General features: G+C 72.2%; 96 protein-coding genes and 1 pseudogene (1 of these 97 running past the window's edge). 47 read left to right on the forward strand and 50 right to left on the reverse strand.

Annotated features, from left to right (window positions below; all coding sequences use genetic code 11):
* Nucleotides 1-466: 466 nt before the first annotated feature.
* The 5 genes from Val02_RS25620 to Val02_RS25640 all read right to left on the reverse strand — a co-directional run bounded on the left by Val02_RS25620 (nucleotide 467) and on the right by Val02_RS25640 (nucleotide 5,443).
* Nucleotides 467-1,315: an alpha/beta fold hydrolase gene (locus Val02_RS25620; protein WP_203901758.1), complete on the reverse strand. Its 849-nt coding sequence runs from the start codon at nucleotides 1,313-1,315 to the stop codon at nucleotides 467-469.
* A gap of 37 nt (nucleotides 1,316-1,352) precedes the next feature.
* Entirely contained in the window at nucleotides 1,353-2,291 is a 939-nt protein-coding gene (locus Val02_RS25625; protein ID WP_203901759.1) for a TrmB family transcriptional regulator, read from the reverse strand.
* Nucleotides 2,257-2,811: an HAD domain-containing protein gene (locus tag Val02_RS25630; RefSeq protein ID WP_203901760.1), complete on the reverse strand. Its 555-nt coding sequence runs from the start codon at nucleotides 2,809-2,811 to the stop codon at nucleotides 2,257-2,259. Before Val02_RS25630 ends, Val02_RS25625 begins: the two co-directional genes overlap by 35 nt.
* A 5-nt stretch (nucleotides 2,812-2,816) precedes the next feature.
* The gene (locus Val02_RS25635; protein ID WP_203901761.1) at nucleotides 2,817-3,254 is read right to left on the reverse strand and encodes a CBS domain-containing protein; all 438 of its coding nucleotides are present in this window, start codon (nucleotides 3,252-3,254) and stop codon (nucleotides 2,817-2,819) included.
* Between the two features lie 173 nt (nucleotides 3,255-3,427).
* The gene (locus tag Val02_RS25640) at nucleotides 3,428-5,443 is read right to left on the reverse strand and encodes a SpoIIE family protein phosphatase (protein WP_203901762.1); all 2,016 of its coding nucleotides are present in this window, start codon (nucleotides 5,441-5,443) and stop codon (nucleotides 3,428-3,430) included.
* A 193-nt stretch (nucleotides 5,444-5,636) separates the two neighbouring features.
* On the opposite strand from Val02_RS25640, the gene Val02_RS25645 reads away from it, so the two are divergent.
* The 6 genes from Val02_RS25645 (at nucleotide 5,637) to Val02_RS25670 (ending at nucleotide 11,808) form a co-directional block, all read left to right on the forward strand.
* Nucleotides 5,637-7,112 carry a PAS domain S-box protein gene (locus Val02_RS25645; protein ID WP_203901763.1) on the forward strand — a complete coding sequence of 492 codons (1,476 nt, stop codon included), beginning with the start codon at nucleotides 5,637-5,639 and terminating at the stop codon, nucleotides 7,110-7,112.
* 1 nt (nucleotide 7,113) lies between these two features.
* On the forward strand, nucleotides 7,114-7,491 hold the full coding sequence (locus Val02_RS25650; RefSeq protein ID WP_203901764.1) for a response regulator: 378 nt from the start codon (nucleotides 7,114-7,116) through the stop codon (nucleotides 7,489-7,491).
* Nucleotides 7,492-7,501: 10 nt separating this feature from the next.
* The gene (locus Val02_RS25655; RefSeq protein ID WP_239153327.1) at nucleotides 7,502-8,518 is read left to right on the forward strand and encodes a 5'-3' exonuclease; all 1,017 of its coding nucleotides are present in this window, start codon (nucleotides 7,502-7,504) and stop codon (nucleotides 8,516-8,518) included.
* 3 nt (nucleotides 8,519-8,521) lie between these two features.
* Nucleotides 8,522-8,920, forward strand: coding sequence for a GNAT family N-acetyltransferase (locus Val02_RS25660; protein ID WP_203901765.1), 399 nt, complete (start codon nucleotides 8,522-8,524; stop codon nucleotides 8,918-8,920).
* Between the two features lie 115 nt (nucleotides 8,921-9,035).
* Nucleotides 9,036-11,231, forward strand: coding sequence for a S8 family peptidase (locus Val02_RS25665; RefSeq protein WP_203901766.1), 2,196 nt, complete (start codon nucleotides 9,036-9,038; stop codon nucleotides 11,229-11,231).
* Nucleotides 11,232-11,298: 67 nt separating this feature from the next.
* The gene (locus tag Val02_RS25670) at nucleotides 11,299-11,808 is read left to right on the forward strand and encodes a hypothetical protein (protein WP_203901767.1); all 510 of its coding nucleotides are present in this window, start codon (nucleotides 11,299-11,301) and stop codon (nucleotides 11,806-11,808) included.
* On the opposite strand, the gene Val02_RS25675 is transcribed toward Val02_RS25670, so the two are convergent.
* On the reverse strand, nucleotides 11,805-12,308 hold the full coding sequence (locus Val02_RS25675) for a DinB family protein (RefSeq protein WP_203901768.1): 504 nt from the start codon (nucleotides 12,306-12,308) through the stop codon (nucleotides 11,805-11,807). The genes Val02_RS25670 and Val02_RS25675 overlap by 4 nt on opposite strands.
* Before the next feature lie 191 nt (nucleotides 12,309-12,499).
* On the opposite strand from Val02_RS25675, the gene Val02_RS25680 reads away from it, so the two are divergent.
* Together Val02_RS25680 and Val02_RS25685 are read left to right on the forward strand one after the other, a co-directional pair.
* Nucleotides 12,500-13,321, forward strand: a complete 822-nt coding sequence (locus tag Val02_RS25680; protein ID WP_203901769.1) for a CPBP family intramembrane glutamic endopeptidase — start codon at nucleotides 12,500-12,502, stop codon at nucleotides 13,319-13,321.
* Nucleotides 13,322-13,349: 28 nt separating this feature from the next.
* Nucleotides 13,350-14,009, forward strand: coding sequence for a response regulator (locus Val02_RS25685; protein ID WP_203901770.1), 660 nt, complete (start codon nucleotides 13,350-13,352; stop codon nucleotides 14,007-14,009).
* A gap of 6 nt (nucleotides 14,010-14,015) precedes the next feature.
* Here Val02_RS25685 and Val02_RS25690 read toward each other — a convergent pair whose 3' ends face one another.
* A complete protein-coding gene (locus Val02_RS25690) occupies nucleotides 14,016-14,855 on the reverse strand; it encodes a S1 family peptidase (RefSeq protein ID WP_203901771.1) in 840 nt (279 codons plus the stop codon).
* Between the two features lie 100 nt (nucleotides 14,856-14,955).
* Complete coding sequence (locus tag Val02_RS25695) at nucleotides 14,956-15,369, reverse strand: MarR family winged helix-turn-helix transcriptional regulator (protein WP_203901772.1); 414 nt, start codon at nucleotides 15,367-15,369, stop codon at nucleotides 14,956-14,958.
* Nucleotides 15,370-15,452: 83 nt separating this feature from the next.
* Between Val02_RS25695 and Val02_RS25700 the strand changes: the two genes are divergently transcribed.
* The 3 genes from Val02_RS25700 to Val02_RS25710 all read left to right on the forward strand — a co-directional run bounded on the left by Val02_RS25700 (nucleotide 15,453) and on the right by Val02_RS25710 (nucleotide 18,428).
* The gene (locus tag Val02_RS25700; protein WP_203901773.1) at nucleotides 15,453-16,223 is read left to right on the forward strand and encodes an alpha/beta fold hydrolase; all 771 of its coding nucleotides are present in this window, start codon (nucleotides 15,453-15,455) and stop codon (nucleotides 16,221-16,223) included.
* Nucleotides 16,224-16,267: 44 nt separating this feature from the next.
* The gene (locus tag Val02_RS25705; protein ID WP_203901774.1) at nucleotides 16,268-17,899 is read left to right on the forward strand and encodes an alpha/beta hydrolase; all 1,632 of its coding nucleotides are present in this window, start codon (nucleotides 16,268-16,270) and stop codon (nucleotides 17,897-17,899) included.
* A 163-nt stretch (nucleotides 17,900-18,062) separates the two neighbouring features.
* Nucleotides 18,063-18,428: a MerR family transcriptional regulator gene (locus Val02_RS25710; protein ID WP_203901775.1), complete on the forward strand. Its 366-nt coding sequence runs from the start codon at nucleotides 18,063-18,065 to the stop codon at nucleotides 18,426-18,428.
* A gap of 12 nt (nucleotides 18,429-18,440) precedes the next feature.
* On the opposite strand, the gene Val02_RS25715 is transcribed toward Val02_RS25710, so the two are convergent.
* Nucleotides 18,441-19,205: an MEDS and STAS domain-containing protein gene (locus Val02_RS25715; RefSeq protein ID WP_203901776.1), complete on the reverse strand. Its 765-nt coding sequence runs from the start codon at nucleotides 19,203-19,205 to the stop codon at nucleotides 18,441-18,443.
* Between the two features lie 90 nt (nucleotides 19,206-19,295).
* Here Val02_RS25715 and Val02_RS25720 point away from each other — a divergent pair, with 90 nt between their 5' ends.
* Nucleotides 19,296-19,940, forward strand: coding sequence for a hypothetical protein (locus Val02_RS25720; protein WP_203901777.1), 645 nt, complete (start codon nucleotides 19,296-19,298; stop codon nucleotides 19,938-19,940).
* 49 nt (nucleotides 19,941-19,989) lie between these two features.
* On the opposite strand, the gene Val02_RS25725 is transcribed toward Val02_RS25720, so the two are convergent.
* Together Val02_RS25725 and Val02_RS25730 are read right to left on the reverse strand one after the other, a co-directional pair.
* Nucleotides 19,990-21,333: a hypothetical protein gene (locus tag Val02_RS25725; protein WP_203901778.1), complete on the reverse strand. Its 1,344-nt coding sequence runs from the start codon at nucleotides 21,331-21,333 to the stop codon at nucleotides 19,990-19,992.
* Between the two features lie 18 nt (nucleotides 21,334-21,351).
* Nucleotides 21,352-22,026 (reverse strand): O-methyltransferase, encoded by a 675-nt coding sequence (locus Val02_RS25730; RefSeq protein ID WP_239153328.1) that lies wholly within the window; start codon nucleotides 22,024-22,026, stop codon nucleotides 21,352-21,354.
* Between the two features lie 56 nt (nucleotides 22,027-22,082).
* On the opposite strand from Val02_RS25730, the gene Val02_RS25735 reads away from it, so the two are divergent.
* The 4 genes from Val02_RS25735 to Val02_RS25750 are packed head-to-tail and all read left to right on the forward strand — an operon-like array spanning nucleotide 22,083 to nucleotide 24,706.
* The gene (locus Val02_RS25735; RefSeq protein ID WP_203901779.1) at nucleotides 22,083-22,664 is read left to right on the forward strand and encodes a TetR/AcrR family transcriptional regulator; all 582 of its coding nucleotides are present in this window, start codon (nucleotides 22,083-22,085) and stop codon (nucleotides 22,662-22,664) included.
* A 43-nt stretch (nucleotides 22,665-22,707) separates the two neighbouring features.
* Nucleotides 22,708-23,871, forward strand: coding sequence for an MFS transporter (locus tag Val02_RS25740; RefSeq protein WP_203901780.1), 1,164 nt, complete (start codon nucleotides 22,708-22,710; stop codon nucleotides 23,869-23,871).
* Between the two features lie 5 nt (nucleotides 23,872-23,876).
* The gene (locus Val02_RS25745; RefSeq protein ID WP_203901781.1) at nucleotides 23,877-24,287 is read left to right on the forward strand and encodes a hypothetical protein; all 411 of its coding nucleotides are present in this window, start codon (nucleotides 23,877-23,879) and stop codon (nucleotides 24,285-24,287) included.
* 23 nt (nucleotides 24,288-24,310) lie between these two features.
* Complete coding sequence (locus tag Val02_RS25750) at nucleotides 24,311-24,706, forward strand: hypothetical protein (protein ID WP_203901782.1); 396 nt, start codon at nucleotides 24,311-24,313, stop codon at nucleotides 24,704-24,706.
* Here Val02_RS25750 and Val02_RS25755 read toward each other — a convergent pair.
* Nucleotides 24,672-26,120, reverse strand: coding sequence for a cryptochrome/photolyase family protein (locus Val02_RS25755; protein WP_203901783.1), 1,449 nt, complete (start codon nucleotides 26,118-26,120; stop codon nucleotides 24,672-24,674). The genes Val02_RS25750 and Val02_RS25755 overlap by 35 nt on opposite strands.
* 57 nt (nucleotides 26,121-26,177) lie before the next feature.
* Here Val02_RS25755 and Val02_RS25760 point away from each other — a divergent pair, with 57 nt between their 5' ends.
* Nucleotides 26,178-27,032: a glycoside hydrolase family protein gene (locus tag Val02_RS25760; RefSeq protein WP_239153329.1), complete on the forward strand. Its 855-nt coding sequence runs from the start codon at nucleotides 26,178-26,180 to the stop codon at nucleotides 27,030-27,032.
* Here the strand turns inward: Val02_RS25760 and Val02_RS25765 are convergent.
* From Val02_RS25765 to Val02_RS25780, 4 genes are all read right to left on the reverse strand, one after another.
* A complete protein-coding gene (locus Val02_RS25765; protein WP_275415610.1) occupies nucleotides 27,022-27,843 on the reverse strand; it encodes an aldo/keto reductase in 822 nt (273 codons plus the stop codon). The two genes, Val02_RS25760 and Val02_RS25765, sit on opposite strands and share 11 nt — an antisense overlap.
* A 16-nt stretch (nucleotides 27,844-27,859) precedes the next feature.
* Nucleotides 27,860-28,075 carry a hypothetical protein gene (locus Val02_RS25770; RefSeq protein WP_203901784.1) on the reverse strand — a complete coding sequence of 72 codons (216 nt, stop codon included), beginning with the start codon at nucleotides 28,073-28,075 and terminating at the stop codon, nucleotides 27,860-27,862.
* Between the two features lie 66 nt (nucleotides 28,076-28,141).
* Complete coding sequence (locus tag Val02_RS25775) at nucleotides 28,142-29,773, reverse strand: Hsp70 family protein (protein ID WP_203901785.1); 1,632 nt, start codon at nucleotides 29,771-29,773, stop codon at nucleotides 28,142-28,144.
* A 3-nt stretch (nucleotides 29,774-29,776) separates the two neighbouring features.
* Nucleotides 29,777-30,454, reverse strand: coding sequence for a hypothetical protein (locus Val02_RS25780; protein ID WP_203901786.1), 678 nt, complete (start codon nucleotides 30,452-30,454; stop codon nucleotides 29,777-29,779).
* 105 nt (nucleotides 30,455-30,559) lie between these two features.
* Here Val02_RS25780 and Val02_RS25785 point away from each other — a divergent pair, with 105 nt between their 5' ends.
* The 3 genes from Val02_RS25785 to Val02_RS25795 are packed head-to-tail and all read left to right on the forward strand — an operon-like array spanning nucleotide 30,560 to nucleotide 33,692.
* On the forward strand, nucleotides 30,560-31,558 hold the full coding sequence (locus Val02_RS25785) for a Bug family tripartite tricarboxylate transporter substrate binding protein (RefSeq protein ID WP_203901787.1): 999 nt from the start codon (nucleotides 30,560-30,562) through the stop codon (nucleotides 31,556-31,558).
* Nucleotides 31,555-32,145: a tripartite tricarboxylate transporter TctB family protein gene (locus Val02_RS25790; RefSeq protein ID WP_203901788.1), complete on the forward strand. Its 591-nt coding sequence runs from the start codon at nucleotides 31,555-31,557 to the stop codon at nucleotides 32,143-32,145. Before Val02_RS25785 ends, Val02_RS25790 begins: the two co-directional genes overlap by 4 nt.
* Entirely contained in the window at nucleotides 32,133-33,692 is a 1,560-nt protein-coding gene (locus Val02_RS25795) for a tripartite tricarboxylate transporter permease (RefSeq protein WP_239153330.1), read from the forward strand. The genes Val02_RS25790 and Val02_RS25795 overlap by 13 nt, the downstream gene beginning before the upstream one ends.
* Here Val02_RS25795 and Val02_RS25800 read toward each other — a convergent pair.
* From Val02_RS25800 to Val02_RS25815, 4 genes are all read right to left on the reverse strand, one after another.
* On the reverse strand, nucleotides 33,634-34,593 hold the full coding sequence (locus Val02_RS25800) for a TIGR03621 family F420-dependent LLM class oxidoreductase (RefSeq protein WP_203901789.1): 960 nt from the start codon (nucleotides 34,591-34,593) through the stop codon (nucleotides 33,634-33,636). The genes Val02_RS25795 and Val02_RS25800 overlap by 59 nt on opposite strands.
* 9 nt (nucleotides 34,594-34,602) lie before the next feature.
* Nucleotides 34,603-35,685, reverse strand: coding sequence for an FAD-dependent oxidoreductase (locus tag Val02_RS25805; RefSeq protein WP_203901790.1), 1,083 nt, complete (start codon nucleotides 35,683-35,685; stop codon nucleotides 34,603-34,605).
* 73 nt (nucleotides 35,686-35,758) lie between these two features.
* Entirely contained in the window at nucleotides 35,759-36,418 is a 660-nt protein-coding gene (locus tag Val02_RS25810; protein WP_203901791.1) for a response regulator, read from the reverse strand.
* Nucleotides 36,415-37,578, reverse strand: a complete 1,164-nt coding sequence (locus tag Val02_RS25815; RefSeq protein WP_203901792.1) for a sensor histidine kinase — start codon at nucleotides 37,576-37,578, stop codon at nucleotides 36,415-36,417. Before Val02_RS25815 ends, Val02_RS25810 begins: the two co-directional genes overlap by 4 nt.
* A 229-nt stretch (nucleotides 37,579-37,807) precedes the next feature.
* Here Val02_RS25815 and Val02_RS25820 point away from each other — a divergent pair, with 229 nt between their 5' ends.
* On the forward strand, nucleotides 37,808-39,832 hold the full coding sequence (locus Val02_RS25820; protein WP_203901793.1) for an MMPL family transporter: 2,025 nt from the start codon (nucleotides 37,808-37,810) through the stop codon (nucleotides 39,830-39,832).
* Between the two features lie 28 nt (nucleotides 39,833-39,860).
* Nucleotides 39,861-40,031, forward strand: coding sequence for a hypothetical protein (locus Val02_RS25825; RefSeq protein ID WP_203901794.1), 171 nt, complete (start codon nucleotides 39,861-39,863; stop codon nucleotides 40,029-40,031).
* Here the strand turns inward: Val02_RS25825 and Val02_RS25830 are convergent.
* Genes Val02_RS25830 through Val02_RS25845 form a run of 4 tightly spaced genes read right to left on the reverse strand, consistent with a single transcriptional unit; the run spans nucleotide 40,014 to nucleotide 45,115 of the window.
* Nucleotides 40,014-41,576, reverse strand: coding sequence for a dipeptide ABC transporter ATP-binding protein (locus Val02_RS25830; protein WP_203901795.1), 1,563 nt, complete (start codon nucleotides 41,574-41,576; stop codon nucleotides 40,014-40,016). The genes Val02_RS25825 and Val02_RS25830 overlap by 18 nt on opposite strands.
* Before the next feature lie 11 nt (nucleotides 41,577-41,587).
* Nucleotides 41,588-43,243 carry an ABC transporter substrate-binding protein gene (locus Val02_RS25835; protein WP_203901796.1) on the reverse strand — a complete coding sequence of 552 codons (1,656 nt, stop codon included), beginning with the start codon at nucleotides 43,241-43,243 and terminating at the stop codon, nucleotides 41,588-41,590.
* A gap of 13 nt (nucleotides 43,244-43,256) precedes the next feature.
* Nucleotides 43,257-44,249 carry an ABC transporter permease gene (locus Val02_RS25840; protein ID WP_203901797.1) on the reverse strand — a complete coding sequence of 331 codons (993 nt, stop codon included), beginning with the start codon at nucleotides 44,247-44,249 and terminating at the stop codon, nucleotides 43,257-43,259.
* A complete protein-coding gene (locus Val02_RS25845; protein WP_203901798.1) occupies nucleotides 44,246-45,115 on the reverse strand; it encodes an ABC transporter permease in 870 nt (289 codons plus the stop codon). Before Val02_RS25845 ends, Val02_RS25840 begins: the two co-directional genes overlap by 4 nt.
* 133 nt (nucleotides 45,116-45,248) lie before the next feature.
* Between Val02_RS25845 and Val02_RS25850 the strand changes: the two genes are divergently transcribed.
* The 4 genes from Val02_RS25850 to Val02_RS25865 are packed head-to-tail and all read left to right on the forward strand — an operon-like array spanning nucleotide 45,249 to nucleotide 48,734.
* Nucleotides 45,249-46,079, forward strand: a complete 831-nt coding sequence (locus Val02_RS25850) for an ABC transporter permease (protein ID WP_203901799.1) — start codon at nucleotides 45,249-45,251, stop codon at nucleotides 46,077-46,079.
* 9 nt (nucleotides 46,080-46,088) lie between these two features.
* On the forward strand, nucleotides 46,089-47,123 hold the full coding sequence (locus Val02_RS25855) for a taurine ABC transporter substrate-binding protein (protein WP_203901800.1): 1,035 nt from the start codon (nucleotides 46,089-46,091) through the stop codon (nucleotides 47,121-47,123).
* Nucleotides 47,107-47,883 (forward strand): ABC transporter ATP-binding protein, encoded by a 777-nt coding sequence (locus tag Val02_RS25860; protein WP_203901801.1) that lies wholly within the window; start codon nucleotides 47,107-47,109, stop codon nucleotides 47,881-47,883. The genes Val02_RS25855 and Val02_RS25860 overlap by 17 nt, the downstream gene beginning before the upstream one ends.
* Complete coding sequence (locus Val02_RS25865; RefSeq protein ID WP_203901802.1) at nucleotides 47,880-48,734, forward strand: TauD/TfdA dioxygenase family protein; 855 nt, start codon at nucleotides 47,880-47,882, stop codon at nucleotides 48,732-48,734. The genes Val02_RS25860 and Val02_RS25865 overlap by 4 nt, the downstream gene beginning before the upstream one ends.
* Before the next feature lie 22 nt (nucleotides 48,735-48,756).
* On the opposite strand, the gene Val02_RS25870 is transcribed toward Val02_RS25865, so the two are convergent.
* Entirely contained in the window at nucleotides 48,757-49,911 is a 1,155-nt protein-coding gene (locus Val02_RS25870; protein WP_203901803.1) for a 4-hydroxybenzoate 3-monooxygenase, read from the reverse strand.
* Nucleotides 49,908-50,402 (reverse strand): hypothetical protein, encoded by a 495-nt coding sequence (locus Val02_RS25875; RefSeq protein ID WP_203901804.1) that lies wholly within the window; start codon nucleotides 50,400-50,402, stop codon nucleotides 49,908-49,910. Before Val02_RS25875 ends, Val02_RS25870 begins: the two co-directional genes overlap by 4 nt.
* A gap of 174 nt (nucleotides 50,403-50,576) precedes the next feature.
* Here Val02_RS25875 and Val02_RS25880 point away from each other — a divergent pair, with 174 nt between their 5' ends.
* The 4 genes from Val02_RS25880 to Val02_RS25895 are packed head-to-tail and all read left to right on the forward strand — an operon-like array spanning nucleotide 50,577 to nucleotide 54,594.
* Nucleotides 50,577-50,888, forward strand: coding sequence for a CATRA system-associated protein (locus tag Val02_RS25880; RefSeq protein WP_203901805.1), 312 nt, complete (start codon nucleotides 50,577-50,579; stop codon nucleotides 50,886-50,888).
* On the forward strand, nucleotides 50,885-52,342 hold the full coding sequence (locus Val02_RS25885) for a CATRA conflict system CASPASE/TPR repeat-associated protein (protein WP_203901806.1): 1,458 nt from the start codon (nucleotides 50,885-50,887) through the stop codon (nucleotides 52,340-52,342). The genes Val02_RS25880 and Val02_RS25885 overlap by 4 nt, the downstream gene beginning before the upstream one ends.
* 11 nt (nucleotides 52,343-52,353) lie before the next feature.
* Nucleotides 52,354-53,718: a macro domain-containing protein gene (locus Val02_RS25890; protein WP_203901807.1), complete on the forward strand. Its 1,365-nt coding sequence runs from the start codon at nucleotides 52,354-52,356 to the stop codon at nucleotides 53,716-53,718.
* 3 nt (nucleotides 53,719-53,721) lie between these two features.
* Complete coding sequence (locus Val02_RS25895) at nucleotides 53,722-54,594, forward strand: macro domain-containing protein (protein WP_203901808.1); 873 nt, start codon at nucleotides 53,722-53,724, stop codon at nucleotides 54,592-54,594.
* Here the strand turns inward: Val02_RS25895 and Val02_RS25900 are convergent.
* Nucleotides 54,581-56,359, reverse strand: coding sequence for a hypothetical protein (locus Val02_RS25900; RefSeq protein WP_203901809.1), 1,779 nt, complete (start codon nucleotides 56,357-56,359; stop codon nucleotides 54,581-54,583). The genes Val02_RS25895 and Val02_RS25900 overlap by 14 nt on opposite strands.
* Before the next feature lie 155 nt (nucleotides 56,360-56,514).
* Between Val02_RS25900 and Val02_RS25905 the strand changes: the two genes are divergently transcribed.
* Together Val02_RS25905 and Val02_RS25910 are read left to right on the forward strand one after the other, a co-directional pair.
* Entirely contained in the window at nucleotides 56,515-57,807 is a 1,293-nt protein-coding gene (locus tag Val02_RS25905) for a CHAT domain-containing protein (RefSeq protein WP_203901810.1), read from the forward strand.
* A 3-nt stretch (nucleotides 57,808-57,810) separates the two neighbouring features.
* Nucleotides 57,811-59,499 carry a CHAT domain-containing protein gene (locus tag Val02_RS25910; protein ID WP_203901811.1) on the forward strand — a complete coding sequence of 563 codons (1,689 nt, stop codon included), beginning with the start codon at nucleotides 57,811-57,813 and terminating at the stop codon, nucleotides 59,497-59,499.
* Here the strand turns inward: Val02_RS25910 and Val02_RS25915 are convergent.
* The 9 genes from Val02_RS25915 to grpE are packed head-to-tail and all read right to left on the reverse strand — an operon-like array spanning nucleotide 59,462 to nucleotide 72,168.
* Nucleotides 59,462-60,085 (reverse strand): vWA domain-containing protein, encoded by a 624-nt coding sequence (locus tag Val02_RS25915; protein WP_203901812.1) that lies wholly within the window; start codon nucleotides 60,083-60,085, stop codon nucleotides 59,462-59,464. The two genes, Val02_RS25910 and Val02_RS25915, sit on opposite strands and share 38 nt — an antisense overlap.
* A 9-nt stretch (nucleotides 60,086-60,094) precedes the next feature.
* Nucleotides 60,095-61,690 (reverse strand): Hsp70 family protein, encoded by a 1,596-nt coding sequence (locus tag Val02_RS25920; protein ID WP_203901813.1) that lies wholly within the window; start codon nucleotides 61,688-61,690, stop codon nucleotides 60,095-60,097.
* 2 nt (nucleotides 61,691-61,692) lie between these two features.
* A complete protein-coding gene (locus tag Val02_RS25925) occupies nucleotides 61,693-61,872 on the reverse strand; it encodes a hypothetical protein (protein ID WP_203901814.1) in 180 nt (59 codons plus the stop codon).
* A complete protein-coding gene (locus Val02_RS25930; RefSeq protein WP_203901815.1) occupies nucleotides 61,869-63,488 on the reverse strand; it encodes a TRAFAC clade GTPase domain-containing protein in 1,620 nt (539 codons plus the stop codon). Before Val02_RS25930 ends, Val02_RS25925 begins: the two co-directional genes overlap by 4 nt.
* Nucleotide 63,489: 1 nt before the next feature.
* Complete coding sequence (locus tag Val02_RS25935) at nucleotides 63,490-65,907, reverse strand: GTPase-associated protein 1-related protein (protein WP_203901816.1); 2,418 nt, start codon at nucleotides 65,905-65,907, stop codon at nucleotides 63,490-63,492.
* 14 nt (nucleotides 65,908-65,921) lie between these two features.
* The gene (locus Val02_RS25940) at nucleotides 65,922-67,109 is read right to left on the reverse strand and encodes a hypothetical protein (RefSeq protein WP_203901817.1); all 1,188 of its coding nucleotides are present in this window, start codon (nucleotides 67,107-67,109) and stop codon (nucleotides 65,922-65,924) included.
* The gene (locus Val02_RS25945) at nucleotides 67,110-69,803 is read right to left on the reverse strand and encodes a SaeA-related protein (RefSeq protein WP_203901818.1); all 2,694 of its coding nucleotides are present in this window, start codon (nucleotides 69,801-69,803) and stop codon (nucleotides 67,110-67,112) included. It lies immediately after the preceding gene.
* A 3-nt stretch (nucleotides 69,804-69,806) separates the two neighbouring features.
* On the reverse strand, nucleotides 69,807-71,498 hold the full coding sequence (locus tag Val02_RS25950) for an Hsp70 family protein (RefSeq protein ID WP_203901819.1): 1,692 nt from the start codon (nucleotides 71,496-71,498) through the stop codon (nucleotides 69,807-69,809).
* Nucleotides 71,499-71,532: 34 nt separating this feature from the next.
* Nucleotides 71,533-72,168 carry a nucleotide exchange factor GrpE gene (grpE, locus tag Val02_RS25955; protein ID WP_203901820.1) on the reverse strand — a complete coding sequence of 212 codons (636 nt, stop codon included), beginning with the start codon at nucleotides 72,166-72,168 and terminating at the stop codon, nucleotides 71,533-71,535.
* A gap of 271 nt (nucleotides 72,169-72,439) precedes the next feature.
* Here grpE and Val02_RS25960 point away from each other — a divergent pair, with 271 nt between their 5' ends.
* Nucleotides 72,440-73,927: a vWA domain-containing protein gene (locus Val02_RS25960; protein WP_203901821.1), complete on the forward strand. Its 1,488-nt coding sequence runs from the start codon at nucleotides 72,440-72,442 to the stop codon at nucleotides 73,925-73,927.
* 5 nt (nucleotides 73,928-73,932) lie between these two features.
* On the opposite strand, the gene Val02_RS25965 is transcribed toward Val02_RS25960, so the two are convergent.
* Nucleotides 73,933-75,246, reverse strand: coding sequence for an AfsR/SARP family transcriptional regulator (locus Val02_RS25965; RefSeq protein WP_203901822.1), 1,314 nt, complete (start codon nucleotides 75,244-75,246; stop codon nucleotides 73,933-73,935).
* Nucleotides 75,247-75,373: 127 nt separating this feature from the next.
* On the opposite strand from Val02_RS25965, the gene Val02_RS25970 reads away from it, so the two are divergent.
* On the forward strand, nucleotides 75,374-76,075 hold the full coding sequence (locus Val02_RS25970) for a CHAT domain-containing protein (protein WP_203901823.1): 702 nt from the start codon (nucleotides 75,374-75,376) through the stop codon (nucleotides 76,073-76,075).
* Complete coding sequence (locus tag Val02_RS25975; RefSeq protein ID WP_203901824.1) at nucleotides 76,072-76,602, forward strand: DUF6232 family protein; 531 nt, start codon at nucleotides 76,072-76,074, stop codon at nucleotides 76,600-76,602. The genes Val02_RS25970 and Val02_RS25975 overlap by 4 nt, the downstream gene beginning before the upstream one ends.
* Nucleotides 76,603-76,612: 10 nt before the next feature.
* Here the strand turns inward: Val02_RS25975 and Val02_RS25980 are convergent, their stop codons facing one another.
* From Val02_RS25980 to Val02_RS26005, 6 genes are read right to left on the reverse strand one after another with little or no spacing between them, the layout of a single operon-like run.
* A complete protein-coding gene (locus Val02_RS25980; RefSeq protein ID WP_203901825.1) occupies nucleotides 76,613-78,301 on the reverse strand; it encodes a hypothetical protein in 1,689 nt (562 codons plus the stop codon).
* Nucleotides 78,301-79,401: a hypothetical protein gene (locus tag Val02_RS25985; RefSeq protein ID WP_203901826.1), complete on the reverse strand. Its 1,101-nt coding sequence runs from the start codon at nucleotides 79,399-79,401 to the stop codon at nucleotides 78,301-78,303. Before Val02_RS25985 ends, Val02_RS25980 begins: the two co-directional genes overlap by 1 nt.
* The gene (locus tag Val02_RS25990; RefSeq protein WP_203901827.1) at nucleotides 79,398-80,402 is read right to left on the reverse strand and encodes a hypothetical protein; all 1,005 of its coding nucleotides are present in this window, start codon (nucleotides 80,400-80,402) and stop codon (nucleotides 79,398-79,400) included. Before Val02_RS25990 ends, Val02_RS25985 begins: the two co-directional genes overlap by 4 nt.
* A complete protein-coding gene (locus Val02_RS25995) occupies nucleotides 80,389-82,737 on the reverse strand; it encodes a hypothetical protein (RefSeq protein ID WP_203901828.1) in 2,349 nt (782 codons plus the stop codon). The genes Val02_RS25990 and Val02_RS25995 overlap by 14 nt, the downstream gene beginning before the upstream one ends.
* Nucleotides 82,734-85,892: a tubulin-like doman-containing protein gene (locus Val02_RS26000; RefSeq protein WP_203901829.1), complete on the reverse strand. Its 3,159-nt coding sequence runs from the start codon at nucleotides 85,890-85,892 to the stop codon at nucleotides 82,734-82,736. The genes Val02_RS25995 and Val02_RS26000 overlap by 4 nt, the downstream gene beginning before the upstream one ends.
* Before the next feature lie 35 nt (nucleotides 85,893-85,927).
* Complete coding sequence (locus Val02_RS26005) at nucleotides 85,928-88,174, reverse strand: vWA domain-containing protein (RefSeq protein ID WP_203901830.1); 2,247 nt, start codon at nucleotides 88,172-88,174, stop codon at nucleotides 85,928-85,930.
* 348 nt (nucleotides 88,175-88,522) lie between these two features.
* Between Val02_RS26005 and Val02_RS26010 the strand changes: the two genes are divergently transcribed.
* Nucleotides 88,523-90,880 (forward strand): CHAT domain-containing protein, encoded by a 2,358-nt coding sequence (locus Val02_RS26010; RefSeq protein ID WP_203901831.1) that lies wholly within the window; start codon nucleotides 88,523-88,525, stop codon nucleotides 90,878-90,880.
* Nucleotides 90,881-90,884: 4 nt separating this feature from the next.
* Here the strand turns inward: Val02_RS26010 and Val02_RS26015 are convergent, their stop codons facing one another.
* The 5 genes from Val02_RS26015 to Val02_RS26035 all read right to left on the reverse strand — a co-directional run bounded on the left by Val02_RS26015 (nucleotide 90,885) and on the right by Val02_RS26035 (nucleotide 99,368).
* Entirely contained in the window at nucleotides 90,885-91,412 is a 528-nt protein-coding gene (locus Val02_RS26015) for a hypothetical protein (RefSeq protein ID WP_203901832.1), read from the reverse strand.
* Between the two features lie 7 nt (nucleotides 91,413-91,419).
* On the reverse strand, nucleotides 91,420-92,298 hold the full coding sequence (locus Val02_RS26020; RefSeq protein WP_203901833.1) for a M48 family metallopeptidase: 879 nt from the start codon (nucleotides 92,296-92,298) through the stop codon (nucleotides 91,420-91,422).
* Between the two features lie 270 nt (nucleotides 92,299-92,568).
* Nucleotides 92,569-94,074: a CATRA conflict system CASPASE/TPR repeat-associated protein gene (locus Val02_RS26025; protein ID WP_275415611.1), complete on the reverse strand. Its 1,506-nt coding sequence runs from the start codon at nucleotides 94,072-94,074 to the stop codon at nucleotides 92,569-92,571.
* Nucleotides 94,071-97,070, reverse strand: coding sequence for an NB-ARC domain-containing protein (locus Val02_RS26030; RefSeq protein WP_203901835.1), 3,000 nt, complete (start codon nucleotides 97,068-97,070; stop codon nucleotides 94,071-94,073). Before Val02_RS26030 ends, Val02_RS26025 begins: the two co-directional genes overlap by 4 nt.
* A gap of 3 nt (nucleotides 97,071-97,073) precedes the next feature.
* Nucleotides 97,074-99,368 carry an ATP-binding protein gene (locus tag Val02_RS26035; RefSeq protein WP_203901836.1) on the reverse strand — a complete coding sequence of 765 codons (2,295 nt, stop codon included), beginning with the start codon at nucleotides 99,366-99,368 and terminating at the stop codon, nucleotides 97,074-97,076.
* Between the two features lie 183 nt (nucleotides 99,369-99,551).
* Here Val02_RS26035 and Val02_RS26040 point away from each other — a divergent pair.
* A pseudogene (locus tag Val02_RS26040) lies at nucleotides 99,552-100,485 on the forward strand (MFS transporter); the annotation flags it as partial.
* 265 nt (nucleotides 100,486-100,750) lie between these two features.
* Here Val02_RS26040 and Val02_RS26045 read toward each other — a convergent pair.
* Nucleotides 100,751-102,103 carry an extracellular catalytic domain type 1 short-chain-length polyhydroxyalkanoate depolymerase gene (locus Val02_RS26045; RefSeq protein ID WP_203901837.1) on the reverse strand — a complete coding sequence of 451 codons (1,353 nt, stop codon included), beginning with the start codon at nucleotides 102,101-102,103 and terminating at the stop codon, nucleotides 100,751-100,753.
* 223 nt (nucleotides 102,104-102,326) lie between these two features.
* Between Val02_RS26045 and Val02_RS26050 the strand changes: the two genes are divergently transcribed.
* From Val02_RS26050 to Val02_RS26065, 4 genes are all read left to right on the forward strand, one after another.
* Nucleotides 102,327-103,367 (forward strand): LacI family DNA-binding transcriptional regulator, encoded by a 1,041-nt coding sequence (locus tag Val02_RS26050; RefSeq protein WP_203901838.1) that lies wholly within the window; start codon nucleotides 102,327-102,329, stop codon nucleotides 103,365-103,367.
* 674 nt (nucleotides 103,368-104,041) lie between these two features.
* Nucleotides 104,042-104,536 carry a hypothetical protein gene (locus tag Val02_RS26055; RefSeq protein WP_203901839.1) on the forward strand — a complete coding sequence of 165 codons (495 nt, stop codon included), beginning with the start codon at nucleotides 104,042-104,044 and terminating at the stop codon, nucleotides 104,534-104,536.
* Nucleotides 104,537-104,750: 214 nt separating this feature from the next.
* On the forward strand, nucleotides 104,751-104,927 hold the full coding sequence (locus tag Val02_RS26060; protein WP_203901840.1) for a hypothetical protein: 177 nt from the start codon (nucleotides 104,751-104,753) through the stop codon (nucleotides 104,925-104,927).
* Nucleotides 104,928-105,352: 425 nt separating this feature from the next.
* Nucleotides 105,353-105,883, forward strand: coding sequence for a DUF5994 family protein (locus Val02_RS26065; protein WP_203901841.1), 531 nt, complete (start codon nucleotides 105,353-105,355; stop codon nucleotides 105,881-105,883).
* Nucleotides 105,884-106,040: 157 nt separating this feature from the next.
* On the opposite strand, the gene Val02_RS26070 is transcribed toward Val02_RS26065, so the two are convergent.
* Nucleotides 106,041-107,927: a PD40 domain-containing protein gene (locus tag Val02_RS26070; RefSeq protein ID WP_203901842.1), complete on the reverse strand. Its 1,887-nt coding sequence runs from the start codon at nucleotides 107,925-107,927 to the stop codon at nucleotides 106,041-106,043.
* Between the two features lie 402 nt (nucleotides 107,928-108,329).
* Here Val02_RS26070 and Val02_RS26075 point away from each other — a divergent pair, with 402 nt between their 5' ends.
* The 6 genes from Val02_RS26075 to Val02_RS26100 form a co-directional block, all read left to right on the forward strand.
* Nucleotides 108,330-109,838: a DUF1996 domain-containing protein gene (locus Val02_RS26075; RefSeq protein ID WP_203901843.1), complete on the forward strand. Its 1,509-nt coding sequence runs from the start codon at nucleotides 108,330-108,332 to the stop codon at nucleotides 109,836-109,838.
* 130 nt (nucleotides 109,839-109,968) lie between these two features.
* Nucleotides 109,969-111,120 (forward strand): hypothetical protein, encoded by a 1,152-nt coding sequence (locus tag Val02_RS26080; protein WP_203901844.1) that lies wholly within the window; start codon nucleotides 109,969-109,971, stop codon nucleotides 111,118-111,120.
* On the forward strand, nucleotides 111,117-112,901 hold the full coding sequence (locus tag Val02_RS26085; RefSeq protein WP_203901845.1) for an AAA family ATPase: 1,785 nt from the start codon (nucleotides 111,117-111,119) through the stop codon (nucleotides 112,899-112,901). Before Val02_RS26080 ends, Val02_RS26085 begins: the two co-directional genes overlap by 4 nt.
* Nucleotides 112,898-113,539, forward strand: a complete 642-nt coding sequence (locus tag Val02_RS26090) for a 4Fe-4S single cluster domain-containing protein (protein ID WP_203901846.1) — start codon at nucleotides 112,898-112,900, stop codon at nucleotides 113,537-113,539. Before Val02_RS26085 ends, Val02_RS26090 begins: the two co-directional genes overlap by 4 nt.
* Entirely contained in the window at nucleotides 113,527-114,033 is a 507-nt protein-coding gene (locus Val02_RS26095) for an FHA domain-containing protein (RefSeq protein WP_203901847.1), read from the forward strand. The genes Val02_RS26090 and Val02_RS26095 overlap by 13 nt, the downstream gene beginning before the upstream one ends.
* Nucleotides 114,030-115,343: the 5' portion of a serine/threonine-protein kinase gene (locus Val02_RS26100; protein ID WP_203901848.1), read on the forward strand. 420 nt of this gene lie beyond the right edge of the window; only the first 1,314 of its 1,734 coding nucleotides appear in the window; the start codon lies at nucleotides 114,030-114,032; the stop codon falls past the right edge of the window. Before Val02_RS26095 ends, Val02_RS26100 begins: the two co-directional genes overlap by 4 nt.

A 115,343-nucleotide genomic window follows, 5' to 3' on the forward strand; every position in this document is an offset into this window, starting at 1 on the left:
CCCCGAATTCCTCCCACCCCCATACCTGGATCCGCAGAGACGCCCACGCCGCAACATCTACCACCGCCGCCCCTGACGGCGGCCGTGCATCGCACGCCCACGCCAGGTCAAGCCGCCCGCAACAGACACGCCGGGCCGGGCCCGCACGCCGGCAATCCCACCTGCCCGCCGGGGCGACGCGCCAGCAATGCCCGCACGCCCGACCAGGCGCGCACGCCGGCAGCTCCCGCACGCCCAGCCCAGCTCCGCACGCCAGCATTCCGCACGCCCAGCCAGGCACGCACGCCCGTGCGGCTGGCGCCCGCCCGGCCGGGTCGGTGGGACGGCGCCCGCACCGGGCGGTGCGCGACGGCATGCTCGAGCGCCGGACAGGAGCCCTCCGAAGGCCGCGACGGATGACCGGATGACCGGGTGACACACCAGGTACCTCATCCGGCGGGAATGACGTACCTACGGTGTCATCGGGTCATCGGCCGGCCGTGAGGAACACGTGGATGCGCGACGCCTGGCCGAGGACGGCGTGCGCGACCCCGGGCAGCAGCACCGTCTCGGCGTGCGGCACCGCCGCTGCCACCCGGCGGAGCGTCTCCCGCGAGTCGAGCATGGCGTCGCGTTCGCCGGCGATGACGAGCACCGGCACGGTGAGCGTCGCGAGCGTGGCGTCCGGGAAGATCGGCAGCCTCTCCGTGCGCGGCTTGAAGTGCCGGAAGATGAGGCTCATGTAGTCCGCGACGGGTCGCATCGCGGCGCCCCGCACGCCGGCCACGAGGGCCAGTTGACGGCGCATCCCCCACTCCCCGAACGGCCGCAGCAGCAGCGCGGGCAGCAGCCAGCCGTACTTCTGCCGGCCGATGCCGCCCGGGCACAGCAGCACCAGCCGGGTGACGCGGGCGGGGCGGCGGGCGGCGTAGTCGGTGGCGAGCCAGCCGCCGAGGGAGGCGCCGACGAGCGCCACCGACCCGGCCCCGAGCCCGTCGAGAACGTCGTCCAGCCAGCCCGCGTGCTCGTCCGACCCGAGCGGCGGCCGGACGGCGGCGCTGTGCCCGGGCTCGCCGGGCAGGTCGACGGCGTACACGCGGAAGCGTTCCGCCCAGGTGGCCACGTCGCCGGCCCACATCGCCGCGTTGGTCCCGGAGCCGTGCAGCAGCACCAGCGGCGGCCCGTCGACGGGCCCGCTCGCCACGACGAACGTCTCACCGAGCCGGGTGGGCACGCGTAGACGTTCCATCGGAACGGGCCAGTGGCGGAGGAACTCGTCGTAGGCCGCCTCGACGGCCTCACGCCCGGCGGACGTGCGATAAACACTCCCTATCATTCCCTTAAAGTATCCGATCAGGGAGTGATAGGGAATCCTATAACCAGCCGCGCCGGGCGGCCTGGAACGCCAGCCCCGGCCGGGTGTCGACGCCCGCGAGGTCCATCAGTCGGTCGAGGCGGCGCTGCACGGTCCGCCGGCTCACCGCCAGCTGCGAGGCGATCGACTTGTCCGGGAAGCCGGCCACCAGCAACGACAACAGGAGGCGGTCGGCGTCGGCCGGTCCGTCGTCCCCGGTGGTAAGCACCGGCGTCGCGTTCGCCCAATGGCTCTCGAAGAGCGCGATCAGCGCGTCGAGGAGTTCGCTGCGGCGGATCAGTGCCGCCGTCGCCTCGCCGACGTCCCGCGCGTGATCCGGCACGAGCGGGCACAGCGCCACGGAACGGTCCGCGATCGCCAGCCGCACCGGCAGGGTCGGCAGCGTGCGCGCCTCCTCGCCGCGCCGCACGCCGTCGGTGATGCTCTCCAGTTCGCCCGGCATCTCCAGCAGCGCCCGTTCGTAGACGGCGCGGTAGCGCACGCCTCGGGACAGCGCCGCATTCTCCTCGGCGTTGTCCGGGCCGGCCATCACGAGCGGGTTCGCCTTGCAGAACCAGAGCACCTCCTCCTTGGCGGTGTCCTGGAGGTCGCGGAGCCGTTCGCGCAGGGCGTCCCGGCCCACGACGATCTCGACCAGGTGGTCGGCGTCGCGCCGGCGGGCGCTCGCGCGGTAGTCCTCGCTCAGGGCGGCAAGAGCCTGACGAGCGGATTCGAGGGAACGTTGCCGGCGCAGCAGCCGTTCCCCGAGGGCGACGTCGGGCGGCAGCGGCCGCACCACCGGCCCGGCGCTCGCCAGCCCCTTGGCGCGCAACGCCGCGACGGCCTCCGGCGCGACACCTGCCGCGGCGAGTTCCTCCGGGCCGGCCGACGCGACGCGCAGCAGCACCCGGTACGCATGCTCCTCAGAAGGGCTGAGCAGCGCTTCTTCCTCGATCATGGGAGGACTCTAGGCCGCTCCTCCCGTCGATCAACCCTTCGATGAACGCCTCGATCTCGTCGAGGTGCTCCGGCTGCAGCCCCCGGTACGGCTTGGGCTTGATCAGCAGCCCGCGCCCGTCGCCGCTCAACTCCTCGACGAGCGGCCCCTCCTCGGGCACCTCCGCGTCGTCGGTCCAGATCAGCGGGCGGCCGGTGTCGATGACGGTGCGCGCCGCCGCGTGCTTCGCCACGGAGGCCTCGGTCCCGAAGAGCTGCCCACCCCACGCCCGGTCGAACGGCGGCAGGTCGAGCAGGCGTTCGATCTGGTCGGCGTCGTGGCACCAGGTGGTGCACCAGCGGATCTCGACCCGCCCGGAGCGGTGCAGGGTGCGGATCCGGCTCACGAGTGCGGGCGCCCAGCGGATCCGCCACCGTTCGCCCGCGGAGTAGGCCCACCCGGAACGCGGTGCGGCCCCCCATCCGGGGCGGGAGGCGTTGAGCACGCCGTCGACATCAAGCAGCCATACGGGCTTCGACACGCGGGCTACGGTAACGGGTATCTGCCAGGGGCGATGCCGTCGTGCCGGTAGGAAAGCACATTGACCACCGACTCGACGCCCTCGACCCGCTCGACGCTGCGGGCGAGCCGCTCGCACGCCGAACGTTCGTCGACGCCGCCGTACAGCGTCACCGTGCGGTTGTGCACGTCGACCTTCACGTCGGCCGCGTGCCGCCCGAGCACCGCCGGCACCACGTCGTCGGTCACCTCGCGGTGGATCTCCGCGTCCGATCGCGGGAGTGCCGCCCGGAGGTCCCGCCGGGTCACCACCCCGACCAGATGGCCCTCCTCGTCGAGAACGGGCACCTGTTGGATGTCGGCGACCTCGAGGAGCCGCGCCGCCGTGCTTACGGTGTCCCGAGTGGAAACGGAGATCGGCCCGCTCAAGGCGGGTGTGTCATTGCGCATGACCTGCGAAACCATCAGTCCGACCATTCGGTGCCCCCTCCCGGTCCGAGAACCACCATACGAACGCACACGGTCATCGAAAAGAGCCGAGGAGTGTCGAAACTGTCGCCCTCCGTAAATTCTTCATGACGACGATCCTTTGGGAGCGGTAACACGCGAATCGGCAACCAAAGGGCAACGGGTTCCGTTCAGTCCTTGAAACGATGCAGCACCGCGATGCACACGTCGTCGTGCGGATCGGCCCCGCCGAGCAGTTCGGCGCAGAGGAGATCCACGATGCGTCGGGCCGGGGACGCCGGGTGCCCCTCCCCGGAGACCTCGTGCCAGGCCCGGGCGAGCGCCCGCGGCAACCTGAGGTCGTCGTCGGGTGCCGGGTCCGGCCGGTCGGTCAGTCCGTCGGTGAACGCGCAGAACGCCGCACCCGCGTCGAGCGTCATGCGCTGCACGGCGAACTCCGGCCGCGCCAGCACACCCAGCGCCGGCCCGACCACGGCCAGCCGCGCCACCCGCGACACCTCGCCGTCGGGGTCGTCGCACGTGACGAGCAACGGCATCGGGTGGCCACCGTTCGCCACGCTGAGCCGGTGATCGCTCGGCCGGTAGCGCGCCACGACGGTCGTGACGAACCCGTCGCCGACGCCGTCGGCCATCAGGTACCGGTTCAGGCGGGCCAGGATCGCGGCCGGTTCTGGATCCTCGAGCGCGTACGCCCGCAGCACGCCGCGCACCCGACCCATGACGGCGGCGGCGTACTCGTCCCCTCCCGCGACGGCGCCTACCGACAGCACCACTCCGCCGTCGTCGGTGGCGAACGCGTCGTACCAGTCGCCGCCGGCGTCCAGCCGGTCCGGGGCGGTGAGGTAGTCGGCCGCGAGGTCCAGTCCGTCTACCGTGGGCAACGTCCCGGGCAGCATCGCCCGGCGGAACCGGTCCCGCGCACGGGTTTCCGCGCGGCGGTCGGCGGCCAGTTCGACCCGGATGCGCTCGGCCCGGTCGTCGCTGACGTCCTGGGTGACGCCCCACAGGGGACCGTTGTCCCGGGTCGGCCGGCAGGAGACGATCAGTTCGTGGACGATGCCGTCGGGGTCGGCGAGGCGCACCTCGGCCTGCTGCGGGCGCCCGGTGCGCAACGCCTCGTCGGCGAGCAGCATCGCCCGGCGCACGTCGTCGGGGTGCACCCGCTGCCACACGCGGTCCCCCGGGACCGTCGCCTCGGGCAACCGCAGCAGGTCGCGCAGTCCCGGTGAGACGGTCACCTCGCCGGTGCGCGGGTCGAGGTCCCAGGTCCCGGAACGGGTCACCCGATGCGTCTCGGCGAGGCGTTCGGCGAGGCCGTCGATCTTGCGGCGCAGTCGCTCCTCGCGGCGGTCGGCGGCCCGCAGGCGGCGATCGGCGCGCACCCGCTCGGTGACGTCCTCGACCACGGCGACGAGTTCGCCGGCCGAGCCCTCGGTCACCGGCTGCAGGCGCACCGAGAGCCAGCGCAACTCGTCGCCCTCGGGGAGCGACACCCGCAGCGTGCGCCCTGTCGCGGGCATGCCGGCACCGATCGCCTCGACGATGCGGCTGCGGTCGGTGGGGTGCAGCCGTTCGAGCCAGCCGACGCCGAGCAGCGCGGCGCGGTCGGTGCCGACGAACGCGGCCAGGCGTTCGTTGACGTACGTGGCGGCGCCGGTCCCGTCGGCGATCAGCACCCCGACGCCGGTGGTGCCGACGATGGCGCGCATGCGGTGCTCGCTGAGATCCAGCGCGGAGGACTTCTCCAGCAGCTTCGTCTTCAGCGCCGAGCAGTGTTCCGCCGCGAACGACTCCGCCACCACCGCGGGCTGCGGCGCCGAACTCAGCAGCGCGTCGATCGCCTCCAGCGCCACCCGCGGGGTGGCCGGCTTCAGGATCACGCCCTGCACGCCGCAGGCCCGCGCCAGCGGACGGATCTCGTGTTCGGCGTAGTGCGCCGTGCTGAACGCGATCGGCACCGCGCTGGTCTCCGGCCGGCTGCGCAGCTGGCGCGCCAGTTCGTAGCCGTCGAGGCCGCCCGGCATGAGGATGTCGGTGATCACGGCGTCCGGGCGTTCGGCGCCGGCGGCGTTGAGGGCGGCGTCCCCGTCGGACGCCTCCCGCACCCGGTGCCCGCGATACGCCAGGAGCGTGCGCAGGAACTCACGGTTCGTCGGGTCGTCATCGACCACGAGGACGGTCGCCATGAGCAACCGTTGTTACCCGAACGGCGGCCGCCCCGGTACGGATTCCGGAAACAATCCTCCCCCGGCGGTACAGGATTCGGCCGAACGGTCCATCGTCACGGACCGTTCCGAAACTGAGCGGACGATGGGCCGGACAAGCGGTCCCAGGGCAAACTTCCCTCACCCGCTGTCACTTCCGCCCGAGAGTGAACCCATGACCCTGTCGCGAACCACCGGCGCCACGGAGCACCTCGCCGCGATCGTCCGTTCGTCACACGACGCGATCATCGGGGTCACGCTCGACGGCACCGTGATCACCTGGAACGACGCCGCCGAGCACCTGTACGGCTACCGCGCGGACGAGATCGTCGGCTACCCCGCCGAGGTGCTCTACCCGGCCGCGCGCCGCGCCGAGGAGACCGCGGTCCTCGCCCAGGTGTCCCGCGGCGAGTTCCTCGACCAGTACGTGACGGAGCGGGTCCGCCGGGACGGCACCACCGTCACGGTCTCGCTGAGCACGTCGCCGATCATCGACGGCGCGGGCGCCACGATCGGCGCCGCCACGATCTCCCGGGACATCGCGCGGGCGCGCCGCAAGGAGGCCAAGTGGCGGGCCATGCTGGAGGCCGCCCCGGACGCGATCGTCGCTGTCGACGCCGCCGGCCGGATCACGCTGGTGAACGCCCAGACCGAGCGCCTGTTCGGCTACCAGCGCCACGAACTGCTCGGGCAGCTGATCGAGATCCTGGTGCCGGCACAGGCCCGCGAGGTGCACCCGCAGCACCGCCTGCGCTACCTCAACGAGCCCAAGCCGCGGCCCATGGGCGCCGGCATCGAACTGTCGGCGCTGCGCCGCGACGGGACACAGTTCCCGGCGGAGATCTCCCTGTCGGCGATCGAGACGGAGGAGGGCAACCTCGTGGCGGCGGCGATCCGCGACGTCTCCGAGCGGATCCGCTTCGAACGCCAGCTCCGCGAGAAGAACGTCGAACTCGAGAAGGCCAGCAAGGCGAAGGACGCCTTTCTCGCCAGCATGAGTCACGAGCTGCGCACGCCGCTCAACGCCATCATCGGCTTCACCGGCACGCTGCTGATGGGCCTGCCCGGACCGCTGAACGAGGCACAGAGCCACCAGCTGCAACTGGTGGAGACCAGCGGCCAGCACCTGCTGTCGCTCATCAACGACCTGCTCGACCTCGCGAAGATCGAGTCCGGGAAGGTCGAGATCACGCCGGAGGAGATCGACTGCTGCGGTGTCGTCAAGGAGGTAGTGCAGTCCATGCGCCCGCTCGCCGAACAGCAGGGGATCACGCTCCACGCCGAACTGCCGCCGGGCCGGTGCCTGGCCGTCGCCGACCGGCGCGCGATGGGGCAGATCCTGATCAACCTCGTGCACAACGCGATCAAGTTCACCAGCGAGGGCGAGGTGCGCATCACGCTGCGCCGTCCCGAGAAGGACATCGTGTGGTCGCTGGACGTCACCGACACCGGACCCGGGATCGCGCCGGAGGAGCAGGCGCGCATCTTCGAGGCGTTCGAACGCAGCAGCACGACCCGCCGGCAGGGTGACGAGGGCACCGGGCTCGGCCTGTACATCTCGCACAAGCTCGCCGAGCTGATGGGCCTGCGGATCAGCGTCGACAGCGTGCCCGGCGCGGGGAGCACGTTCTCGGTGGCCCCGGCGGTCTGAGTTGGGGGCCGAGATCCTCGTCGTCGAGGACAACCCGCACAGCCTGGAACTCATGGCCTACCTGCTCACCGCGAACGGCCACCACGTGCACGGCGCGGCGACCGGCAAGCAGGCGCTCGAACTCGCCGGCCGGGAGCAGATCGACCTGGTGCTGCTCGACCTCCAGCTGCCCGACCTCGACGGCTACCAGGTGATGTGGCAGCTGCGCGGGCTCACCCTCCCCGATCGGGTGAAGATCGTCGCGGTGACGGCCGTCGCGATGGTCGGTGACCGGGAGCGCACGCTCGCGGCCGGGTTCGACCACTACATGGCGAAGCCGATCAATCCGCGCACCTTCGCCCAGGAGATCAGTGCCTGGCTTCCCGCGGGATGCCACTAATCTCTCTGAGGTGAGCGCCCCCGCAGCCCCGCTGTTGCTCGTCGTCGACGGCAACAGCATGCTGCACAGGGCCTACCATGCCGCCGCTACCGGGAAGCTGCTCGACGCGTACGGCCGGCCGGTGTGGGCGTTGAAGGGACTCGTCACCTCCGTGGCGCGCGCCGCGGCCAGGCTACGCCCCCAGGCCGTCCTGGTCGGGTTCGACTGCGCGGAGCAGTCGGCGCGCCGCGCCGCGGACCACCTGTACAAGGCGCAGCGCGCGGAGAAGCCGGCGGAGCTGCGCGAACAGATCGAAGCGGCGCCCGCGCTGATCCGCGAGACGGCGCTGGCGGTGGCCGTTCCGCCGGCTTACGAGGCGGACGACGTGCTCGCCAGTTCGGCCGTGCTGGCGCGGGCCAACGGGTGGCGGTGCGTGCTGATGACCAGCGACCGGGACGCGTTCGCGCTCGTCGACGAGCACACGTCGGTGCTGCGGGTGCGAAACGGCGGGCTCGACGAGTCCGTGCTCGTGACGGCCGCGTCGCTCCCCCGGCACACCAACGGCGTGCAGGGCTGGCAGTACCGCGACTACGCGGCACTGCGCGGCGACCCGTCGGACAACCTGCCGGGCGTGCGCGGCTTCGGGCCGGCTACCGCGGCGCGGCTGCTGATGACGTTCCCCCGGATCGAGGAAGCCTGGGAGGCGATCGACAGCGGGCGGGACGCGGACGTCGTGGCGGTCGTGGGCGGCCGGGCGGCGCATCATCTCGGCACGGCCGAGGGACGCGCGGCGGTGGCCCGCAACCGGCGGCTCATGCGGATGCGCACGGACCTGGAGCTGCCCGCGCTCGACGCGATGCGACTGCCGGTGCGGCTGCAGCTGATGCGGGAGGTGCTGGCCCGGCGCGGGATCCGGCTCGGGCCGTCGCTGTGGGCGCTGACCGGCGGGGATCCGCCGCCGCCACCGGACGCGCCGGCGCCGCGCCAGCCGGCCCGCTCGGCCGCGGAAAGGCGTCGCCCGCAGGCCGGGCAGCTGGCACTGTTCTGACGTATGGGTGAGATCGCTTATGCGTGGCGGGGTGCGTTCGACAACGCGGAGGTCAACGCGCTGCACGCGGAGGGCTTCGACCACCGGGTGCTGGACGACGACTGGTGGGGCCAGGTCAACCGGCACAGCCTGGGCTGGGTGGTCGCCCGCGACGGCGGGTCGCTGGTCGGCTTCGTCAACGTGGCGTGGGACGGGATGATCCACGCGTTCGTCCTGGACACGCTCGTGCGCGCGGACAGGCGCCGCCACGGGATCGGCGCCGCCCTCGTCCGCATCGCCGTGGACGAGGCGCGCAAGGCGGGCTGCGAGTGGCTGCACGTGGACTTCGACCCGCACCTGACGGACTTCTACCTCGGGGCGTGCGGGTTCACCCCCACGGACGCCGGGCTCGTCCGGCTGTGACGTCGAGGTGACACCCGGATTGGCGTCCCCCGGCCACATATTCATGTAGCTGTCCCCCAGAAACGGACCTTCCCTAGCGTGATGGTGCAAAGCCGTCTCCTGGGGAGGAAGACCCATGATCAGAGAAGGGCTGTTCGCGACACTCCTGCTGCTCGGCACCGCCACGCCGGCCGCGGCCGCGCCGCCCGAGGGCACCGTCGACGCGCTGGGCGGCCCGACCGCCGTCGCCGACTCGTACATCGTCGTCCTGAAGGACACCGCCGTGCCGAGGGACGCCGCCGACGTCGACAGGGCGGCGCACTCGCTGGCCGCCACGTACGGCGGCGGCGTCGCCCGCACCTACCGGCACGCGCTGCGCGGCTTCGAGGCCCGCATCACCGAACGCGCCGCCAAGCGCCTCGCCGCCGACCCGACGGTCGCCTCGGTGACCCAGAACCACACGGTGCGGGCCGACGACACGCAGAGTCCCACCCCGTCGTGGGGCCTCGACCGGGTCGACCAGCGCACGCTGCCGACCGACAACTCCTACACCTACCCGAACGTCTCGCCCGGCGTGCGCGCCTACGTGATCGACACCGGCATCAACCTGACGCACACCGAGTTCGCCGGCCGGGTCGTCTCCGGCTGGGACTTCGTCGACAACGACGGCGACGCCACGGACTGCGCGGGCCACGGCTCCCACGTGGCCGGCACGATCGGCGGCAGGTCGTTCGGCGTGGCCAAGAACGTGCAGCTCGTGGCCGTGCGGGTGCTCGGCTGCAACGGCAGCGGCAGCATCGCCGGGGTGATCGCCGGCATCGACTGGGTGACCGCCGACCACGACCCGGGCGAACTGGCCGTCGCGAACATGAGCCTCGGCGGCACCAAGTCGGCCACCATGGAGAACGCGGTCACCAGGTCGATCGCCGACGGCGTCAGCTACTCGCTCTCGGCCGGCAACGGCCGGGGCGCGGACGCCTGCGGGCAGAGCCCCGCCGGCACCCCGAACGCCCTCACCGTCGCCGCGACCGACCGGACCGACGCGCGCGCCCCCTACTCCGACATCGGCGCGTGCGTGGACCTCTTCGCGCCCGGCACCGACATCGTCTCGGCCTGGATCGGCGGCGACACCGCCACGTCGACGGTCAGCGGCACCTCGATGGCGGCGCCGCACGTGGCCGGCGCGGCGGCGCTGGTCCTCGCCGACCACCCGACGTTCACGCCGGCCGACGTCGCCGCGGAACTCCTCACCGACAGCACGCCGGACGTGGTCACCGACGCCGGCGCCGGAACGCCGAACAAGCTGCTGCACGTCGACCCGGTGACGGCGGCCGACGACTTCGCCCTGACGGCGGCGCCCACGTCCGCGCGCACCGCGACCATCACCGCCACGCTCACCAAGGGCGCGGCGCAGCAGGTCACCCTGACGGCGGGCGGCGTCCCGGCCGGCGCCACCGCGACCTTCGCGCCGAGCACGATCGACTCGGCCGGCGGCACCAGCACCCTCACGATCGCCACGAGCGCGAGCACCGCACCCGGCACGTACACGATCACCGTGGTCGGCACCGGGACGGCCGCCACCCGGGCGACGACCTACACGCTCACCGTCGACAACTCGCCCGGCTGCGTCGGCGCGAACTCCACCGACACGCCGCTGCCCGGTGGCAACTGGGTCGAGGCGGCCGTCACGATCAGCGGCTGCACCGGCAACGCCGCCGTGAACAGCACGATCGAGGTGCACATCCAGCACGGCCACGTCGACGACCTGGAGGTGGAACTGCAGGCGCCGGACGGCACCGACTACATGCTGCTGTCGCGCACCGGCGAGGACTTCGACAACGTCGACTACACGTTCACGCACGACCTGACGTCCGAGGCGGCGAACGGCGTCTGGAAGCTGCGCGTGCTCGACAACGGGCCGTTCGACAGCGGGTTCTTCGACTCGTGGACGATCGACCTGGCGGGTGCGGACCTGCCGGCGCCGGCGTGCGGCGGGGCGTCCACAGCGGACTCGGAGAAGTTCGGTGACATGGCGGGGGCGCAGACCACGATCGCGGTGACGGGCTGCGACCGGGCCCCCTCGCGGGGCGCCTACGTGGAGTACCGCGTCATCCACCCGTGGGAGCGGGACCTGGGCATCTACCTGATCGCGCCGGACGGCACCCGCTACACGCTGCAGGAGTTCTGGCCGACCGGCCGCACGGACGTGTTCCGCACCGCGATCGTGAACGTCTCCGACAAGAACGCCAACGGCACCTGGACGCTGCGCGCCGAGGACGCCTCGTGGGGGACCGAGCCCGGCTGGATCGACGGCTGGAAGCTCACCCTGTAGGACCATTTCGGTGGCAGATCACGGACCCGACGTGCACGAACGGCGTCGGGTCCGTTTCCTTGTCATCATGCGGATACTCGGGGTCGATCTCGGCGAGGTGCGCCAGACGGACGGCTTCACCTGCGGTCCCACGACGGCGCTCGTCGCCGCCGCCCTGCTCGACGAGGCGTACGCGGCGGCGCTGGACCGCACCCCCGAGGGCCTCGCCCGCGAGCAGCACCGCCTGCACCGCGCCGCCAACACGGTCTGGCCGCGCCGGCTCGGCACCACCCCGGCCGGCGTCGCGGCCCTGATCTCCGCGCACGGCGTGCCGTACCGGTGGCGCCGGTTCCGCCGCGGGGACGCGCTGGACGACGTGGCCGAGGCCGTCGGTCGCCGCCTGCCGGTCGCGCTCCTCGTGGGCAGGGTGATCCCGCGCCATTGGCTCCTTCTGGTCGAACATCCGCAGCCCGACACCTATCACCTGTTCGACCCGTCGTCGGGCCGGCTGCGGGAGGTGGGCGTCGACGCCCTGCGGTCGCACCGGATGAGCCCGGGCTTCCCGCGCGCCTACGCCCTCGTCGTCCCCCGGGGCTAACCCATCGTCTTCTGGCCGTCGATCGTCTCCCGGATGATGTCGGCGTGCCCGGCGTGCTGCGACGTCTCGGCGATGATGTGCAGCAGCACGCGCCGCACCGACCACGACGCCCCCGGCTCGAACCAGGGCGCCTCCGGCAGCGGGTGCGACGCGTCCAGGTCGAGCGTGGCGGCGAGTTCGTCGGTGCGTGCGGCCACCTTCTCGTACTCCGCCAGCAGGCCGGCCAGGGTCTCGCCCTCGACCATGCGGAAGCCGTCGACCCAGTCGGACGGCTCGGCCAGCATCGCCTCCGCGCCCCCGGTGGCGAACGCCGCCCAGCCGTTCTCGGTGGCGGAGACGTGCTTGATCAGCCCGCCCAGGCTCAGCGCGCTGGCGGTGGGTGTCCGCTTCGCCTGCTCGTCGGTCAGCCCCCGCACGGTGTGCTTGAGGAATCCGCGGTGCCGCTGCAGCAGCGCCAGGATGTCGGCGCGTTCTCCGGTGACGGTCGTCGGCGTGGTCACATCTGCTCCTCGGGCGATGGGGCCGGTCCAGCCCGGCTTCGACGATGAGTCTTCCGGATGATCCGGTCAGGTTCCGGCCTCTTCTCCGGATGGACGTCCCGTCTTCGGATGGGCATCCCCCGTCCGAGCTACCGGGAAGTGCCCTCCGCGCGGTGACGATCGGCGGCGCCGTGATCCATAGCGTTTCGTCCATGAGATTCCTCAAGCAGTTCGCGGTGATCGTGCCGTTGTTCCTGGTCGGCAACGTCACGATCGCCGCCGTGAGCGGCACCTTCCTGCCCCTGTTCCTCGGGCCGGCGTTCGCGGTGGCGGGCGTCGCCGCCTACCGGTGGATCGTGCGGCGCACCGAGCACCGCGACGTGACGGAGCTGGCCCGCGACGGCGCCCGTCCGGCGCTGAGGCGCGGCGCGCTCCTCGGAGTCGGCCTCTTCTCCCTGGTCATCGCCGTCATCGCGCTCTTCGGCGGCTACTCGGTCGAGGGCTACGGCTCGCTGTGGAGCGCGCTCGCCGTCACCGGCGGCATGGCCTGCGCGGCCACCATGGAGGAACTGGCCTTCCGCGGCCTGCTCTTCCGCACGCTCGAGGAGCGCTTCGGCACCTACCGGTCGATGGCCGTCTCCGGCGCCCTGTTCGGCCTCCTGCACCTGGTCAACTCGGGCGCCACGCTGCGGGGCGCGATCGCCATCGCGTTCCAGGCGGGGCTGATGCTCGCCGCGGTCTATGCCGCGACCCGCTCGCTCTGGCTGCCGATCGGGATCCACTTCGGGTGGAACGTCGCCCAGGGCGCGATCTTCGGCACCACCGTCTCGGGCGCGGAGGACGCGCGGAAGGGGCTGCTCGACGGCGTGCTCGACGGGCCGGCCGCGCTGACCGGCGGCGGCTTCGGGCCGGAGGGCAGCGTCCTGTCGGTGCTGGTCGGGCTGGCCGTGACGGTCGTCTTCCTGCGCATCGCCAAGCGTCGTGGGAACGTGGTGCCCGCCCGCCGCCGCGCCACCACTACGCTTCCCGCATGATCCCGCGGCACCCGCTGAGAGGAAAACCGTGAGCGACAGGATCCGGGTGCTGGTCGCCGACGACCAGGCGCTGATCCGCACCGGGTTCATGACGATCATCGGTGCGCAGCCGGACATGGCGGCCGTCGGCGAGTGCGGCGACGGCCGCCAGGCGGTCGAACTCGCCGGCCGGCTGAAGCCCGACGTGGTGGTGATGGACGTGCGCATGCCGGTGCTGGACGGCATCGCGGCGACCCGCCAGCTGGCCGGCGCCGGCGTGGCGCACCCGGTCAAGGTGCTGGTCGTGACGACGTTCAACCTCGACGAGTACGTGTACGAGGCGCTGCGCGCCGGGGCGAGCGGCTTCCTGCTCAAGGACGCCCCGCCCGCCCAGCTCCTGAACGGCATCCGTACCGTCGCCTCCGGCGCCGCGCTGCTCGCCCCCGAGGTGACCCGCCAGCTCGTCGGCAGGTACGCGGCCCGCATCCGCCCGCCGGCCGGCGACTCGGACGGCGGCCCGCTGACCCCCCGCGAGCTGGAGGTCCTGAAGCTCATCGCGACGGGCCTGTCGAACAGCGAGATCGCGGCGGAGCTGGTGATCAGCCACGAGACCGTGAAGACCTACGTCTCCCGGATCCTGACCAAGCTCGACCTGCGCGACCGGGTGCAGGCGGTGGTGTACGCCTACCGCACCGGCCTCGTGGCCTGATCACCTCTACAGCCTGGCGGCCGCCGCCTTGATGTCGTCGGCGAACGAGGAGACCTGCGTGTACACGCCCGGGAAGTCCGCCCGCGCGCACCCGTTGCCGAAGCTCACGATGCCGACCTGCACGAACCGGCCGTTGCCGAGGTCACGCACCATCGGGCCGCCCGAGTCGCCCTGACAGGAGTCGATCTCCTTGGTCAGGAACCCGGCGCACAGGTGCGCGTTCGCGTCGTAGACGAACCCGGCCGCCTCGTAGTTCTGCTCGCAGGTGGCGTCGGTGACCGAGGGAACCTCCGCCTTGCGCAGGAACCGCTTCTGGCCGCCACCCTCGGCCGAGGCGCCCCAGCCCATGATGTCGAACCGGCCCTTGTCGTTGTCCGCGTTCTCGGCGATCGGCAGCGTCGGCAGGTCGATCGCCCGCTGCAGCTTGATCAGCGCCCAGTCGTTGACCAGGGCGAACGACGTATTGCTCGACTGGAACACCAGATCCGGTGCGATCGTGATGGACGTCGAGCGCACCACGATCCGGTTGGGATCCTGGAGGTCGACCGTGCCGGCCGTGGCGGTGATGGTGGTCTCCGGCCCGTTGCCGAAGTCCGTGACGCAGTGCGCCGCCGTCAGCACGATGTCCTGCTCGAACAGCGCCCCGCCGCAGCCCATCGAGAGCCGCACCATCCACGGGAACTCGTTCGCCTCGGCGCGGTTGCCGCCGACAATCTTGGTGCTGACGTCCGGGTCCGGCTGCGTCATCGCGTTGGCCGTGCCCAGTGCTGTTGCGAGACCCGCGACGACGGCGGCTGCGATCACGCCACGCCGCAGCAGCCACGCCTTGCGCGACCGACCACCCATCCCATTTCCTCCCCAAGCTTGAACTTGTCTGCTGGGGTACGGATGGGACCGGCGTTTCACTCTGCACGAAAGCGAAACTTCAGGGGCAAATCCTGTGCGTTTAAGGCTCCCTGAGCATCGCGTCGAGGATTTCGCCGAGTGTCTCGCGCTGCTCCGCGCTCAGCGGCGCGAACGACCTCCGCAGCGCCGCGCTGACCCGCTTCTGCCCGTCGGCGCGGATCGACTCGCCCCGTTCGGTGATCCGGTGCTTGACGGCGCGCCCCGGGCCGGGGACCCGTTCGATGAGCGCGCGCTCGACCATGCGCGCCGCGAGCGTCCCGAACGCCTGCTCGGTCTGGAACGTCAGCGCGGCCAGTTCGCGCAGCGACGCGTCGGGGTGCCGGTGCAGGTGGCGCAGGACGTCCCACTGGACGAGCGAGACGCCGAGGTCCGCCAGTGCGGCGGTCAGGGCGCGGTGGTGGCGGTGCTGCAGGCGCTTGACGGACAGCCCGAGTTCCTCGACGGTGCGGCTCACGTCAGGAGCATACCCACGGTTGTTTAGCCACGCCTCCTTAACCACGCTTGTTTAACTAAACATGTTGAGTTACGGTGAACGGCATGACGATCACCACTTACGACGTTCCACCGGCCACGCTCACCGTCGACGAGGTCGGCGCGGGACGGCCGTTCCTGCTGCTGCACGGGGGCGCGGGGCCGGTCTCGTTCCTCGGGTTCGCGGCGCGCCTCGCGGCCGAGCGGCCGGCGCGGGTGCTCACCCCGACCCTCCCGGGGTGGAACGGCACGCCCCGCCCGGCCGAGATCACCACCGTTCGGGACCTGGCGCGGCTGCAGGTCGGGCTGCTCGAGCACCTCGACCTCACCGGCGTCACCGTGGTGGGCAACTCCATCGGCGGGTGGCTGGCCGCCGAGATGGCGCTGCTGGCCAGTCCGCGCGTCTCCGGCGTCGTCATCATGAACGGCGTGGGCCTCGACGTCCCCGGCCATCCCGTGGCGGACTTCTTCGCCCTGAGCCTGGACGAGCTGACCGACCTGTCCTACGCCGACCCGGACCGGTTCCGGCCGGACCCGTCGACGTTCAGCGACGCGCAGCGGGCCGCCATGGCGGGCAACCGGGAGGCGATCGCGCTCTACGCCGGGCGCACGATGGCCGATCCGACCCTGGCGACCCGGCTGTCCACAGTGGACGTCCCGGCCATGGTCCTCTGGGGACAGTCGGACCGGGTGGTCGACCCGGAGTACGGGCTGGCGTACGCCGCCGCCATCCCGACGGCGAGCCACGTCCCGCTGGAGCACACCGGGCACCTGCCGCAGCTCGAGAGCCCGGAACGGACGATCGAGGCACTGTGGGAGTTTTCCCAGAAACCGTAGCGTCCGGCTCGCGCCCCCACATTTGCCTCCTAAGGTTCGGGCGCATGAATCGACCACACCGCATATTCGCGCTGATAACGCTCTTCTCCGTACTGGGTGCGCTGCTCTCCGCGCCGGCCGCCGCGGCTGATCCGCGCACGGCCGATGAGCGGCAGGTCGACGGCGTAGCGGCGCCGAACATCGACTGGAAGGCGTGCGGCGACTTCGCGCCCGGGTTCGACTGCGCGACCGTCGCCGTCCCGCTGGACTACGACCGGCCGGAGGGGCCGAGCATCTCGCTGGCGCTGACCAGGATGCCCGCGACGGACCCGGCGCACCGCATCGGTTCCGTCTTCATGAACCCGGGCGGGCCGGGCGCCTCGGGCGTCTCCTACCTGTGGCGGTTCATCGACCGGATGTACCCGCCGGCCGTGCGGGCCCGGTTCGACATCATCAGCTTCGACCCGCGGGGCGTCGCGCGCAGCACGCCGTTGCAGTGCTTCGCCACGCCCGAGGACGCGGCGGCGGTGCTGACGCCGTTCCCGTTCCCCTACACCGCCGACGAGGAACGCCAGTGGCACGAGGCCGACCGGGCCTACGCGGACGCATGCCGGCGCACCGCCGGGCCGATCATCGACCACATGTCGACCGCGAACGTCGCCCGCGACATGGACCTGCTGCGCCGCTCGGTCGGTGACGCGCGCATGACGTTCGACGGGGGCTCGTACGGCTCCTACGTCGGCGCCACCTACGCGAACATGTTCCCGTCGCGGGTGCGCGCGGTCGTCATCGACGGCATCATCGACCCGGTCTCGTTCGCGACCGGGCGGGGCCACGAGGCGCGGTACCTGCCGGTCGACGTGCGGCTGCGCAGCGACCAGGGCGCCTACGAGTCGCTGCTGCAGTTCTTCGCGCTGTGCAAGGCCGGCGGCCCCAACTGCGCGTTCTCCGACGGCGACCCGAAGGCCCGGTACGACGCGCTCGCCCAGCGGCTGCTCGCCGCGCCGGCGCAGCTGCCCGAGGGGCCGTACACCTACAACGACCTGGTCTGGGACACGCTCGGCGCGCTGTACGACGAGAACGCGTTCCCCGAACTCGCCGAACTGCTGCAGGCGCTGGACACCGGGGCCGACCCGGCGGCGGCGAGGCGGTCGCTGCGCGCGGACGTTCCCGAGGAGCTGCCGTACCCGCAGGTCATGGAGGGCCTCATCGGGGTGACGTGCGTCGACACCGACAACCCCGACAGCCCGGCCCTCTTCGCCGCGGCCGCCCGGGACGCCGACCGGAAGTGGCCGTACTTCGGCCGCGCGTGGGGCTGGACCAGCAGCATGTGCACCGAGTGGCCGGGCCGCGACACCGACCGGTACGCGGGGCCGTTCAACCGGCGCACCGCCAACGACGTGCTCGTCGTCGGCAGCCGGTACGACCCGGCGACCCGCTACCAGGACGCCGTGAGCACGGCGGCGATGCTGCCCCGTTCGACGCTGGTGACCATGGAGGGCTGGGGGCACACCGCGGCGTCCGGGTCGTCCTGCGTGGACGCGATCGTGGCGCGGTACCTGCTGGAGGCCGTCGCGCCGGCGGTCGACACGACGTGCCAGCCGGACAAGGTGCCCTTCGCCGAGCCGGCCGTCCGCAGCGCGTCCCCGGACGGCCCGGCGCACTTCGGCCCCCCGACGGTCCGCCGGACCCGCTGACGACACCACTCAAGCGGCGGCCTGAAGATCGTTGCTCCTGCTGTGACAGCCTCATCGGCGTGTCGCGTCACAGCAGGAGCGAGGATCTTGCGCCGCCGTCTCGGCTACGCTAGAACCTGACGCTGACGTCAGATGCAAGCTCTTCCCCGTAACGGAGGACACGGTGCGGATCGGTGAACTCGCCACGAAGACCGGCGTCAGCGTGCGCGCGCTGCGCTACTACGAGGAGCAGGAGCTGCTGGGGGCCGTTCGCAGCGGCGGGGGGCAGCGGCACTACGCCGACACCGCCGTCGAACGGGTCGAACTCATCCAGCTCCTCTACGCCGCCGGCCTGTCCAGCCGGACCGTTCGGGACCTGCTGCCCTGCGTCGACTCGGGCGTCAGCACGCCGCAGTCCCGCGCGGTGCTCGCCGGCGAACGGGACCGCATCGACCGCCAGATCGCCGAACTGACGCGGGCCCGCGAGAAGCTCGACACCATCATCGCCGCCACCAGCGCGCCGAATCCGGCCTGCCCCTACGTCAACTGAGCGGGCCGCGGATCACCTGAGGACCAGGCCCGGGTGGCCGCCCGGCCAGCCCACCTCGAGCACGCGGCGCAGCAGCGGCGACGCCCCGCACAGCACCAGCCGCCCGGCCGGGTGCCGCCGCGACGCCGCGCGCAGCAGCACCCGCGTCGCCGCCGCGTCGCAGAAGCGCAACTGCGACACGTCGATGCGCACCTCGCCGGTCGGCGGCATGGTCGACAGCGCCAGCTGCAGGTGGTCGGCGTTGCACAGGTCCAGCACGCCGGTCATCCACCAGCCGCCGGCGCCGTCCGGATACGCCCCGTCGCCTCCGGCGCAGCCGCGCGGGCGGCGCAGCGGGTGCACGAAGTCGAGCAGCGCGGCCAGGTCCGGGGCCACGCTCGACAGGTCGTAGCCGCACATCACGACGAGGGGCGCGCGGGCGATCAGGCCGTCGGCGACCAGTTCGTAGCGGGCGAAGTCGCGCCCGACCAGCGAGGTGGTGTCGACCGCGATCCGCACGCCGGTGTGGCCGCCGGCCACGGCGTCGTCGACGAGCCGTTCGATGATCTCCAGGCGGTTGAGGGCGCCGGCCCGCAGCTCGGTCACCCCGTCCAGATCCAGCGGTCCGTCGCCGGTCCCGGCCGCGAGGTAGAGCAGCCGTTCGCCCCGCTCCTGCCCTTCCCGGAGGAACGTCGTCACGGCCCCGCGCCACGACTCCGACCCGAGATACGGCCACGACAGGTGATCGTGCCGCCCACAGCCGGACGGCACGGCCACGGGTCCGGTCCGTCTCGACACGGTCATACCGTAGTGCACATCGGTCACGGACATTGCAGTGCGTCGTTACCGTGTGCATCGTCCCCGATGTCTCCGCCTTCTGGAGGAGTGATGGCCTACCCCGGCGACCCTGCCCAGCAGCAGCCGCAGCAGTACTACCAGGACGGGGCCGGTTATCCCGCGCAGCCCGCTCCCGGCTACCACGACCCGAACTTCCCGGCCAGCGGCCCGCCCGTCTCCGGTACCCCGTACTCGGGGGTGCCGTACTCCGGCCCGCCGATGGCGGTGCAGCCGATCAGCGGTCCGGTGACGGGCCCCGGCCCCGGGCCGGCGACACCGGGCGGCGGCCGCAACCAGTCGACGGTCGTCTTCGCCTCGTTGACGGTGCTGCTGTTGCTGGTCACCGCAGTTCTCGGCGTGCTGTACGGCACCAAGTCCGGCGACTACAACGACGAGAAGAGGACCGTGGCGGCCCGCGACGCCGATCTGGCCGGCACGCGTTCCGACCTGGAGAAGACGAAGGCCGACCTGGAGAAGACGAAGAAGGACCTCGATGCGGCGAACGCCGCGCTCAAGGACTCGCAGACCGACGCCGACGAGTTGAAGCGCCAGAAGCAGGTGATCGCCAACTGCATCAACCTGCTGATCGAGGCGGGTCGCGCGCAGTCGGCCGGGGACACGGCGACGGCGGCGGCCAAGGACGCCGAGGCGGACAAGGTCTGCGACGAGGCGTTCAGGCATCTGGGGATCCGATAGCCGGGATCCGTGTGCGGTGCTCCGGGACGGCGGCGGTGCCCCGGAGCACTCACACGAGCGCGCCGGTCAGCACGTCCAGCGCGTCGTTGAGCGCGGCGGCGTTCGCCGTGCTGCCGACGCCGCCGTCGTAGCGGCCGATCTCGCCGAGGATCCGCGGCGTGCTGCGCCCGCAGCCGCACGGCGAATGGTCCACGGTCACCCGGTCGCCGGTCACGAAGCCGCCCCAGTGGTGTTCGGCGGTCAGGTCGTGGAACGCCGCCCGCCCGGTGCGCACCCCGTCGCGCGGTAGCGCCGCACCCGTGCGCGGGTCGAGCAGGAACGGCACGATCCACGGTTCGAGGTGGTAGCCGTGTGCGTGGCAGCGCGGGTGCAGCGCGACGGCCTCTAACGCCGTGTACCGCGGCCGCAGCGCCGGCACCCCCGCGAAGCGCGCCACCCGGTGCTCCCAGCGCTCGCGCGGGACGCCGTTCGTGCCGCCGCACGCCGGCAGGATCACCGACTCGGCCCCGAACAGGTTGCCCTTCCCGCCGTCGGCGAGGTCGTTGAACGCGTCCCACCGGCCGAGCACGGCGACCCGCACGCCGCGCAGCGTGTCCGCCAGCCGGCCGAGGAAACGTTCGACCGCCGTGGGGTCCCGCAGCGCGGCGAACTCCTCCAGTCGCGCGGCCGGCGCGGGCGACACCTCGACCGGCCCGCCCTCGGCCGCGCGCAGCCGTCCGGCGAGGTGCACCAGGTCGGCGCTGAGCGTGCCCGGGTACAGCGCGTGGAACCGGTCGGGTGTGCCCGCGACGTGCCGGGCCAGGGCGGTGGCGTGCCGGCCGAGGCCGGTGCGGGCGCGCGCGAAACCCGGCCAGACCACGTCGACGCCGGTGCGGTCGCCGGCCGGCAGGACGTCGAGCCGGAGCACCTCGTGGACCCGTTCGTACTGCGTCGCCGTGTGCGGGACGAACGCCATCGTCCCCGAACAGTCGGCCGAGTGCGCCACGCGCAGCTCGGTGCGGGTGTCCAGGAGGTCGAGCCACGCGTCGATCGAGTCGCAGCCCGACGCGTCCACTGTGGACAGGTCCACCGTCGTCAGGCCGGCCAGCCACTCGGTGAGCAGGTCGAAGCGCCCCTCGCGGACAGCTTCCGCCGGGTAGGAGGCGTAGGTGCCGGTCGGGTACAGCAGCGGAGCGACGTCGTCGAGCCGTTCGACGTCGCGAACGCCGTGCGCGTCGGCCAGCGCCGCGAGCGCCGGCACCCGCTCGCGCAGTTCGCGCAGGCGCAGCCGGACGGCCGCCAGGTGCAGGTCGGCCAGTTCGGCCGGGTCGAGCGTGTGCATCGCCTCCCGGTCGGGTCCGAAGTGGACCGCGGGCTCCGTGGCGAACCGGCGCAGGTCGGCATCCGAGTACATTCGACCGATCGTAGTTACTCAGACACTTAGCGTGTCCTGATTCGCGGCACGGCAGCTGATCTCCATCCCGTCCTCGACCGGGAACGCCGTGCTGACGTAGCCGTTGGCGGGATCGCGCACGTATGCCAGGTACTGCGCGGTCGCGGCCATCTCGATGTCGTCGCCGATCACCAGCGCCCCCGGCGCGAGGCGCGGCTCCAGCAGGCACAGCACCGTCAGGTACAGGTCCTTCCAGCCGTCCAGCAGCACCAGCCCGATCGGCCCGGGAACGTCGCGCAGTGTCTCGCGGGCGTCGCCGGCCACGATGTCGACCCATGCGTCGAGCCCGGCCGCCGCCAGGTTGGCCCGCGCGTGCGCGATCTTCGTGGCGCTCAGCTCGGTGCTGTACACCCGCCCGGCCCCGTTGTCGCGCACGGCGGCGGCGAGGTACAGCGTCGAGATGCCGTACGACGTGCCGAACTCCACCACGGTCTGCGGCCGGGTGGCGCGCACCAGCGAGTAGAGCAACTCCCCGCCGCGCGCCGAGATGGGCATGTAGACGGATTCGAGCGCGTCGGCACGTTCGCCCGCGCTCGACGCCTCGAACGAGCCGCCGGCGTACGGCCCCACGGGCACCTCGGCGTCGCGGGCCGCCGCGTCGAAGAGCCGGTCGAGCAGGTCGCGCACGGGCGGCTGGTGCAGTGTGATCGTCATGCCGGCCACGCTAGACGCAACGTTGCGTCTTGTCTAGCTCCGGGTATCCTGCCGCCATGCCCGCGCTCCACCACGGCAACCGCCACGGCCGCAGCGAACAGGCCCGCCGCTCCGTGCTCGAGGCGGCCGACGACCTGCTCGCCGAACGCGGGTTCGCCGCGCTCACCGTCGAGGGCATCGCCGCCCGGGCCGGCGTGTCGAAACAGACCATCTACCGCTGGTGGTCCTCGAAGGTCGACATCCTGCTCGACACGCTCGCCGACGACATGGCCCAGATGCTCACCCCGCCGGACTACCGCGACCTGCGCCGCGACCTGTCGGAGCACCTGCACCGCGTCGCGCGCTTCCTGACCGAGTCGGACGCCGGGGCCGTGTACCGCGCGCTGGTCGGCCAGGCGCAGCACGACCCCGCGCTCGCCGCCCGCCTGCGCACCGACTACCTGAGCGAGCAACGCGCCCGCGACCGGCTCCCGCTGCTGCGCGGCATCGAACGCGGCGACCTCCCCGCCGGCACCGACGTCGACGTCGCGATCGACCGGCTGTTCGGGCCGCTCTACCTGCGCGTGCTCGTCACCGGCGAGCCGGTGCCGCGGGCGTTCACCGACCGGCTCGTGGACGCGTACCTCGCCGCGCCGTAATCCCGGGCGCGCCGGCAGCGGCGGCGGGTACGGTGGCCCGGCCATGTCATCGAGTTCCACCGGCGTTCTCGCCGTCGCCCGCGCCGCCCAGGTCGCCCGCCTCCTCGCCGCGAGCACGATCGGCCGCATCCCGTTGGGCGCCGCGCCCGTCGCACTTCTTCTCTTCGCGCGGGAACGCTGGTCGATCGGCGCCGCCGGCCTCCTCGTCGGGGTGTACACCGTCGGGTTGGCCCTCGGCGGCCCGCTGCTCGCCCGCGGGGCCGACCGGTGGCGGCAGCCGCCCGTGATGGTCGCGGCGGGGTCGGTCTCCACGGTCGGCTTCGTGGTGCTCGCGACGCTGCCGGTGCCGTTCGCGGTCGCGGCGGTCGCGGCGCTGCTGGCGGGTGCGGGTGCGCCGCCGTTCGAGGCGGGGCTGCGGGTGCTGTGGCGGTACCTGCTGCCCGAGGAGCAGGTGCGGGTGGCGTACTCGCTCGACATCGCCCTGCAGGAGCTCATCTTCATCCTCGGGCCGCTCGTCGCGGTGGGCGCCGTCGCGGTCGGCGGCACGGGCGCGGGCCTCTGCGCGACGGCCGCGTGCCAGCTGGTCGGGACGGTGTGGTTCGTCTCGACGCCGGCCGTTCGGGCGTGGCGCGGCGAGCGGGCCGAACGCCACTGGGCCGGCCCGCTGCGCTCCCCCGCGCTGCGCCTGCTGCTGTGCGCCGTGCTGCTCGTCGGGGCCGGCATCGGCACGCTGCCCGTGGCGGTCACCCGCTTCGCGGAGGCGGCCGGCGACCGTTCGTGGTCCGGCTGGCTCCTCGCCGCGAACGCCACGGGCGCGCTCGTCGGCGGGCTGGTCGCCACCCGGTTCGCCATCACCCGGCGGCACCTGCCGTGGCTGGGCGCGTCGCTCGCGCTCGGCTACGCGCCACTGCTGCTGACGCCCGCGCCGGTGCCGATGATCGGGCTGACCCTCCTCAGTGGACTGTCGCTGCCGGCGCTGCTGACGGCGACGTTCGTGACGGTCGACGAGGTGGCGCCGGCCGGCACCGCGGCGGAGGCGTTCGCCTGGGTCGCGACGGCGTTCACCGCCGGTTCGGCGATCGGCGCGGCGGTCGACGGCGCGATCCTCGACCGGAACCCGGCGGTGGCCGTCGGGTTCGTGCTGGCGCCGGTGAGCGTGGCCGCCGGCGCCGTCCTGTACCGGATCCTGGCCGCCCGGTTACAGTGACGCACGTGGATTTTTTCACGCGGCGAACGTTCGCACTCCTGGGCATCGGCGGCACGGCGGCCGCCTGCGTGGTGCCGTGGAGCCACTACGCCGGCCTCTACACCGTGCTGCGCCTGCCGCTGTGGGGAGTGTGGCTCGCGACCGCCGCCGTGCTGCACGCGGTGTCGCTGCTGCGGCTGGTGCGCGACGCGCCGTGGATCCGGCCGGCGGGCGTGGCGCTCGGGTTGGCCACCGTCGCCGCCGCCCTCCTGGTGCAGCGCGGCTACGACGACGGAGCCGCGCTCCACGGGCCGGTCGTGCCGCTGGTCCGGGCGCACCCCGGCTTCGGCATCGCCCTCGCCGCGCTGGGCGCCATGTTCGCGACGGGTGCGGCCGCTGTCATGGAACGCGCCGCGTCGGACGGCGGGCCGCGCTGACGCGTGCGCTAGGGTGTCGGCCCATGCGTTACTCGCGCCGGCACACCCTCGCCTCCGCGGGCCTCGGCTTCACGGCCGTCGCCTCCATCGCGCCGTGGACCCACTTCCCCGGCGCCTACACGGTGTTCAGCCTGCCGCACTGGAAGCTGTGGGCCGTGGCGGTGCTCGCGCTGCACGCGGTGTCGTTCCTGGCGCAGGAGCGCGACGCCACCGTGATCCAGGCCGGCGGTGGCGTCCTCGGCGTCGCGGGCCTCACGGCGGTGGTGCTGATCGTGCGCGGTTACACCGCGACAGCGGCGAGCTACGGACTGATCGCACCGGAGCGGGAGATCGGGCTCTGGTTCGCCGTCGCCGGCATCGTGTGCGCCGTCGGGGCGGTCTTCCTCAGGGAACCCGTCGCGTCCGCTCGCGCGCGATGACCTCGTCCACGTCGGAGAGCCGTTCGAGGCCGCTCAGGGGCCGGCGCATGCGGTGGTTGTCGGCGAGGCGTTGGGCGTTGCGGGCCAGGAACGCCCAGTAGCCGGCCGTGTACGGGCACGCGTCGTCACCGGTGCGGTGCTTCGGGTGGTACACGCAACCCCCGCAGTAGTCGCTCATCCGGTCGATGTAGGCGCCGCCGGCCGCGTAGGGCTTCGTCGTCATCGCGCCACCGTCGGCGTACTGGCTCATGCCGACGACGTTCGTCACCATGACCCAGGCGTAGCCGTCGACGAAGCAGCGGTGGAACCAGTCGGCGAGCGCACCCGGATGCCAGCCGCGCTGCAGGCCGTAGTTGCCGAGCACCATGAGCCGCGGGATGTGGTGCACCCAGCCGCGGTCGCGCACCCCGGCCAGCACGTCGCGCAGGCACGCGGCGCGCAGGTCGTCGGCCCGCAGGTCGGCGAACCACCCCGGCAGCCGCCCGGTGGCACGCAGCGCGTTGGCGCGCGGGTAGTCCGGCCCGAACCGCCAGTACAGGTGCCACACGTAGTCGCGCCAGCCGAGAAGCTGCCGCACGAAACCCTCCACAGAGGACAGTGGTGCGGCTCCCCGGCGATAGGCCGCCTCGGCGGCGCGCACCGCGTCCATCGGGTCGAGCAGCCCGAGATTGAACGCGGGCGACAGCATCGAGTGCGCCATCCAGGGATCCCGCGCCAGCATCGCGTCCTCGTAGGGGCCGAAGAGCGGAAGGCGTTCGACCAGGAAGTGTCGGAGGCGCGCGGAGGCCTCGGCGGCGGTGGCCGGGAAGAGCCGCGGACCGTCGGCGCCGACGAACCGGATCCCCTCCCGCTCCCACCGGTCGAGGTCGGCCCGCACCTCCGCGTCGATCTCGTCCTCGACGATCGCGGGCGGCGCGGGAGCGTCCAGGCCCGCCCGGGGCGGCGGCTCGCGGTTGTCATGGTCGTAGTTCCACCTGCCGCCCGCGGGCTCCGGTCCGTCCATGAGAACGCCGTGCGCCCGCCGCGCGTGCCGGTAGAAGTCCTCCAGCCGCAGCGCCTTGCGGCCGTCGGCCCACTCGGTGAAGGCGCGCGGGTCGGTGCAGAACCCGCGCGGCGGCAGAACGTGCACAGTGGACAGTGCGCGCACCAGGCGCGCGGCGGGGCGGGACGTCGGGTGGCACACCTCGAGCGGTTCGTCCGGCAGTCCGTCGCGGTACGTCTCGACCTGCCGGAAGAGTGCGCGCGCACCGAGTTCGGCGGCCCGGTGCCGCAACGCCGACAGCACCAGATGCGCCTTCTGCCGGTGGAAGACCCGCCGCCGGAACACCGCCTTCGACTCGATGAGCAGCACCGGCTGCTCGCCATCGTCAAGGAAGTGTTCGCCGAGCTGGTCCGCGAAGAGCCACCGCCGCATGGGTCGACCGTACTGACCGCCGGTTTGGCGCGGGCGCACTTCGGGCAACGAGCCTCCATGGAGGGTCTTCCGCTGCCGGGCTCGGCACCGGCCGCCGTGGTCGTCCCGGCACCCGGGCGGGGCGACGGCTACTGGGCCGGCGCGTCCAGTGTGGTGCACGACGGCGCGGGCGGGTACGCCGCCGGATACCGCGTGCGCAACGGCCACGACGGCCACGACCAGACGGTGCTGGCCCGTTCGGCCGACGGCGAACGCTTCGAAACCGTCGCGGTGCTGGAACGGGAACGGTTCGGGGCGCGCTGGATGCAACGGCCGGCTCTCGTGCGCACCGGCGACGGGTGGCGGCTGTTCGTGTGCTGCGGCGCGCCGGAGAGCAAGCGCTGGTGGATCGAGACGCTGCAGTCGCCCGACCTCGAAGGCTTCGCGACGGCGGCCTCCCGGCGCACGTTCCCGGACGAGGCGGCGTACGGGGTGAAGGATCCGGTGGTGCGGCTCGTCGACGGCACGTGGCACGCGTGGATCTGCTGCCACCCGCTGGACGTGCCGGGCGCCGAGGACCGGATGTTCACGGGGTGGGCGACGAGTCCCGACGGGTGGGACTGGACCTGGCGCGGCACCGTCCTGCGGGGACGGCCCGGCGCGTGGGACGCCCGCGGCGCGCGCCTCACCACGTTCCTCCCGGACGGCCGGGCCGGCTACGACGGGCGCGCCACCGCCGAGGAGAACTGGTTCGAGCGCACGGCCGTCGCGACGCCCACGGGCGACGGCCGGTTCGCCGCCCTGCCGGACTCGCCGGTGGTCGACGCGCGCTACCTCGACGTCCTTGCCCTGCCGGACGGCGGCGTGCGCATCTACTACGAGGCGCGCCTGCCCGACCTGAGCCACGAACTGCGCACCGAACTCATCCGGTGAGCGCGTCCAGCCGCCGGAACTGCTCGTCGTCCAGCGGCAGGTGTTGTGCGGCCAGGTTCTCCGCGAGGTGCTGACGGCCGGCGGTCCCCGGGATCGGCAGCACCACCGGCGAACGCCGCAGCAGCCACGAGAGCATCACCTGGGCGGCGGTGGCCCCGATCTCGCGCGCGACGGCCCCGATGACCGGCGCGTCGTCGCGCCCCGGCGCGTGCACCGGCCGCCACGGCAGGAACGCGATCCCCGCCTCCGTGCACGCGTCGAGCACGTCGTCGTAGTGGCGCTCGAGCAGGTTGTACCTGTTCTGCACGCTCGCGACGGCGGTGATGCCGCGCGCCTCGGCCAGCTGCGCGACCGTCACCTCGGACAGTCCTATGTGGACGATCTTGCCGGCCGCGCGCAGCGCGGCCAGCGTGCCGACCTGGTCGGCGAGCGGCACGTCGGGGTCGACGCGGTGCAGCTGCAACAGTTCGAGCCGGTCGACGCGCAGGCGCCGCAGCGCGCCGTCGACCTGGGCGCGCAACACCTCCGGCCGGCCGCAGATCGCGCCGGGCAGCGCCGGGTCGGCGCCCACCTTCGTGGCGATCAGCAGGCCGTCCGGATACGGGTGCAGCGCGTCGGCGATCAGTTCCTCGTTGGCGCCGCCGCCGTAGAGCAGCGCGGTGTCGATGAGGTCGACGCCGAGGTCGACCGCGTGACGCAGCACGTCGATCGCTTCGTCGCGGCCCGGGCCGGGTGCCGTGTGCAGGTGCATCGCCCCGAAACCGAGACGGTGCACGGTCCGTGTGCCGCCGACGTCGAACGTGAGGTTCACCCCGGCAGCTTACGGGTCAGACGGCGGAACGGGCCGCGATGCCGATCGCGGCGAGGACGACCGCCACGACGGCCCACGCCCAGCCGTGCTTGTCCCCCTTGAGGCCGGCGACGACACCGCAGACGACCGACACCGCCGCCAGCGCCCAGAAGCCGAAACCGAGGAACGCGAAGACGATCGAGGCGATCCGCCACGGTCGGGCCGTGTCCCGCTTGGTCTCCATCATGCTCATGGCGCACTCCCGAAGATCGATGTCCTCAGGGCTTACCCGCATCCCGGCCGGATCATGCGACGGCGCTCAGGATCGGTTGAACGGGTGGTACACCCGCGGCTCCGGCACGTGCGCCACCTGTTCCGGCTTGCTGTTGCGGCCGTGGATGGCCGGCCACGGCCCGACCCGCAGCTGCTGGCTGTGTCCGGCCCCGTCGGTCAGCACGATCCGCCCGTCGCAGTACATGCGGAACAGCACGTCGTGGAAGCCGAACGGCACCGGCACGCGGTCGAGCACCGCCTGCCCGCCGGAGCGGTCGAACCGGATCACGTCCACCGGGTCGCCGGCCGGGGTGGTCACCCGCAGCTCGCCCTGACGCTGCTGGGGCAGGCCGTCGCGGCGGCCGGCGACGCGGGTGAAGTTCGGCTCGGACATGCGCGTCAGCTGGAACATCTCGAACAGCGGCGAGTACGCCTCGAACAGCGGCAGCGCCCCGTCGTCGCCCCAGTGCAGCGTCACGTCGAAGCTCGGCCGGTACAGGTTCACCGCGTCGACGCCGCTCTCGTCGGTGAGCCCCGCGACGACCGCCTCGTCGGCCGGCACCCCCGCGCCGTCGAAGAACTCCGCGTCGGGCAGCATCTCGCGCAGCCGCCGCCGCACGACCGGGATCCGGCTCATCCCGCCGGCCAGCACCACGTAGCGCACGTCGCGGGCCAGTTCGTCGGTGGGCGTTCGCATGATGTCGCTGGTGGAGCCGCCGCGCACGTGTGTCAGGCGGGCCAGCCGCAGCGCGTCCCACACCTTGGTCGCCGCGCGCTCCAGCTGCGGGGCGAACGCCTCCTCGAGCCGTTCGCGGGTGTAGCGGATCGGCGTCACGCGCTGGGAGCCGAAGGCCGCCCGCCGGAACGCGATCGGCGCGCTGTCCTTGACGGAGAGGTCCCGCTTGACGGCGCGCGCCTGGCGCAGGATCTCCGCGTGCGCGTTGTCCGGCTTGCGCAGCCGATCGAGGTCCAGCCCGCAGGCGACCAGCTCGGTGGTGAGGTCGGCGGCGATGGCGTCGTCGAGCGCGTCACCGGCCTCCGGGATGCCGGTCGATGTGAGCACCCGCACCGACGGCGGCCGCCCGCCGACGACGTCGAGCACGGCCACGTCGAGTGTTCCGCCGCCCATGTCGAAGACGAGCACGCGGCCGTTGATCTCCTCCGGCCGCACGTCGCCGCCGGCGATCCAGGCGAGGCCGGCGGCGACCGGTTCCTCCATGAGGTTGACGTCGTCGACGCCGGTCTGCGCGACGACCAGGTCGGTGAGCAGCTGCCGCTGGTCGCGCCGCCACGTGGCCGGGCAGCCGACGCGCAGGTCCCGCTGCCCGGTGAGCGGCAGGCCGCGGGCGCCGGCCCGGGTGGAGATCTCGTGCAGGATCGCCGCGATGACGTCCTCCCGGGAGACCTCGATCCGGTCGTCGCCGGCGCCGAGCGGCAGGGTCCTCTGATCGAACGTGATGGCGCGCTTCACCGAGCGCAGGATCTCCTCGGGGAGGAGGTTCTCGGCGTTCTCCCCGACGACGAGCCGGCCGTCGCGGCGTCCCACGAGCGACGGGAGCCAGCTGCGCGGGTTGCCGATCGGCAGGATCTCCACCGGGTCGGCGGCCCTGCGGCGGGCGATGAGGGCCGTCGTGGTGCCGAAGTCGAGGCCCACCGACGGGTGGCTGTGGCGTCCCATGCCCTACGCCTCGGCGACCTGGACCCGTTGCAGCACAACGGTTTCGCCGGATTCATCGCGCCACGTGTAGCCGGGGCGCACCACGGTCACCGGTCCGCCCTGGCGCGGCACGGAGCCGACGCCGGTGTGCCGTTGCGGGTCGAACGGCACCTCCTCACCGCAGCGGCCGTGCTGCTGGACGGCGAGCGCCTCGACGCGGGTCTGCAGGCGTTCGACGATGAGGTCGGGATCGCCGCTGTTGTAGGCCATCTCCTCGACCTCACCGGCGAGGTCGGCGACGGCGAGCATGCCGTCCAGGCGGGCCTGCCGCAGCCGGGTGCCCTGGAAGCGCCCCTCGTCGGAGGGTGCCGCGGCCGCCGACAGTCCACTGTGGACGATCGCGACGAGGGCGTCCCGCGCGGCGGCCCTGTCCCGGCTGGTCGTCGCGAGCAGCTTCCCGAGACGCGCGAGCGCCTCCGACGGGGTCACCGGATCGGGCGACCACGCGTACGTGACCCGGCTCGGCCGGGTGATGTGCGGATGGAACGCCGCCAGCTTCCGGAACGCCGTCCACGCCCGGTCGACGGCGGCCTCCGCCGCACCGTCCTCGACCAGAAGCCTCTTCAATTTCGCCGCGGTCAGCGGTGCACCCGCATCACGCAGCGCCGCCTCGAACCGCGGCCCGAGCCCAGCGTCGATCACTGTGCACCCCCCGCGCGGAACAACGAGGCACCCGCCTACCGGTTGCGCGTGATCGACATTCACGATTAGGTGAGCTGACCAGTCCTCTCGGAAGAGGTGACGGTCATGAATGTCAAAGGCGTGGCGCCGTTCGTCGCGGCGGCCGTGGCGACCGCGGTGCTGCTGGTCAGCACGGTGGCGAGCAGCGGCGACGAGGGGAAGTCCGACGCGCGGGCGTTCCTGGACGGGCGGCAGCTGCGGATCATGGCGCCGGCCGCGCCGGGCGGCGGCTGGGACCAGACCGCGCGGGAGATGCAGTCGGCGCTGCGCGGCACGGTCGGGCGCACCGAGGTCTACAACGTCAACGGCGCCGGCGGCACGATCGGGCTCAGCCAGTACACCCGGTACCGGGGGCAGCCGACCGAACTCATGGTGATGGGCCTGGTCATGGTGGGCGCCATCGCCAGCAACCACTCGCCGGTGACGCTGTCACAGACGACGCCGCTGGCCCGGCTCACCACCGACTACGAGATCATCGTGGTGCCGACGAACTCCCCGGTGCAGTCGATGCGGGACCTCGTCGCGCGGATGCGGGCCGACCTCGGTTCGGTGTCGATCGCGGGCGGGTCGGCCGGCGGCGTCGAACAGATCCTCGCCGGCCTCGTCGGACGGGCGATCGGCGGCGATCCCGCGAAGGTGAACTACATCGCGCACTCCGGCGGCGGCGAGGCGCTCACGACGGTGCTCTCCGGCAGCGCCACGGCGGCGGTCTCCGGCGTCAGCGAACTGGTCCCCCAGGTGAAGGCCGGCAAGATGCGCGCGCTCGCGGTGTCCAGTCCGCAGCGGTTGCCGGCGCTTCCGGACGTTCCCACGCTGAAGGAAGCGGGAGTGGACGTGGAGCTGGCCAACTGGCGCGCGGTCGTGGCCCCGGCGGGCATCACCGTCGACGAGGAGTCGGCGCTCGAGGACGTGGTGGTCGAGATGACCCGCGGCGACGCCTGGCAGGAGACGCTGCGGCGGCGGGGCTGGGCGGACGCGACGATGGTCGGCCCCGAGTTCGACGCCTTCATGGAGTCGGAGCAGCGACGCATCGCGCAGGTGCTCAAGGAGATGGGGCTGGCGTGAGCGACGAGCGGGTTTCTCTCGTGCATCCGCGGCGCAGCGCCGTCGCGGCGCCGGTGCCGATGATCGCACAGGCCACATTGGACCGTGCGTCGGAAGAGGGGCTGCGCGGGCACCTCGAGCACGACCGCGGGACGCTGCTCGCGACGGCCGCGCTCGGCGCGCTCATGGTGCTCGGCGGGATCGTCGTGCTGGTGAACGCCGCGTCGCTGCGGGACAGCCCGGGGCCGGGACTCGGTCCGGCGGCGGTGCCGACGGTGGTGGGGGTTCTGCTCGCGGCGGTCGGACTCGTGCTCGCCGCGCGTGCCGGCTGGGACCTGCGGCGCGCCACGAAACCCGAGCCGGTGCCGCGGGAACGGGTCGTACGGCTCGCGGGCATGCTGGTGCTGCTGCTCGCGTTCGCGTTCCTGTTGCCGGTGCTGGGTTACGTGGTGTGCGCGGCGTTCCTCTTCACCGGGGCCGCGTTGCTGCTGGGCGCGCCGCGGCCGGCACTCGTCGCCGCCTACGGCTGGACGCTCGCGATCGTCGTCTTTCTCGTCTTCGACAAACTCATCGGGCTCGCCCTTCCCGTCGGGCCGTGGGGGTTCTGATGGACCAGATCGGCTCGCTGCTGGACGGGTTCGGCTCCGCACTCAGCCCGATGAACCTGTTGTGGGCGCTCGTCGGCGTCACGATCGGGACCGCCGTCGGCGTGCTGCCCGGCATCGGCCCGGCCCTCACGGTGGCGATGCTGCTGCCCATCACGTTCCGGCTGGAGGCGTCGAGCGCGCTCATCATGTTCGCCGGCATCTACTACGGCGGCATGTACGGCGGCTCCACGACGTCGATCCTCCTCAACACCCCGGGCGAGACGTCGTCGATGATGTCGGCGTTGGAGGGCAACCGGATGGCGCGCGCCGGGCGCGGTGCCGCGGCCCTCGCCACCGCCGCGATCGGATCGTTCGTCGCGGGAACGATCGGCACGGTCGGCCTCACGTTCCTCGCACCCGTCGTCGCCGACTTCGCGATCACCCGCTTCGGTCCGGAGGAGTACGTCGCGCTGATGGCGGTGGCGTTCGTGACCGTCAGCGCGCTGCTCGGGCCCAGCCTGCTCAAGGGCGTGGCCAGCCTGCTGATCGGGCTCACCGTCGGGCTGGTCGGCATCGACGGGCAGACCGGGCAGGCGCGGCTGGCGTTCGGGGTGCCCGCCCTGTTGGACGGGGTCGAGGTCGTCATTCTCGTGGTCGCCCTCTTCGCGCTCGGGGAGACCTTCGGGCATCTGCTGGCCGGCACGGGAACGTCCACAGTGGAGCCGATCCGCGGCCGGTTCGCGCTCACCGGCGAGGACCTGCGGCGTTCGTGGCCGGCGTGGCTGCGCGGGACCGCCCTCGGCTTCCCGATCGGCAGCCTCCCGGCGGGTGGCGCGGACGTGCCGACGTTCCTCAGCTACAGCCTCGAACGGCGGCTGTCCAAGCACCCCGAGCAGTTCGGCAAGGGGGCCATCGAGGGGCTCGCCGGGCCGGAGGCCGCCAACAACGCCGCCGCCGCGGGCGTTCTGGTGCCGTTGCTGACCATCGGGCTGCCGACGTCGGCGACGGCCGCGGTCATCCTCACGGCGTTCCAGTCGTACGGGTTGCAGCCGGGTCCGCAGTTGTTCTCCGGTTCGGGGGAACTGGTCTGGGCGCTCATCGCCAGCCTGTACATCGGCAACGTGATGCTGCTGGTGCTCAACCTGCCGCTGGTGGGCCTGTGGGCGCGCATGCTCACCATCCCGGCCTACGGCATCTACGCGGGCGTGCTGGTGTTCGCGACGCTGGGGACGTTCGCGGCCGGCGGTACCGTCACGGATCTCCTTGTGCTGTACGGGCTGGGGCTGATCGGGTTGCTGATGCGGCTGGCCGACGTGCCCGTGGTGCCCGCGGTCGTCGCGATGATCCTGGGACCGCTGCTCGAACAGCAGCTGCGCCGCGCGCTCGCCATCTCGCAGGGCGACGCGGCCGTGCTGTGGTCCGGCTGGATCACCAAGGTGCTCTGGGCGGTCGTGCTGCTGGCGCTGCTGTTGCCGCCGCTGCTTTCCTACCTGCGCGCGCGGCGGGCTACTACTTCCCCGCCAGAGCCCGCACCAGCGGAGTCGCCGGCTCCACGCCCCCCAGCATGAACGAGCTGATGCCGAGGCGTTCGCGCAGCTTCGTGAGCTTGTCCACGAGGAACGGCAGCGGGCCGACATAGACGTGCGGCGAGTCGAGCACGTCCTGAACGCTCAGCTCCACACCGGCCGCCTCGCGTGCGCGGTCGACGTACTTGCGCGCCTCGGGCTCGGGATCGTCGGTGATGACGAGCGGTCCGCCGCTCGGGTAGATGTTCAGCTCCAGGTCGGCGAAGCGCTCCCCCGCGGCGTCCCGGATCCAGCCGATCTTCTCCTCGGTGCCGGCGAACGTGAAGCTGTACGGCTCGCTCGCGATGCGTCCGTCGCGCCCGGTGATGGTGCGCGGGGCGAGGCCCACGATGTCGGCCCGCCGCCCGGCCAGGGTCAGCATCCGCTTGCCGCCGCCGCCGATGCACAGCGGCGGGCGCGGGCGCTGCGCCGGCCGCGGCCCGGCGTCGTAGTCGGTGATGCGAAAGTGCGTCCCCGCGTAGGAGAACGGCCCCTCGGCGAAGCACCCCTCGAGGATGTCGATCGTCTCGGTCAGGATGTCGACGCGCACACCCGGCGCGGGGAACGGGATCCCGATGGCGTCGTACTCGGGCTTGTTCCACCCGCCGCCGACCGCCACGTCGAGCCGCCCGCCGGAGAGCACGTCGATCGTCGCGAGCTCCTGCGCGGCCACGGCCGGGTGCCGCAGCCCGCTGTTGAGCACGAACGGCATCACCCGCAGCCGCTCGGTGGTGGCCACGACGGCGGTCAGCAGCGGCAGCGTCGCGTGCAGCCCGACGAGATGGTCCGGCCAGACCAGCCCGGCGAAGCCCGCGGCCTCGGCGCGGCGTGCGTTGGCGACGACGGTGGCGAGGTCGGACCCACCGGTCGGGTCGGCGTTGCCCCAGAACCTGAACGGACGCATGCGCTCACCCTAACCGGTAGATCTTGCACACGCGTCCCACGCGACGGGCTCCTCCCCCGCCACCGCACCGCCGGCGACGGTCGCCACGGCCGCGGCCGCCTGGGCGTAGCCCGTCGACAACAGGAACTCCGGCCCGCCGCTCTTGGCCCCGATCGTGTGGCCGGCCGTGAGGCCGGGATCGGCGTGGTAGCCGGTGGCGTTGACGACGCGGTCCACGTCGAGCGTGCGCTCCCCGTCGGAGACGGCGACCCGGCCGTCCACAGTGGACATCGCGGCGACCGTGAACCCGGTGTGCAGGTCGATCGCGCCCGACGCCACGAACCCGCGCAGCCGCGTGCCGAGCGCGCCCCGAGCGGGAAGCGGGTCCTCGCGCCCGACCCCGTAGGCGCGCGCCGGCGAGTCCGCGCGGATCGCCCACGACACCCGGGTGCCGGGCTCCTTGAGGCGCAACGCCACCAGCGCCAGCAGGGTCGTGGCGGCCGAGTGCCCGGAACCCACGACGAGGGTGTGCCGGCCGGCGAAGCGTTCCCGGTCCGAGCCGAGAACGTCGGGCAGCGCACCCTCGACCACCGGTACCGCGGATGCGACGGGCAGCGGGTTCGGCGTCCGCCACGTGCCCGACGCGTCGATGACGGCGGTCGCGGGCAGCTCCGTCCCGTCGTCGAGGCGCACGGCGCCGTCGCCTGGGTGGCGGCCCAGAGGGCGGGCATTCCGCACGGCGACGACCCGGGCGCCGTAGCGCACGTGCGGCCGCAGCGCCGGCAGGTCGGCCAGCGGCCGCAGGTACTCCTCGACGAGCGCGGCACCGGTCGGCAGCTTCTCGACGCAGGGCTGCGCCCAGCCCGCCGCCGCGAGCAGCCGCCGGGCGGCCGGGTCGACGTCGTGCCGCCACGTCGTGAACAGGCGCACGTGCCCCCATCGGCGGACGGACGCACCCGGCGAGTCGCCCGCCTCCAGCACGGTGAACGGCACGCCCCGCTCGGCGAGACGCGCGGCGGCGGCCAGCCCGACCGGTCCCGCCCCGATGACCAGCACGCGCGCGGCGCGCCGCTCGTGCGGTGGGACGGAGCCGTGCGCTGAACGGGAGGTCATCCTTGTAGCGTAGGTCGGCGTTCAGCCCTTCCGGCCGGCGTGAGGTCTGTCCGGTGTGGAGGTGACGCCGGCGTCACTTCTGTCCGGCGTCGTGCGCGAGCAGCGCGATCTGGGTGCGGTTGTTCAGCGCGAGCTTGGTGAGGATCGACGACACGTGCGCCTTGACGGTGGCCACGCTCATGAAGAGGTCGCCGGCGATCTGCGCGTTGGAACTGCCCCGGCCGACCGCGGCGGCGACCTCCCGTTCCCGCTCGCTGAGCCGGGACAGCGCGGCGCGGGCGTGCCGGCCCCGATCCCGGGTGTCGGTGGCGCCGACGTGGGCGATGAGCCGACGGGTCACCGCCGGGGAGAGGATCGGCTCGCCGGCGGCGACGCGCAGGATCGCGCGCAGGATCTCGGCGGCCGGCGTGTCCTTGAGCAGGAAGCCGCTCGCCCCGGCCCGTAGGGCGCGCAGCACGTACTCGTCCGCCTGGAAGGTGGTCAGCACGATCACCTCCGGCGGGGCGGGCCGGGCGCGCAGGAGTTCGGTGGCGGTGAGGCCGTCGAGGCGGGGCATGCGGATGTCCATCAGGACGACGTCGGGCCGGTGCGCGTCGACGGCCGCGGCCACCTCGGTCCCGTCGGCGGCCTCACCGGCGAGCGCGATGTCGGGCGTGGTGTCCAGGATCATCACCAGACCGGCGCGCACCAGCGGGTCGTCGTCGACGACCAGGACGCGCACCGGCGCGGTCACGACGCCCACGGCAGCCAGGCCTTCAGGGCGAAGTCACCGGTCGGCGTGCGGCCGTGTTCCAGCCGGCCGCCGGCCAGGTCGGTCCGTTCGGCGAGCCCGACGATGCCGCTGCCCGCGCCGGGAACGGCCGAGTCGCCGGCCGGTTCGCGCGGGCACGGGTTGCGCACCTCGACGGTCAGGCCGTCGCCGCGGCGACCGTCCACGGTCACCCACACATCCGCGCCGTGGGCGTGCTTGCGGGCGTTCGTGAGGCCCTCCTGCACGATGCGGTACGCGCTGCGGCCGAGCACCTCCGGTACGGCGGCCGGGTCGCTCAGCCGCCACTCCAGTTCGACGCGGTTTCCGGCCTGCCGCGCCTCAGCCGCCAGTTCGGGGAGGTCGGCCAGCGTGGGCTGGGGGCGCTGCGGCGCGTCGTCGGCCCCGCTGTCGGCCGGGTCCGCACGCAGGACGCCGATGACCGCGCGCAGTTCCTCAAGCGCCTGGTGCGCGCTGTCGCGGATCACGCCGGCGGCGCGGGCGACCTCGTCGGCCGGCCGGTCCGGGCGCAGTTCCAGCGCGCCGGCGTGCAGGCTGACGAGCGAGATCCGATGGGCCAGAACGTCGTGCATCTCCCGCGCGATGCGCAGGCGTTCCTGCCGGCGGGCCTGCGCGAACTGGTCCTCCTCGGCCTGCCGCTGCCGTTCGCGGACGGAGTGGTCGAGCTGCCGCCGCGCGCGGACGAACATCCCCCACCCGACGACCGTCGCGAAGACGACGACGCTGAACGAGGCCTGCCACCACTGCATCGTGGTGTCCAGCCCGACCAGCACGCTGCCGACGCACGCCACGGTCGCCCACGCGGCGACCAGAGCCGCCGTCGCGGCCCGGCGGTGCACCGCCACGGTGAACAGCGCGATGAACGCCACCCAGCCCGCCGACGCCGACACGACGGCGCACCCGACCGCGACGACCGCGAACGCGACCGGCCACCGCCGGCGCACCCACACACCCAGGCAGCACAGGCCCCCGAGGATCACGTCGACGGCGACCGGCACCGGCCCGCGCGCACCCTCGACGGACACCAACGCCGTGCACCCGACGGCGAGCAGGAAACACACCAGGTCGGCGGTGCGATCGCGAAGGGACGGCCAACCGTGCCAACCCACCGTCGACTCTGCCATGGCCCACACGGTACGGCCGGATCCGCCGCCGCCGCATCCGACCAAAGTCGACCACGGGACCGGACCAAGGTTCATCGCCGCCGACCTTCGGCCGAGGCGCGGCACCCGCCGCCGGACCCAGCCTGGGCACATGATTGACGAGACAGTGCACCGCGACGATGCCCGTGCGACAAAAGACGATCCAGCGCCAAATGATGATCGCGCCCCAAGTGAAGACCCAGCGACAGCCGTGTTCCGCCGCGGCCGGCTCGTGGCGTGGCTGGCTCTCGTCCTGTGGACGGTGGCCGCGATCGCGCTGCTGCCACTGGCCGGGCGGGACGCCGAGGCCGTGTCGACCGACGCGGCCGCGGCGCTGCCGCGCGACGCGGAGACCACGCGCGCCGTGGAACGGATCCGAGCCGCCTTCCCCGGTGCCGACGCGCCGGTGGCGGTGGTGGTCTACACCCGCGACACGGGCCTCACCGCGGAGGACCGGGCGGCCGTCGAGGCGGACCGGGCGGCGTTCGGCGCGGCGGCTGGCGCGGCCGTCGAGAGCGACGACGGGAGGGCCGTCCTGGTGGCGGTGCCCGTGCCGGGGAAGGGCACGCAGGTGGGCGACACCGTGCGGCGGATCCGGCAGGAGGTGGGCGACGGCCCGGCCGGACTGCGCACCGCGGTCACCGGTTCGGCCGGCGTGGAGGCCGACAGCGACGAGGTCGGCGGCGAGGTGGAGACCACGCTCCTGCTCGCCACCGTCGCCGTGGTCGTGGTGCTGCTGCTGGTGACGTACCGCAGCCCGGTGCTGTGGCTGGTGCCGCTGATCGCGGTCGTGCTGGCCAGCCAGGTGGCCGCGGCCGTGGTGTACCTGCTGGACCGCCACGCCGGGGTCACGGTCACCGAGAACAGCAGCACGGTCATGCTGATCCTCGTCTTCGGCGTCGGCACCGACTACGCGCTGCTGCTCATCGCGCGCTACCGCGAGGAACTGCGCCGTCATCGCGACCGGTTCACCGCGATGGCCGTCGCGTGGCGCCGTTCCTTCCCGGCCGTGCTGGCCTCCGCGGCCACGGTGACGGTGGGCCTGCTGTGCCTGCTCGCCGCGAGCTCGAACGACGTGCGCGGCATCGGTCCGGTCGCGGCGGCCGGCACCGTGGTCGCGTTCGCGGTGATGACGACCCTGCTGCCGGCCGTGCTGGTGCTGCCCGGCCGGTGGCTGTTCTGGCCGTTCGTGCCGCGCTTCTCGCCGTCCGCCGAGGTCGGCCCCGTTTCGCGGAACGGCGGGTGGCAGCGGCTGGCCGGCGCGATCGGCCGGCGCCCCCGGGCGGTGTGGGTGTGCACGGCGCTGCTGCTCGTCGCACTGAGCTTCGGCGTGTTCGGGCTGCGGCTGGGCCAGCCGGCCGATCGGATGTTCACGACCGAGGTCGAGTCGGTGGTCGGGCTGCGGATGATCGAACGGCACTTCCCCGGCGGCGCCTCCGCACCGGCGGAGATCATCGCCGCGGCGCCCCGCGCGGACGACGTCGTCGCGGCGACGTCCGGCGTCGACGGGGTCGCCGACGTGGTGCGCGTCGGAGTCTCCGCGGACGGCCGCTGGGTGCGGGTCGACGCCGTGCTTCGCCACTCACCCGACTCCGCCGCCGCCGAGGCGACCGTCGAACGGCTCCGTCGCGCACTGCACGCCGTTCCCGGGGCGGACGCGCTGGTGGGCGGCGGGACCGCGGCCGCGCTCGACACCGAACGCGGCGCCGCCCGGGACAACCGGCTGCTGATGCCGCTGGTCCTCGTGGTGGTGCTCGCCGTGCTGGTCCTGCTGCTGCGCGCACTCGTGGCGCCGCTGCTGCTGGTGGCGAGCGTCGTGCTGTCGTACACCGCCGCGATGGGCGTGGTGGGTCTCGTGGCCGGGGCGATCGGCTACCCGCACGTGATGGCGTCGTTGCCCATGCTCGGGTTCGTCTTCCTGGTCACCCTCGGCGTCGACTACTCCATCTTCCTGATGACCCGGGCCCGTGAGGAGGTCGCGGCGAGCGGCCACCGGGACGGGATCCTGTCGGCCCTGACCGTCACCGGCGGCGTCGTCACGAGTGCCGGCGTCGTGCTGGCGGCCACGTTCTCGGTGCTGCTCGTGGTGCCCTACGTGACCGCGCTGCACCTCGGGCTCGTGGTGGCCGTCGGCGTGCTGATCGACACGTTCCTGGTGCGCACGCTGCTCGTGCCGGCGCTCGCGATCGACCTGGGCGCCCGGACCTGGTGGCCGGCGAGACCCCGGGTGGCATAAATCCTACCGTTCGAGTAGGGTATTCCGCATGACCACCGTTCACCTGCTGCTCGCGCGGATGCGCCTGATGGCCGCCCGCGCGATCGGCTACGGGAAGCCCGCGCCGGGCGGGCGTTTCGAGGCGATCACCCCGACCGTCACCGACCCGGTCGCGTGGGCCGAACTCACCAACGAGCGCCGCTTACGCAACTCCTACTGACCCGGCCTCCCGCCGGCGGCGGCGCTGCTCCACCGGGTCCGGCACCGGCGACGCCGCGATGAGCCGCCGCGTGTAGGGCTCCCGGGGCGCCCCGAGCACCCTCGCCGTCGGCCCCGCCTCGACCACCTCGCCGGCGCGCATGACCGCCACCCGATCGGCGATCCGCGCCACCACGGCCAGGTCGTGGCTGACGAACAGGCACCCGAACCCGATCCGTCGCTGCAGGTCGGCGAGCAGGTCCAGGATGCGCGCCTGCACGGAGACGTCCAACGCGCTCGTGGGCTCGTCGGCGATCAGCAGCACCGGATCGAGCGCCAGCGCCCGGGCGATGGCGACGCGTTGGCGCTGGCCTCCGGACAGTTCCCCCGGATAACGGCGAGCGTGCTCGGGCCGCAGCCCGACCGACTCCAGCAGCTGCGCGACCCTGCCCTTGTCGCTCTTCCCGTGGATCCGCAACGGTTCGGCGATGCTGTCGCCGACCGGGTACCGCGGGTTGAGCGACGAGGTGTGGTCCTGGAAGACGATCCCGGTGCGCGCCCTGGACAGCCCGCGCACCGCGCCGCTGTCCGGCCGCACGAGGCCGGCGATCGCCCGCGCCACCGTCGACTTCCCGGAGCCGGACTCGCCCACCAGGCCGAGGATCTCACCGTGTCCTATGTGGAGGGAGACGCCGTCGACCGCGCGCACCTTCCGGCCGTAGCTGACGACGAGGTCGGTCACCTCCACCGCCATTGCAGTATCGACCGGCCCAGCATTTTCGGCCGGCTCGCGCGGCGCGACCTCCAGGCGCGGCACGGCTTCGAGCAACGCCCTCGTGTACCCGTGCTCCGGCGTCGCGAACAGGTCGTGCACCGGTGCGCGCTCCACCGCCCGGCCCTCGGTCAGCACCACCACGTCGTCGGCCAGATCCGCCACGACGCCCATGTCGTGCGTGATGAGCAGGACCGCCGTGTGCGTGCGCGCGCACACGTCGCGCAGCAGGTCCAGGATGCCGGCCTGCACGGTGACGTCCAGCGCGGTGGTGGGTTCGTCGGCGATGAGCAGCGCCGGCCCGCAGCTGAGCGCCATCGCGATCGTCGCCCGCTGCAGCTGACCGCCGGAGAGCTGGTGCGGATAGGCCCCCGCCACGCGCTCCGGCAGGTCCATCTCGGCGAGCAGTTCGCGCACCCGTTGCCGGGCCTGCGCGCGGGACAGGGTCCGGTGCGCGTGCAGCGCCTCGGCGATCTGGTTCCCCACGGTGAAGACCGGGTTGAGCGCGCTCATCGGCTCCTGGAACACCGTGCCGATCGTGCCGCCCCGGATCTGGCGCAGCCGCGCGGGTTTCGCGCCGATCAGCTCCTCGCCGTCGAGCCGCACGCTGCCGGTGACGCGGGCCGACGGCGGCAGCAGCCCGAGGATCGACATCGCCGTCACGCTCTTGCCGGAGCCGGATTCGCCGACGAGCGCGAGGACCCGGCCCGGGCGCAGCGCGAACGCCACGTCCCGGACCGCCTCGTGCGCGCCGAAGGCGACGGTGAGCCCCTCGACCGCCAACAACTGGCCCATGCTGTTGAATGTCACCGTTTGAGCGAGACCTTCAGGTAGTTCGGGTACGCCGGGAAGCCGGCCACGAAGAAGTTCTGCACGTTCGAGCCGTGCAGGAACGAGTTCTTCGTGTAGATGAGCGGCACCACCGGCGCGTCCTGCAGGATCCGCTTGTCCGCCTGGGCCCACAGCCCCTGCGCCCTGGCCGGATCGGTCTCCCCGGTGGCCTGCTTGATGAGCGCGTCGACCTCCCCGTTGACGTACCGGGACTTGTTGTATCCGCCGTTGCCGACCTCGGTCGACTCGAACAGCGGCTGGATGTTGCCGTTCGCGCTCGGGAAGTCGGGCTGCCAACTGGCGAGCGTCAGGTCGTAGTCGGCGTTCGCGCCGGTCGTCTCCGCGGTCACCGCCTCCTCGTCGGCGGTCTTGATGTTCACGGTGAACCCGGCCCGCACCAGGCCCTGCTGGATCGCCTGCGCCTGGGAGACGTCGGTGGCGCCGTTCTCCACCAGGAGGGTGAGCGTCGGCGCGGGCCTGCCGGTCTCGGCGATGAGCTGCTTCGCCTTCGCGACGTCGCCGCTCGGGTCGGCCGGGTACAGGTCGAACTGCTGACGCCCGGCGATGCCCTGCGTGATGAGCGTGGTGGCGATGTCCCCGCCGACCGTGCCGCCGGAGGCCACCTGGAACGCCTTCTTGTCGACCGCGTACTGGATCGCCTGGCGCACCTTGAGGTCCTGCAGGCCGGGCCGCGTGACGTTGAGGGCGAGGTAGGCGAGCGCGCCCGGTTCCGAGGTGACGAGGCGCTGCTTGGCGCCGGCGTTCTGCTGGATCTGGGCCAGTTGCGCGGGCGGCACGAAGCTCGCGCCGAAGGCGTTCCGGTCCTCGCCGGAGTCGGCGATGAGGCGCTGCGCCACGACGGCGCTGTCCTGCCCGAGCTGGAACACGATCTGGTCCGGCCCGGCCGTGCGCACCGGGTCGCCCGCCTGGTCCCAGTTCGGGTTGCGCTTGAGCTTCAGCGAGTTGCCCTGCTGGTAGGACTCCACCTGGTACGGGCCGGAGGAGATCGGGTTCTGGCCGTACTTCTGCGGGCCGGCGTCGCCGGCCTTCGGCACCGGGGCGAACGCCGGCATCGACACCAGCCAGGGCCAGTCGCCGTAGGGCACCTTCAGCTTGAAGACGACGGTTTTCTCGTCCGGCGTCTCGATGCCGGACAGGCCCTGGCCGCCGTACGGGCCCTTGTAGCCGTCGTTCCCCACGAGGAGGTTCTTGTGGTAGCTGAGGCCGCCCGAGAGTTCGGGCGCGAAGGAGCGTTCGACGCCGTACTTGATGTCGGCGGAGGTGATCGCGGTGCCGTCGCTGAACTTCAGGTTGTCCTTCAGCCTGTACGTCCACGTCCTGCCGCCGTCGCTCGGTGTGCCGGTGTCGGTGGCCAGGTCGGGCACCACCTTCGCCGTCTTGCCGGGCTGGATGTCCCAGGTGGTGAGCCGGCGCACGAGCAGGCCGAGCGTGGTGATGGCGAGGTTCTGGCTCTTCGCCGGGTCGAGCGTGACGGAGCTGGCCGAGGTGAGGATGCTGAGCGTGCCACCCTTCTCGGTGCCGCCCTTGTCCTCCTTGCCGTCGCTCGAGTTGGCGTTGCACGCGCTCAGGCTCAATGCCGCGACGGCGATCACGGCTAGGCGGCGTCTCATATGTACTTCCCTTTCAATGCGTTACACGGGGGTCGATGACGCCGTAGAGCAGGTCCACGGCGAGGTTCGCGAGAATGATCAGAACCGCGGAGAAGAGGGTGACGCCCACGATCACCGGGAGGTCGACGTTGCCCACCGCCTCCAGGAGAAGCGAGCCGAGGCCGGGCAGGCTGAACACGCGCTCGGTGATGACCGCCCCGCCGAGCAGCTGGCCGAGGTCGAGCCCGAAGACGGTGACCACCGGGATGAGGACGTTGCGCAGGCCGTGCCGGCCGACGACGCGGCGCTCGCGCAGCCCCTTGGCGCGCGCGGTGCGGATGTAGTCCTCGCCGAGCACCTCCAGCATCTGGCCGCGGGTGAGCCGGGCGTAGACCGCCGCGAAGAGGAACGCCAGCACGCACCACGGCAGCACCAGGTGCCAGAGCCAGTCGAGCGGGCTGTCGACGAACGGCGTGTACCCGCCCACCGGCACCATGTCGAGCGTGAACCCGAACAGCAGGATGCCGAGCAGCCCGACGAGATAGCTCGGCGCGGAGACCCCCGCGACGGCGAACGTCATCGCCCCCCGGTCCCACGCGCTCCCCCGGCGCACGGCCGACAGCACGCCCGCACCGACGCCGAGCAGCAGCCACAGCACCGCCGCACCGGTCGCCAGCGAGAACGTCACCGCGAACCGGTCGGCGATGAGCGTGGAGACCGGCGCGTCGAGCCGGAACGAGTACCCGAAGCACGGCGCTCCGCAGTGGACGGCGGCCGGCCCGGAGCCGAACGTGCGCCCGGCGAAGAGCCCGCCGAGGAAGTCCAGGTACTGCTGCCACCACGGCACGTCCACGCCCATGAACGCCCGCGCGTCGGCGAGCCGCTGCGGCGTGCACGGCTTGCCGCAGGACAGCTGCGCGGGGTCGGCCGGCAGCAGGTAGAACACCGCGTAGGTGCCGACGCTGACGATCAGCAGCACGACGAGCGCCCCGACGATCCGCCCGCCGACGAAGCGCACGGCCGTCATCCGGCGGTCCGCGTGTCGAGCGCGTCGCGCAGCCCGTCGCCGACGACGTTGAACGCCAGCGTCGCCAGGAACAGCGCCCCGCCTGGGAAGACGAGGAACATCGGGTCGGTGCCGACCCACGCGATGGCGTCGCCGATGGAGCGCCCCCACGACGGCGTCGGTGGCGCCACGCCCACCCCGAGGAACGACAGCGCGGCCTCCACGCCGATCATCCCGGGGATGAGCGTGGTGGCGTACACGATGATGGTGGCGCGCAGGTTCGGCAGGATCTCACGGCGCATCACCCGCGCGGGGCCGGCGCCCATCGCCACGGCGGCGGTCACGTAGGTGCGGGTGCGCAGCACGAGCGTCTGTCCACGAAGGACACGCGCGATCGACGGCCACCCGAAGGCGCCGACGACGGCGACGACGAGCAGCGGCCGGGGCACGCTCGCCGGCGCGATGGCCCCCAGCGCGATCATGAAGATCAGGCTCGGGAATCCGAACAGCACGTCGATGGTGCGGCTGACCACGCGGTCGTACCAGCCGCCGAAGAAGCCGGCCGTCGTGCCGATGAGGACGCCCAGCACCACGGCGACGGCGGTCGCCCCGGCGCCCACGGCCAGCGAGGTGCGCGCCCCGTACACGACGATCGCGAACAGGTCGCGGCCGGTGAGCGGTTCGACGCCGAACCAGTGGTCCGCGCTGATCCCGCCGCCGAACCCGACCGGCACGCCGGAGGAGTCCAGCGCGTCGAGGTCGTAGGTGTAGGGGTCCTGCCCCTCGATGGCGCACAGCACCGGTGCGAACGCCGCGGCCAGCAGGAACAGCGCCACGGTCAGCGCACCGGCCGCCGCCCACCGATCTTTTCGCACATCGAAGTTCATGACCCGATAAAGCTATCAGCCAGATAGGTTGAATAGGCAATGTGATCTTGGACGCCGCCGCCACTCGGGACGGGTCTTGCGCATTACCTATTGAAGCGATAGGAACAGTGGACATTATCGAAGGGGGTCGCCCGTGACAGTCACTGCCGAGAGGCCGGCCACGAAGGCCGTCACGCCGGCACCCGCCCGCGGCAGCGGACGACGGCGGCGCCTCGCGCTGCGGCTCGGCTCGATCGCCGTGCTGCTGGTGCTGTGGCAGGCCGTCGCGGCGTTCATGAACAACCCGACGTTCATCCCCTCGCCGGGAGCCGTCTGGGAGCAGCTGCTCAAGACGTCCCGCGGCGACGGGTACAGCGGCCACCTGCTCCACGAACACCTGGGCGTGAGCCTGCGGCGCATCCTCATCGGATCGCTGATCGGCGTCGCGGCGGGCCTTCTCGTCGGGCTGGTCATGGGCACCGTCACGTGGATCCGCGTGGTCACCGAGCCGGTCATCACGTTCGTGCGCGCGCTGCCGCCGCTGGCCTACTTCAGCCTCTTCATCATCTGGTTCGGCATCGACGAGACGCCGAAGCTGTGGCTGCTTTCCATCGCCGCGCTGCCGCCCGTCGCCGTGGCGACCGCGTCGGCCGTGCACGGCGCGCCGAACACGCTCGTCGAGGCCGCCCGCGCGCTCGGTGCCGGCCGGTGGGAGGTGACGCGCGACGTCGTTATCCCGCACGCGCTGCCCGAGATCTTCACCGGCATCCGGCTCGCCGTCGGCATCGCCTATTCGTCGGTGGTCGCCGCCGAGACCATCAACGGCGTTCCGGGCATCGGCGGCATGGTCCGCGACGCCCAGCGCTACTCCCAGACCGACGTGGTGGTCCTGGGCCTGTTCGCGATCGGCATCTCCGGGCTGCTCATCGACGCGGCGCTGCGGGCCGCCGAGACGCGGCTCATTCCCTGGCGTGGATATCTGTAAAGGAACACCGTGAAACTGAAAGCCATCGCCGTCGTCGCCCTCATCGCGCTGTCGGGCCTGACCGCCTGCGGCGACGGTGCCGCCAGCGGCGGACGCAACCCCGAGGACAAGACGATCCGCATCGCCTATCAGGCGTTCCCCAGTGGTGACCTCATCGTCAAGAACCAGGGCCTCCTGGAGAAGGCGCTCCCCGACTACAAGATCACGTGGACCAAGTTCGACTCGGGCGCCAGCATCAACACGGCGTTCGTCGCGGGAAGCGTGGACATCGCGGCGATCGGCTCCAGTCCGGTGGCGCGCGGCCTCTCCGCGCCACTGAACATTCCGTACAAGGTGGCGTTCGTGCTCGACGTCGCGGGCGACAACGAGGCACTGGTCGCCCGCAACGGCAGCAACGTCAACAGCGTCGCCGACCTGAAGGGCAAGAAGGTCGCCACGCCGTTCGCGTCCACGGCGCACTTCAGCCTCCTCGCCGCGCTCGACCGGGCCGGCGTCAAGGAGTCCGAACTGACCCTGGTCGACCTCGAACCGCAGGACATCCTCGCCGCGTGGACCCGGGGCGACCTCGACGCCGCGTACTCCTGGCTGCCCTCGCTGGACGAGCTGAAGAAGACCGGCAAGGTGCTCGTCACCAGCCGCGAACTGGCCACCGCCGGCAAGCCCACGCTCGACCTCGGGGTGGTCTCCACGAAGTTCGTCGAGGCGCACCCGAAGGCCGTCGACGCGTGGCGCAAGGCGGAGGCCCAGGCGCTGGAGCTCATCAAGAAGGACCCGAACGCCGCCGCGACCGCCGTCGGCAAGGAGCTGAACCTCACGCCGGAACAGGCCACGCACCAGCTGAGCCAGGGCGTCTTCCTCAACCCCGCGGAGCTGTCGAGCGCCGAGTGGCTCGGCACACCCGGCAAGGTCGGCGGCCTCGCCAAGAACCTGCTCGACGCCGCGCAGTTCCTCAAGGCCCAGAAGAAGATCGACGCCGTGCCGGAACTGTCCACAGTGGAGAAGGCCATCTACAACGAGGGACTCCCCAATGTCCTCCAGCCTTGAGGTCAGCGGGGTCACCCACTCCTACGGCGACGTCACCGCCGTCGGCCCGATCGACCTCGACGTGCCGGCCGGTGAGTTCCTCGTGCTCGTGGGCGCCTCCGGCTGCGGCAAGTCCACGCTGCTGCGCCTCATCGCCGGCTTCGAACGCCCCACCCGCGGCACCGTCCGCACCGGAGGGTCGGCGCCGGTCCCGGGGCGGGGCGCGGGGCTCGTCTTCCAGCAGCCCCGGCTGCTGCCCTGGAAGACCGTGGGCGGCAACGTCGAACTGGCGCTGCGCTACGCGGGCGTTCCCCGGGAAGAACGTCAGAAGCGCGTGCCGCAACTGCTCGCGAGCGTCGGCCTGCACGACGTCGCCGGCCGGCGCACCTGGCAGATCTCCGGCGGACAGCAGCAGCGCGTCGCCATCGCCCGCGCGCTCGCGGTCGACAACCCGCTGCTGCTGCTCGACGAGCCGTTCGCCGCGCTCGACGCCCTGACCCGCGAACGCCTCCAGGAGGACCTGCGCCGCGTCTCCGCGGAGACGGGACGCACCTGCGTCTTCGTCACCCACAGCGTCGACGAGGCGGTCTTCCTCGGCAGCCGCGTCGTCGTGCTCACCAGCCGGCCGGGGCGCGTCGCCCTCGACCTCGACATCGACCTGCCGCGCACCGGCATCCAGCCGGACGAGCTGCGCGGCCTCCCGCAGTATGCCGCGCTGCGCTCCGAAATCGGCCACGCCGTGCGCGCGGCCGCACAGTCCACAGTGGAGGTGTCCGCATGACCGCAAGCCTCGTCCGCCTTTCCCTGGAACCCCTCGGACCGCACTTCGGTGCCGAGGTGCACGGGCTCGACCTCGACCGCGCGACCGACGCCGAGATCGAGGCGGTGCGTGCCACGCTGGTCGACCGCAAGGTGCTCTTCTTCCGTGGACAGACGCTCGACGTGGACGGTCAGATCCGGCTCGGCCGTCGCATCGGCGAACTCACCGCCTCGCACCCGGTCGTCGGCGGCGTCGACGAGGACCACCCGGAGGTGTACGCGCTCGACAGCGCCGACAACGGGTTCGCCGACGTGTGGCACACCGACGTGACGTTCATGCCGCGGCCGCCGCTCGGCTCGATCCTGCGCGCCGTAACGCTTCCGCCCACCGGCGGCGACACCAACTGGGCGGACAGCCAGCTCGCCTACGACTCGCTGTCGGCACCGGTGCGCGACCTCGTCGACCGGCTCACCGCGGTGCACGACGGCAACCGGGAGTTCGGCTACTACCTCGCGCAGCGGCGCGGCGGCAAGGGAAGCGTGTGGGACGGCGAGGTGGTGACCCGCCTCGACCCGATCGAACACCCCGTCGTGCGCGTGCACCCCGAGACCGGCCGCAAGGGCATCTTCGTCAACCCCGGCTTCACGTCGCACATCGTCGGCGTCTCGGAGGCGGAGAGCCGCGCCATCCTCGACCTGCTCTACGCGCACCTGACCAAGCCCGAGCACGTCGTGCGGCACCGGTGGCGGGCGGGCGACGTCGCCATGTGGGACAACCGCAGCACGGCGCACTACGCCAACCGGGACTACGGCGACGCGCGACGCGTCATGCACCGCATCACGTTGCGCGGCGACCGGCCGTTCGGACCCTGAATTCCGGATCCGGCCCCCTCGCTCAGCCGACGTAGCTTTCGGCGAAGTCCTGTGCGCGGGGGCCGGTGCCGGTGATCTGGTTGACGATGGCGCTCCGGACCCGGTCGGAGTACGTGTCGGATCTTCCCGTGCCGATGGCGTTGTGCAGGAGGTCGAGGAAGGACGTGGTGAACTCCTGGGCGCGCCAGACCACGTCCAACCGGGTGGCGGAGTATGCGTTCAGGCGCCTGTCGTCGCCGTGTGCGTACCGGTCGACCAGTCCGAGGGCCAGTTCGTGGGCGTCGCCGAGGGCGAGGTTCATGCCCTTGGCACCGGCCGGTGTCACGATGTGCGCGGCATCCCCGACGAGGAACAGGTTGCCGAAGCGCATCGGTTCGCAGACCCGGCTGCGCATGTCCAGCACGGCCTTCTCGATGATCGGCCCCTCGCGCAGGCACCACCCGTCGTCGGTGGCCAGGCGGCGGCGCAGTTCGGCCCAGATCCGCGCGTCCGGCCAGTGCGCGACGTCGTCCCCGGCCGGACACTGCAGGTAGTACCGGCTCACCTCCGCCGAACGCAGCATGTGCCCGGCGAAGCCGGTCGGGTGCAGCGCGTAGATGATGTCCCTTGTGGACGGTGGCGCCGCGGCGAGCACGGCGAGCCAACCGTGGCCGTGCCGGTACTCGTGCACCGTCAGGGCCCCGGCCGGCACGCTGCGCACCGCGGCCCCGTGCGCGCCGTCGCAGCCGGCCACCACGTCGAACGACATCCCGCCGCCGGCCCATTCGATCCGGGGCGCGGCGTCGAGATCCCGGATCCCCGTCACCGGCGTGTCGAACCGGATCTCGCCGCCGTGCCCGAGGAACGCCGCCACGAGATCCTTCACCAACTCCTGCTGCGGGTACACGTAGTGCGCCCGGCCGCCGGTGAGTTCGCTGTACCGGGCGGTGTGCCGGCGGCCCGCCAGCCGGAACTCGCACGCCCCGTGCCGCACGCCGGTGCGCAGCAGCCGCCCGGCGAGGCCGTACTCGTCGAGCGCCCGGATCGCCCGGTGCTCGATCAGACCCGCCCGGGCCCGCCGCTCGATGTGCGCACGCGAGGCGCGTTCGAACACCACACAGTCGATCCCGTGCGCGGCGAGCACATTGGCCAGCATGAGGCCGGCCGGCCCGGCGCCGACGACGCCCACCCGCGTCATCGCAGCGCTCCCGCACGCGCGTCGACGGGCGGCACGAACGCCGGGTTGAAGCGCTCCACGATGTGCAGCACCGGCGCCCCGCCGTCCAGGATCAGATACGCCTTGAACGCGCACCGCAGCGGCCCGTCGGCCGTCTCCCACGTCGACGAACCGGCGTCCAGCCGTAGCCGGCGGTGTCCCGCGCGGCTGTGGTTCATCGTCGCGCCGATCGGCTCCGGCGAGGTCAGCAGCCGCGGGGCGGCCTGCGGCGAGCCGACCACCACGTTGCGCGCCACCTCGGCACCCGTGCCGGTCACCAGCGCCGAACGCCGCACGATCACCGTGCTCTCCGGCCGGACCCCGAGCGAGTCGCGCACCGGCGCGGACACGTCGTCGGCCGGCCGCGCGTCCACCGCGTCGAGCCGCAGGTGCAGGCGTTCGCCGACCAGCGCCTGCAGCAGAATCGTCGTGGAACCGTCGCTGGCCAGCAGCATCCTGGTGTGCGGCGCCATCAGCGGACGCCGTCCAGCGGCACAGAATTTCCCATGGCGAGCCCCCGTTCCCATGAATTCCCCCGTTAGATGTTCTCCCACGATCGCGTCCGGAACCCGCTTTCTGTCCGCAAGGTGCCGCACCGGGTTGTTCGATCCGGCGACCGCACCGTCACCGACCGATAAACTCCCCGTGTGGACTCCCCCGCCGCGCAGGACGTCACCATCGCCGTCAGGCTCCTGCGCGATCTTGCGGAGTGGCGCCTGGAGCCCGATCGGTGGGACACGGTCTCCCGGTCGATGGACGCGATCGAGGGGGCGCTGGCCCGCGGCGACCTCGGCGCCTTCCGGGAGTCCGTCGCCGGGCTCGGGCTGCTCGGGCCGGGCCGCATCACCCGGCTCGGCACACCGCCCAAGGAACCGCCGCCGCGCCCCGTCCGCGAACGCGCCGACCGCCTCGTCCACGACCTGAACCGCGCCACGGAGCCTCCCCGGAAAGCCACGTGACCGCGCCCCCGATCACCGGCCGCGAACTGGTCGTCCACCTGTACGCGCCACTGGACGGCCCGCACGCCGACGCGGCCTACGGGGAGCTGCTACAGATCTGGGAGCGGTGCCGGACGAACCTGGGGACGACCGAAGCCGTTCCCGGCCTCGCCATCGACGACCGGCTCCCGCCCACCCGGCGGGACCTGCCCGGCGGAAAGGTCGACACCGAGCGGGAGATCGCCGCGCAACGCCACCCGGACCGGCCCCACGAGGTGATCCTCCGCCGGCACCACGACGTGCTGAACCTGTCTGTGGCGTTGGGCGGCGACGCCCCGTGGGACTCGTCGCAGCGGCGGTGGGAGGACGTTCTCGGGCCCTGGAGCGGGGCGTTGCTCGGCGAGGACAGGGTTCTCTGTGGACACACGGAGGTGCCCGTCGCGGACCTCGGCGATGAGCTGCCGCACCGCGACGAACATGTGTACCGGTGGCGGGAGGGCGCCGTCGGGCCGCACGGCATCACCGTTCTCGAGGTCGCACGGTTGCCCGAGACGCGGGCCCGACGCACCCTCGTCGCCCTGGCGCCGCCCGGCCGCGAGGACGCGCTCAGCGCGCTCGTCTGGTCCGACGGCGACGCCGGCATCCCGCCTCTGGCGCGGTTCCTGCTGCACGCCGCCCGGCTGCGCTACGAGCTGCGGGTCTGGGAGGCCGCCGAGGCTCCGGCCGAGGACCGGCTCGTTCTGCTCCACCGCGTCGTCGAGATCGCCGGCGACAACCTGCGGCTGGCGCTACCCGATGACCTTCTCGGTGCCGACGGACCACTCGTCGAGGACGTGCGCCTGGCGGCGTGGGTCACGCGACGGCTGGAGGACGACCGGTTCCGACGCGCTCACGATCCTCACCCACAGAAGGAGAGACCGGTGCCCAACCCACGAGAGGTCTTCGTCATCCACGGCCGCGACGACCAGGCCCGGCGGGCGGTGTGGAGCCTGTTGCAGGCCATCGACCTGCGGCCGCGCGATTGGGAGGAGGCCGTGGGCCGGACCGACAACCTCTCCCCGTTCCTCGGCGACGTGGTGGCGAAGGCCTTCGAGGACATCCAGGCGGCCGTCGCCATCCTCACGCCCGACGACGCCGTGCACCTGCACCCCGAGCTGCACGGGGACCACGAGGACGAGTTCGAGAAGCGGCCGTCCATGCAGGCCCGTCCCAATGTTCTGTTCGAACTGGGAATGGCGCTCGCGCTCCACCCGACGCGCACGGTCATCATCGAGATCGGCTCGCTCAGGCCGTTCGCGGACATCGGCGGGCGCAACGTCATCCGGTTCGACGGCACGCCCGCACGCAGTCTCGCGGCCATCCGCAAGATCTCCGAACGGCTCGGCAACGCCGGCTGTGCGGTGAACGAGTCCGGCACGGACTGGCTCGACACCACGCGCTTCACCGGACTCGACGCCTACAAGCGGCACGCCTGAACGGCCCCACGGTGCGCTACGAACCGGTGCACTACACCATCGTCGCGATGGACGTGGCGAAGTCCGGCGGCCGCGACGACCAGTTGCAGATTCGCATGCGCGCCGACCTGCGCGCAGTCGTCGCGGAGACGCTGGCCCACCAGGGCCTGGACACCGCCGGCATCGCCCACGACGATCTCGGCGACGGGGTGCGCCTCATCGTGCCGGCCCGGGTGACGCCCGCGCTGCTGCTGGACCCGTTCGTGCCGCGACTGGTCGCCCGGCTGCGGGAGCATCGCAAGACGGCCGCCGACGCCGCCCGGCTGCGACTGCGGATGGCCGTCCACATGGGACTGCTGCACCGCGACGGCGACGGGTGGGCCGGCCGGCCGCTGGTCCACTGCGCGCGGCTGCTCGACGCCGGGCCGTTGCGGCGGGTGCTGACCGCCTCCGAACGGCCCGACCTCGCGGTGATCGTCTCCGACGACGTCTACGAGAAGGTCGTGCTGCACGGGTACGGCCTCGACCCGGACGCCTACACGCGGGTGGAGGTGGCCGAGAAAGAGACGACCGCCGCGGCGTGGGTGCACGTTCCCGGCTTCCCGACGCCGCCCGGCCTGGGCGACGAGGAAACCGTGCCGGTGCAACAGCGCCCCGCCGTCCCGATCGGGCCGCCGTCCGCGTCGCGCACACCGCACGCGCCCGGACGGTGGAGGACGCGATGGAAGGCGTTGCTCGCCCGCGACGCCGTCACCCACCGGTTCCACCATCCCGACCTGACCGTGACGGTGCGCACCGGCGACCTCTTCGACGAGGACGCGCACCTCGTGGTCGGGTTCACCGACACCTTCGACACCTCGACCGCAGAGGACCGGATCATCAGTTCCCGCACGGTGCAGGGCCAACTGGTGCACCGCCGGTACGGCGGGGACCACCGGCGGCTGGACCGGGAACTGCAGGCCGCGCTGGCCCGCCACGGACCCGAGTCGTCGGAGAAGCGGGACGCCAAGCGGTGGGGCAAGCTCAGCCGGTTCCCGATCGGCACCGTGGCCGTGCTCGGCCGGCCGGACCGGCACGTGTTCGCGGTTGCCTACGCGCGCATGGGCAACGATCTCGTCGCACGTTCCACAGTGGACGGACTGTGGCTCAGCCTGTCCCGGCTCTGGGACGCGGTCTACGTGCACGGTGGGCGTCAGCCCGTCGCGATGCCGATCATCGGTTCGGGTCTGGCGCGCATCGACCAGCTCACCGCGCAGAACCTGCTCAAGCTCATCCTGCTGTCGTTCGTCGCCCGTTCGAGGGAGCTGCGCATCTGCCCCGAACTGCGGGTGCTGATCCGCCCGGGAGACCGTACGGTCGATCTCCGGGAGGTGCGCCATTTCCTGCAGGGGCTGTAAACGTTGACACGCCCGCGCCGCGGCCTGCGCACGGTGTTCGGGACCGCGCGAGGGCTGCGGACGTTCGCCACGAACGCGCTCGTCGCCTTCGGGCTGGCGTCCACCTCCGTGCAACTCGTCGGCCAACTGCTGCCCGACGTGACCGTCGATCCGGCGTGGTTCTTCGGCGGAACGGCCGTGAGCTGCGTCGTCTGGGGGTTGGTGCGCGCGTACCCGCGCACACACGTGCGCCGCGAACTGCGCCGGCCGGAAGTCGCGATCACGGTGTCGGTCGGGGACCTGATCGGGCTCGACACCGACATCGCCGTCGGGTTCAGCGACACCTTCGACACCTCGACCGACGACGACCTGCCGATCAACCGCGACAGCCTGCAGGGCCAATTGTTGGCGCGCGGGTACGGCGGCGACGCGGCCGCGCTCGACGCCGCCCTCGGCACCGCGCTGGCGGACGTCGGGCCGATCGCCCGGGAGACCCGGCGGGACAGGCCCGTCGGCAAGCTGGAGCGCTACCCGCTGGGAACGGTGGCCGTCCTGCGCAACGGGGGGCGGCGCGTCTACGCCGTGGCGTACAGCCGGATGGACAACGCCTGCGTGGCCCGCTCCAGCGTCACCGGCATCTGGCTGAGCCTCGACAGCCTATGGGAGGCGGTGGACCGCCACGGCCAGCGTGGCCCGTTGGCGATTCCGGTGATGGGACCGGTCCTCGCCCGCGTCGACACACTGCCGCCGGAAAGCCTGCTCAAGATGACGCTGCTGTCGTTCGTCGCGCGTTCGCGGCAGAGCGTCGTGTGCCACGAACTGCGGGTGGTGATCCGTCCCGACGACGCGGAACGCATCGACTTCCTGGAGGTGGCGGCGTTTCTCAGAGGCCTGTGACACGCACCGGGTTCTCCATGGCGGCCTCCGCGTGCCGGACGGCGTTCATCGCCTCGCGGTAGCGGCGCACCAGGTCCGCGTGCCCGAGTGCCGCCAACGCGTCGAGGCGCGCCGTGTCGCGTTCCAGCGCGAGGCTCAGCATCACCGCCCGGCCGGTCTCGACGGCCGCCACCGCCTGCTGTGCACGACCGGCCGCCGCCGCCGCGTAGCCGGCCCGGGCCGCCAACTGGTCGCTGCGCCGCTTCAGCGCCGCCTCGCTGTGTGCCCGGTCCAACTGCGCGGCCGTCAGCCGGTAGAGGGCCGTCACCGCCGACCCGAGCGCCTCCGCCGCCGACGGGAACATCCGCCGCCGCCAGGCCCACTCGCCCCAGTACAGTGCGGCGTCGTACCTCCACGTCCCGGTCTGCTGCGCCTGCGCGGCCACCCTGCCCTGCGCGTCGGCCCGCCGCACGTCGTCCGGATCGCCGGTGCAGTCCGCCCGCATCATCAGGGCGATGGCGAGGCGCGCCTGCGTGACCGCGTGCGAACCGGTCCCCTCGGCCTGCAGGGTCAGCAGGCGGCGGTAGACCGACACGGCCTCGTCGATGTCATCCGCGCCGAGATCCCGCTGCGACCGCACGAGCAGCCCGTCGGCGAAGCTCTGCATGAAGGCGTCGCGGGCGGTCTCGTGGAAGTCGCTGCTGTCCACGACGGACCGGAGCAGGCGCAGCCCCTCGTCGAGGTCGTCGGCGCGGGCGACATCCGTCTGCGCCCGGTCGAGCAGGCACGCGCCGAGTCCCGCCTCCACATGCGGTCGGAACCTCGTACCGGGCAGGGTCATCGCCTCCTCCAGCAGCCGGATCGCCTCGTGGAGGTCGTCGTCGGCACCGGCCACCGACGACAGCCGCCGGTGTCGAGAACGGTTCTGCAGCATGGTCGCCAGCATCGTCAGCAGGCTGGAGCGGTCCGGGTCCCACCGCTCACGGGCCTCCACCGACGCGCGCAGCTGATCGATGGTGCGGTCGAGACCGCTGAGATCGCCGTGCACGAGTGCCTCGACGTTGTCGGCCACCGCATCGGCGGCGCCTTCCCTGAGATAGCGGTAGGGCCCCGGCGTTCGGCCGTCCGGCGTACCCGCCCGCACCTCGGCGACGGCGTACTGATCCGGCGAGTCCATCGCCCGCGTCATGAGGTCGATCTGCTTGCGCATGTCGCGGACGCGGTTCAGCCCGGCCATGAACGGAACCGGCAGGTCGGGGTCCATGCCGTCGAGCAACTCCGCCGAGCGGCGCAGGTCGGCCGCGCCGTCGCGCCGCAGACGTGCCCGGACGAGGAGAACCAACGACAGGTGCATCCGGGCGAGGACGTTCGTCTCCGAACCGGGCGGCGTCGTCGTCAGCAGTTCCTCCGTGAGCCGTACCGCCTCGTCCAGATCGGCGTCGCCGCTGCCGGCGAAATGGCGAGCCGTCCGGGCGGCCGCGGCCTGCACCGTCAGCATGCCGTGGATCTGCGTGCCCGGACGCAACATCGGGAGCCTGTGGTCGAGAATTCCGATCGCGCGGTCGATCGCGTCGCGTTCCTGCGCGGCGACCAACGCGTTGACGAGGGCGGACTCGGCCTGCGCGATCTGCGGGTGATGCGCCGGAATCGCACGCACCGCCGACTCGAACAGCCGCGTCGCTTCCGCAAGCTGCGCGGGGTCGCCCGTCTGTTGGAACGACATCAGCAGCGCCTGTGCCCGCTCGAACGTCGCGGCGACATCGGAACCCGGTCCCGTGGGATACATCGTCGACCTCCCGACGGCAATCGTGGGACACCCACCGATCGGACACCACCGTCCGAAAGGATCGCCGGCCGGCACGGTCGGCTGCGAGAAAATCACCGTACGTCGACCCCCGCAGGAGCGGGCCGCGCTCTCCGCCACGGGTAACGTCTGCGTCGATGACTACCGCGCAGGAACGTGAGGATCTCCGTGCCGCGCGCCGTGTTCTCGACGGCGTGGTCGGTGAGATCAGAAACGTCGACGGGTTCGCGGACTTCGGTACCGCGCCGACCTTCGCCGAGGTGGCCGCGGCGGCGAACACGCTGCCGGTGGTGTATCTGGCGCCGTCCGACGCCGGTGGGTGTGCGCTCGTCGTTCGCAACCGGGGCGCGCGTTCGGTGACCCTTCCGCTGTTGACGATCGATGCCACCCGCGCACGGGTACGCGACTATTTCGCCGCCTACGAACGCTTCCGTGAAAGCGTCGGAAAACCCGACGAGCGGGAAACGACCCGACGGTGGCACCACGCGCTCGACGAGCTCACCCGCTGGTTGTGGGACTCGGTCGTCGAACCGCTGCTGCCGGCCGTGCGCGGCACACCCGACCTGTGTCTCGTCCCCTGTGGACCGTTGGTGCCGTTGCCGGTGCACGCCGCCTGGAAGCCGGACCCGGCACGACCCACGGGCCGGGTGTACTTCGCCGACCTGTTCGCGGTGAGCTACGTTCCCAACGCGCGCAGCCTCGCCGCCACCCGCCACGCCGCACGGCGCCGCCCGCCGCAGCGCCTGCTCGCGGTCGGTGACGTCGATCCCGGCGACCCGGGCGCCCCGTCGATGCGCGCGGAGGCGACCGCGGCCGCGGCGGCGTTCCCGTCGAAGACGGTGCTCCTCGGCGACGAGGCCACCCCGCGGGCGCTGGAGGCGCGCATCGCCGCGGCCGACATCCTGCACCTGTGCTGTCACGGTCGCGCCGATCTGACCCAACCGCTGCGCAGCCACCTGCGGCTGGCGGGCGCGAGCCGGCTGAGCGTCGCCGACATTCTGCGGATGCGCATGCCGACCCGGCTGGCGGTGCTCTCGGCCTGCGAGACGTTCCTGTCCGGTGCCGAGCTGCCCGACGAGATGGTGGGCCTGCCGAGCGCGCTCCTACAGGCCGGTACCGCCGGCGTCATCGCGTCGATGTGGCTGGTCGACGGCGCGCTCAGCGTCGCGCTGACGACACGGTTCTACCGGATGTTCGCGGGTGGGAGCAGGCCGCCGGCGGTCGCGCTCCAGGCGGCGCAGCGGTGGGTCCGGGACACCACCAACGCCGAGAAGGAACAGGCCTGGCAGGCCGCGCTCGACAAGGGCGAGGACTGGCTGCCGCCGGCGACCGGCTCCTATCTGCTGTCCACTGTGGAGTTCGAGGATCCGGTGGAGCGGCGGTACGCGGCACCGCACCACTGGGCGAGTTTCTCCTTCACGGGCGGCTGAGCCGTGGAGGGCTGGTGGCGACAGCAGGCGGTGGCGCTTCGCGCGCACCTCGTGGAGCTGGTCGGTGCCGAGCGGGCCACCGAGGTGGACCGGCGGATCGTCGAGGCCCTGGCGCTGCCGGACGAGGCGCTGGAACCCTTGCTGCGCAGGCTGTTGCGGCAGTACCCGGCGATCTGGGCGTGGCTGGCGAAGCGGCGCGACGCAGGTCCCGTGTACCGCGGCGACGAGGGCGACTCCGCGTTGCCGTCGACGGCCTCGTACCACCTCGTCGCCGACCTGCCCGAACGCCACCCGGTCGGACGCGCGCTGCCCGTGCAGGTGGCGATCCTGCGCGACCCTGACGGCTACCGTTCCGCCGCGCTGCCGTTGACGGTGCCGCCGGAGGGCGTGACGGTGACGCTGATGCTCTCCGCGCCGACGCTCAGCGTCGCGAGCGACCTCGTGCAGCACGTGCGGGTCCTGCCGGGTGCCGACTCCCCGTGGGCCTACTTCGAGGTCTGGGCCACGGTGCCGGAACAGCACCGGTTGCGCCTGCGCGCCTACGTGGGCGGCACGTTCCTGGCCGAACTGAGCGTGCAACTGACCGCCACCGCCGGCGGCCTCTCGACCGGTCACCGGTACAGCACGCCGATCGGGCTCGCGACGCACCCCGACGGCGCCGTGACGCTGGAGGTGGTCCAGGAGCTGAACAGTTACCGGTTCGTGCTCACGGGCGGCGGCGACATCGTGGAGGCGCTCGGCCCCGATCGGACCACCGGCCGGGTCGAGCTGCCGCACGTGCTGGCCGAACTCGACCACGCCGTCAACGGCGCATACGGCGGCGACGCGCACCTGGTTCGCAATCACGTGCGCAACACCGGCGCCTGGCTGTGGAGCGAGGTGATGCCGGCCGCGATCCGGGAACGCTTCTGGCACCTGCTGCCCCGGATGCGCTCCTTCGTGGTGGCGACCGGCCTCGACACGGTGCCCTGGGAGCTGATGCTGCCGAGCGACGAGCACCGGTCGGGTGCGGATTTTCTCGCCGACCTCGTGCCGGTGGTGCGCCGCGCGCCGGCCCAGGGCGCCGTGCGCGGCCTGCCGTTGGGCGAACGGCAATACCTCGCGCAGGATGACGCGCCGGCCGGTGCGCGGGCCGAGATCGAGGCCGTCCGACGGATCTTCGGCGACGACCCGGCCGCGCCGGCCCTGAGCAGCCTGCGCGAGCTCGTGGAGGTCCTGGAGTCGCGCCGGTTCGGGCTGCTGCACCTGGCCTGCCACGCCGGCTCCCGGGACGGCTGGGCCTCGATCGCCCTGCCGGACGGCGAACTGGCGCCGCTGCTGCTGTCCCACGCGGCCGCCACGCGTGCGTTCCGGGAACGGGCACCGCTGGTGTTCCTCAACGCGTGCCGCAGTGCCCCGTCGTCGCCGGAGAACGCCGCGATCGCCGGCTGGGCGCGGGTGTTCATGGCCGCCGGCGCGGGAGCCTTCGTCGGTTCCATGTGGACGGTGCGCTCGGATCTCGCCGCCGTGTTCGCGGACGCGTTCTACCGGGCGTTCACGACATCGAACGTGACGCTCGGACAGGCCACCCAGCGCGCCCGTGCGGAGATCCGCGGCCACGGGTACGACCCGACCTGGCTCTCCTACGCGGTGTGGGGCGAACCGAACGCGACGTTCAGCGGCGCCGCCCGCGCCGGCCGGCAAGCGTTCTGACCATCGAGGCCACTCCGGCGGCGATCTCCCGCTCGGAGGCGACGACCGTCTCGCCCGGCGCGTCGACGTCTGTCGCGATGAGCCGCAGCCGGGCGGCCGACTCCTCGCCAAGGCCGCGCACGATGATGCGGATCCCCCGTTCGGCGGCGCGTCGCGCGGCCCGCTGCGCCGCCTCGACCGGACCGATCTCGCCGTCGCCGAAGACGGCCATGACCCGATCGCCGCTCAACTCGCCGAGTTCGGCGATGCCGCGTTCCAGCGTGGGCGTGACGTTGGTGCCGCCACGGGCGGCCGCCTCCCGCAGGGTCCGCAGCATCCGCGTCGGCTCGCGGGACAGCGGCACGAACGTGTGCACGCCGTGGTTCCACAGCACGAGCCCGATCTCGTAGTGCGCGGCGACGGCCTCGGCCACGAACCGCTCCGCGCCCGCCACCGCGTGATGCAGCCGGCCGGACATGGAGCCGCTGACGTCGATGCACAGGAGCACCTTGCCGATGAACGGTGCCTGCACGGCCGCGAGATGCCGACCGGGCGGGCTCTGCGTGACACCGACTCCCGTGTAGTCGCGACGGATCCAGGTGGACACGGGCACCCCTTACTGTCGAACCGTGAGCCGGGACAGGCCCGTTCGTGTGGTGTCCCGGGTCTCCCGGTCGAGCACGCCGTCGATGTAGGCGGACAGGTGCAGTTCGGCCCCGCTGCGCGGTTCGGTCGCGGTGAGCCCGAGCCGGCCGTCGAGCCCGAGGGAGAGCACGATCCGGATCGGTGAGCCCGCGGGGAGGCCGGGCGGCAGCCCCGACAGTTCCCCGTCGAGAACCCGGCGATTGTCCGCGACCTCGGCGGACGGCACCGCGCCGGCCTGCTCGAACACCTCGATCCGGACCGTGCCCTGGTCGTCGAGGATCGTGGCGACGGTGGCCTCGCCGTCGGTCACCGGCAACGGCGCGTTGCGGTGGATGACGTGCTGGACGAACCGGCGCGTGCCGGCCCGGTCGTCGCTGTCGTGGATCAGCAGCCCGAAGCTGCGCGGCACCACCGAACCCATGGTCGCCGACCAGTCCCGGCGGCGCGGCTCCGCCCCGGACGCCGCGGGCGCGCGCGGCGCCGGCACGGCCTCGGTGCCCCATTCCGGTGTCACCCACGTCGCGCCGGCGAGATGCGCGGCGCGCAGCGCGGCACCCTTCGCCACGGCCAGGTCGGGATCGTGCAGGCTCACCCGCCACCTGAACTCCGCGGCGAGCGCCGCCGCGACCATCGGCATGCGGCTGGAGCCGCCGACCAGGAGACAGCGGGACACCGGCCCGGCACCGGCGGTCGTCAGCAGCCGGTGCACACAGCTGAGCGTGCTGTCCACCAGGTCACGGGTCATCGACTCGAAGTCGGCGCGGGTCACCGGCAGCGTCACCGTGCGCCCGAACCCGCGCAGCTTCACCTCGTGCGTGCTGGTCACGCTCAGCGCGCGCTTCGCCTCCTCGGCGGTGAGCAGCAGGTCGGTCATGAACGCCGCGTCGTCGGCCGGGTCCGTCGGGACCCGCGCCGCGTCGGCGAACCGTTCGAGCAGGTGATCGGCGAGCCGCCGGTCCCAGTCCGCGCCACCCAGCTCGGTGTCGCCGTCGGTGCCGAGCACGGCCGCCCGGCCGTCGAACGTCAGCAGCGTGGCGTCGAAGGTGCCGCCGCCGAGGTCGTACACGACCACCGAACCCTCCTCCGAGAACGGCGTCAGCCCGTAGTTGAACGCCGCCGCCAGCGGTTCGCTGACCAGTTCCCGCACGTCGAGCCCGGCGAGGATGCCGGCCTCCTGGGTGGCCTCACGCTCGCGGATGCCGAAGTAGGCGGGCACGGTCACGACCGCCCGCGCCGGTGTGCCGTCGGCGGGCGTGTGCCCCTCGACGAGCGCGCGCAGGATCAGCGCGGACACCGCCTCGGGCGTGTACTCCGTCCCGTGTAACGTGAACAGGCGGTCCGTTCCCATCTGCCGCTTCACGAGGGACACCACGAGGTCGGGCAGGACCGGCGCGGCGGCCTTGGCGGCGGCACCCACGAGCACCGAGGTCGGCGACTCGAAACACACCACCGAAGGGGTCGACTCCGCGCCGAGCGGATTGCGCAGCACCACCGGCAGGCCGCTGCTGTCCACTGTGGACACCACGCTGTAAGTGGTGCCGAGGTCGATGCCGAGCGGCTGTCCCACCGTCAGCCCGCCTCCGTCCACACGCGCACCACGTCGGCCACGAACGACTCCGCGGAGGTGAGCACCCGCTGCGGCAGTGGTCCGACGGCGACGACGTAGACCACCGCGACGACGGCCGCCACGATGGACAGGCCGATGAGCGCCCGCGCGAACCGGTGCGCCGGCGGCACCCACACGCTCATCGCCGCACCGTCCCCAGGCCGGTCGGGGGAAGCGGCACACGGTCGGTGGACAGCAACCACCGGAAAGGCTCCTCCGGCGAGGGCAGCTCCGCGTGCGGCTTCGCGCTGACGGCGTAGAAGCGCACCTCACCGAAGTCGCGTTCGGCCGTGAACACGAGGTTGTCGAGGCCGTGCTCCACCAACCACTCCCGCACTCCCGCAGGACTGTCGGCCGGCGACGCGCCGGAGGGAAGCTCCGCCATCAGATCCCCCTTCGTCACCACGAATGCCAGCCGTTGCCGCTTCGTGTCGACGGTGTGCGCGCGCAGCCGCTGCACGGTCACGTCGTAGGAGAACTGCGGCTCCTCGGTCGCCGGGTTGGCCCGCGCGAACAGTTCGCCGTAGCTGCCGCCGTACCGGTCCCGAACCTCCGGGACGGAGAACGGGTCGAGCACGAACACGAGCGTGCGCGAACTGTCGAGGTAGACGAGATCGGCGTTCTGTCGGGAGTCGGCGAGCGCCTCGCCGGCCGCGTCGAACACGTGCACCATCGCCCGCCGCCGCCCGCGGAACAGCTGCACCGTCACCGCCACCGGCGGCGCACCCGGGTTCGTCTTCGGCGCCTGCCCGCCGGCGTCCACGACGTTGCTGTACTCGCGGAACACCCGTTCGCTGTGTTCGTCGGCGAGCGCGACCCGCACCCCGCCCCGACCGTCGGCGCGCACCAACGGCACCAGGCTGGCCATCAGGAAGTGGGTCTTCCCGGCGGACGCGGCACCGAAGACCGGCACCCGCACGTCGGTGTCGACCGCCGCGCCGCGCGGCAACGGTTCGGTGCACCGGGGACAGCACGCCTGCATCGCGAACGCCGCCCGCAGCACCGTCGTGGGCAACCGCCGCCCGCACCCGCACCGGCGCCACAGCACGCCGAGCCGCCCCGGCCGGACGTCGCGGTGCAGATCCTTTCCGCCGAGCCGGTCCGATCCCCCGTGCGCGCCCGGACAGCGGTACGCGGGGATGCGGCTGAACTCGTAGCAGCGCGGGCAGGTTCCCCCGGCGCGGAACACCGTCTGCCACGTCCGGTCGGCGGCGCGCAGCAACCCCGCGACCAGCAGCCCGGCCGTCCACGCGACGACGGTGACGACCGCCGTGACCGCGGCGGCGAAGGCCGCACCGGCGGCCACCCCGGCCGTGAACGCCACCATCGCGACCCCGGCCGGCAGCAGCAGCGGCCACCCGAAGACCCACAGCCACGGCTGCCCGAGATTGCTCGTGGCACCGTCCCACGTCGCGGAGACCATCGACGTCAACCGGGACGCGGCCGTGCGTGCGTCGAGCCCCACCTGCGCCACGAAGTACTGCGGCCACGCCAGGTCGCGTCGCACGAAGCGGTCCCGCCGCTGGCGCGGCAGTTGCTTGGCCGCCGCCTGAACGGGTGTGCGCACGGCACGGACGGGACTCTGACCCGCCAGCATCACGCAGACCACCACCAGGGCCGCCAACAGTCCGGCCGTCAGCCCGAGCCCGGCGCCGATGAGGGACAGCGGCGTGCTGACGTACACCAGGGCGAGCGCGCTGACGTAAAGGTAGACGCAGATGGCGACGAGTGCGGCGATGGCGCCGAAGATGTATGCCACGTCAGCTCTTTCCTCCGAGGGGCCACAGCCGGCGCCGCGGGGCGCTCTTCGCGCGTTCGCACACGTCCGTCCACAACAGCGGCCAGGATCCGCCGAGCTTCTCCACCCGTGACGTGAGCGGCTTGATCCGCCGGTCGGACATCCCCGACACCGCCGCGACCAGCCGCCGGTCGAGGAACTTCGCGTCGGGGTCGGCCAGCGACCCGGACAGGTAGAACATCGTGACCAGGTGGATCCCCGGGTCGCCGGAGTCCGCGCGGCGCAGCAGTCCGTCGATGTATCGCCCCCGCACCGCGTCGGGAAGCGCGCGCACGATCTCGAACACCAACTCGGGCGAGCGCATGGCGAGCATTGCCTCGACCAGCCGGTCGCCGTGCAGCCGCACCAGCCGGTCCTCGTAGGTGCGCAGATCGTCGGCGTACTCGGCGATCATCGTGCGGCTCGGTTGGCTCGGCAGGTTGTCGCAGAGGTAGCCGAGGCGCTGGTCGCCGTGCAGCAGCGCGGCCAGGTCCTCCGGCGGGTGGAACAGCCCGCAGCGCCACAGCGTGCGGCCCAGTTTCAGATGGTCGCGACGCAACGGATCGGACTTTCGCAGCGCGTTCGTGAACCGGGCGAAGACCTCCGGCGGCAGCGGCGGTCCCTGCGGCAGCATCTCGCAGAGGCGCCACAGTTCCTCCGTGGTCGGCTGGTGCCGGCCCCACAGCGCACCCGCCGCCGCGCGCACCGCCGAGTAGGGCTCCGTGGCGGTGGTCGCCTGGCGCAGCACGCTTTCCGTGAGGGCGGCCCGTTCGGCGGGCGAGCCGCCGTGCATCGCGGCCGCGAGAACCGCGTCCGCGAGCGGACTACCGGGTGTGCGGTGCTCGTCGATCAGCCGGCGCCACCACCGGTCGGCGACGTCGTGCGCATATCCGCGCAGTACCAGGAGGTTGAGCTGTTCCAGCAGGATGTTCTTGAACTCGTGGCCGCGCGGCCACGCCGACGGGTCGTAGCCGAGCCCCGGTTGGCCCACCCAGTCGTCCACGAACCGGTTGGCCTGTTCGCCGAGCCCTTCGAGGTCCACGGAGAGGCCGAACCGCTTCGCCACCCGCAGCACCGCCTCGAAGGTCTCGGTGGGCAGCCCGGCGCGCAACGTGTCGTCCACCAGCCGCTGCGCCTCGTCCTGGTGCGTGGCGTCCCAGGTTCCGGCCGGCAGCGCGGGCAACGGTGCGGCCTCGACCTCCCGCGTGCGTTCGGCGAGTTCGAGTTCCTTGCGGATCAGCGCGATCCGGACCGGCGCCACCCGGTCGGCCGGAACCTGCCCGCTCACGGCGACGGCGTCGAGGGCCCGCAGGGTGTCGAGCGTCCACCGCTCCACCTGGGAGGTGAGCCGGTCGACCAGCACTCCCCGGTGCGCGCCGAGCAGATCGGCCGGGGTGTCGCGGAGCCAGGCGACAGCGACCTCGGCCTCCGCCTCCGCGTCTCCGTCGGACACCGGCCGGTCGGGCAGCATCATCGCGCGGCCGAGGCCGAACGCCCGCCGCGAATCGACGATTCCGGTTCCGGCGGCCAGTTCGACGATGTCGACCACGTCGAACGGGTCCTCGTTGACGAACAGGTCGACCCGTTCGCGCACGTGCGCATCGGCCCCGACCGGTGTCCACCCGCCGTCGACGAGGTCGAAGACCACGTAGCCGCCGTCGTCGCCGACGCGCACGGAGGTGCTGTTCCAGGCGGGGTGCACCGCCACCACGGGCTGCACGGCGTACGCGGGATCGGTGCTGAACACCTTGAACCCGACCCGCAGCGCGTGCTCCTGCGGCATCAGCAGCGTGGCGGCGATCAGCCAGTGCAGCACCGCGTCCGGTTCCTCGGCGATGAACAGGACCCGCCGGCCGTCCGGGGCGTGCACCCGTTCCAACGCGGACAGCAGGGCCGAGAGCCGCTGCGCGCCGTCGGGCTCGGCACGAACGAACTCCTGCGCCGCCACCGCGTCGATCGGACCGGCCTCCCAGTCGTCGGTCAACGGCGGGCACTCCGTCGACGGAGCCGGCTCGTCCCTCCAGAACGGCGCCCCGAACAGCTGCGCCGGGCGCACATGGCGGTACGCGGCCGGGTCGCGTGCCACGACACTGTGGGTGAGCTGGTTGCCCTCGCGCCCACCGTTGGCCTCCCGGCCCAGGTACACACCGGCGCCCGTCGCGAGCAGTCCGTCGGCGACGTGTGCGAACGAGCGCGGGTACTCCGCCACCGGCCGGCGTGCGCGCATCCACGACGACGGCGGTTCGTACAGCAGGCTGCGCTGCACCACCGACATGGCCTCCCGGTCGGCGTCCGGTGAACGGGCCTGGAACTGCAGGCCCGCCGTGCCCTGCAGACCCTGTCCGGGACGGCAGTCGGTGTAGATGAGCGTCTCGAATCGGGCCGACGGGGGTGCCGTCATCTCGTCCGCCTCTCTCAACCCTGGCGCTGACGCGGGATCACGTGGAAGCGGCTCAGCAGCCACAGCAACGGTTCGGCGACCCGGAACGGGCGCACCCCGCGAGGGTCGACCTGGCCGTGGACGTAGTCGGGCGGCGCACCGAGCGCGGAGACCGCGAAGTAGCGGAAGTCGCTGTAGTTGAAGCGCAGATGCGTGTCGATCCCGTCAGCCTCCCAGCTGTGCAGCAGGGCGCGGATCTGTTCGTCCGTCTCCTGGCCGGCGGCGTCGTCGTAGGCGCCCTTCACCGGTGTCTGGCGCAGCAGCGGGTGATCGGGCCCGAGCACGTCGAAGAACGCGTCGATCTTCGCGAACGCCACCGCCAGCGGAATCTTGATGCGGCGGCCGGGTTTGATGCCGTGGCTGGACCGCAGTTGCTCGGTCACCCTGTTCACCACGTCCACAGTGGACTCCTTGGAGACGATCGCCTCCTCCGGAAGCCGCAGCCGGTCCCGCGCCTGCGGGATCATGAACGGGTCCAGCAGCAGGATCAACGCGTCCGCCGCGCCGAGATAGGACAGGTTGTACGTGGTCTCCTGGGACGTCAGGTCCTCACCCGCGGTGTCGTAGAACGACAGGTACGTGGTGCGGTAGCGCCGCAGCACGCCGGCCGTCCGATGCTCCTGGCGCCACTCGAACACCGACGGGCGGCGGCGCCCCTCCGTGGCCTGCGCGGTCTGCTCCACCAGCCGGTGATCGCGGAAGATCCGATCCACCGCCAGCCCGTCCTTGCCGCTGCTGCGCTTGCCGGCCTCGTTCAGCCGCACGTCCGCCCCGAACTGCCGGCGCAGGTCGTTGAGGAGCGCGTGGCTGAGGACGTTCAGGAAGACCGTCTTGCCCGTGCCCTTGGCGCCGACCATCGCGATCAGCGGGCTGGACGCGGCCCCGAAGTTGGACGACAGGTGGCTGTGACAGCACGGGCACACCCGGATCCCCGACTCGGCCCCGCACTTCGGGCACGACGCCTTCGTCGGCCAGAACGGGCTGCGCGTCGGCGCGCCGAACGCGGGCCGCACCGGCTCCCGGTCACCGATCTCCGCCACGCGCTGGTCGTCCACGGCTAGCCCGCAGCCGCTACGGCCCGGCGAACCACGCCCGGTGCACTGGTACCACAGCCGACCGCCGTCGACCCGGTGGTAGCAATAGGGGCACGCGACTCTGCTCATTCACGACACCTTCAGCTCGGCGACGGGAGGGTCCACAATGGACACCGTGGCGGGGCGCAGGACGAAACAGCGCAGCCAGTACGGGCGACGCAGGTGCGACGGCAGCTCGACGTCGAGGTTCAGGGGCACGTCCCGGGTGAGCCGCAGGCCGCTGAAGCGGTCGATCTCCACGCCGTCCTCGGGCCGCAACGGCATCACCGCACCGACGGCGCTCACCAGCACCAGTTCGACGTCGGCGCAGTCCTGCGCGGCGGTCACCACCAGGACGCGCCGGCGCGACCAGCGGGCGCGCAGTTCCTTCAGGCGCACGAGCGCGTACCGCAGCTGCGTCGGCCGGCCGTCGACGGAGACCTCCGCCGGTGCCGACATCGACTCACCCGTCGGGCCGATCGTCACCGAACGCACCGTCGCCGTACCGCCGCCCGCGCCGACGGCGAGCACGCAGCCGTCCCCGTCGACGTACTGCGCCCGACTGACCCGCCGCACCTGGCGCGGCACGTCGACGGAGTTCCACTCGACCTCGGCCATGCGCACCTGCTCCGGCCACACCCAGGTCAGCACCACCTGGCCACCGGCGCGGCGGGCGTGCAACTGGCGGATCGGGCTGGTGTGCGCCAACTCGACCGCACGGCCCACCACGGCACCGGTGCCACCGAACGCGAACGGCACGTAGACCTGGGGGCCGTTCGGCACGTCCGCGTCGAGCACCGCCCGGTCGCCGTCCACCACCGGGGTGCCCGCGACGTCGCGCCCGAAGCGGTCGAGGTCGGGCAGCGGGACCAGTTCGCCGGCCTCCCAGGTGGGCATCCGCGAGGCGTAGCGGATCCGCACGTTCCCGGCCGCGGCCGGCCAGGACAGGCGCACCCGCGCGGTGTCCCCGCTGACGGCCAGCGGCACCGCCGTCAGGTCCAGCACCGGCTGCGCGGCGGCGCGCGGCCACGCCGACACCACGCTCATCGGCGCGGTCACCTCCGTGCCGGCCGCGTCCCGGTACACGGCCACGAGACCGTAGAAGTACTGCTGGCCCTCGACCACGCCGCGATCCACGAACGACCCGTCGGCGCAGCTGACCGCGACCCCGTCCGCCGGACCGGTGGGCGCGCGGCCCTGAGTGCGGCGCACCCGCACGGCCACCGCGTCCGGGTTGACCGTCCACGACGCGGCGATCTCCGTGGGTTGGGCGTGCAGTCGCACGTTCTCCACCGGCGGGACGACCCGTGCCCGCGCGGTCGCCGGCCGCGACGGGGCCGTCCCGCCCGCCGTCACGGTGAAGACGCCGTAGTGCAGGTCGCGCGCGGGCGGCGCGGAACGGTCCACGGCGTTCGTCGACGCCGTCTCGCGCACCCGCGTGCCCTCCTGCGGGGACCGTGGCGCCCGGCCCTCCGCACGCACCACCACGTACCGCGCGTCGCGGACCGCCGACGCCGACGGCTGCCAGCTCAACCGCACCTCGCCACCGGCTTCGACGACGCTCAGGTCGCGCGGCGGGGCGGGCGGGAGGAGTTCGACCCTCGTCGCCAGGTCCTGGTCGTCGGCCGCGATACGGGCCGCCTCGCGCAGCAGCCGCTCCGCCTCCTCGTCGCGCCGGTCGCGCAGCGCCGCGTCGGCGTCGCGCATGAGGCGCCGCATCTCGTCCGTGCGGCCGCGCACCGCCTGTTCGACGTCGGCGCGTTCCGGGTCGCTGACCGGCAACGCCGACAGGGCCTGCTGCGCCGCCAGCAGCTGGCCGTCGGCCAGGAGGTCACGGATCCGGCTCGCGGCGTTGTCCACCGGTTCCAGGCCGGTGGGCAGGCTGACCACGATCAGTTCCGCATCGGGCCGGGTCAGCCCGAGCCGGGTGGCCTGCGTGACCAGCATCGGGCCGTCGAGCCCCTGCGAGCGGTCGGCCACGAGACGCTCGACGACCTGGTACAGCGCCACCGTGCGCAGGTCCGCGCCGGCCTTCAGGCCGGTCGACAGGACGCGCAGCGCCGCCTTGCGGGCCCGCACCGTGGCCGAGTCGGCGGAGCGTTCGAGCGCCGCCACCCGGGCCTCGACCGCCGCCGCGTCGAGCCGCGGCTTCGGCCCGCCGGCCACGGTGAACGCGCGGGCCAGCGTGAAGGGACGGTCGAGGTCGGGATGGACGAGATGCACGACCGTGTCCGCGCCGATCTCCCGCATCCGCTGGAGCAGGCCGCGAAACGCCGTCCGGTCCAGGCCGCTCTCCGTGGGCAGCGACACCGCGTCGACGACGCGGACCTTCGCCTGCCGGGCCGCGCGTTCGACGGCCTCCGCCGGCACCGCGCCGTAGTGCGTCACGATCCGGTCCAGCTGCACCCGGGTGATCAGCCCCATTCCGCCGAACGTCCGGCGCAGGTCGGCGGCGAGTTCCTCCACCGCCTGCTGTTGGGCCACCGACTGGCGGGTCGCCTGTCCCGCCCACCACGACGGGTCGTGCAGCTGTTCGCCGGCCGTGCGCCGCAGTTCCTCGTCCGCCGCCAGGAGCTGCTTGCACACGCGGCCGCCCGAGTCCGCGCCGCCGGCCTTCTGGTTCCAGAACGCCCGCAGCCGTCGCAGGTGCGCGCGCAGTTCCTCGGCGCCCATGCCGGGCTCCACGGCGTACCGGCGCAGCAGGTCGTCGTCGGAGAGGCGACCCTGCCGCCCGCGCAGGGGCCTGATCACCTCCTGCTCGTACCGCTGCGGATCGAACGCCATCGCTCAGGCTCGCACTGCGATCGCGGAGACCGCGGACTGCGCCTCGGCGACCTCGCGTTCGCTCATCACGCTCACCCGCACGTTGATGGTGAGATCGCGCCCGCTCACGGGTTCCCTGGCGGTCACCGTCAGCAGTCCTTCGCTGTCGACCTGCATCGCGATGTTGATGGCTGAGTTGCGCGGCAGGTGCGGCAGGCCGGTGATGCTGCTCGTACCGCCGTCGACCTGCTTGTTGGCGTCGAGGTCGCGGCTCTCCTCGCCGCCGGCCTGTTCGAACAGGGCGATCTCCACCTCGGTCTGCCCGTCGACGACCGTGCCCGCCTCCAGCGGTCGGATGCCGCTCGGCAGCTTCTCGTCGGCGTGCACGAGGTGCTCGATGTAGCTGTACCGCTCCGGGTCGCTCTGCCACGTCGGGTCGTCGGTGTCCACCAGCCGCACGCCGAACGCCTTCGGCAGCACGTTGGTGATCTCCTTCTCGGCCAGGCGCGCCAGCGCGTCCGCGTCGACCCCGGTGCGCTGGGCGAGCGCGGCGACGGCCTCCCGGCGTTCCTCCTCCGTCGGCGGCGTGGAAGTGTTGTCGCGCGTACCGTCCCATTCCCACACCGCACGGCTGAGCGCGAACTTCGCCGCGCCCTTCGCCACCGCCAGATCCGGATCGTGCAGCTTCGGGTCCCAGCCGTACTTCTCGGTGAGGGCCGCCCGCACGGCCGGCATCCGGCTGGAACCGCCCACCAGCAGCACGTCGTCGATGTGTCGCGCCGGGTCGGTCACGCCGAGCTTCGCGGCCAGCTTGTCCAACGTCCGGTCGGTGTAGCGCAGCGTGCTCTCCAGCAGGTCGCGCGTGATCCGTTCGAACGTCTCGCGGGTCACCTCCACCATCCCGACGGCCGCGCCGAACCGGATCGGGAAGCTGCGGCTGTTGGCGGCGGAGAGGTTCTGCTTCAGTTCCTCTACCTGACGGCGCAGGTCCTGGATGAACTGCCGGTCCTCGCGCGGATCGTCGTCCGGCGCCGCCTTGCTGATGAACTCCTCGAGCACGTACTCGGTCAGCCGGTCGTCCCAGTCGACGCCACCGAGCTCCTGGTCGCCGTCGGTGCACAGCACCTCGATCGACTTCGCCGCGATCCGGATGACCGTGGTGTCGAACGTGCCGCCACCGAGGTCGTACACGAGCACCGTGCGGTCCTTGCCGTCGTCCGTGACGTCGTACTGCAGCGCGGCGGCGACCGGTTCCGGCACGATTCCGATCACGTTCAGCCCGGCGATACGGCCGGCGTTTCGGGTGGCGTCGCGTTCGAGCATCCCGAAGTACGCGGGCACGGTGATGACGACGTCCCGCACCTCGCGCCCGGTCTCGGCGGACGCATCCTGGGCGAGTTGTTTCAGGATCAGCGCCGAGATCGACTCCGGTGTGTGCGACTGCCCGTCGAACTCCCAGCTCAACTCGCGGCCCATGGACCGCTTCACGCGTTCGACGACCCGGTCGGGATACATCATCGCGACATTCTTCGCCTGCGTGCCGACCACGACGTTTCCCGGTCCCTCGAAATACACGACGGACGGTGTCGTGTCCTTTCCTGACGCGGCGTTGCGAACAACCGCCGGCCGCCCGTACTCGTCCATGTAGGCGACGACGGAATAGGTGGTGCCGAGGTCGATACCGAAGTAGGCATCGGATTGGCCGGTGTCCGACATTGTTCTCCTCGAACGGAAGTTTCCGGGGATGGGGTCAACCCCGGTCTGGCTCGATCGGATCCTCGGGGCGCGACGGCTCGACCGGCTCGGTCCACCGGTACACGCGAACCGTCGCCGGCAATGTCACCCGCTCGGTGGCGGTGTCGACATAGCCGTCCGCCGTCACGGCCGCGACGGTGCCGTCGGCCGCGCGGTCCCCGGTCGGCTCGATCCCCACGACGCGGTGTGCCGCCGGGTCGAACGGTAGTCCCAATTCGGGACGCACAACACGTACTCCGCCACGTTCGAGCGTCAATTCGACGCTGGAGGCGTAGGAACCGAGCAGATCGGCCACCTGTCGCGTGGACAGCTGACGATCGCCGGCGCCGGCGAGGAGTTCGTTGCGCAGCCGTTGCAGATCGGTCAGGATCGGCCGCAGCAGGAGGGCGAGTTCGCCGGAGCGCAGCCGTTGGTTCTCGGCGTGCAGGCGGTCGATGATCTGTTCGCGGGCGGCCGCGCGCGCGTTTCCCGCGACGAGTTGATCGCGTATCTCGGCGAGCACCGCCTCGATCTTCTCCGTCGGTACCTGCTCGGGCGGGGAATCCGCCTCCGGTTGGACCGGAATCCACGCGGTGACGTCCTCGGCCGGCAACTGATCATTTGCGACGTCGGTGGTGTGATGATCGTTCACAGATCCCTCCAGGTGCCGCCCAAGAATGATCACGCGTCATTCCGTGTGGTCGCCGAATCACCGTAGCCATCGGCACCGCCACGGTCCACACACTCAGCGGCGGCTTGACCTTTCGCCATTCGGATGACTACCGATTCCGTTGTCCGTGGCCTATTCGGCCGATGCGGACATACACTCGGGCCACGTTCCACGGACGCGTGAACGGTTGTCGTACGCCGACGCTCGTGCGATGAATGGTGTCGCAATCACCGCCACGGGAGGACGACACGTTATGTTCCGGTCTCCGTCGACGCGACTGTGGAGCGGGATCTGCGCCGCCGCCATCGCGGCCGTCATCGGGTTCGGCCCGCCCGCATCCGCCGCGCCGTCGCTCGAGGACGTGTACCGACAACTCGGCATCGACCGGATCGGCGCCGAGTACGTGGTCGTCGTCGACACGTCCGCGTCGATGCGCGCCGGCGACCTGTACGAGTCGGTCCGCGGCAGCCTGCGCGAGTTCTTCGCAGCGCTGGCTCCCGACGACCGGGTGAGCCTCATCGCGATGGCCGACCGAGCCACACCCCTGTGGGAAGGTGCCGTCGGACGGGCCCCCGGTGAGATCGTGTCCCGGCTGCCCGCGACGCCCGACGGGGCGTTCACCGACATCGGCGCCGGGATCGACGCGGCTGTCACGTCGCTGGAGAAGAGAAGCACGGCGCAGGTCGCGGGCGTCGTCCTGCTCACCGACGGCCGGCACGACCCGGCCGCCGGAAGCCCTTTCCCGCTCACCGAGGGCTTCGCGTGGCAGGAGCTGACCGCACGCGCGGCCAAACTCCCGCAACGGATCAGCTCTTTCGCGGTGCAGCTGCGTGGCGCGGACGGCGCGGCGTTGCTGGGGAAGGTCTTCCCGTCGACGCAGGTGCTCGACCCGTCCGACGTCGACCGGCTGACCACCCGGCTCGGCGCGCCGAAGGCCGCCGTGCTGGCCGACAAGGCGCGCAGTCTCCTCGCCGCCGACCTCGCCGCGACGGTCTCCGTCGAGTGGCCGGACGAGGTGCGCTCCCTGGGCGAACACACGGCGCGCCTGTCGGTCCGGGTCCGTTCGTCCGCCACGCGCCTTCCCCTTGAACTGAGCGCGATTCGCGTCAGCAGTTCGGCTCCGGGAGTGCGGGTGCGCGCACCGGAGGGAACCGTCGAGGTACCGCCGGGCGGGACCGCCGAGGTGCCGCTCGACATCGAGTGGGACGCGGGCGCGCTCTCCTGGAAGCCGTGGCACGTCGAGAAACGCGCGATTCCCCTTCGCCTCGGGGCCACCGTGTCCACGCCGTGGCACGAGCCGCTGCGGCGCGATCTGGCGCTCACGCCCGCGCCGACGCTCACGGGCGCCGAGGTGGCCGGGACGGGCAGCGCCCAACGGGGCAGCGGACAGTTCTGGCTGTTGGCGATCGCCGTCCTGGCGGTGTGCATCATCGCCGCGCGGCGCTGGCGTTGGATCCGCCTGCACCCCGTTCCCGGCGGGACCCTCGTGGCGACACCGGCGGGAGCGGACCGCAGCGGCGGAAGCGTGCCGCTGCAACGCCGGCGGATGCCGATCAGCGCCGCGAAGCTCGGGATCAGCGGCTCCGGTGCCGTGGCGGGGCGGCGGGCCGGTGCGCGTTCCGAGCCGTACCTGGAGATCAGTTACAGCCCGGACGGCACGCCCCAACGGCTGGACACCCGGACGTGTCCACCGGACGGGTCGGTCTCCTTCGACGACGTACGATTCGAGTGGCGTTCCTGAACGGATCACGATCGGTCGAGCGCGCGGGCCAATGCGTCCGGGTCGATCCTGGCACTCTGGAACTCCGACAGAACGATCCACAGTTCGCGGCAGACCGGGTTGTCGGCACACGCTCGGACGAACGAACGCACGATCATCTCCAGCAGGTCCTGAAGGTCGAGGGTGTCCAGCCGCGAACGCCCCGAACCGACCAGCGGCATCGCCAGTTCCGCGAACTGCCCGTGCCGGTGGGCCGCTTCCCACACCCGGTCGAGGCTGTGCGCCAGGTGCTCCGGACTCGAACGGGCGACGAAATCGTTCCCCATCCGGCTGTACGCCACGCAGAAGATCCGCCGGTCCCGTTCGCGCACCACGGCGACGGTTCCCAGCGCGTAGCGGATCAGCTTGCCGGCCGGCTTGTCGGCACGCTCCTCACGGGCGACGTGCGGTTCGTCGCGCAGCGCGCGCCGCAGGTGTCGGTCGAGCAGGCCGCGGTCGTTGCCGTAGATCCTGCGCAGCAACTGGCCCTGCATGCTGGCGGCCGAGATGATCCGATCGTCATGCGTGGACGTGTCGAACGTGTCGGTGAACCCGATGACGAGGTCGGCGTGGCGCAACGCGAACAGGTCGCCGACGGCCAGGTGCAGGATTGTGCCGCGCCGCGCCAGCCGGTGCCGCAGCAGGACCCGGGGCATCGACGCGTCCCGCCGCGCGATCTCGCCCCGTGCGGCGAGCGCGTGCGGGTCGTCCGGCCGTTCGGCGAGCATCTCCTCCGCGAGGGTGCGCGCCTCGGTGTACCGGCCCAGTGCCAGGTGTGCGTCCAGCAGCCGTTCCCGCAGCGCGGCGCGGTCCTGCGCCAGTCGTGCCACGAGACGTAATGCCTCGGGTTCCTCGCCGAGTTGCAGCGGCGCGCCGTCGGGCCACAGGCGTAACGCCTCCCGGCAGGCCTTGAGTGTCTCCTCGGCGGAACGCCCGTCGGCCGATGCCAGTTGCCGGAAATGCCAGAGGTCGACGTCCGTGGCCGCGAGATCGAGTCGATAGGCGGTGGACGACGACGCCTCGGTCAGAATCACCACGGAGCCGTCGCCCGGCCGGCTGGGATCGAGCAGCCTGCGCAACTCGCTGATCCGGCGCTGCACCAGTGTGCGGTGCGGCCGCCGGATGGTTCCCGGCGCGCCGGCCTCCCACACGTCGCGATACAGCCGATCGGTCGAGGTCGGCTGCGGTCCCGCGCGCACCAACCGGATCAGCATCCGTGCGGTCAGCGGCGGGAGCCGCACCGCGCGACCGTCGACCTCGACCGCGAACCGTCCCAGCACGAAGATGCGCACCCGCGGCATCACAGCCCCCTCCCAAAGGGGTGACCCGGAGCATTCAGCGAAGCAGATCGGAAGCAGAACCGCCATTGAGTCGGAAGCGCGTCGCCGGTGTGCTTGACCGGATCAATGTGCCGGACAGGAGAACGCGATGCGCGACGTCTTTCTCGGGGACAACATCAACGGCGACAAGGTCGGCGGTCACAAGTTCGTGCTCGGCGCGCGGGAACCCACGCCGTCCCCACGGGTGATTCTCGTAGCCTCCGCCGACCCGCTGCGTTCCTCGCACACGCGACTCGACGAGGAACAACGGGCGATCGTCCGCGCCGTCACCATGGCTCACGCGCACGAACGCCTCACGGTGCGGGGCATCGGCGCGGTGCGCTTCACGGACCTCCGTTCGGCGCTGCTCGCCTCCCGCCCGACGGTGCTGCACCTCAGCGGTCACGGCACCGCACGCGGCGAGATCGTATTTCTCGACGACCACGGGCTGCCGCAGACGGCTCCCGCCGCGGTGCTCACCGGACTGTTCCGGATCCTGCGCGGCGAACTGCGGTGTGTCGTCCTCAGCGCGTGCTTCACCGACGCTCAGGCGGTCGCCGCCGCGGCGCACGTGCCGTGCGTCGTCGGCATGTCCGGGCGGGTCGCCGACGCCGACGCGATCCGTTACACGGCGGCGTTCTACGACGGCTTGGCGCACGGCGGCGACGTGCGGACGGCACACGAACTCGGACTGCTCGAGCTGGAGCGGGAGCGGCTGGGGGAGCACTGTCCGCCGGTGCTCGTCGCCGGCCGCGGCGTCGCCGAGAGCACATTCATCATCGACCCCCTACCGGATGAGGAACGCCGATGACCCATGGAAGTGACAAGATCCAGGTGCGGGTCCACAACCGCATCCTGTGGGTGGGCGATGACGCGTATCCGCTGCCGAACATCGCGTCGGTGCGGCCGAAGACCATCGTGCCGCGCCGGTGGGCCGCCGTCCGCGAGTTCGTCGTGCGGGTCGCGCGCCCCGCCGGCTACATCGCCGGCGGGACGATCGTGCTCGCCTGCCTCGGCGACAAGGCGCCGTTCGCGCTGCAGCTCGCACTCGCGCTCGTCTCCGGGATCGTGCTGGCGCCGCACGTCGTCCGGCTGGTCCGCCGGCTGCGGCAGCCCTGGCTGTACGCCCTTCTCATCGGAGTGGGGAGCGGGCAGACCGCGTTCGTCATCAACTCGGATCGGGCGATCGTCCACGATTTGATGGAGCGCATCGTCCATGCCGTCAACCACCCCACCGCCGAGTTCTCCGTCACCGTCGAGCATTGGGGCGACTGGGTGCTCGGCGACAAGATCGGAGGCGACAAGGTGGGCGGCGACAAAATCGAGATGCCGTCCTGAAGCGGCGCGGTCAGAGTCCCCCGCACAGCACACCGAGCAGCACCAGCACGACGCCGAAGACGACGCCGACGGCCAGCGACACCGGTTCCAGGACGCCGCGCGCCAACAGTCGCGCCGCGAAGGCACGGGGCAGGGGCGGCTCCGGCGCGGGCCGTCGCGCGACCGGTGCGGGATCGTCGGCGAGCACACCCTGGTCGCGCACCCATCGCAGGCCGAACGCCGGCAGCAACGGTTGCAGGGCCTCGCGTTCGGCCGCGTACCGGGCGAGCGCGCGGGCGGTGCCGACGTCCGCCCGTTCGGCGAGCCGCGCCACCTCCGGGACGCCGTGTGCGGAACCCAGGTCCGCCGCGGTCGCGTACCGCACGAGCGTCTCGTGCGCGCTCATCAGTTCGAGGCGGGACGGCTCACGGTCCGGCGTCGGCCGCAGCGCACCGGTCAGCGTGGCGGCCCAGCCCCGTTCCCCGGAAAGGAAGTCGCGTACGAGCCGGCGGTCGTCCACGGACGCCGCCGCCCCGTTGCGACGCATCTCCTCCAACAGCGTCAGCGCCTCGTCCCGGCGGACCGACCGACGACGCAACCCGCGCACAAGCTCCGCGCCCGGCCCGGCGACCGCGCCCGGAGTCTCCGGTGCCGACGACGGTGCGCCGCACGATACGTCGGGTCGCGGCGGCGCGTCCCACGGACCTCCCTCTTTCGGGAACGTCGATGCGCCCGACCACTCGACGGCAGGCACCGTGACGGTCGACGGCGGGCGGGGTGCCGGCGCGACGCCCGGTTCCACCGCCCACTGCCCGGACGGCTCGGCACCGACACGCAGCGCGCGGCTCAGCACCGACACCCGGCCCGCGACGGTGTCCGCGTCGAACACCCCGACGTCGCGCAGGCGCGCGGAGAGCGCGGACGCCGGTTCACCGCACCACTGGACGAGCCGGCGCGCCACGCGAACGTAGTCCTCGCCGACCTCCTGCCCCTCGACGACGGGCTGACGCAGCCTGCTCCGGCCGCCCAGCACGGACGGCGGCAGGAAGAGCACGCGCGGCAGATCCCGCCCCGAGTCCTGGTTCTCCCACGTCGAAAAGGTCCACACCGGCGGGTACAGCCCGGTGTACATCGCCTGCATCACGTCGACGAACATCCGGAATCCCGGCATCGGGTCGGGATCGTCGGTGAACACCGACAGCGGCTGCTCCTCCTGACGCAGCGCGCGACTGACCAGTCCCACCAACCATGGCGGTTCCTCGCCCACCCGACGCGGCATCCGTTGCCGGGACTCCGCGCGCAGCCGTTCGATCGAGGTGGTGTGCAGCGTCGCGCCGGCCTCCGTCGGCATCACCGACCGCCAGCCGCTCCACAGGTCGAGGTCGAGGGCGCAGTCGACGGTCAGCCGGTCGTTCGGGCCGATGAGGGCGTGCGCGACCTCCTGGCCGTGCGTGCCCTGCGGCGTGCGCACCCGCCGCAGCAGCGCGGCCTCTCCGCTCTCCGGCCAGGCCATGTAGAAGAAGCTGCACTCCGGCGGCGGCTTCGTCATCAGCGACTCCATGCGGGCGTGCGGTGACAGCCGCGCGTCCCATTTTCGCTTCTCGTCGTTGGAGTACAACGACCACGCCGCCGGGCCGAGCCCCGGTTCGCCGTAGCGGTTGCCGCCGTTCCACGCGAAGTGGATCTGGTGGATCACACCCGGCCCGTCGTCCTGACGCATCAGACGCCGACCTCCCCCGCGCGCGCACCGCCGAGGACTCCGCACATGGCGAAGAGCGCGACGAGCGGTTCGAGCACGCGGCGCGGGCGGACACCGCGCGGGTAACGGTTCCCCTGCGGTGCCGGTTCGCCGCCGGTCGCGGAGACGAAGTGCAACGTGCACCGCCGGAAGACGTGCGCCGGTTCCAGCCAGGGCTGTGCGTTCGGCTGCCGGTGCAGGAGCGCGTACACGTCGCGGCTCTCGGCGCGGATCAGGTCCGGATCCGGTTCGGGGCCGGGGCTCTCGTGGCGCATCCAGAAGTCGGCCGGGTAGCGGAAGCGCAGCCGGTCGGACTTGCTCACGACTATCGTGGCCGGCACGTCGACGAAGCCGCGCGTGGCCGGGCGCACCGCGGTGATCCGGTTGAGCGTCGCCTGGAACGACGTGTCCCGGTCGGCCTCCTCGGCATTGCTGTCACCGACGACACCGAGCGCGCGTCCCGGATCGGCAAGGAAGATCAGCGCGCCTGCGCCGAGCACGAACCGGGCGGGTCTGCTGCCCTCCCGGAAGTCCTCCCCCGAGATGTCGAAGAAGACGACCGGCCAACTGCCGGTGGCGCCGGAGACGAGCAGCGCGTCGACGTACTCCAGCCGGGTGCCGGGATTGGTGCGGGCCACCTTCTCGCCGGCCATCAGCGGATTGACGAAGTCCTGGGTGAAAGCCTCGTGCCGCGCCTGGTCCAGCGGCGCCCACCGCAACCCGTACCGGTGCAGCCCACCGCGGATGATCTCGCCGATCATCGCGGCGACGAGGTGTGTCTTTCCCGTCTGGCTGCCGCCGACGAGCCCGATCACCAGCGGCGGCCGCTGCATCGGGTACAACCACGGCAGGTAGTGCTCGAGGTCGGTGTCACCGGACGGGTTGGGACACCGACGGTACGCCGTGCGCAGGGTGTCGATCCGCTTCTCGGGGGAGGCGATGCGGTTGAGGTCGAGCGGTTCGTACGCCAGGTTCGCCCGGTCCCACCGGTAGATCTCGTCCTGGGTCCACGACACGTCGTCCTGACAGATCGGGCACCGCACGTGCTCGCCCGCGCCGGAGGTGTACCGTTCCACCCTCATCGTCTCCTCTTCGCGTCGCTCGCGCGTTTGCCGCCCCACCAGCGTCGCGGCGCCGGAGGCGCCGGTGCCGGCGCGGGAAGCGGTGCGGCCGTCGCCAGTGATGCGCGCTTGCGCTCGGCAAGGCTCGCGAACACGGCCGTCCCCCGGTCGAAAGCCGCGTCGCACAACGGTTCCGCGTGCGGTGGGGTGGCGTCGGCCGGGATGCGGCGCAGCAGTTCGGCCACCTCCGGCCGGCTCTCGGGCGCGGCCGCGAAGACGCCGTCGAGCAACGCGCGCAGCGCGGCACTGTGATTGTCCAGCACCGGTCCCGTCGGGGGCGGCCGTCGGCCGGTGGTGGCGAGGTAGATGAGTGCGCCCGCCGACCACAGGTCTGCGCCGCTGTGTGCCGATCCCCGGCCGGCGAGCTGTTCGGGCGACGCGTACGGTGGTTCGCCGCCGGGTCCGCGCGACTCGCCGTGGAGGGCGGCCCCGCTGTAGTCCCAGATCTGCACCGTCGAACCGTCGAAGCGGACGGTGCGCGGATCGATGCGCCCGTGCACTACCCCGGCGGTCTGCAGGGCGAGCACGCCGCGCAGGATGCTGCACGTGAAGCGTTGCTGCGCCTCGGGAAGCAGTTCTCCGCCGATCGTCGACAGCGGCTCACCGCGCGGCTGCGCGAACAGCACGAAGGGCAGTTCCCCGTCGGTGTCGTAGCCGACGAGTCGGTCCAGTTCGGCGGGATAGGACGTCGGGTAGCGCCGGGCCAGCCGCACCCCGATGCGCACCTCGTTCTCCAGCAGGTCGAACAGTTCGTCGGGCGAACCGGCGTCGTTGGGCCGCGGCACGACCCGCTGCGTCACCGTCACCCCGCCCGGCAGAATCAACCGGCGCGACGGCAACGGGCTGCCCGCGCCGATCTGCCAGTCCTCACCGCGCGCCGTGTGCGTGCGGCGCCGGCCGTCCGGGCACTGGTACCGCAGGGCCGTCTCGACCGCGCGCAGCGGCGAGTCAGAGCGTGGCATCGCCCTCCCCCTTCGGCCACACCAGTTCCACGGCGCCGGCCCGCAACGGCACCAGCCGGATCGCGCCCGCGAGATAGCCCGACGCCGTCCAGACGATTCCCTCCGGCCCGGCCGGATCCTCGATGTCGGCCAGCAGCCGTTGTGCCGAACGGGGAGCGAACCGGACCGTGGCCGGACGATCCGTGCCCTGCAAAAGCAACAGATCCTCGGCGGTGCACAGCTGAACCAGCCGGTCGGTGCCGTGCACCGTGACGGTGGCCGCGAACCGGCGCCGCGAGCCCCATGCGCCGATCATCGCCGTGTCGGCACGGGAGCCGGATCCGGCGAACCACGGACGCTCGTGGATGTTCCTGGTGGCGAGGTGCCGGTCGTAGTCGTCCAGCACCCGGGTCATGTCCTCGGCCGCGCCGGGGCGCACGCCGTCGACGCCGCCGTCCCGAACGACCTGCAGGCGCGGCACCAACACCTCACGCACCGCGTCCGTCACGTCGGCGGTCACCACGGCGCGCAGGTCACCACCCGCGTCGGACTCCACCGGTTCGCGTTGTCGCGGCAACGCGTGGTCGTCCGATGTGGACGGTTGCGCGATGCGCCGTTCCATCGCGTCGGCAACGTCCCGCAGCGCACCGGCGAGCGTCGCGGCGGCCTCCGCCAGAAAGACGCGGACGTCGGCCAGCACCCACTCGGTGGCGGCGACCCGGCGCACCAGCCCGTCGATGCGGTCGCCGACGTCCGCGAGGTCGTCGAGCCCGAGCCGCCCGGACCACTCGCGGACGGCGCGGCTCCACCATTGGCGCAGCGTCAGCAGCAGCACCGTGAGCGCACCGAACCAGACGACGCACGCGACCGGCAACGACACCGCCACCACCGCCGCAACACCGCGACCCGCGGCGACCCCGACACCCGCGACGCCGGCGTGCGCCGCGAGGGCCCGGTGCCAGGCGCGGGGCGGTACCGACGGCACCGGGATCCGCGCGCGCACGAGGAGCACACCGCCGAGCCATGCGGACGCCGTCGCGACGCCGAGCGCGATGCCGACGATCCCGGGTCCCGTCGAGGCGAACAGGACGGAGACGGCGACGGCCGCCAGCACGAACCCGTTCGACGGCCGCAGCGGGAAGGCCGGCGGTCGCGAGAGCCGTTCGGCGAGCGTCGTGGCACCGGTCGTCGACAGCCCGCCGACGTAAGCGGCGCTTCCCGACGGAACGGCGCGCTCGGAGACCAGCCGCAGGTCCGCCGCGAGGTCCCGCAGCGGTCGCCGGCCGATCCGGTCCTCGACGGCCTGTGCGAGCCGCTTCGCCGCCGCCGCCCGGTCGACTTCCGCGGGCGGTGTCCACAGCACACCGTGCCGGGTCAGGTCGGCGCGCTGGTGCGTGCCCGGCGCGGTGCGACTGTGGAACTGCCGGAAGAGCGCGGCGACGTTCTCCTGGCACCGCGTCACGGCCCGTCCGGCGTCGGCGAGCTGTCCCCGCACCGCCGCACCGGAGCGACCCGGGGCCACGAGCCCGAGCAGTCCGGAGGTGCGGCGTACCGTCCGGTCGGCGTTCCGGCGGAGTTCGGCCACGATGCCACCGGTCCGGGCGAGAACGCTGTCGCGCCCCACCGGCTCGTAGCCGACCGGCACCAGGTCGCCGTCTCCCTGGAGAACGTCGTGTCCGCCCTCCAGCGACAGCCCGGCCCCGGCACCACCGTCCGGCGAGGCCGGCCCGGCGACGGCGTGCAGCGCGCGACGCAGGGCGCCCCGAACGGCGTCGGCGTCGACCTCCCAGGCCACCGTCAGCAGGCCCGGGCTGCACGCGCCGGAGGGCAGCCGCCGCACCTCGGCGACGACGCGGTCGAACACGTCCGGTACGCACAGCGCCTCGATGAGCCGTTCGAACGGAGGAACCCGATCCACCTGGACGCTGCCCGGCTCACGGACGCCTCCGCCGGGACGCCACGCCACACCGTCCGGGTCACCGACCCACAGCACCGGGGTCCCCTCGCCGCCGACCATCGGCGTCGCGCTCAGCGCGCGTCCGGCGGAACGGTCGGCCGGCGCACCGACGGCCACCACGATCATCGAGCCGACCCGCCGGGAGCGGAAGATCGCCCGGTACACCTCGTGGTTGGCGGTCAGCCGGTCGGCGCTGTCGATCGCCACGGCCCGGGGCGTGTCGTCGGGCCGGTCGGTCCCGAACCGGTCGTCCGGTCCGTTGTCGCGCACGCGCATACCGAGCTCCTCGAGCCCGTTCAGCGCCGCGGTGAACGCCGCGACCGCCTCGGCCTGCCCCCGACCCCGCAGGTCGACCACGACGACGGAACCGTGCCGCCGGGCCGCCCCGACGACGGTCATTGCTGCATCACCTTCTCGAGGTCCCGCAGATTGACCGCGACCGGATTGCTGACGCCCTCGAACGGCAGGTCCAGCGCCTCCGGCACGAGCTCCTGCCACACGTTGCGCAGCAGCCCGGCGTAGCCGCTCCCGGCCGGCAGCGTCGCACGCATCTCGTCGAGGACCGCGACCTCCGTCTCGGCCAGGTCGCGCACGAGGACATACAGGTCGCCGGGACGGCGCGGCGCGGCCTCCAGCCCGTCCGGGAGAGTCCGCATGAGCTGTTCGCAGAACGCCCGCCGGATGTCCTGGTCGTCGGTGATCGCCCAGTCCTCGTACGCCCGCAGCAGGCTGGCCCACGACGACGCGCGGGCGAACGGCCGCAGTTGCAGGTCCATCGAGACGGCGTTGCTGGTGCCGAGCCGCACCTCGATCAGCTCGGGGCTGGAGGGCTTGCCGGACTTGACGGTCACCCGGTCGTTCCACAACGCGCAGAGGAACCGTTGCATGATGCGCACCCGGTGTTCCTTGGTGGTCATCAGGTACCCGAAGTCGTAGCCGACCCGCTGCCGCCACTTCAGGAAGTCCTGCGGCTCCTCGGCGCGCACGGCGCCCGCCCATGTGCGCAGGACCTCCCGCAGTTCGGGCACCTCGGTGACCGCCATCGACGTGCGGAAGAAGACGACGGTGACCGACTCCGCGTTGACCGGCCGGTACTCGACCACGGTGTCCGACGAACGCTGCAAATAGATCTGGCGGTCGAGATAGGCCTCGATGTCGCTGTCGGCGGCCAGCGCCGGATACGACACGAGGACCTTCATCCGCCCGTGCCCCTGCGGGGAGAAGCCGCCCGGCACGAACGAGGCGATCTTCTGCTGGAAGTGCGCCAGGTCCTCGTCCCCGACCGGCACGCGCGGCTTGCCCGCGGCGGCGGCCAGCAGGTCGGCCAGTGCCGGCAGCAGCGGCTGTTCCCCCGGCTCCTGCTGGCGGAACAGCTGCTTCACGATCTGCTTCAGCATGTCGCGCACCAGGTTGACGGCCTGCGCCGGCCCGCGTTCGACCCCGGTCTGGTACGCCTTCACCCACACCTCCGGCGGGATCAGCGCGGTCAGGATCTCGCCCGGCGACGAGTTCGCCCGCAGCTTCAGGTGCTCGCCGCGGTAGCGCACGATGCGGCGCAGGGTGTTCTGGTAGAACAGCTCCAGATCGGAGCCCTGCGGCGGGAGCAGGTAGGAGACCCCGACCCGGGTCCGGAAGAGGTCGCGTACCCGCCCCGCGTCCCGGGCGGGACTGTGCTGAGCGTGCTCCACGAAGGCGTCGGTGACGGCGGTGAGATCCCGGCGCAGCCGGCGCACCTTCCGTTCCCAGCGGCTCGTGTGGTCTGCCCAGGCGAGGCTCCACGCGCGCTGCGTGCGCCACTGGTACCACATCTCCTGCAGGCGCAGCATCTGCTGAACCTCCGGATCGCCCCACTTGAGCCGGCGCAGCCCGTACAGGCTGTTGCTGACCTTCGCCAGCTGCGGTGCCGGCATCGCCACGCCGGCCGGCGGCTTCGCCTCGGCCCGGCGCTGCTCCAGCACACCCGCGAAGCCGAGCCGGTCCAACGGTTCGGCCAGTCGGGAGTCGCCGAGCATCACCCGCCGCACCCGGAAGAGGTCCGTACCGCCGCGCAGCAACTGCTCGACCGCGCGTTCCGGGTCGAAGCCGGCCGCGAGTTCGGCTACCTGGCCCGGCAGTTGCTGCTCCAGCACGTGCACCGCGTTCTCCATCGACCGCACGCGGGTGCGCAGTGTCGTGGCGATGGCCTCGGCACCCTTGGCCGGCCCCGGCTCGCTGAACGACAACATGGTGCGCAGCCGCAGCGGTTCCAGTTCGCTGTGCGTGAAGCACCGCTCGATGAGCGTGCGGTTGAGCTCCGCGCGTCCCGGTGCCGGCACGGAGAGTTCGTCGACCGCCTCGCCGAGCAGTCGCGAGCTGACCACGTCCGCCAGTTCGTCCACCGGAACGGACATCGACGCGACGAGGCTCGTGGAGACGCCGCGGTTGCCGACGCCGGTCGACGCCGGCACCTCCCGTTCGACGCCGCGGTTGATGAAGTCGTCGGCGAACGACTGGTAGATGCGATCGTTCGCCTTGCCGGTGTCGTCGTTGCGGCCCTCCATCGAGGTGCCCACGAGAGAAATGACCAGCGAGGCCACCGAGCGGTGCAGGTCCTCACGTTCGACGCCGGCGCTGCGGCTGAAGAGGAACGCCGTCTGCACCGTCGAGGCGCGCAGGCGGACCTCACCGGCGACCGGGTAGCGCACGGCGAGCGCCCCGGTCACGCCGGTGTCGTTGAGGCTGGTCTGCGCCGCCTGGCCGTTCTGGTCGTCGACGAGACGGAACAGGTCCAGCAGCGCCCGGCCCGCGTTCAGCTTGGCGGCCCGGCCACCACCCATCCCGTCGTCGAACGCCGACGGCATGAGGACCAGCGGGTAGATGCGCGCCCGGTAACCGTTGCGCTGCAGGGCATCGCCGATCAGGTGCAGGTAGTCGAAGAAGATGCCGCTGCCGGTGCCGCCCGCCACGGAGAACGCCACGAACACGTCGCACGTCTGGCGCAGCGGCCCGCCGCCGAGCACCGCCAGGTCGCCGCCGGAGTTGTTGAGCGCGCCGATGGCGTTCTCCAGCGGGCGCAGGGCCGTGTCGAGGCCGCCGCGGAACGTCTCGAACAGCGCGGCCCGGCCGACGGTCGGCAACTGGCCGGCGCCGCGTTGCAGCGGGGCGACCTTCGGCTCCCCCGCCGGTGGCGGCAGCCACTCCTCGACGTACTCGTTGATGTTGACGCGCAGGCTCTGTGCCACCTCCGGATACGTGTCGACCGGCGGCACGAGGTCGGAGGCGAGGTGCAGTGTGCGTTCGGCGGCGTGCGCGTGCTGTTCGGTCGCCACGACGCGGGTGCGCAGGCGCGCCAGTTCCGCCTCGTTGAGATCGGCGTACACGAACTGCAGGCACGCCGGCAGTTGGAACGGCAGGAAGCCCTTGCCGACCATCAGGTCGACGAGTGCGGTGCCGTCCGGGCCGCACAGTTCCTCGCGCAGGCGGCGTTCGAGTTCGGCACCGACGAGGCAACCGGTGCCGCCGAGGCCCACAAACAACATCGGCTGATGAAGCGTCATCGGCCTGTAGTCCGACATGCGCCGTCCCTTTCGTGGTCGTGTCGCTCGGGCGCTCAGATCTGGTTGTAGGAGGAGTCGCTGTTCTCGGTGCGCTGGGGCGGCACGCCGATCCCCGGCATGTCGAAATCCGACACCCCGGGCCCCGGCACCGCGGCGCGCCCGTCCCGGTACGACAGGCCCAGGCGTTCGTCGAGCATCTCGGGAGCGCCCTCGCGCAGGGTCAGCCGGACACCGTCGGGCGTGCGCACCTTCACCGTGCCGCCGCGGTCCCGGGTCATCACGTAGGCCGGTTCGGCGCCGACCGGATGGTCGATGCGGGCGTCGCGTTCCCGGGGATCACGGATGATGAAGCGGAATTCCCGCGCCGCGTGCCGCGGTGCGGAGAACGGCCGCTGCGCACCGTCGCAGTGCAGCACGGCCACCAGGTCCCGGACCTCCACCGCACGCCGGCGCCGCACGGCCCACACCACCGCGGAGACCACGCCCAGCACCACCACAACCGCGGCCGCCACGAGCAGCTGCCACCACGGGCTCCGCTGCCACCACGGCGGCGGGAGCTCCACGACGAGGGTGTACTGCTGCACGTCGTAGCGCACGGCGGGATCCGCGTCGTCGACCACCTCCACCCGCACCGTGGTGGAGCCGGGTCGGTTCTCCGCGCCGACCGCCACCACGACGGGCACCTTCACCTGTCCCGACGGCGGAACGACGGCCGTGGCCGGCGAGGCGAGCGTGACGACGACGTCGGGGTTGGCGGCGGTCAGCACGACCCGGACGCTGTGCTCCCGCCCGGAGGTGTTCTCCACGGTCACGGCGCCCTCCACCCGCTCACCCGGCGCGAGGCGCGCGGGCGGGCGCAGGTTCAGCTGCGCGACCAGGTCCTGGCCCGGGGCGCGGACCCGGGTGCGGAACGGCACGGTCGAGTCGGCGATGCCGTCGCCGCTGACCGCGCCGGAGAACTCCAGCGCGCCCGTGGCGGTCGTGGGCACCGAAAGCGTTCCCGTGTACTGGCCGTCGCCGGCCCGGGCGTCCGGCGCCTTCCCGTCGTCGGCCATCGCGAACTCCACCGGGCTGAAGCCGTCCCCGGACAGCTTCGCCCGCACCCGCAGGAACTTCAGCGCGCCCGGCTCGGTCACGGCACCGGCCCGGGTGGCGACGGTGAGGGCCACGGTCACCGACTCGCCGGGCGGTGGGCTCGGCGGCGAGACCGTGACCGACGAGCGGACGTTCGCCTGCCAGATCACCACGGCGCTCACCTGTTGGCGGGGCACGTCCGGGCCGGACGTGAGACGGACCCGCCATCTGCCCGGCTTCGGGTCGCGGACCCGCAGCACCTCGACGGCGCTGTTCTCGCCGCTCACCGAGTACGTGGCGCCGTCGCGGGTGCCCGACTTCGGCGCCGCGGTGTCCGAGTCGGGCGGGAAGTAGCTGACGGAGATCCGCGGGTCGTTCTTCAACACCGCGATGGAACCGTCGGTGCTGATCGGCGGCACGTCCACGGTCAGTTCGACGGAGGTCCCGCTGTTGAGCCAGCCGCTGCTGAGCGCGCCGACGTTGCCGCAACGGGCCGCCCCGAACGCCCGGAACAACTGCTCGGCCACATCCCGGTCACTGTTGACCAGCCGGGCCGACGGCGCCGGGGCGTCCGGCGCACAGGTGCGTTTCGAACCGCGCGCGGCGAAGTCGTCGAGTTGTGCCTTGTCGATCCGCGACGGGTCGCCGAATCCGAGTGGCCACACCTGCACGCCACGGTCGGCGGCGATCTGCAGGCTCGCGTTCATCGCCTGGCGCGCGGCGGCGTTGCGCTCGACCGGCGTAGCGTCCGGACCGCCCCACGACGGGCTGCGTCCGACGTCGAGCGCACCGTCGGTCAGCAAAAAGATCATCTTTTGTTGTCCGGCGTCGGCCGTGCCGATGATGGACAGTGCGTCGTTGAGCGCATTGGCGAAGTCGGTGTCGTTTCCCTCGGAGTCCTCACGACGGCGCAGCTTCTGCACGCATTGCGCGAGCGAGTTCCGGTGCAGGTCACTGTCCACCTTGGTCAGTGGGCACACGTTGTCGACGGGACTCTGCCCGGGCGCGTTGGAACTGGCGAATCCGACGACCGCGAGTTCGGACTCCGGCGCGAACTCGCTCTGCGCGATCAGTGCCGCGGCGCTCTTCTCGGCGCTGAGCTGTTCCGGCGTAAGGGATCCGGACTCGTCGACCAGAATCACCGCGCGCACCGGCATCGGATCCGCGCCCGCGGGTGGCGCCGCCCGGACGGGAACTCCCGGCACCACGAGAAGCGTCACAAACATGCAGGTGCACATCAGGAAACGATGCATACGCGAAAGAATTTCGTTCACTTTCCTGCCCTCGTCGGGGAGCGGAAACGCTGTCCGATGACTGCTGCTGACAAGCCTCCCGAGAATCACCGCCGGCGCAACAGCCCCGGAACCGACAACCTCCGACACCTATTCGGCCACAGTGGATGGTCGTTCGGCGACCGCGGTCACCCGGTGGAGACGAACCGACGGGGCATGACATCGGCCGTCGGACGCGTGCGGTCACCCGTTCAGGTCACGCATTGGCGCCGATTGCACCGGCCCGCCGCGACACGTCGCCGGTACTGTGTCGCATGTGTCCCAGCCGCATCGGTGCCATCGATGAGTCTGCTTCTGCGCGCCGTCGACATCGTCGACAGGTACCGGTGGCGTTGGCTGCTTGTGGAAAGTGCGACGGGCCGGCCACTGGCCGACCATCCGGTCGGACTCGACCCGTCCGCACCCGAGATCGCCGCGCTCACGCACCTGTACACGCACATCCGGCAGGCCGCCGACGCCGACGCGGAAACCGCACGTCTCGGCGAGTGGATGGGAACCCAGGTGCTCGGCGCGTCGATCGGCCGGGCCATCGTCGCCGAGCGGCCCACCGTGGTTCTCGTCGAGGGCGCCGCACGCGTGTGCCCACTCCCGCTCGAACTGTCCGCCGTCGACGGCCGTTCGCTGGCCCGACGGGAGGACATCGTCCTGGTCCACGGCACGGACTCGATCGACCGTCCGAAAGCCGACATCGGTGAGGCCCTACGGATATTGGCCGTCTTCAGCCAACCCACCGACACGACCGCGCTCGCCCTGCGTCGTGAACGCTTCGCGCTGACGACGCTCGTGCGCACCCTCTCCGCCCGGCACAGCCTCGCGATCGAGCTGGACGTGCTCCAGTACGGCGTCACCCGCAAACACCTGTCGGAACGGATGACCCTGCGCGGAGGACCCGACCTCGTGCACATCTCCGGCCACGGCACGGCCGGCCACCTCATCCTCGAACATCCGGACGGCGCCCCGGACGTCGTCACCACCGACGAATTGGTGGAACTGCTGCGGCCCGGCCACCGCCGCCTGAAACTCGTCGTCACGTCGGCGTGCGAATCGGCGGCCACGGGCGCCTTCGACGGCCGGCGCTGGTTGGGTCTCCCGCACGTGCACACGCCGGTCGTCGCCGCGGCGGCGCCGGATCCACCGGAGAGCCTCGCCCGCACGGTGGCCCGCGGCCTCGAGTGCGCGGTGCTGGCGATGCGCCACCCGGTCACCGACGAATACTGCATCGCCCTCGCCGACGAGCTGTACCGCGGCCTGTTCCACCTCGAACTCCCGGTGGACACGGCCGTCGCGCGCGCCGTGCCACGTGCCGCCGGCCCGCACCCGTCGCGCGGTCGGCCCGCCCTGTCGGTCTTCACGCCGACGCTGCACGGGGCGAGCGCCATCGGGCTGGCCCTCGTGCCCCCGCGCGGCACGCCCCGACTCGACGTGCACGCCCCGTCGATGGCGGCCTTTCCACCGGAACCCGCGTGTTTCGTCGGCCGCACCGCGCTGCTGACCGAGGCGGGGCGGGCCCTGGCGCCGCGTTCCGGACGGACCGCCGTGTTCCTGCACGGGCCCGCGGGCATCGGCAAGACGGCGTGCGCGCTCGAACTGGCCTACCGCCGCCAGGGCACGTTCGCGGTGTGCGCGTACTGGATGGCGCCGCCGGCGGACGGTTTCACCGGGGCGCTGGCGGATCTCGCCGGTGCGCTGGAACGTCAGCTGCGACCGTTCGGATTCACGATGACCGACTCGGTGCGGGACGTGGCGCAGCTGCGGGCGTTCCTGCCGCGCCTCACCGAACTGCTCGAGGTGCAGGGGCTGCTGCTGGTGCTGGACGGCGTGGAGACGCTGCTGACCGCGGACGGCCGCTGGCGCGACCCGCGCTGGGAGGGACTCGTCGACGCCATGGTCGGTCACGGCGGCGAGTCCCGCGTCGTGTTCACCGGCCGGGTCGTGCCGATCGGGTTGCGGGGCAACGAGGTGAGCGCGCACGAGGTGCCGCCGCTCAGCCTCGACGAGACGGCGCTGATGATCCAGGACCTGCCGCGGACCAGGGATCATCTGGACGCGGCCGACCATGCGCGGCGCATCGAGTTCGTGCACGCGGCGGGTGGCTTTCCGGGGCGGCTGCTCGACGCGGAGGCGCGTCCGCGGGAGTCGTTCGCCGTGTCGGCGCCGACGCCGCCCGTCTTCCGCCCGCCGGTGGTGGCCGCGTTCACGCCACGTCCGCCGTCCCCGCCGGCCGTTCCCCCGCCGCGGCGGGAAGAAATGTCCCCCGGTGCGACGGTGGCGGCGCTCGCCCGTGGCGTCGCCGGGATCGAGACGCACCCTTCCGGACGGACTCTGTTGGAACGGAAGCTGCGCAGGCTCGCCGGCGTCTCCGATCGTGAGACCACCGTGGCGTTCGGCAGGTTCTCGCTCGGCGCGGCGGCCCTGCTGACGGACCGGGCGCTGTATTGGTACGACCGCACGTCGTCCACTGTGGAAGCCGTGCGGTACCCGACGTTTCCCACCCGGCTCTTCCGGCCGGTGGACGGCCCGCCCGGCGTGGACCCGACGCACATCGACCTCGGCGACGGTGTGCCGCGACCGGTCGGTACGGAGGCGGCGGACGTCGCCTCCCTGCTGCGCGCCGTCGGCGAGGCACTGCGGGGCGCGTGACCCGTCACGCCAGGCGGGCCCCGCAGCCCGTGCAGTAGCTGCCGCCGCCGGCCGGGCACCCGCAGGCCCCGCACGTCTGACCGTCGGGACCGGTGGCGCCGGCCGGAAGTCCCACCGGCGCGGGCACCCGGCCGCTGTGGCGTTCGACGGCCCGCTCCACCACCTCGATCGCCTGGTTGTCCATCCGGGCGGACTGCACGAGGCCCCACACCTGCGTGGCGATCACCGGCCAGAACACGAATGTCGCCACCAGTGCCGGCAGCGCCAGCTGTCCGAGCACACCCACCCCGGCGCGCGCGATGACGGCACCGCGCTCCTCCTCCAGCCGGATCTTCAGCGCCGTCTGCATCCCGGCCACCGAACGGAACACACCGCTGCGGGTCGCGTCGACGTCCCACGCCCCGCCGCCGCTGCGCTGCACCACCACCTGGAATCCCTTGCTGGTGAAATGGTGCGTGAGTTCCTGGACGACGGCGTCCATGTCCACCGGCCCGTCGGTCCAGATCCGGCGTTCCGACTTGAACAGTCCCACCGCCGGCTCACCCGGCCACGGACGGCTGCGGGTCGTGCCCGAGCGGCACGAGTGCGGTGCCGCACCGCTGGCAGTGTCGCCACCCCGGTTGCGTGCGGCCGCCGCAGGTCCCGCACCGCGGTGCGGCCCGCACACCCGCGGCCAGCGCCGACAGCCGCGCGAACGTCTCCGAACGGGCCCACTGCCGGATCTCCATCACCCGCACGGCCAACAGCGGGTGGGTCGAGGACTCCTTCACCTGCCACTGGATGAAGCGGTCCCACTTCGTCTCGCCCATCGCCTCGTACTCGCGGCCCTGCTCGGCGAACGACTCCACGCTCTGCGTGTACCGCGAGTCGTAGCGCAGGCCGGCGAAGCGGAACATCACCCGCGTGATCGTGTCGGTGTCGCCCATCCACGCGGCGGCGGCGCGATCGGCCGACAGCTCGCTCTTGCGGTGCCAGTTGGACAACGCCATCCGCAGCGGACCGGACCCGAGGTTGAGAGCGGCCGAGGCAACCGGGATGCTCGCCGCGCTGCCGACGTCCGTGACCGCCTCCAGGAACTGACCCATGGAGTGCAGAAGCACGTGCTTGCACAGGATGTGGCCGCACTCGTGCGCGATGACCGCCTCGATCTCGTCCAACGCCAGGTGGTCCAACAGCCCGCTGAGCAGCGTGATGGAGGTGCGGGTGGTGCCTGTCGTGTACGCGTTCACCGGTCCCATGGAAAGGAAAAGCTCCGGCTCGTCGATGCCGAACGCCTCACAGATCGGCGGCAGCAGCCGGTAGATCTCCGGCAGCTGCCTCGGCCCCAGGCGCAGACTCTCCGCCAGTTGCGCGTTGCGGGTCAGCCGTTCGCTGTAGTTCTTCTGGTAAAAGAGCACGCCCTTCTGCAGCGCGCCCATGGATTCGAGATGGCGGCGTGCTGTTTCGTCCGCCGGATGCAACAGGTCACTTGCCGAGAACGTGAACACCTTCACCACCGGGTCATTCGGAAGCAAAACAACGGGTGGATGGACGCTAGGACGCGTCGTATCTTGATCGGAACCGTTCGGGCGTTGCGTTCTGTGGACGGGTTGTCGACATGATGAATACCGACCCTCCTCAGTGGACAGCCACCCGGACGAAGTCGGTCGCACAATCCGTCCGCACCCTGCGGCCGTTCGGTTCATCCCTCATGCCGGCTCCGACAGGTCGAGCACGTCGGCGAACCGCTCCGAGCGCAGCCAATCGCTGTCGGTCTCGTCGGTGGCGCAGCCCAACGAGCCGAGCAGCCGGGCCAGCCGGTGCAACGACGGCGGTTTGCCGTCGAGCCGGACGATGTTGGAGGCCCCGTCCGCGAGGACCGGTCGCGAACGGCCGATCCGCACCACGATGGTCTTCTCCGGGCTCGCCGTCAACGCGACGCCCAAACAGAACAGCACATTGGGCGACGCTTGATACGCCGGACGGGCGGCATCCGCGTCCTTCTCGTCCCGCACACCCTCCCGCAGGACGACCACGTCCTCCGGAGCCAGCACCACGACGATCGCGCGCGCCTGAGCGAAGCACTCCCTCAGCAGGTCGACGCTCTGCGCCGACAGCACCGGCCCGTCCACGACCGACGTGACGGCCTCGATCGGACGCAGTTGCAGCGCGCGCAGGAAGCCGTGCATGTCATCGCGGACCCGGCCGTACGAACCGCAGATCACCACGACGTGACGATCGGTCGACGCGGCGGTCTCCGATGCGGCGTCCCGCGCGTTCGCGGCGTCCCTCAGTTCGAGGTCCACCGCTCGGCGGTCCATGGCGGCGATGAGCTCATCCGCGGTGTGCAGGTCGGCCGAGACCAGGTCACCAGGGGTGTCGAGCGGTGCGACGAGCGGCAGGACGGCGGTACGGATGTCCCGGGCCGCACCCTCGACCCGCCGGCGATCCTTGCGCAGCCCGCGGTTACCGGTGACGGATCCCGGCCCCGTGACGGACGCGTCGAACCGGCGATGCTCGGCGCGGATCGTGGCGGCGCGCCACAGGTAGCGCGTGAGCGGCGGCATGCCGGTCCCGTCGCCCCAGGCGAACGAGAGCAGCTCCGCCGCGTCGACGGGCCGGCCGAGGAGCAGCAAGCGGCGTGCTGACGCCGCCGCACCGGCCGGACCGGTCTCGCACATGAACACGTTGCCGCCGCCCCCGGCCTCGTCGAGATTTTTCCGACCGGCCTGGGCGTCGAACCCGTTCGCGGTGCCCGGCACGAGTGGCGCCAGTTCGCGGGCAGCGGTCGCCAGCGAGTCGACCGGATCCTCGATCTGGGTGAGATACGCGCGTGCCTCGCCCATGAGGTCGTCGGCGTCGACCCCGACGATGCGTGTCCACCTGTCGTCGACGGCGGCCCACGGACCGGAACCCGAATCCGTGGAGTCCGTCGCGTCGGTGTCGGAGATGAGCGACAGCAGCAGGCTTCCCTCGTGACGGCGCACGATGGCCTGAACGCCCATCTTCAGGGACTCCGCAGCGCAGATCTCGCCGGACGCCGCGGCAGGCCGGTGCTCGGCCGGCATCTCGCGTTCGATCGCGACGCCGCTCATCGGGTACCACAGCCGCATGACCGAACAGCACCGCGTCCAGATCTTCCGCACGAGAAGATGACCGGCGGGTGTGTCCTGCGCGAATACGTGCCCGATGAAGTCCGTGGACCTCAGCTTCAATGCTCCTCCCGCTGCGGACCGCCGGGCGACGGATGTTCTGCGGCGGCCAGTCGCGCGATCAGTTCGTCGAACCGGTTGCGTCCGGCCGGCGGGACCGTTCCCGGGCTGCCACCGATCCGCCTCTTCCAAACCGGATCGTCCTCTGTGGACAGCGACGTGATCACTGCGCGCAGCTCGCCGAATTCGTCCGGCCCGGGTGATGGACCGACGATGTCCAGTGCGGCGAGGATCACCCGCCACCCCGATGGCGGCAATGTACTGTCGCGTGTCTTCCGCAACAGCGTCACCACACTCGCGGCGTCTGTGCCGGCCGCCGTTGCGGCGTATGCGCTGTTCGTGGTATCGGCGCGCTGTCGGGGAAGCGCAGTGCTCGGCCGGTCGACGCCCGGGTCGTCCATCGCGTTGATCGCATGCCGCACGGCGTTCTGGGACTGAATGTCGTCGAGGTCCTCGAACTTCGTCGAGGCGGAGAGCAGGGCCGAGCGGGCATCGTCCTGTCTGCCACCCCGTGCGCGCAACAGGTCGCCACGCGCCCAGGCCAGCCGGGCCTCGATCGGACCGGACGCGGACGGTGCCTCGCCCACCAGCTCCGGCAGATGGTCCGCGACGTATTTGATGTGTTCCTCGGCCGGTACCGGCTCACCGGCCGCGACCAGGGCCCTTGCCAGGACGCACCGGGCGCGCAGTTCGCCGGGGCGGTTCCCCATCCGTCGGTAGAGCATCCGCGCCTCCGCGGCACGGCGTACCGCGGCCCTCACGACGCTCCCGTCGCCGTCCTCGACGACGTTCAGCTGTTCGAGATGCAGGCAAGCCAGGCGGTACAGAATGAACGCCTCCCGGGAGATGTCTCCCTCGCTGCGCCGGACCGCACCGCGCAACGAGTCGGCGGCCTCGCGCCACTGCTCGCGCCTGCGCCGTTCCTCGGCCTGAGCGACGGCTGACCAGAAGCCGAGTTGGTCGTCGGCGTGCCCGTCCGGATCGAATTCGGCGCCGGAGGAGACCTGGTTGTTGATGTCGTCGATGATGCGCACGAGCTGGAGTTCGTTCGTTCTGCCCAGCTCACCGAAGATCTGTCGGGCGGCGCGAAGGCGCGGCGTGACCTCGCACGGCGCTTCCTGCTGGACGTACGCCTCCGCGAGCTTCAGCTGGATCAGGCCTTCCCGCAGGCGGGTCAAGAGCCCCGGATGGGCCCGCGCCTGTTCCAGGGCCTCCATGAGGTGCTTTCCGGCGGGGACGTATCGTTCCGCCCGGATCAGCAGGCTGCCCATGGCGCGTCGCACGTCGATCCGGCCGATGCGGTTGTTGTCGTTGTCGGCGGCCTGAATGCCGAGGGCGACGGCGTTCAGGTCGCGCTCCAGGTCGCCGTCGTGCGGGTAACACTCCCCCAGCCAGGACGCGACGCGCCAGCAGAGCGGCCAGTTCCTGGCCCGGTGCAGTTCCTCGACGCAGCCGACCAACGTGCGGTGCTCGGCACGGACCCACCTGAGCCGCTGGCGGGACTGCGCGATGTCCGCCGCCACCCGGAGCCCGATCTCGTGCCGGATCGGCGCCTGCGGAAGCGCGCTCTCGGGCAGCGTCCGGTCGATCTCCTTGACGACCGCGCCGACGATCCAGAGATACGCCTCCCAGAGCCTGCTCAGTTCCTGCGCGTATCTGGCCGGGCGGTCGTCGCCGGCCTTGCGTTCCGCGAACAGCCGCACGAGCGGATGCATCCGGTAGCGCGGACGGTCGGCCCAGCGCCGGTCGTCGACCTCGAGCAGTTGAAGCTCCGCGAGTCGGGTGGCGATCGACTCCGCGCGCCCGACCCGGGTGTCGAACAGCAGCGGAGCGAGCACCCACGGGAGGAACGTCGGCGACGGGACGAGCGCCAGAAGGTGGAAGGCCTTCTGCTCGTCGCCCTCAAGGTGCCGGTACTGCGTCTCGAACACCCGTTCCGGGCTGCGGTCGCGATGGGTGAGCCGTTCCAGCCGGGTCTCCGGCGGATCCAGCGATTTGGCGATGCTGCACGGCGCCGCCCGCTCGTGCAGCATCCGTTCGGCGGCGGAACGGATCGCGAGCGGCAGCCGACCGCACGACTCCACGATCGTGGCGGTGCAGACCGGATCCCGGTACGGACTTGTCTCGGCGAGCGTGTGGAACATGTCGAGGGCGTCGTCCATGGCCGGTTCGTCGAGCCGCCAGGACGGCGTTCGCAGGCCGGCCTGCAGGTCGAGCCGGCTGGTGACGATCACCGTGCAGCCGGACCCGGCGGGCAGCGCGTTGAGCACCTGTTGGTGGTCCCGCGCGGCGTCGAAGATGAACAGTGCTCGCCGTTGGGCCGTCAGGGTGCGGAACGTACGCAGGTTGTCCGCGGGATCCTGACTCAGCTTCTCGTGCCAGTCGAGTTGGCGCAGCAGATTGACGATTATCTCAGCTGCCGCCAGCGGATCGCCGGCGTTGCCGAAGTTGGCGTGGTGGCTCCCGTCCGGATGGTCGTTCTCCAGCCGCCGGGCCAGTTCCTTGGCGAGCACGCTCTTGCCGACACCGGGCTTCCCGTGAATCGCGATCACCACCGGACGACCGACGGTGTCGTCGGAGACGGGTCCGGCCTCGCCCCGGCGACGGTGGTCGGCCCGCCGTTCCCGCGCGATCCGGTACGCACCGAGGATCTCGGCGACGTTCTCCCCACGGCCGCAGAACGTCGCCGAGGAGACGTCCACCTCACCGACCGGCTCCTCCGGCCATTGCGGGTCCGGCGATCCCGCCGTCACCACCGTCCCCGACTCCCAGCCTCCGTCGACGCTCCCGGCCGCCGGACCGGCTGGAACGCCGACGCCCACCCACGGGGGTCGTCGCGGGCGCCGCCACACGTCGAACAGGACCACGAGCACCAGCATCGACCCGCCGAGAACGAGGAAACGGGCCTGGGCCGACCAGTCGTCCGGCCATACCGTCAGGGTCAGGGCCGCTGCGGCAACGGCGAGAACCGCCGCGAACGGTCGGATCGTGCGTCGCACCGGTCACGGCCGATCGGTCGGTAAGCCCGACACCGCATCGGACTGCTCCCGCGGTGGACAGGATGACGGATCCGTCGCCGCACGCGCGGCTGCGAGCAGGCGCAGCGCCTCGTTGCGCGCCCATCGGTCACTGCAGTTGACGAAGTCGACCGCTGCCTCCTCGAGCACCCGCGACGCCTCGTCCGAGCGGCCGGCGCAGAGGTGACACCGGCCGAGGAGGAGCCGACCGTGCGCCTTGCCGTACCGATGTTCCATCTCGCCGAAGAGACCGATCGCGCGGAAGCCGAAACCGAGTGCGGTCTCCCGGTTGCCGGCGGCGAGCTCGATCTCCGCGCGGCGGTGCCAGAGCCACGCCATCCACAGGCGCTGGCCCAGCGCGTCGGCGCCGTACCACGCGTCGGTCGCCGCCGCACGGGCCGCCTCCAACCGGTTGTCGGCCTCCAGGGCGATGCTGCGTGCCCAGAGCAGGCCGGGCCGATGCCTCCGGTCCATCTCGGTGCCGTCGCCGCAGAGCCGGGCCGCCTCGTCCGACGTGGCGAGAGCTTCTCTGGGGGAACCCGCGAGCGCCTGCACGACGCACAGTTCCAGGCGCAGCCGCACCGTTTCCGCGGTGTCCCGCTCCGTTGCCCGGTCCAGCGCGTCGCGCAGCAGCTTCTCCGCCGGTGTGAACCGTCGCGTCCGGCGTTCCATCCGGCCGAGCGTGCGCAACGCCCGCACCGTGCCTCTGCCTCGACGCGCACCCTTGGCGATGGCCGCCAACGCGGTCTCGCGGGCCAGGTCGAAACTGCCGAGTTCGCCGCACACGTAGGCGAACGCCGCCAACGCCCGGCTCTCCCCCAGCGACTCGCCCTGTTCCTTCGCCAGCGCGACGGCCTGTCGAGCTCCGTGCAACGCAGTCGTCAGCCGACCCTCGATGAGCGGCGCGTACACCTTCTCCCGCAGGCCCGGCACGGTCCGCTGCTTCTGCCGGCCGGCCTTCGCCCTCTCCAGCCGGTCGAGCAGGCGCCGGCGTTCCTTGTCCGACAGGGCGGTGCCGAAACGGGCCCGCACATGGTCATGGACGGTGCTCGACAGCGCGAAGCGCGGTGCGCCGCCGGCGTCGTTCCATGAACGCTCGATGAGATCGGCGTTGAGCAGCCGGTGCGCGATCCGGATGGCGTGCGACTCGTCCTCCGCGTCGAGGAGCGCCGCGAGCATCCAACCGGTGAAATGGCGTTCGTCGAGCAGCGCCAGCCGGCGGAACGCCCGCTGCTCCTCGTCGGTCAGGAGGGCGTAGCTCAGGTCCAGGCTCCCCGGTGACGGGGTGCCCGACGGCCCGCTCTCCTTCGCCTGCTCGATGAGGTCGGACAGGCGCAGGTGCGGCCGCGCGGCCAGCGAGGTGGCGATCGCCTGCAGCGGGATCGGCTTTCCGGCGGCCGCGCCGACGATCTGCCGAATCTGCGCGTCCTCGCTCGCCACCCGCTGGTCCCCGACCGCGCCGCGGAGCAGTCGGACCGACGCCGCGCTGTCCAGCCCTTCCAACCGGACCCGGTACGCCTTGGGGAGCCGGTCGGAGAGGCCGCGCAATTGGGTGGTCACGATCGCGCCCCAGGAGCCGCCCTGCGGAACGATCGACGGCAGCACGTCCGGATGATTCACCGCGTCGAAAATGATGAGCACGCGGGGCCGGAGTCGCACCATGTGCCGGTACTGACGGAGCCGGTCGTCCGGCGCGTCGGCGACGTTTTCCCCCGGGCCGCGCAAAGCCGACACGATCCTTCCGACAACCGCGTGCCGGGCTTTCGCCGCGCCTTCGCGGGTAAACTCCGAACGAGGGACCTTCACCTGGACGAAAAGCTGGCCGTCGGGAAAGTGTTCGGCGACGGCGTGTCCCGTCTGAATCGCCAATGACGTCTTGCCGATACCGGGCTCGCCTTCGATGAGAACGAGTCGCGGGCCGCCGGCACCGGCGCGGCGTAAATGAGCCGAGATCAGGTCGACCTCTTGTTCCCGGCCGACGAGCTTCGGCAGAACGGGCGGGAGCTCACGCGGGACCAGGTAATCTCGCGGCCGCACTCCCGCGGAGGCGCTGTACCAGTCCACCAGGTGAGCGATGCCGCGCCGCCCGGGCCACACGCTGTCCCGCACGAGTATCCAGAGGAAATAGAGGATCACAGTCACCAGGCCGGGCAGGAAATGCTGGCGATAAATGGCGGTCAACACGGCGACCGTGCCGAACAGCATCAGGTCGCTGCGGCCGAAGGTCGAACTGGCCCAGGCTATTGCCCTGCCGGTGCGGGCGCGTGTCGGTGTTTGCATCCCTACCCCTCGCGTCGGCTCATGGCCATCATGTCTCATAACGGGCCGGCAGCGGGTCGTAGATCATCCGTTTGCGCGAATGTTTATACGATCAAGCGAGTCCGTTTCGGCGGTCCGTGAGAAAAATGAAAAAGAATTCGGCACAACCTGTCCCGGGCCACACGCCGAACACCGACGGCTAGCATCGCCGGGGCGGCAGGTCCGCTGCTCGTCGCCTCGCTGACGGCGGACCCGTTCGTGGTGTCGACGGCCGCGCTGCTGCGCTGGGCGCCACCGCTGGTCCTCGGCCTGTACGCGGGTGCCCTCTCGGACCGCCTCGACCGCAGGCGCATCGTCCTCGCCGCGAACGCCGTCCGCGCCGTGGTCCTCGTCGGCCTCGTCGCGGCGCTGCTCACCGGCACCGAGTCGAACGGGCTGGTGCTGCTGGCGCTGGGCCTGCTCGGGACGGCCGAGGTCTTCGCCGACAACACCACGGGCACCCTCGCGCCGATGCTGGTGCGCCGGGACGACCTCGCCGCCGCGAACTCCCGCATCCAGGCCGGCGTCGTCACGCTCGACCGCCTCGCCGGGCCGGCGATCGGCGCGGTGCTGTTCGCGGCCGGGCGGGCGTGGCCGTTCCTGACCGAGGCGGTGCTCGTCTGCGCGGCGGTGCTGCTCGTGTCGCGCATCGCGCTGCCCCCGGTCGAGCCGGTCGAACGGCGCGGCATGCAGCGCGACGTCATCGAGGGCGTGCGCTGGACGGTCCGCCACCCGGCGGTGCGCACGCCGGCGCTGACGATCCTCGTGTTCAACTTCGGGTTCGGCGCGGCCTGGTCGGTGCTCGTGCGCCACGCCACGCGACGCCTCGGCCTGGACGCCGTCGGCGCTCATCGCCTCGCCCTGGGTCGCCGGGGCGATCGTGTTCGTCTTCGGCGTGCACGAGTTCGTCCGGGCGACGACCGCCGTCACGGTGCGGCAGCGGGCCGTCCCGACCCACCCGCAGGGGCGGGTCGGCAGCGTCAGCACCATCTGTATCTTCACCGGACTGGTCGTGGGCGCCCCGATCGGCGGCGCGCTGGCGGGCCGCTTCGACGTGACGGCGCCGTTCTGGTTCGCGTTCGTGCTTACGGCGCTGCTGACCGCCGGCAGCGTAACCACCCGGGGTGGGAGCGTCCCGGACGTTCTGGCGGGTCATCGTGCCGCGACGCCCGGCGGCCGTTTCCTTCCGGCCGCCGGGCCATCACTTGTGCCGGGCCAACCACTTCGCCGGGCCGACCCTTGCGCCGGGCCCGCCAGGTACCGCACGCGGACCTGGCAGCGGAGCGGTCCGCCGCGGGAGCAGCGGTAGCAGTCCGGCGGACCGTGGCAATGAAGCAAATAGGCGGTTGTCCTTTCCCAATGCCCTATGCCACGGCGCAGGCGTTTCCGTTGAGGGTGAACGCCGTCGGCCTGCCGGTGTCACCGGTGTGCGTCGCCTGGAACCCGAAGCTCGTCGAGCTGTTGGGCGGGATCGTGCCGTTGTAGCTGGCGTTCGCCGCCGTGACGGCGCCGCTCGTGCCGGTGATCGTCGTGCTCCAGCTGTACGAGATGCGCTGACCGGCCGGCAGCGTGAACGCCAGCGACCAGCCGTTGATCGGCGTCGTGCCGGTGTTGGCGACCGTGACCGAGGCGGTCAGGCCGGTGTTCCAGCTCTGCACGGTGTAGGTGATCCGGCAGCCGCCGACAGGTGCGGGCGAGGACGGCCCGGGAGACGAGGGGCCGGCGCTCGACGGAGCGGGGCTCGACGGGCGCGGCGACGACGGCGCGGGCGAGGACGGGCCGGGTGTGGCGTTCTGGTCCAGGCCGAAGAACGCGATCGCCGCCTCCGCCATGCCGTCCTGCGGCAGGTTGTGCCCGGTGTTCGCGACGCTGATCGCCTCCACCGGCGCCTGCACGGTGTTGGTGCCGTAGCGGGTGCGGGTCCAGTTGGCGCGCGGCGTGTCGGTGAGGACGGGCGTCCGGCTCACGCCGAGAACGTTCGTCCACTGGTCGATCTCCTCGTTGAAGTTGGGGTAGCGCAGGGTGTCGTCGTTGACGCCGTGCCACACCTGCATCCGCGGCCGGCTGCCGCTGTAGCCGGGATAGGCGCCCCGCACCAGGTCCCCCCAGGCCTGCGGGGTCCGGTCGATCTGGCCCTGCGCGCACTGGCTGTTCCAGCTCGAACCGTCGGTCGTGGCGAAGCAGCCGAACGGCACCCCCGCGAAGGCGGCCCCGGCGCGGAACACGTCCGGGTAGTCGCCGAGGAGGACGTTCGTCATCATGGCGCCGGAGGAGGCACCGGTGACGAACGTGCGGCTCGTGTCGGTCGAGTAGCGTTGCTGGACGTAGCGCACCATCGACACGAGGCCGACCGGATCGCTGCCGCCGTCGTGTCGCAACGCCTGCGGCGAGGAGACGTCGAAGCACTGCCCCGACCGGGTCGCGGACGGGTAGATGACGATGAACCCGTACTGGTCGGCCAGGGCCGCGAAGCGCGTACCGGAGTAGAACGCCGGGCCGGTACCCGTGCAGTAGTGCACCGCCAGCAGCACGGCCGGGCGGGCGGCGAGCCGGTCCGGCACGTACAGGTGCATGCGCAGGTTGCTGGGGTTGGTGCCGAAGTTCGTGACCTCGACCAGTGCGGCCGCCCGCGCGGGTGGCGCCACTGTCAGGGCCGCCACCGTTGCCGTCATCGTGAGGAGGGCCGCGGCGGCGGCCGTCGCGAGCGATCGTTTCATGACCGTTCTCGTTTCATGAGCAGATTTCCGTCCGTGGGGGGTGGGGACCCGCGGAGTATTCAGCCGGGTTCACCGCGAAATCAATCGACGGCGGTACATCAGCGCAGCACCGCAGGTCGTTCCGGAAATTTTCACGGCATCGGAGAGATTGACGGCGCTTGACCCGTTGTGGTGCCGGTCGTATTCTTCCGAAAAGTTTCGGCCACCCGATGGGAGAGGCGCGTTGGGCGCAGGCGTTCAACGCCCGGGATCTGATACGGGTCGCCGGGTCACCATCACCGCCATCGCGGAGCGCGCCGGGGTGTCGGTGCCCACGGTGTCCCGCGTGCTCAACGGTCGCTCCGACGTGTCCCCGGAGACCCGCCAGCGCGTCGAGGAACTGCTGCGCGAGCACGGCTACCAGCGGCGCCCCGGCCGTTCGCGCACCGGCAACGGCCTCATCGACCTGGTCTTCCCCGACCTCGACAGCCCGTGGGCGGTGGAGATCATCCGCGGGGTGGAGCAGACGGCGCACGCCGCCGGCTTCGGCACGGTCGTCTCGGCGATCCACGCCCGGAGCAGTTCGACCCGGCAGTGGCTGCAGAACCTGCGCGCCCGGGCGAGCGACGGCGTCATCTTCGTGACCTCCGACCTCGCGCCGCAGGAGCACGCGGAGCTGCGCCGCCTGCACATTCCGATGGTGACCGTGGACCCGTCCGGCTCACCCGCCGCCGACGTGCCCACCATCGGCGCCACCAACTGGGCCGGCGGCCTCAGCGCCACCGAACATCTGCTCGCGCTCGGGCACCGGCGGATCGGGTTCATCGCGGGGCCGAAGCGGCTCCTGTGCAGCCGTGCGCGGCTGGACGGGTACCGCGCGGGGTTGGAGGCGGCCGGGCTCAGCTTCGACGAACGCCTCGTCGCCCAGGGGGACTTCTACCACGAGTCCGGGTTCACGGCCGCCACGGGACTGCTGGCCCGCGATCTACCGCCCACGGCGCTCTTCGCGGCGAGCGATCAGATGGCGTTCGGGGCGTACGAGGCCGTGCGCCGGGCCGGGCTGCGGATCCCGGAGGACGTGAGCGTGGTGGGTTTCGACGACCTGCCCGGCGCGCAATGGGCCTCGCCGCCGCTGACGACCGTGCGGCAGCCGCTCACCGAGATGGGCAGCCTGGCGGCACAGACCGTGCTGCGGCTGGCCCAGGGCGAGCGGATCGACCTGACCCGCGTCGAACTCGCCACCGAACTGCTCGTCCGCGACAGCACCGCCGCACCCCGCGCCTGACCCCGCCACTCCCCCGTGGCTGAGCCGGCCGGGCCTCCGTCCGACCCGGCGCACCCGCCGGTGGTTGCCCGTAGTGACGGCCGCACCCACTGGAAGGGACGGCCCGCCCGACTACGATCCGGCCGAGCGCAGGCCGTATCGACCGGTCGAGCCGATCCCGCAGTGCCCGGACGCCGCACCCGACCTTCCCTGCGCCGTGAGGGCGGGCGGGCAGCACGGACCGGCCCATCTTGGCAGGCTGCACATCGCCCGCACGATGCGGCGAACGGCGTAGGCTGACGGCGTCGCTCCGGATTGCCGGGGGGCCGAGTCCGCCGCTCGCGGACGCTTTGGCTGTCACCCGCCCTTCCGATCGACGCTCTCCCTTGCCGCAGGCACACCAGATGCCGTATCGCGGGTTCGACGGCCTCCTCATGCTCAACGACTGACACCGATCCCCGCGGCTTGCTCGCCGTGGTTCTAGCCAACTTTTGAGAGGCGGTGGTGGGCATGACCGCGACGCAACGCCGTGCGGATCCCACCGGACCGGACCTGACATCCAACGCCACCCTCCCATGGCGGCCGACAAGCGGCCGGTCCGCCGCGCGGCTGACACAGCCAACGGCAGCGGTCGTCATACCGCGCCAGGCAGAGTTCACCCCGCGGGGCGGACAGCGGCGACCGGAGGCAACATCGTGACCAGCCTCTTCCGCCGAACTCCCGCTGACCGCTCCCGGCGCGTCCGCGCCGAACTGGCCACCGCGTGGGAACACCTGTTGACCGCCGCCCAGGAAGCCGGACACGTCGGGGACACCTACGTGGCGCGGGGACCGCTGGCCCGGCTCGCCGGGCGCGGCGCGCCGGCGGCCGCTTCGTGGCGTTGGGTCGCCGCCGGCTTGGCCGCCGGGGTGGTCATCGGCGCGGTCACCACGGCGGCGCTGACCCGGCGTCCGCACCGCGCCGACCCGGCCGAGACGCACCACCCGGACGACACATCCCCGCCGGTGCCGGCCAGAGCCCGCACCGCCGTCACGAACCTCGCCCACCGAGCCGGCGAGGCTGCGCACACCGCCGCCGAGGCCGCCCGGCACGCCGGAGACAAGGCCCGGCAGAAGGCGACCAGCCGTCAACCTGCCGCCGAGCCCGTGCCGGTCCTGACCCCGTCCGGCCCGGACGACGGCGACCACTAGCGTGTCGTCGGGCCGGCGCACCGCCGAACAGGCGGCTGCGGCGTGCGCCGGCCACGACGACGTGAAGACCTTGGATCACCCCGGGAGCGGCGTACGAGGCCAGATCGAAGGCAGCATCTGCCGCGGACGGCATATGGATGTACCGCCCGGCACCGCGATCAACTGACCTGGACGGTATGGCGTGCGGTATCTCAGTGATGTGAATGTGCGCGCAGTGCTGATCGTGCTGATCGAACGCGCAGGCGGCACGATCGAGATCAGCAACGGCGAACTCTACGATGCCATGTTGCCCGACAACGGAAACGGTGAACGCTTCGAGATCGAGGAACTGCCCGGATGTCTGCGGTTGACGACCGTCCCGCGTCCGGGTCCGAACGGCGACCACCGCTGAACGAATCGCCTACAGGCCAGACGCCGCCGGCACGTCCCGGCGGGCGGAACGCAAGGCGGCGGCTTCCAGCGGTCGCCGCAACGAGCGGTCAGGTGACTGTTGCTTTGAGGTCAGCGATGATTATGTCGGTGTCTGCCGGCCCGAGTCGCTTCCGTGGTCGGTTGTTCAGCCGTGCGGCGACGGCCGCGAGGCGGTCGGCGTCGTGAACAGTTAGGTCGGTGCCGTCGGAAAGGACAGGCCGCGTCGGGCTGACGACGCGGGCCAAGGCGGACGGTCGTAGATATCCCGGGAACAGGCGTAGGCTGACGATGTCGTTCGAGACCCCGGGTCCTGACAGTCCGCCGACGGCGGACGCTCCTACCGGCCGAGGCCGATCCCTTTCTTCCAGACGTCGCCTGCCGTGCAGCAGGTCAGGACGGTTCATCATGCTCACCAGAGCCGAACGTGCCACTGTCGTCCCATCCGGACCGCCGACGTCGCCACGCCTGCTTCTCGCGGAGGTGCGGGCGAGCCACACCATCTTCGACGGTGGTTGGTGGCCGTATTCCTGGTCTCCCGCCGAGGAGTTGCCCGGTCTCGTCCTCGCACTCTCCGCCCGCTACGGACAGATCCGACAGGTGATGCTCCATGACGGCAGCTGGAACGCCGGCTTCCGACGCCTCGCGGTGGATTCCGCAGTGGTGCGGATGGGCTGGTTCGTCAGCGTCGATCCGGGCGTTCTGATCGCCACCACCGAACAGGGCGTCCAGGTCGACCTTCTGGTCGTGCCGCCTGAGGCCACCCGTGCCGACGCGGAAGCGGTGATGCGTCGGGCCGCTGACCCGAGCAATCGACTGCGCGCGCCGGCGATGCTCGCCACGTTGACGCCGACGGCCTCCGCGGACCGTACCGACAGCCTCCGCTCCCACGCCGTGCGGGGCGACGGTAATGCAGGCACGGAGCCGGCAGCGGTCTGACGTCCGGCGCCGGCGAGGCCGTGGCGGCAACCCCGGCCCGGTCGGGCACACCGCGGCCGTGGGCCTCATGCGTCAAGCGCGCCAGCAGGATCGTCGAGAAATACCGCAACCGGGCAGCCAGGCATCTGTCGAATCAACGTTGTCCACAGGCCAGATTTCAGACTTCCAGGAGGTACACCTGCTGGGCGTCGGCACCCATGGCGTGGAACGCCACGTGCCGCCCGTCCGCCGAGATCGAGGACCCCGCGCCCGCGTGGAGCAGGCGCGCCGTGCCGGCCTCCCGGTCGAAGACGAAGATCTCCTCCGGCCGCCCCGGCGTGACCGAACGGAACGTCACGTACCGCCCGTCGGCCGACATCGCCTCGGCGCGAACGTCCACATCGGACGGTGCTCCCACGCGGAGCGTCACGCCCAGCGTGCGGTCGTGCACGAACACGTCGGCGCGGCCGTTCGTGTCGCCGGGTACCAGGTCGGACGAGGTGGAACTGAAGCTGACGTAGCGGCCGTCCGTCGAGATGCCCGGACGGTGCATGCCTCCCTCGGCGGCCTGCCCGCCACCGGTGGCGACGCTCACCCGCGCGAACGTCTCCGCGACGCGGTCGTGCACGAAGACGTCGGCGGTCCCGTTGGTATCGCCGGCCACCAGGTCGGCGGCGTCCGACACGAACGCGACATAGCGGCCGTCGGCGCTGATCGCCACGCCGTACGCGGCGGCGGACGCGATCGGGACGCCGGTCGTCGCCAGCCTGGTCGAGACGCCGAGCGTGTGCACGAACACGTCGACCGTGCCGTCGGCGACCGCCGTGTAGGCGAGATGTTCGCCGTCGGCCGACATCGCCGCCGTCACCACGCCGCCGTCGCCCACCGGAGCGGTGCTGCCGAGCCGGCGGTCGCGCACGTACAGTTCGCGCTCCACGGTGAACGCGACGTACCGGCCGTCCGCGGAGATGCCGACCGCCTCGCCACCCTCGCCGTCGCGCGTCAGTTTCTTCGTGGTGCGGTCGTACACGTAGACGTCGGAGGTGCCGGTGCCGAACGCGGTGAAGGCCACGTAGCGGCCGTTCGCGGAGATGAACGGCTTGGCGCCCGCGCCGTTGCTCACCGTCGTGAGCGTGGGGCCGGCCACCGGCGCCTCGACGGCCGGCGCGGCGAGCGTCACCGAGACGGCCGCGCTCAGCGCGGAGGTGAGCCCGGCCTCGCCGCGCGCCCGGACCCGATAGGTGTGCGTGCTCCCCGCCTTGACGGCGGTGTCCACATAGGACTCGCTGTCCACTGTGGACACCGCGACGTTGTCGCGCAGGACGGTGTAGGCGGTCGCGCGCACGGAGACGTTCCAGGAGAGGACGACCTTGCCGGAGGACTCGACGGCGACGAGACCGGTCGGGGTGACCGGCGCGGGCGCCACGGGTTTCGCCGTGACGCTCGGGGACGCCCCGGAGCGCTGCCCGAAGCGGTCGACGGCGCGCACCGCGTACGCGTAGGTGGTGCCGTTGGTGGCGGCGGCGTCCGTCCAGCCCGGTGTGGTGACCGTCGCGACCTCTTCGCCGTCGCGGGTGACGACATACCCGTGCGCCGTCGCGGGCCAGGTCAGGGTCACCTCGCTGTCCCCCGCGGTCGCCCTCGGCCTCGTGGGAACGCCCGGAGCCGGCGGCAGCGGCCGCACGGTGGCCTCGGCGGAGGGCGCCGACATGCGGCCGCTCGCGTCGACGGCGAGGACGCGGTACGTCACGTCCACCCCGTTGGCCACATCGGTGTCCAGATAACCCGCCTCGGGCGCGAGAACCGTGGCGATCGGGTTTCCGTCGCGCTGCACGCGATAGCTGACCGCACCCGCCACCGCTGCCCACGTGAGCGTCGCCGAACCGTCACCCGGCACCACGCCGAGCCCGTCCGGTGCGGCGAGCGGGGCCTTCTGCGCGGCGTTCGAGGACGAGGAACGGGCCACGCCCACGGCGGCGGGCGCACCGGCGGAGGCGGCGACGGCACCACCGCCACCGGTCACCACCACAACGAGCGCAACCCCGGCGAGCTTCAGCGATCGCACCGGACATCCCCCAGCGTGCACGGAACAGGTCACGCTGGTTATCGGCCGGCGACGGGCCGGCTGAATCGGTCGGCCGGTCGGCATGCACGACCGACCGGCCGACAGCGCCTCCCGGCCGCCATCGCGCAGCCCGCACCGGCGAGCGGTGTGGCGGATCGGTCAGATGGTGCAGGGCACTCCGTTGAGGCCGCTGTGGCTGCCGAGAGCGCCGCGGACCCACCGGCCACGCGGGCCGGAACCGAAAGTTTCCGCGCACGGGGCCGGAAATTGGGCCTATGACGACGGTACCGCTGGGTCTAAGGACTCAAGATTCACAGTGTCCGGCTTCCTACCGTTTCACCGTCCGGGCGGGAGGCCGAGTCCCGCTCATGTCCCCATGCTGAGTTTTCAGGAGTATCGACGGTGAAACGGTTCGTCAGGCGCCATCGCAGCAAGGTACTTCTCGTCGGCGGCGTCGTGGCGGCGATCGCCGCGGCCGGCACCATCTCGGCGTTCACGCTCGCGAACGCCGCCGAGCAGCCGGCGATCCCGGCGAACGCCATCCGCGCCTCCTCGTTCACCGAGCAGTCCGGCGTGCAGACCGAGGGCACCGCCGACGCCGGCGGCGGCAAGAACGTCGGCTGGATCACGCCCGGCGACTGGATGAAGTTCTCCCAGGTCGACCTCGGCGCCTTCGGCAACCTCACGACCTCCATTCGTGTGGCGGCCGCCTACAAGGACCGGCCGGGCGTCGTCGAGGTGCACCTCGCGTCGCAGACCGGCCCGATCGTCGCCCGCTTCCCGATCACGGCCACCGGCGGTTGGCAGTCCTGGAAGACGCTGACCGACACCCAGCCGTCCCCCGGCGGCAAGCAGGACATCTACGTGGTGGCCAAGTCCGACCAGGGCGGCGACTTCGTGAACATCAACTGGCTGACCTTCTCGGCCTCCGGTTCGACCGGCTCGGGTGAGCCGTCGCACGGCCACTCCGCCACGGCCGGCCCCGCGCCGAGCGCCACGGCCGGCCCCGGTTCGCCGTCGCCGACGATGAGCATGGGCCCGCCGACGCCCGGCCAGTGGGTCGACGTCGACCAGGCCAAGTGGAACGCCCAACTCGCCGCCTACAAGGCGCAGACGCCCGCGCAGAAGCCGGCGACCGGCCGCAGCATCAGCGAGTTCCAGGCGTCGTGCAAGTTCAGCCACGCGGCGAACGACGACCCGATCGTCTTCTTCGGCCAGTCCGGCCGATCGCACAACCACAGCTTCCTGGGGAACAAGTCGACCAACGCCAACACGACGTTCGAGTCGCTGATGGCCAACAAGGCGACGACCTGCACGCCCGAGGGGGACTTCTCGTCCTACTGGATGCCCACCCTGTTCGAGAACAACCAGCCGGTGTACCCGAAGCAGGTCACCGTCTACTACGGTTCGGAGCAGGCGGGTAGGCAGAAGGACGTCAACCCGATGCCCAACGGCCTGCGGATCCTCTTCGGTGACGCCAGCAAGCAGGTCATGCAGAACCCGAACGCCGGCGGCAACTTCTGGTGCCCGGTCGGCCCCGGCACCGGCCTCGAACGCAGCGACGACAACCAGTGGCCGGTCTGCCAGACCCCCGACTACCACTTCACGACGAAGCTGCCGGACTGCTGGGACGGCAAGCACCTGGACAGCCCGAACCACAAGGATCACCTGGCCAACGGCGGCGGCAACGGCTGCCCGGCGACGCACCCGGTGCAGATCCCGCGGATCACGTTCGAGGTGTCGTACCCGACCAAGGGCACCAAGAACGCCATGCGCCTCGCGTCCGGCCTGCCCTCCTCGATGCACTTCGACATCTTCGTGGCCTGGGACGAAGCCAAGATGAACTGGCTGACCCTCAACTGCGCCGCGCTGATGCACGCCTGCAACGACAAGGGCCAGCTCGAGGTCTGACCCGTCGACAACTCCGACCAGTCGACAACGGACGGCGGCGTCCCGATGAACCGGGGCGCCGCCGTTCATTCACGTATCACACTGACGCTGAGTATCCAAGAGATGTCTTTCTGTCAGTATCCTGACTGATGTGAGCGGTCAAATCGGTGTGATCGTGTTGGCGCCGGCCGTGGTCCCGGTGGCGCTGCTCGCCGCGGGTGCCGGGACCGCCGGCTACGCGCTCGGGAAGCTCGCCGACGTTGCCATCGAACGCGAACGCCGCATCCGCGAGGCCCGCATCGAGCAGGCCCGCGCCACCGACCGCTACCGGGCGCTGCGCGATCAGGTCGAACGGGCCAGGCGCCAGTTCGGTGACGCGATCGGCGCGCTGCCGGAGGCGCCGGCCGACGGGCTGAACGCCTGGGTCGACGCGGCGGAGCGTCGCCTGGCGGCGGAGCTGGGCGCCGCGCGTTCCCACAAAATCATGGCGGCGGTGCGGCGGGCCGTGACGGAACTCGCGGCCCCGACCCCGGCGGAGGACCTGGAGGAGTCGCTGCGCCGCGTGCTGGCCCGGCTCGACCCGGCAGCCGCCGACGCCGACACGCGGCAGCTGGAGGCGTGGGCGGCGCAGGCGCTGACGGCCCCGTCGCCGGCCACCGCGCGGCGCCTCCTGGACGACCTGCGGCACAGCGTCGACACGGTCAACCGGGCCGTCGCGCGGCGGCGCGACCGGCTGGCGGGGCTCGCCGCGCGGCTGCGGGAGCAGACCGGCCCGCTGATCGACGCGGCCCTCGCGCTGCTCGAAACGGCAGGCGAGGCACCGGACCGGGCGACACCGGACTGGGCGGCCCTGGAGGCCACCGTCGACGACGCGATCGCGCGCACCCGCGAGGCGGCCGTGCGCGACTACACCGCCTGGGCGCTGCGCGAGTCGTTGCGCGAGATCGGCGTCGAGTCCGAGGAGGACTTCGCGGTGCTGCTCGCCGCGGACGGCATGGCGCACGTGCGCCACCCGGGCCGGGAGGACGTCGCCGTGCGGGTCCGGCACCGGCCCGAGGACGGCGCGCTGCACTTCAACCTCGTTGCCCCGCACGGGGACGACGTGGCGCCCGATCCGGAGGCGGAGCGGCAGTGGTGCGCGGCGTTCGACGCGCTGGTACCGGCGCTCGCCGAGCGCCACATCGAGGTCCGCGTGACGCACCGCCGCGAGGACGTCGAGGCCCAGCGGGTCGGCGTCTTTCCGTTCGAACGGCGTCAGCGCTCCCGCCGCACCGCCCCACGGGAGAGGAAACGGGAGCGGTGACCGGCTACCCGGCCTGGCTGCGCGAGGTGCGCACCGCGCTGTCGATCAACTCGCAGGTGGTGCTGTACGGCAACGTGCGCGACATCTTCCTCCTGCCCGGCGGCACCGGCCTCGAACCGTGCGACCTCCGGGCCGGGGTGCACAGAATCCTTGCGGCGGAAGGGTTCCCGACGCTGGTCGTCGCCGACGCGGTGGCCGGCGTCGAGACGCTCACGCACGGGAAGGGGCCGCCGGAGCCCCGCAAACCCTGGGGCGCCAAGGGAATCGACCTCAACGCCCTCGCCGACCTGCTGGAGCGCACCGCCACCGCACCGGCCCGCGCGGCGGTCCTCGTCGACTACGCCTCCCGTCTCGTGCTCGACCCGACCCGCCTCGAACCGGCCGAGCACCGCTTCTTCGCCCGCGTCGACCGGCTCTCCCGCGCGGCCTATCCGCAGCCGGCCGGCGACGACCCGCGGCCGTTCTACAACCCGGTCGTGTGGGTCGTGGACAACGAACGCGACCTGCCGCTCTGGCTCACCGCCGGCAACGAGGACATCCGCCAGATCGCCGTGCCGCTGCCCGATCTCGGCGCCCGGCTCACCGCCGCGCAGTGGCTCGCCGGCGTCCTGAACGGCTACGCCGAGGCGACTCCCGACGCGCGGCAGGACCTGCGGCGGCGACTCGCCGAACAGACGCGGGGCATGACGTTGCGCGGCATGATGGCGATCGCCCGGCTGGCCAAGCGAATGGAGACGCCGCTCGCCGACATCGACGAGGCGGTGCGCTGCTACCGGGTCGGCGTGCACGACAACCCGTGGCGGGAATCCCATCTGCGCAAGCGGTTGGAGGGCGCCGCGGACGCGATCGGCGCCCGGGTGCGGGGCCAGCGGGAGGCGATCCAGCGTTCGGTCGACATCCTGGTGCGCGCGGTGCTCGGGTTGTCGGGCGCGCACGCGGGCGCCCGGGTGTCGCGCCCGCGCGGGGTGCTCTTCTTCGCCGGGCCGACCGGTGTCGGTAAGACCCAACTGGCGAAGGAGCTGACCCGGCAGGTGTTCGGCGACGAGAACGCGTACACCCGCTTCGACATGAGCGAGTTCTCCGCCGAACACGCGGCCGACCGGCTGATCGGCGCGCCGCCCGGCTACGTCGGGTTCGACGCGGGCGGCGAACTGACGAACGCGGTGCGGCAGCGGCCGTTCAGCCTGCTGCTCTTCGACGAGGTGGAGAAGGCGCACCCGCGGATCCTGGACAAGTTCCTGCAGATCCTGGACGACGGGCGGCTCACCGACGCCGGCGGTGCGACGGTGTACTTCACCGAGACGGTGCTGGTGTTCACCTCCAACCTCGGCGTCTCCGCCCAGGAGTACGCGCAGCGTTCGGCGGTCGACCGGCCGGCGTTGGAGCTGCGCGTGCGTTCGGCCGTCGAGCACCACTTCGTCTCGGTGATCAACCGGCCGGAACTGCTCAACCGCCTCGGCGACAACATCGTCGTCTTCAACTTCATCGACCGCGGTACGGCTGAGGAGATCTTCACGATGCTGCTCGACCACGTGACCGAACGCCTGCGCAAGGAGCACCGCGTCGCGCTGACGCTCGCCGATCCGGTGCGCCGGCAGCTGCTGGAGGGCGCCACCCGCAATCTGAGCTTCGGCGGGCGCGGGATCGGCTCGTTCCTGGAGAGCGCGCTCGTCAACCCGCTCGCCCGCGAACTGTTCACCCGCGAGCACCTCGACGGCGCCCGCCTGCACGTCACCTCCTGGGAGCGGCACGACGACATCTGGCGCATCGGCCTGTCATGAACATCCTGCTGAGCCGCGCGCACTATCCGGTCACCGTGCTGGGGCCGGGGCGGCGGATCGGGCTGTGGACCCAGGGCTGCGGCATCGGCTGCGCGGGCTGCGTGTCGCGCGACACGTGGTCCCCTTCGCAGGACCGGGCGATCCCGGTCGAGGAGGTGGTGGCCTGGTGCGACGCGGTCGAGGGGCCGGTCGACGGGATCACCATCAGCGGCGGGGAGCCGTTCGACCAGCCGGCGGCGCTCGAGGAACTGCTGCGGCGGCTGCACGACTGGCGGGGCGGGCGCGCGATCGACCTGCTCTGCTACAGCGGGCGTTCGCAGGCGGCGCTGCGGTCCCGCTTCGGGCACCTGCTCGAACGGCTGGACGCCGTCATTCCGGGGCCGTTCGTGGCGCAGCTCGCGCCGGGGCTCAAGTGGCGCGGCTCCACCAACCAGGAACTGGTGCCGCTGAGCCCGCTCGGGCACGAACGCTACGACCACGAGATCGACGCGCCGGCCGACCGCACCCGGCTGCAGGTGTCGATGCGGGGCGACACCGTGTACCAGATCGGCGTTCCGCGGCCGGGTGACCTGGAGGCGTTGGAGCGCGCCCTCGCGCGGCGCGGCGTGGCCTACACGGAGGCGTCATGGCGGAGCTGATGTGCCCGGGCTGCCGGGCGGACCTCGAAACGGGGCGGCCGTACTGCACCGGCTGCCTGCTGGCGGCGGTCCCGTTCGAGAAGCCCGTCCCGGCGGCGCTTCCGAAGGGGCGCGAGTGCCGCGACCCCGACTGTGTCCACAGTGGAGTGTTGCCGGCGGAGGCGTGCCGGCACTGCGGGCGGCGGGCCCGGGCGGTGCTGCTGCGCTTTCCCTGGGGCACCGAACGCCTGCCCACCGGCGGGCCGCTGCTGATCGGCCGGGAGAACTCGCCCCTCGCCGAGCGGCTCGCCCGCTACCCCAACGTCTCCCGGCGGCACGCCGAACTCGCGCTCGACGCGGGCGCGGTCGTCGTCACCGACCTGGACTCGGTCAACGGCACCTTCGTCAACGACGAACGGCTCGCGCCCGGGGTGCCCGTGCGGGCGGGCTCCGGCGACCGGCTGCGCTTCGCCGCCGCCCTGATCGTCGAGGTCGGCCCGGGCGGTGCGCCGTGAACGCCGGCGGGTCGGCCGGGCTCGCCAGGGGCGCCTGGGCCGCCCCGCCGACCGCCCGCGACGCGCTGCGCCGGGCCCCGCGCACCACCCGGGACCCGGCCCCGGAGACGACCCGCGACCGCGGGCCCGTGGCGGGGGCCCGCTACCGCCGGGTCAACCTGCCGCCCGAGCTGGTCGACCGCTACGAGGTCGAACGCGACCTCGGCGCCGGCGGCGAGGCCGACACGCTCCTGGCCCGCGACCGCGCCACCGGCGAGCACGCCGTCGTCAAGATCTACCGCCGCGAGGTCCGGGCCGCCGAGGCCACGCTCGCCCGGCTCACCGGCGCCGACCCCCGCCACCTCGTGCGCCTGCTCGACTGGGGCCGCGGCGACGGCTACCTGTGGGAGACGCTGGAGTACGCCGTCCACGGCTCCCTCGAGGACCTGCGGCGGCAGCAGGGCGGCGGCGCCTGGCCGGACGAGTCCGTTCTGCGGGTGGTGGCGCAGGTGGCGCCGGCCATCGCCTACGCGCACTCGCTGGGGCTGGTGCACCGCGACGTCAAGCCCGGCAACATCCTGGTGCGCGGCGTCGCCCCGGTCGACCTGGTACTCGCCGACTTCGGACTCGCCGCCGTGCTGAACGCCTCCCGCGAGATGCGTTCCGGCTCGCGCACGTGTGCGTACGCGGCCCCGGAGGCGGCGATCGGCGACACCTCCACCGCGCTCGACTGGTGGTCCCTCGGCATCGTCGTCCACGAACTGCTCACCGGGCTCAACCCGTTCCAGCGCCTCGACGGGAGCTGGCAGTCCGACGCGATGATCGTGCGGGAGCTGACCGTGCACGACATCGACCTGAGCCGGATCCGGGACCGGCGCTGGCACCTGCTCTGCCGCGGCCTGCTCACCCGTGCCCCCGAGGAACGCTGGGGCGCCGAGCAGGTCTCCGCGTGGTGCGCCGGCGCCTCGCCCGCGGTCCCCCGTTCCCACCCGGCGGGGCCGGCCGGGTTCGCGGGCGGGCCGCTCGACCGGGAGCACCTGCTGCGCCTCGCGGAGAACGCCGTCGCGGACCCGGCGCAGAACGCCGCCGTCGACCTGCTCTACACCGACGGCGTGCTGCCCGCCCTGGACGGCCGTCCCGGCTGCGCCGGCCACGCCGCGCTGGACGAACGGTGGCGGCGGCTGTGGGCGCAGTTCGAGGCGGTCGTGCGGCGCTACCGGCTCGACGTGCCGCCCGAAACGGCCCGCCGGTACCGGGCGATGCTGCTGCTGGCGGCGTTCCCCGGGCAGGAGGAGCTGTGGGCCGCGGAGGCCGGCGCGGCGGCGGCGGAG

Source organism: Virgisporangium aliadipatigenens (assembly GCF_016863615.1).
GTDB classification, from domain to species: Bacteria; Actinomycetota; Actinomycetes; order Mycobacteriales; family Micromonosporaceae; genus Virgisporangium; species Virgisporangium aliadipatigenens.

Coding starts and splice junctions, on each gene's coding strand:
- Val02_RS25620 (WP_203901758.1), bottom strand. CDS start 1,315: ATGATAGGGAGTGTTTATCGCACGTCCGCCGGGCGTGAGGCCGTCGAG.
- Val02_RS25625 (WP_203901759.1), bottom strand. CDS start 2,291: ATGATCGAGGAAGAAGCGCTGCTCAGCCCTTCTGAGGAGCATGCGTAC.
- Val02_RS25635 (WP_203901761.1), bottom strand. CDS start 3,254: ATGGTTTCGCAGGTCATGCGCAATGACACACCCGCCTTGAGCGGGCCG.
- Val02_RS25640 (WP_203901762.1), bottom strand. CDS start 5,443: ATGGCGACCGTCCTCGTGGTCGATGACGACCCGACGAACCGTGAGTTC.
- Val02_RS25645 (WP_203901763.1), top strand. CDS start 5,637: ATGACCCTGTCGCGAACCACCGGCGCCACGGAGCACCTCGCCGCGATC.
- Val02_RS25660 (WP_203901765.1), top strand. CDS start 8,522: ATGGGTGAGATCGCTTATGCGTGGCGGGGTGCGTTCGACAACGCGGAG.
- Val02_RS25665 (WP_203901766.1), top strand. CDS start 9,036: ATGATCAGAGAAGGGCTGTTCGCGACACTCCTGCTGCTCGGCACCGCC.
- Val02_RS25670 (WP_203901767.1), top strand. CDS start 11,299: ATGCGGATACTCGGGGTCGATCTCGGCGAGGTGCGCCAGACGGACGGC.
- Val02_RS25680 (WP_203901769.1), top strand. CDS start 12,500: ATGAGATTCCTCAAGCAGTTCGCGGTGATCGTGCCGTTGTTCCTGGTC.
- Val02_RS25690 (WP_203901771.1), bottom strand. CDS start 14,855: ATGGGTGGTCGGTCGCGCAAGGCGTGGCTGCTGCGGCGTGGCGTGATC.
- Val02_RS25700 (WP_203901773.1), top strand. CDS start 15,453: ATGACGATCACCACTTACGACGTTCCACCGGCCACGCTCACCGTCGAC.
- Val02_RS25705 (WP_203901774.1), top strand. CDS start 16,268: ATGAATCGACCACACCGCATATTCGCGCTGATAACGCTCTTCTCCGTA.
- Val02_RS25720 (WP_203901777.1), top strand. CDS start 19,296: ATGGCCTACCCCGGCGACCCTGCCCAGCAGCAGCCGCAGCAGTACTAC.
- Val02_RS25725 (WP_203901778.1), bottom strand. CDS start 21,333: ATGTACTCGGATGCCGACCTGCGCCGGTTCGCCACGGAGCCCGCGGTC.
- Val02_RS25730 (WP_239153328.1), bottom strand. CDS start 22,026: ATGACGATCACACTGCACCAGCCGCCCGTGCGCGACCTGCTCGACCGG.
- Val02_RS25735 (WP_203901779.1), top strand. CDS start 22,083: ATGCCCGCGCTCCACCACGGCAACCGCCACGGCCGCAGCGAACAGGCC.
- Val02_RS25740 (WP_203901780.1), top strand. CDS start 22,708: ATGTCATCGAGTTCCACCGGCGTTCTCGCCGTCGCCCGCGCCGCCCAG.
- Val02_RS25750 (WP_203901782.1), top strand. CDS start 24,311: ATGCGTTACTCGCGCCGGCACACCCTCGCCTCCGCGGGCCTCGGCTTC.
- Val02_RS25755 (WP_203901783.1), bottom strand. CDS start 26,120: ATGCGGCGGTGGCTCTTCGCGGACCAGCTCGGCGAACACTTCCTTGAC.
- Val02_RS25760 (WP_239153329.1), top strand. CDS start 26,178: ATGGAGGGTCTTCCGCTGCCGGGCTCGGCACCGGCCGCCGTGGTCGTC.
- Val02_RS25770 (WP_203901784.1), bottom strand. CDS start 28,075: ATGAGCATGATGGAGACCAAGCGGGACACGGCCCGACCGTGGCGGATC.
- Val02_RS25775 (WP_203901785.1), bottom strand. CDS start 29,773: ATGGGACGCCACAGCCACCCGTCGGTGGGCCTCGACTTCGGCACCACG.
- Val02_RS25785 (WP_203901787.1), top strand. CDS start 30,560: ATGAATGTCAAAGGCGTGGCGCCGTTCGTCGCGGCGGCCGTGGCGACC.
- Val02_RS25800 (WP_203901789.1), bottom strand. CDS start 34,593: ATGCGTCCGTTCAGGTTCTGGGGCAACGCCGACCCGACCGGTGGGTCC.
- Val02_RS25805 (WP_203901790.1), bottom strand. CDS start 35,685: ATGACCTCCCGTTCAGCGCACGGCTCCGTCCCACCGCACGAGCGGCGC.
- Val02_RS25815 (WP_203901792.1), bottom strand. CDS start 37,578: ATGGCAGAGTCGACGGTGGGTTGGCACGGTTGGCCGTCCCTTCGCGAT.
- Val02_RS25825 (WP_203901794.1), top strand. CDS start 39,861: ATGACCACCGTTCACCTGCTGCTCGCGCGGATGCGCCTGATGGCCGCC.
- Val02_RS25830 (WP_203901795.1), bottom strand. CDS start 41,576: ATGGGCCAGTTGTTGGCGGTCGAGGGGCTCACCGTCGCCTTCGGCGCG.
- Val02_RS25835 (WP_203901796.1), bottom strand. CDS start 43,243: ATGAGACGCCGCCTAGCCGTGATCGCCGTCGCGGCATTGAGCCTGAGC.
- Val02_RS25840 (WP_203901797.1), bottom strand. CDS start 44,249: ATGACGGCCGTGCGCTTCGTCGGCGGGCGGATCGTCGGGGCGCTCGTC.
- Val02_RS25845 (WP_203901798.1), bottom strand. CDS start 45,115: ATGAACTTCGATGTGCGAAAAGATCGGTGGGCGGCGGCCGGTGCGCTG.
- Val02_RS25860 (WP_203901801.1), top strand. CDS start 47,107: ATGTCCTCCAGCCTTGAGGTCAGCGGGGTCACCCACTCCTACGGCGAC.
- Val02_RS25865 (WP_203901802.1), top strand. CDS start 47,880: ATGACCGCAAGCCTCGTCCGCCTTTCCCTGGAACCCCTCGGACCGCAC.
- Val02_RS25870 (WP_203901803.1), bottom strand. CDS start 49,911: ATGACGCGGGTGGGCGTCGTCGGCGCCGGGCCGGCCGGCCTCATGCTG.
- Val02_RS25875 (WP_203901804.1), bottom strand. CDS start 50,402: ATGGCGCCGCACACCAGGATGCTGCTGGCCAGCGACGGTTCCACGACG.
- Val02_RS25900 (WP_203901809.1), bottom strand. CDS start 56,359: ATGTATCCCACGGGACCGGGTTCCGATGTCGCCGCGACGTTCGAGCGG.
- Val02_RS25905 (WP_203901810.1), top strand. CDS start 56,515: ATGACTACCGCGCAGGAACGTGAGGATCTCCGTGCCGCGCGCCGTGTT.
- Val02_RS25925 (WP_203901814.1), bottom strand. CDS start 61,872: ATGAGCGTGTGGGTGCCGCCGGCGCACCGGTTCGCGCGGGCGCTCATC.
- Val02_RS25935 (WP_203901816.1), bottom strand. CDS start 65,907: ATGACGGCACCCCCGTCGGCCCGATTCGAGACGCTCATCTACACCGAC.
- Val02_RS25940 (WP_203901817.1), bottom strand. CDS start 67,109: ATGAGCAGAGTCGCGTGCCCCTATTGCTACCACCGGGTCGACGGCGGT.
- Val02_RS25945 (WP_203901818.1), bottom strand. CDS start 69,803: ATGGCGTTCGATCCGCAGCGGTACGAGCAGGAGGTGATCAGGCCCCTG.
- Val02_RS25950 (WP_203901819.1), bottom strand. CDS start 71,498: ATGTCGGACACCGGCCAATCCGATGCCTACTTCGGTATCGACCTCGGC.
- Val02_RS25960 (WP_203901821.1), top strand. CDS start 72,440: ATGTTCCGGTCTCCGTCGACGCGACTGTGGAGCGGGATCTGCGCCGCC.
- Val02_RS25965 (WP_203901822.1), bottom strand. CDS start 75,246: ATGCCGCGGGTGCGCATCTTCGTGCTGGGACGGTTCGCGGTCGAGGTC.
- Val02_RS25970 (WP_203901823.1), top strand. CDS start 75,374: ATGCGCGACGTCTTTCTCGGGGACAACATCAACGGCGACAAGGTCGGC.
- Val02_RS25975 (WP_203901824.1), top strand. CDS start 76,072: ATGACCCATGGAAGTGACAAGATCCAGGTGCGGGTCCACAACCGCATC.
- Val02_RS25980 (WP_203901825.1), bottom strand. CDS start 78,301: ATGCGTCAGGACGACGGGCCGGGTGTGATCCACCAGATCCACTTCGCG.
- Val02_RS25985 (WP_203901826.1), bottom strand. CDS start 79,401: ATGAGGGTGGAACGGTACACCTCCGGCGCGGGCGAGCACGTGCGGTGC.
- Val02_RS25990 (WP_203901827.1), bottom strand. CDS start 80,402: ATGCCACGCTCTGACTCGCCGCTGCGCGCGGTCGAGACGGCCCTGCGG.
- Val02_RS25995 (WP_203901828.1), bottom strand. CDS start 82,737: ATGACCGTCGTCGGGGCGGCCCGGCGGCACGGTTCCGTCGTCGTGGTC.
- Val02_RS26000 (WP_203901829.1), bottom strand. CDS start 85,892: ATGTCGGACTACAGGCCGATGACGCTTCATCAGCCGATGTTGTTTGTG.
- Val02_RS26005 (WP_203901830.1), bottom strand. CDS start 88,174: ATGTTTGTGACGCTTCTCGTGGTGCCGGGAGTTCCCGTCCGGGCGGCG.
- Val02_RS26010 (WP_203901831.1), top strand. CDS start 88,523: ATGAGTCTGCTTCTGCGCGCCGTCGACATCGTCGACAGGTACCGGTGG.
- Val02_RS26020 (WP_203901833.1), bottom strand. CDS start 92,298: ATGGGCGCGCTGCAGAAGGGCGTGCTCTTTTACCAGAAGAACTACAGC.
- Val02_RS26035 (WP_203901836.1), bottom strand. CDS start 99,368: ATGCAAACACCGACACGCGCCCGCACCGGCAGGGCAATAGCCTGGGCC.
- Val02_RS26045 (WP_203901837.1), bottom strand. CDS start 102,103: ATGAAACGATCGCTCGCGACGGCCGCCGCCGCGGCCCTCCTCACGATG.
- Val02_RS26065 (WP_203901841.1), top strand. CDS start 105,353: ATGCTCACCAGAGCCGAACGTGCCACTGTCGTCCCATCCGGACCGCCG.
- Val02_RS26090 (WP_203901846.1), top strand. CDS start 112,898: ATGAACATCCTGCTGAGCCGCGCGCACTATCCGGTCACCGTGCTGGGG.
- Val02_RS26095 (WP_203901847.1), top strand. CDS start 113,527: ATGGCGGAGCTGATGTGCCCGGGCTGCCGGGCGGACCTCGAAACGGGG.